This window comes from Achromobacter sp. 77, from assembly GCF_020541125.1.
Taxonomy (GTDB): Bacteria; Pseudomonadota; Gammaproteobacteria; order Burkholderiales; family Burkholderiaceae_B; genus Achromobacter; species Achromobacter mucicolens.
The window spans coordinates 4,294,739-4,407,232 of sequence record NZ_CP059848.1; the positions used below are offsets into that span (position 1 = coordinate 4,294,739).

Sequence of the window (112,494 nt, forward strand, 5' to 3'; positions counted from 1 at the left end):
GATCGGGCCGGCCAGCAGCACGTCGATGCCGGCGGCGGACAGCCCCGCCTCCAGCGCGGATTCCAGCATGTAGCCGGAAATCCGGGTGTCCTTGCCGATGACGACCTGCGGGCGCGTCGCGCCGCGCACCGCGTGCGCGCGCGCCAGCACGCGGCCGGCCGCGTAGCCCAGCCGCAGCGCGAATTCGGCGTTGATCACCGGACCGCCGACTTCACCGCGTACGCCATCGGTACCGAAATATTTGCGTCGAATCATGAACTGATAGCTCCTTGTTCAGCCGCCTGCCATACCTTAAGCGCATCCACGGTGGCCGCAACATCGTGCACGCGCACGATGGAGGCGCCACGCGCGACGCAGGCAAGCGCGGCGGCAATGCTGCCGGGCAGCCGGTCGCCGACCGGCCGGCCTGTGGCCTGGCCGATCATGTTCTTGCGCGACAGGCCGATCAGCAATGGATAACCGGTGCTGCGCAGGCTGGACAGCCGGCGCAGCAGTTGAAAGTTCTGGTCGGCCGTCTTGCCAAACCCGAAACCCGGGTCCAGCACGATACGCCGAGGATCGATCCAGGCCGCGCGCAGCTTTTGCGCGCGTGCCCCCAGGAACAGGCCAATTTCACCGATCAGGTCGGTGTACTCGGGCGGCGCCGCCTGCATGGTGCGCGGCTCGCCTTTCATGTGCATGACGCACAGGCCGCAGCGCGATTGCGAGACGGCCTCGATCGCGCCCGGCTGCCTGAAACCATAGATGTCGTTGATCATGTCCGCACCCGCGTCCAGCGTGGCGCGCATGACTTCCGGCTTGAAGGTGTCGATGGACAGCGGCACGCCGCAGTCGCGAAGCGCCTCGACCACCGGCAGCAGCCGGTTCAGTTCGTCGGACACGGACACGGGCTCTGCGCCGGGCCGCGTGGACTCGCCGCCCAGATCCAGAATCTGCGCGCCTTCGTCGATCAGCCGGCGCGCATGCGCCACCGCGGACTCGGTATCGTCGTGCTGGCCACCATCGGAAAACGAGTCCGGCGTGACATTGACGATGCCCATGACAAGCGGGCGCTCGAGATCAAACTCGAAGCGCCCGCAAAGGAAGTTATTTGCCATAACCCAGAACGAAGGACCTCAGACCGCAGCTGCCGTGTTGCCGCCTGCAGCCAGGCCGGTCGGCGGCGTATCGGACGTATCCGACGGGCCTTGCGGCGTCTTCGGGGGACGCGGGGGGCGGCCCTCCATGATGTCGTTGATCTGGTCGGCGTCGATGGTTTCCCATTCGAGCAGCGCGGCGGTCATCACTTCGACCTTGTCGCGGTTGTCTTCCAGGATCTTGCGCGCAACGCCGTACTGCTCGTCGATGATGCGGCGGATCTCGGTGTCCACCTTCTGCATGGTGGCTTCGGACATGTGCGTGGTCTTGGTGACGCTGCGGCCCAGGAAGACTTCGCCTTCGTTCTCGGCGTAGACCATGGGACCCAGTTCGTCGGTCATGCCGTAGCGCGTGACGATGTCGCGGGCGATGGCGGTGGCGCGTTCGAAGTCGTTCGAGGCGCCCGTCGTCATCTGGTCCATGAAGATCTCTTCCGCGATGCGGCCGCCGAACAGCACGGCGATCGTGGACAGCAGGCGGCCCTTATCCATGCTGTAGCGGTCGGTTTCCGGAAGCTGCATGGTCACGCCCAGCGCACGGCCGCGCGGGATGATGGTGACCTTGTGGACGGGGTCGGTTTTGGGCAGCATGCGCGCGACGATCGCGTGGCCGGACTCGTGGTACGCGGTGTTCTTGCGTTCCTCTTCGGGCATCACGATGGAGCGGCGCTCGGCGCCCATGATGATCTTGTCCTTGGCCTTTTCAAAGTCGGACATATCCACCGTGCGGCCATTGCGGCGGGCGGCGAACAGCGCGGCTTCGTTGACCAGGTTGGCCAGGTCGGCGCCGGAAAAGCCCGGGCAGCCGCGCGCCAGGATCGTCGCGTCGACGTTGGGCGACAGCGGAACCTTGCGCATGTGAACCTTCAGGATCTGCTCGCGGCCACGGATATCGGGCAGCGGCACGACAACCTGGCGGTCAAAACGGCCCGGACGCAGCAGCGCCGGATCCAGCACGTCGGGACGGTTGGTCGCGGCGATCACGATGACGCCCTGGCCGGATTCGAAGCCGTCCATTTCGACCAGCATCTGGTTCAGCGTCTGTTCGCGCTCGTCGTTGCCGCCACCCAGACCGGCGCCACGCTGGCGGCCGACCGCATCGATTTCGTCGATGAAGATGATGCAAGGCGCGTGCTTCTTGGCGTTTTCGAACATGTCGCGGACACGGGCCGCGCCCACGCCGACGAACATTTCAACGAAGTCCGAGCCGGAGATACTGAAGAACGGCACCTTGGCTTCGCCGGCGATGGCCTTGGCCAGCAGCGTCTTGCCGGTACCGGGCGAGCCCACCATCAGCACACCGCGCGGAATGCGGCCGCCCAGCTTCTGGAACTTGCTGGGGTCGCGCAGGAAATCGACCAGTTCCTGGACGTCTTCCTTGGCTTCGTCGCAGCCGGCGACATCGGCGAAGGTGATCTGGTTGGTGTTCTCGTCGAGCATCCTGGCGCGCGATTTGCCGAAGCTGAACGCGCCGCCCCTGCCACCGCCCTGCATCTGGCGCATGAAGAACACCCAGACGCCGATCAGCAGCAGCATGGGGAACCACGACACGAAGATGCTCATCAGGAGCGACTGCTCTTCACGCGGCTTGCCGGATACCTGCACGCCGTACTTCAGCAGGTCGGAAACCATCCAGAGATCGCCGGGCGAAGTCAGCGTATAGGCGCGGCCCGCGTCCGGGGTGACGTACAGCACGTCGCCTTGAACGTCGACCTTGCGGATGCGTCCCGCCTTGGCGTCGTCCATGAACTGCGTGTAGGTCACGCCGTCCTGGGTCTGAGCGCGTCCGTCGAACTGTTTGAAGACGGTGAACAGCACCAGGGCTATCACCATCCAGACAGCGACTTTGGAAAATGAATTGTTCAAGGTCGATCTCCTGCTTTCGATTCCGACCGGCGACTGTGCACCCGCGTATGGCACAGTCACAAGTATGTCAATAGCCCATTCTAACCTGTAGGACGGAGTTGCGTCCTGGCAGCCGTGGGGCCCATTTAATTACATTTGATTCTTGAGTTTTCTGGTCGTTGTCTCGGCGGGCCGGGGTTTTCTTGGCCAGGGCACCTTGCCCCGGATGGATACGGAAGGGTTACTTCAGATCGCGCGCCACCAGAAAGGTTTCAGAGGACTTGTCCCGTGACGCCTTCGGTTTGCGTTCAACCACCCTGCGAAAACGCTTTTTGAAGGATTCCACGATCTGCGAAAAGCCAGTGCCGTGGAATGCCTTGACGATCAGCGCCCCGTTGGGCTTGAGGTGGGCGCAGGAAAATTCCATCGCCAATTCGCACACATGCTGGATGCGCGCTGCATCGGCAATACCCACCCCGGACAAGTTGGGGGCCATGTCGGAAATAACAAGGTCCACCGCGCGGGTTCCGACCATGTCTTCCAATTGTTTCAAGACTTCGTCTTCGCGGAAGTCGCCCTGGATGAATTCCACGCCTGCCACGGGTTCCATGGGCAGGATGTCCAGCGCGATAATGCGGCCGTCCACGACGCCGCCCGGCCCCGCGAGCCGCTCGCGCGCCACCTGTGACCAGCTGCCGGGCGCGGAGCCCAGGTCGACGACCAGATCGCCGCGACGCAGCAGCTTTTCGGTGTCGAGAATCTCGATCAGCTTGAAGGCGGCGCGGGCGCGATAGCCCTTCTGTTGCGCCAGCTTCACATAGGGATCGTTGATGTGCTGGTGAATCCAGTCTTTAGAGAATTTATTCTTGGCCATTACCGTACAATTCCACGCATGCCTATATTAGAACTTACCTCTCGTGAGCGCAGCGACCTGCGGTCCGCCGCTCACCCTCTGCGCCCTGTCGTCCTGATTGGCGACAACGGCCTGACCGACGCCGTGCTGAAGGAAATCGACCGGGCGCTGACGTCACATGGCCTCATCAAGGTTCGCGCCGGCGGCGACGACCGCGAGGCCCGTGACGCCATGCTTGCCACGATCTGCGACACGCTATCGTGCGCGCCCGTGCATCACCTGGGCAAGACCCTGATCCTGTTCCGCCCGCTGCCCGGCAACATCAAGCCCGCCGCGCTGGCCGCCCAGGAGCCCGAAGCCCCCGCCAAGCGCCGCGCCTCGGAGCCGTACACGCCCAAGAAGCTGGCCGCCGAAGGCCGGACCCTTGCCAAGCGCCCGCGCCGCAGCGAGTCCGAAGAGCCCGCGCCCGCCAAGAAGCGTTACGTCCCCCAGGACGAACTCAACAAGAAGGGCAAGCCCATGCGGCCGTCCAACAAACGCGCCACCACCAGCGGCCACGGCATTCCGCGCCGCGCCGGCAGCGCGCTGAGCCTGCGCGCCGGGGCGCGCAGCGGCACCAGCCGCAAGACTGCAAAACGGTAAGTCCAGGCACAAAAACGGGCGCTTTACGCGCCCGGTCCACCATAGCGATCCGCAATGTACCGCGGAATTCAGACGAACGTTGCGTCAGGGCCAGGGTGGTTTGACATTTTTACTGCTTGACGGGTTTGCGTCAGATGTAACGCACACCCAGGACTTCATACTCGCGAACGCCAGCCGGGGCCATGACCTCGACCACGTCGCCTTCGCTCTTGCCGATCAGCGCGCGAGCCACGGGGCTGGACACGGAAATCAGGTTGGACTTGATATCAGCCTCGACGTCGCCGACGATCTGATAGGTGACGCGATCGCCCGAATCCAGGTCTTCGATGTCGACGGTGGCGCCAAATACGGCGCGGCCTTCGGCCTCGAGCGAGGACGGATCGATGATGTGGGCATTGGAAAGCGTGCCTTCAAGCTCGGCAATCCGGCCCTCGATGAAACCCTGGCGCTCGCGAGCGGCATCGTACTCGGCATTTTCCGACAGATCACCCTGCGCGCGAGCCTCGGCGATCGCGTTGATCACAGCAGGACGTTCGACGGTTTTCAGCCGTTGGAGCTCTTCTTGCAAGCGCTCGGCCCCGCGCACGGTCAAAGGAATGGCAGACATGTCGTTTCCCAAACAAAAAGTAGAAAAACGCCCCGAAGGAGCGTTCTCGGTGAAGGCCGCAGGACCGGCGCGCTTGCCATCTGATGCTTGAAAAAAACCTGGCGAGCGGCGCGGGCGACCAAAACAAAACCCCGGCTCGGGTCGGAACCGGGGCAATCAAGTTCATATTGTGGTCAAACTTGGTGGGAAATGCAAGCCGCCGGAGAAAACGGCCTTTTCGGCGCATTTCGCCGCTGTAACCCGCTAAAAACGGCGATTTCGGCCCAAGAACGCTGGCGATGCCGACCGTGGCGGCGAACCGTGACGCGGACTGCGGGTTTTCCGGGATCGGCTACCGCTGAAAAACACCTGAAAGATTGCCTGTGCGGCTTGAAACGGGGGCGCCAGGGCCCCGGCCCGCCGCGTTTACTTGGTGCGTCGCAACAGCGCATACAGGATGATGGCGCCGAAGGTGGCGGTACCGATGCCGCCCAGCGTGAAGTCGCCCAGCTTGATGGTGAAGTCGCCCGCGCCCAACACCAGCGTGACAGCGGCCACGATGAGATTGCGGTTGTCGGTGAAATCCACCTGATTGACGACCCAGATGCGGGCGCCGGCGATGGCGATCAGGCCGAATACGACCACCGACATCCCGCCCAGCACGGGGCCCGGGATCGTCTGGATCAGTGCGCCGAACTTGGGCGAGAAGCCCAGGACGATCGCAATCACCGCAGCAATCACGAACACCAGCGTGGAATAGATGCGCGTGACCGCCATGACGCCGATGTTCTCGGCGTAGGTGGTGACGCCCGTACCGCCGACGGCGCCCGACACCATCGTCGCCACGCCGTCGCCCACGAATGCCCTGCCGAGGTAGCGGTCCAGGTCACGCCCCGTCATGGCGCTGACGGCCTTCACGTGCCCCAGGTTTTCGGCCACCAGGATGATGGCGACCGGAACGATCAGGCCCATGGCCTCGGCCTTGAAGACCGGCGCCGAGAACTGCGGCAGGCCGAACCAGGCGGCGGCGGACACCGCGGAGAAATCGATGGGCTTGCCCAGGCCCAGGCCGTTGGCCAGCACCGCGTACACCACGCAGGCAAGGATCAGGCCGACCAGGATGAGCAGGCGCTGCACCATGCCCCGCGTGTAGACGGCGATGCCGCCCACGCAGATGATCGTGACGATGGCCATGGCGCTATCGAAGCCCGACGCCCCCATCGCGCCCTTGGCGGCGATGGGCGCGAGATTCAGGCCGATCACCGCCACCACCGCGCCCGTGACGACGGGCGGCATGAGGGTATCGATCCAGTTGGCGCCGCCGCCTGCCCGGGCATTGACGATCCAGACGATGACGCCGATCAGCGTGTAAGCCAGACCGCAGGCAATGATGGCGCCCAGCGCGACGCCGATGTTGGCGTTGGCCCCGCCGCCGGCATAGCCGGTCACCGCGATGACGCCGCCGATGAACGCGAAGCTGGAACCCAGATAGCTGGGCACCCGGCCGCCCACGAACAGAAAGAAGATCAGCGTGCCGATGCCCGACATCAGGATGGCGACGTTGGGATCGAACCCCATGAGCAACGGCGCCAGGACGGTCGAGCCGAACATCGCGACGACGTGCTGTGCGCCCATGGCGACGTTCTTGGGCCAGGACAGCCGTTCGTCGGGCGCGATGATGACGCCGGGCTCGGCGTCGTCCGCCAGGCGCCAGCGCGGAAAGTAGGAGTTGGACATGGATTCCCCGGGGTGGTACGAGAGGGTTTCAAACTGCGAGCGGGGCGCCAGTGTAAAGGGGGCCATCAAGCGGGGGCAACGTTTAAGTTTTGCCGGCCGATTGCCGTATTAGTGGAAACCCCGAAATCCCAGGCAAAGGAACAGTCATGGCGATCAACAGCATCAGCGGCACCTCCCGGATCAGCAGCCTTGCAGATCTGTGGGCCGAGAAGATCCAGGCCAACAAGGAAGCGAAGAACGCTTCGGGGCAGGATGCGGTGTCGGTGACTGCGGAAGGCAAGATCCGCGTCAACAATCCGGGCGCCACCAAGGTCGGCAACGCGCAGGCCACCGAAGAAACCGACAACGACGACGAATACACCCGCCAGATCAAGGAGTTGCAAAAGCAGCTCAAGCGCATCATGGATCAGATCGCCAAAGTGAAGGCGAGCGGCATGTCGGCCGAAATGAAGGCGCAGCAGATCATGGCGCTCAATGCCCAGGCCGTGCAGATCCAAGGCCAGATTTCCCATCTCCTGGCAAAACAGGCGCAGGCTGCCAAACAGGCCGGCGTGTCGGCCCAGGCCTGATTCGGGGCAAGCGATGTGGCGCCGTCGCTGATGGCGCGCATCAAAATTTCTGATTGGACGCTCCTCGGGCGTGCCGGTACTGTCTCCAGACAAATCTAAAACCACGGAGACAAACCATGCACGCTATGCGCACAGCCCTGGCCGGGGCGTTGCTGGCCGTTTGCGCGGCGCCGGCGCTCGCCGGCACCGTTACGGTGATCACGTCGTTCCCCAAGGACCTGACCCAGGCCTACAAGACCGCGTTCGAAAAAGCGAACCCAGGCATCACCCTGGAAATCCTGAACAAGAACACCGTGTCGGGCATCGCCTTCGTGCGCGAGACGCCGGCAGGCCAACGCCCCGAGGTCTTCTGGGCGAGTGCGCCCGATGCGTTCGAGGTGCTGGGGCGTGACAAGCTGCTGGCCAAGTCGGCCGACATCGCCAACAAGGACGTCCCCGACAAGATCGGCAGCTACCCCATCAACGATCCGGGCGGGATATATCTGGGCCAGGCGCTGGCGGGCTACGGCATCATCTACAACACCCGGTACATCGCGGCGCACAAGATTCCGGCTCCGGTGGAATGGAAGGATCTGCTGTCGCCCAAGTGGTTCGGCCACGTGGGCATCACCTCGCCGTCGCGCTCGGGCACGATGCACCTGACGGTGGAGACCATCCTGCAGGGCGAAGGCTGGGATGACGGCTGGAGCACGCTGCTTCGCATGTCGGGCAACAGCAGCGCCGTGACCGAGCGCTCGTTCGGCGTGCCGGACGGCGTGAACAACGGCCAGTTCGGCGCAGGCCCGGTCATCGACTTCTTCGGACTGTCGAGCAAGTATTCCAAGTTCCCGGTCGAGTTCGTCTATCCCTCCGAGACGGCCATCGTCCCGGCCAACATCGCGCTGATCGAGGGCGCAAAGAATACCGAGGAAGGCAAGAAGTTCATCGCCTTCACGCTGAGCCAGGCAGGCCAGGAGCTGCTGCTGGAGCCGAAGATCTCGCGGTTGCCGGTGCTGCCCTACTCCGCGCTGGCCGGCAAGATTCCGCCGGGCTATCCCGATCCGGCGGAAATCGCCAAGCGCAGCAAGGTGCATTTCGATGCGGACCTGTCGCAGACGCGCTACTACGTCGTGCAATCGCTGTACGACCAGACCGTGACGTTCCGGCTGAAAGAGCTGCAAGCGGCCACCAAGGCCATCTACGACGCTGAAGCCAAGCTGGGCGACAAGGCCAAGAGCGGCAAGGCGGCGGAACTGCTGGACCAGGCGCGCAAGCTGGCCTGGGCGCCGTTGGTGGACAGCAAGAAGGCGGCCGATCCTGCCTTCCTGGCGATCTTCGCGGGCAACAAGAAGGACGCGGCCGTCAATCAGCAGATCACGCAGCTCGAAGGCGAGTGGAACGGCCGCGCGCGCGCCAACTACGAAGAAGCCGTCAAGCTGGCGCGGCAGGCCGCCGCGCTCTGATACGCAGGACGCACTGAACGCGGCGAGCGGGCCTGACCTGCCCGCCGCGGGCAGCGCTTGTCTTCTGGCAACGATTTTCGGGAATCTCGATGAATCATTCGGGCCATTTGCGCCTGCCACCCGGCCCCGTCCTGGCGGCGCTGCTGGTGTTGGGCTTTCTGCTGCTGTTCCTGATCGTGCCGGTGGGCACGGTCTTTCACAGCGCCTTCGTCAACGCCGACGGCAGCTTCACGACCGGGCACTTCGGCGCCTTCTTCAACCAGCCGTTGATGCGGGAGGCGTTCTTCAACAGCCTGTACGTGGCGGGCTGGTCGGCGCTGCTGGCCTCGCTGATCGCGGTGCCGCTGGCGTACTTCACGGTGCGCTTCGATTTCCGGGGCGCCCTGCTGATCCAGACCCTGGGCGTGCTGCCGCTCATCATGCCGCCCTTCGTGGGCGCGGTGGCCATGCAGCTGATCTTCGGCCGCTCGGGCAGCGTGAACCTGCTGCTGAACGACTGGTTCGGCTTCACGATTCCGTTCATGGAAGGGCTGAACGGCGTGATCTTCGTCGAGGCCATCCATTATTTCCCCTTCATCCTGATGAACCTGGTCGTGGCGCTGCGCAACATCGACGGCGCCATGGAGGAAGCGGCCTTCAACCTGGGCTCGCGGGGCTTCCGGCTGTTTCGCCGCGTGATCTTTCCGCTTGCCCTGCCCGGCTACGTGGCCGGCGCGTCGCTGGTGTTCGTGAAGGTGTTCGACGACCTGGGCACGCCGCTGGTGCTGGGCACCACCAACATGCTGGCGCCGCAGGCTTATTTGCGCATCACGCAGGTCGGATTGGAGGACCCGCTGGGCTACGTGATCAGCGTCATCATGGTGGGCTTCTCGATCCTGGCGCTGTGGCTGTCGGCGCGGGTGCTCAAGGGGCGCGACTACTCCACGCTGCAGAAGGGCGGCAATTCGATCCAGAAGCGCAAGCTGGGACCGGTGGAAAGCGTGCTGGCATATGGCTGGATCGTGCTGGTGCTGCTGCTGGTGCTGTCGCCGCACATCGGCGTGTTGCTGCTGTCGCTGGCCAGTGTCTGGAGCTACGCGCCGCTGCCGGACGGGTACACGCTGGCGCATTATTCCGCGGTGTTCTCCGAGTCGCAGGGCATGATCGCCAACACGTTGCTGTACTGCGGGCTGGCCGCCGGGATCGACGTGATCCTGGGCACCGCAATCGCGTACCTGATGCTGCGCACCCGGCTGCCCGCGCGCCAATGGCTGGATTTTCTTGCCTCCGCGGCGCTGGCGATTCCGGGCATCGTGCTGGCGATCGGCTTTCTGCGCACGTTCCGCGGCATCGAGCTGCCGGGCACGGGCACGCTGCTGACCTCGTCCTGGATCATCATCATGCTGGCGTATTCCGTGCGGCGGTTGCCGTATGCGCTGCGCTCGTGCGTGGCGGCGCTGCAGCAGATCCACGTGTCGCTGGAAGAAGCCGCCCAGTCCCTGGGCGCCACGCGCATGAGCACGATCCGCCGCGTGGTGGTGCCGCTGATGGCGGGCGGCATGCTGGCGGGCTTTGTGACCAGCTTCGTCACCGCGGCCGTGGAACTGTCGGCCACCATCATGCTGGTGACCAAGGACAGCCAGGCGCCCATGAGCTATGGCATCTATCTCTACATGCAAAGCGCGGCGGGCCGGGGCCCGGGCGCCGCGCTGGGCGTCCTGGCGGTGGTCGCCGTGGGCATCGGCACATACATCTCGCACCTGCTGGTGGACCGCGCGTCCAAACGCCAGCAGCCGGCGCGCAATGAAGGGGAATCCGCATGAAGAAAGTCAGCGTCGAATGCCGCAACATTCAGCTTTCCTACGGCAACACCGAAGTGCTCAAGGACGTCAGCATCAGCATCGAGCCGGGCGAGTTCTTCGCACTGCTCGGGCCGTCGGGGTCCGGCAAGTCCACGTTGCTGCGGCTGATTGCGGGGTTCAACCGGCATAGCGCCGGCCAGTTGCTGGTGGACGGCAAGGACATCAGCGGCACCCCGCCCTGGCACCGCAACATCGGCATGGTGTTCCAGAACTACGCGCTGTGGCCACACATGACGGTGTGGGACAACGTGGCGTTCGGGCTGGTCGAGCGCAAGCTGCCGCGCGCCGAGATCCGCACCAAGGTCGAAGCCGCGCTCGATCTGGTCGGCCTGTCCCAATATGCCAAGCGGCGTCCAAACCAACTGTCCGGCGGACAGCAGCAGCGGGTGGCGCTGGCGCGCACCATCGTGATCGAACCGCAGGTGCTGCTGCTGGATGAACCTCTGTCCAACCTGGACAAGAAACTGCGCGTGCAGATGCGCCAGGACCTCCTGAGCCTGCAGCGCCGCCTGGGGATCACGACGATCTTCGTCACGCACGACCAGGAAGAAGCGATGACGACCGCCGACCGCATGGCGGTGCTGGACCACGGCGTGGTGCAGCAGATCGGCGCGCCCAGCACGCTGTTCGACTATCCGGTGAACCGCTTTGTGGCGAACTTCGTTGGCACGATGAATGTGCTTGAAGGCAATGTGCGCGAACGCACCAGCAGCAGCGTGACGCTGGCGGTGGACGGCGTGGGCGACCTGCATCTGCCGCTGGCGGGCGACGCGCCCGCGGCCACGCGGCTGGCGGCAAGTTTCCGGCCCCACACGGTGCAGATCGAGATGGCGGACGGCCTGGGCGATGCGCGCTACGTCTGGCTGCCCGGCATTGTGGAAAGTAGCGAATTCCTGGGCGAATTCACGCGCTATCAGGTGCAGGTCGGCGAACAGCGCCTGACCGCGGACCAGGCGCATCTGGCCGGGCTGTCGCCGTTTCCGGCGGGCGCGCCGGTGTCCGTGGGGCTGGAGCCGACACAGGTGCGGTTGCTGGCGGCCTGACCTACACTCGCGGCCATGGAAATCTACCAGATCCGCGCCTTCGTCACGGTCGCCCGGCTGGGCAACCTGACGAAGGCGGCCGAGGCGCTGTCGCTGACGCAGCCCGCTGTGACGGCACAGATCAAGGCGCTGGAGCAGAGCCTGGGCGTGGCACTGTTCGATCGCAGCGGCGGCCGCCTGGCCCTGGCCAAGGCGGGCGAAGTATTGCTGCCAACGGCGGAATCGCTGCTGGTGCTGGGCGCGCAGTTCAAGTCCGAGGCGCAGCAGCTGCAGGGCAATCTGCACGGCATTGTCGAGCTGGGCGTCCCCAGCGAAAAGCCCGATTTCCTGCGCCTGGGCGAGTTGGCCTCGGCCGTGACGCAGCGCTTGCCGCTGGTTGAGTTAAAGACGCAGACGCAGCCCGCGGCGACGCTGGCCGAACAGGTGAGCACGGGCCGTCTGCCTGCCGCATTGACCATCGCGGCCAACGCGCCGCGTGGCGTGCTGTGGCAACCGCTGCGCAGTGTGCGGTACCGCATCGCCATGCCCGGCGAGCACGCGGCGGTGCTCAAACGCGGCGGCTGGCGCGAAGTGGCGCAACTGCCGTGGCTGGACGGGCAGTCCGGCAGTCACACGCATCTGCTGCTGCGCGATATGTTCGAACGGCACGGCCTGTCGCCGCGCATCGTGATGCAGAACGACGACCAGGCCAACATGGACGCGCTGGTGCGGGCGGGTGCGGGCTGCGCGCTGCTGCGCGAGGAAACCGCGCTGGCGGGCGCGGCGTCCAACGACTTCATCGTGTGGGGCCTGGCGCGCGTGGACGCCGTGCTGGGCTTCATGCTGCCTTACGAACGCGCTAGCGAGCCCGCGCTGGTCGCGTTAAGCTCGATCATTCAAGCCATCTGGAAACCGCGCGCGCCCATCGCGCCCGCCCAGGCGTAAGGCTCAATCCCCGCAACAAGACTGCAATGACTGAAATCTGGTTCATCCGCCACGGCGAAACCGACTGGAATCGCCAACGGCGCCTGCAAGGCTGGCAAGACATCCCCCTGAACGAATTTGGCGTCAACCAGGCCAGCCTGCTGGCCTCGCGCCTGCACGACGAGGCCAGGCACACGCCCATCCATGCGATCTACAGCAGCGATCTGCAGCGCGCGCACGCGACCGCCGTGCCGGTCTCCGAGCAGCTAGGCCTGCGCGTGCGCGTGGAGCCCGGCATCCGCGAACGGGGTTTCGGTGTGCTGGAAGGCCTGGACCATGAGCGTATCGACGTGCTGGCGCCCGAGGCCGCGGCCGCCTGGAAGAGCCGCGATCCGCTGCGCCCGCTGGACGGCGGCGAAACGCTGGGCCAGTTCCAGTCGCGCGTCATCAGCACGGTCGACGATATCGCCAGCCGCCATGAAGGCGAGCGCATCCTGCTGTTCACCCACGGCGGCGTGCTGGACATCATCTGGCGCCATGCCTCGGGCGTGCCCCTGAACGCGCCGCGCGACGCCGCGCTGCTCAATGTCAGCATCAACCGCGTCGGCGTGGATGGCCGCAAATGGGAAGTGTTGGACTGGGGCGATGTCAGCCACGTGGCCGCCGAGGTGGGCGACGACGTGGTGCCTTGAAATTGTTGTCGGGTGTCAGACACTGTTCTCAGGTGTCTGACACCCCACGGAAGCACTCTACAGCCGACGCATCTGCTCCAAGGGTGTCAGACACCTTGTATCTTGGCCACTGTAGTGATTAGCTATCGCTACAAGCGGACCGATGAGCGTGTTCAGACACCTAGAGCCTGGACTTTGTGGTTCAGATTACGCCTCGGTTCCGCACCTCTGAGCCGGCTGGACACTGGACGGTAGCCTAGGGCATTGGACCCTGTATGTACAAGGCAAGTGGGCGCAGCGGGCTTCTTTGGTATTGGCAAGGGAGCTTAGGTTTATGTTTTTTCTCGGAATTGACGTTTCTAAGGCGAAGCTGGATTGCGCGCTGCTTGGCAGCGATGCCAACAAACGCAAGACCAAGGTCGTACCCAACTCGATAGCGGGCGTGCAGACGCTGCTGCAGTGGTGCGCCAAGCAGGGAGCCGAGCCGGCGCAGTTGCATGCCGTGCTCGAGCCCACAGGGCAATATCACGAGCAGGCCGCCACGGCCCTGCATGACGCTTCGGTCAGTGTCTCGTTGGTCAACCCTGCCCAGGTGCGCGATTTCGCCGGGGCGCTGGCGGTGCGCTCCAAAACCGATGGGATCGATAGCTACGTGCTGGCCCGCTACGGTCAGGCGCTCAAGCCTGGGCTGTGGCGCCCCGCACCGCTGCATGCCCGTCAACTACGGGCCTTGTTGGCTCGGCGCGACGCGCTGGCCAAGGATCTGCAGCGCGAACTCAATCGCCAGGAGAAGACGCAGTTCAGTGATCCACCCGTGCTGGTCGAGGGATCCATCGCCAAAACGATCGCGTTCCTGCGCGAAGAGATCAAACGCCTGGATCATGCGATCAATGACCACATCGACCGCCACCCGGACCTGAAGGAGGATCGGGAACTGCTGACCAGCATCCCCGGCATCGGGGATCGAGCGGGGAACTCGATCCTGTCGATCATGCATAACCGGCCCATCGAGTCAGCCGAGGGCTTGGCCTCCTACTTGGGGGTGGTGCCGGTGCAACGCCAGTCCGGCACCAGTCTGAACAGCCGGCCGCGGCTATCTAAAACGGGTCCCAGCACAGTACGTGCCACCCTCTACATGGCCGCTATCGTCAGCAAGCGCTTCAACCCACACGTTGGTGCGCTTTACGCGCGACTCTTAGCAGCTGGAAAGAGCAAAATGGCCGCGCTAGGCGCGGCCATGAGAAAGCTGGTACATCTATGCTTCGGCGTGCTTAAAACTCGGACACCGTATCGGCCCGACTACGCCTGAACGCTTGACGGTCAAGACGGTATCTGAGAACAACGCCGCTTGCGTCAGGCCGTCTTGCGCGGCTTGCGCGGGGCGTTGCGGGCGAGCCTGTCGTACACGGCGTTGGGCAGCAGGCGCATCAGCTTGGCCACCACACCCATCTGCCACGGAATCACCGTGTAGCTCGTGCCCTTGTCGATTGCCGCGCGGGCGCGCGATGCGAAGGCGTCGGCTTCCATCAGGAAGGGCATCGAGTACGGGTTGTGCGCCGTCATGGCGGTTTTGATGTAGCCGGGCGCGATCGTCACCACGCCAATGCCCTGGGCGGCCAGTTCAAGTCGCAGGCTCTCGCAATACGTCACCACCGCCGACTTGGACGCGCTGTAGGCGCCCGCCCCGGGCAGGCCGCGCACACCGGCCACGCTGGCGATGCCGACCAGCCGCCCCGCCCCCGCCGCGCGCATTGGTCCGATGAAGGGCTCGAAGGTGGAGACCGTGGCCAGCAGGTTGGTGTCGACGATGGCCTTGAACACGTCGAAATCCTCGCCATGATCGGTCAGCGTGCCGGCACTGATGCCCGCGCTGGCGATGACCACGTCCACCCTGCCCTGGCAGAACGCGATGAAGTCCTGCGCCGCGGCATGCAGCGCCTGGCGGTCGCGCACGTCGACGGCATAGCAGCGGTGGACGCCAGGCAGACTGCCGGCCAGTTCCTGCAGCGCGTCCTCGCGCCGGCCCAGCAGGCCCAGCGTGGCGCCCGATGCGGCGTATTGCTGCGCCAGCGCGCGGCCCAGCCCGCTGCTGGCGCCGGTGATGAAGACGTTGACCATGTGTGCCCGTCGCTGTGTTGGCGTTGCAAAGAATTAGGGCACGCTCTCGCGTGCCCTAACGTTGACTACCGGCTTAGCCGTGCAGGGAAGCGTGAAGCTCTTGCAGCGGGTACACCTGCAGGCCGAGGCCCTGGCGCAGATACTGCATGCCTTCGACCGCGGCGCGGGCGCCGGCGATGGTCGTGAAGAAGGTCACGCGGGCGGCCAGCGCCTGGGTGCGGATGGTGCGCGAGTCGGCGATGGCGTTGCGGCGTTCTTCGACGGTGTTGATGACCAGCGAGATTTCGCCGTTCTTGACCATGTCGACGATGTGCGGACGGCCTTCGTTGACCTTGTTCACCACTTGCACCGGAATGCCGGCGGCTTCGATCTCGGCGGCCGTGCCGCGCGTGGCGACCAGCTTGAAGCCCAGGGTGTGCAGGCCGCGCGCCACTTCGACGGCGCGGGGCTTGTCCTGGTTCTTCACGCTGATGAACACCGTGCCGGATTCCGGCAGACGCACGCTGGCTGCCAGCTGCGATTTCACGAAGGCTTCGCCGAAGCTCATGCCCACGCCCATCACTTCGCCGGTCGACTTCATTTCCGGTCCAAGGATGGTGTCCACGCCCGGGAACTTCACGAACGGGAAGACGGCTTCCTTGACCGAGAAGTAAGGCGGCACGACTTCCTTCGTGATGCCTTGCGCGGCAAGGGTCTGGCCGGCCATAGCGCGCGCGGCGATCTTGGCAAGCTGCAGGCCCGTGGCCTTGGAAACGTAGGGCACCGTGCGCGAGGCACGCGGGTTCACTTCCAGCACGTAGACGTCGCCGCCCTGGATGGCGAACTGTACGTTCATCAGGCCGCTGACGTTCAGGGCCTTGGCCATCATCGTGGTCTGGCGCTTGATTTCGGCGATGACTTCCGCCGACAGCGAGTACGGCGGCAGGCTGCACGCCGAGTCGCCCGAGTGCACGCCGGCCTGCTCGATGTGTTCCATGACGCCGCCGATGAAGACGGTTTCGCCGTCGGCCAGGCAGTCCACGTCGACTTCGGTGGCGTTGTTCAGGAAGCGGTCCAGCAGCACGGGCGAGTCATTGCTGACCTTCACGGCTTCGCGCATGTAGCGCTCGAGGTCCTGCTGCTCGTGCACGATTTCCATCGCGCGGCCGCCCAGCACGTAGCTGGGACGCACGACGAGCGGATAGCCGATTTCGGCAGCGTGGGCCAGGGCCTCGCCTTCGGTGCGCGCGGTGCGGTTGGGCGGCTGACGCAGGCCAAGCTTGTTGAGCAGCTTCTGGAAGCGCTCGCGGTCTTCGGCGACGTCGATGGATTCGGGGCTGGTGCCGATGATGGGCACGCCGTTGGCTTCCAGGGCGCGCGCCAGCTTCAGCGGGGTCTGGCCGCCATACTGGACGATCATGCCGACCGGATTTTCCTTGTGGACGATTTCCAGCACGTCTTCCAGCGTCAGCGGCTCGAAGTACAGACGGTCGGAGGTGTCGTAGTCGGTGGACACGGTTTCCGGGTTGCAGTTGACCATGATGGTCTCGTACCCGTCATCGCGCAGCGCCAGCGCGGCATGCACGCAGCAGTAGTCGAACTCGATGCCCTGGCCGATCCGGTTCGGGCCGCCGCCCAGCACCACGATCTTCTTGCGATCGGTGGGCGCGGATTCGCACTCTTCCTCGTACGTGGAGTACATGTAGGCGGTGCGGGTGGCGAATTCGGCGGCGCAGGTGTCGACGCGCTTGTAGACCGGGCGCACGTTGAGCTGGTGGCGCAGCTTGCGCACTTCGGATTCCGAGGAATCCAGCAGGAACGCGAGGCGGCGGTCCGAGAAACCGCGGCGCTTCAGTTCGAACAGCGTGGCGTAGTCCAAGTCGGCCAGCGTCTTTTGCTCGAGCGCCAGCTCGATGTCGACGATTTCCTTGATCTGCGAAAGGAACCACGGGTCGATGTGCGTGATGTTGTGCACTTCGTCCAGCGTGAAGCCTTGCGCGAAGGCGTCGCCCACGTACCAGATGCGTTCCGGACCGGGTTCGCCCAGTTCGACCTGCAGCTTTTCGCGGTCGGTGGTCTTCTGGTTCAGGCCGTCGACGCCCACTTCCAGGCCACGCAGCGCCTTCTGGAACGATTCCTGGAAGGTGCGGCCGATGGCCATGACTTCACCCACGGACTTCATCTGGGTGGTCAGGCGCGCGTCGGCGGTGGGGAATTTTTCGAAGGCGAAACGCGGCACCTTGGTGACCACGTAGTCGATCGTCGGTTCGAACGAAGCCGGCGTTGCGCCGCCGGTAATTTCGTTGCGCAGCTCGTCGAGCGTGTAGCCGACGGCCAGGCGCGCGGCGACCTTGGCGATGGGGAAACCCGTGGCCTTGGAGGCCAGCGCCGACGAACGCGACACGCGCGGGTTCATCTCGATGACGATCATGCGGCCGTTCTTGGGATTGACGGCGAACTGCACGTTCGAGCCGCCCGTATCCACGCCGATCTCGCGCAACACCGCGATCGATGCGTTACGCATGATCTGGTATTCCTTGTCGGTCAGCGTCTGGGCCGGCGCGACGGTGATGGAGTCGCCCGTGTGGACGCCCATCGGATCCAGGTTTTCGATGGAGCAGACGATGATGCAGTTGTCCGCCTTGTCGCGGACCACTTCCATCTCGAATTCCTTCCAGCCGAGCAGCGATTCTTCGATCAGGAGTTCGCTGGTGGGCGAGGCTTCCAGGCCGCGGCGGCAGATGGTTTCGAATTCTTCGGCGTTGTAGGCGATACCGCCGCCCGAGCCGCCCATCGTGAAGCTGGGGCGAATGACGGCGGGAAAGCCGGAGGTGCCGACTTCGGCCGCGATGCGGCGCTGCACTTCCCAGGCCTCGTCCATGCTGTGGGCCACGCCCGACTTGGCCGATTCCAGGCCGATGTCGGTCATGGCCTGCTTGAACTTCTGGCGGTCTTCGGCCTTTTCGATGGCGTGTTCGTTGGCGCCGATGAGTTCGACGTTGTGCTTCTTGAGCACGCCGTGGTGGGCCAGGTCCAGCGCGCAGTTCAGCGCGGTCTGGCCGCCCATCGTGGGCAAGAGCGCATCGGGCTTTTCACGCTCGATGATCTTTTCGACGGCTTGCCAGGTGATGGGCTCGATGTAGGTGACGTCGGCCGTTTCCGGGTCCGTCATGATCGTGGCCGGGTTGCTGTTCACCAGGATGGTGCGGTAGCCCTCGGCCTTGAGCGCCTTGCAAGCTTGCGCGCCGGAGTAGTCGAATTCGCAGGCCTGCCCGATGATGATGGGGCCGGCGCCGATGATGAGAATGCTTTTTAGGTCTGTACGCTTGGGCATGATGCAATCTTTACTTTTGGCCGGACATCAGGCTGATGAACTTGTCGAACAGCTCGAGGATGTCGTGCGGACCCGGGCTGGCTTCGGGGTGACCCTGGAAGCAGAAGGCCGGGCGGTCGGTGAGCTCGAAGCCTTGCAGCGTGCCGTCGAACAGCGACACGTGCGTCACGCGCGCGTTGGCGGGCAGGCTGGCCGCGTCGACGCCGAAACCGTGGTTCTGGCTGGTGATGAACACGCGCTTGGACGCCAGGTCCTGCACAGGGTGGTTGGCGCCGTGATGGCCCGTCTTCATCTTGACGGTCTTGCCGCCCACCGCCAGGCCCATGATCTGGTGGCCAAGGCAGATGCCGAACACGGGCAGCTTCTTGTCCAGGAAGGCGCGGGTGGCGTCGATGGCGTAGTCGCAGGGCTCGGGGTCGCCGGGGCCGTTGGACAGGAACACGCCGTCGGGATTGAGCTTGAAGACCTCTTCGGCGGAGGTCTGGGCGGGCACCAGCGTGATGCGGCAGCCGCGGTCGGCCAGCAGGCGCAGGATGTTGCTCTTCACGCCGTAGTCGTAGGCGACCACGTGGAACTTGGACTGGTCGGGCGACGTGTATCCGCCTTCGAGCTGCCAGGTGCCTTGCGTCCAGCCGGTGCTTTCCTTGATGGACACGACCTTGGCCAGATCCTGGCCGGCCATGCCGGGAAAGCCGCGGGCGAGTTCAACGGCGCGCTCGGCGTCGGAACCCACGAGGATGCACGCGCCCTGGGCGCCCTTTTCGCGCAGGATGCGCGTGAGCTTGCGGGTGTCGATGCCGGAAATGGCAACGATGCCCTGCTCGTTCAGGTAGTCAGGCAAGGATTGCGTGGAACGGAAGTTCGACACGCGCGCGGGGCAGTCGCGTACCACCAGGCCGGCGGCATAGACGCGATTGGATTCCACGTCTTCGGCGTTGACGCCGGTGTTGCCGATGTGCGGATAGGTCAGCGTGACGATCTGGCCGCTATAGCTGGGATCGGTGAGAATTTCCTGGTACCCGGTCATCGCGGTGTTGAACACCACTTCGGCGACGGTATGGCCAGGCGCACCGATCGACACGCCTCGAAAAATGGTACCGTCCGCCAGAGCCAGAATTGCAGGAGGGAAGCGGTTGATCCCCTCGGGAAAGAGTTGCGGCAGCACAGTAAACCCCGGTTTTAGAATCGATAATCAAACCTTCGGATTATACCTTGACCGGCCGTTTTTCCCGGAGAACCGCGCCAAATAAGGCCGAAATCGGTGTTTTCGGCTGTTTTGCCGCGTCGTTGCGCGGCATTCCATGACCGCCCTCGGCCTTGCAGCGGACAGCGGCGTGGCGGCGTCGGTGATACGCTAGCAGCACCTTCAACCCTAGCCTGCTGCGAGTCGTATAAGTCCATGCCCAGCCAACTTGACGCCCTGCGTGATCACACCACCGTTGTCGCCGATACCGGCGATTTCGAAGCCATGAAGGCGTTGCGCCCCACCGACGCGACCACCAACCCGTCCCTGATTCTGAAGGCCGTGCAGCAGGACGCCTACCGCCCGCTGCTGGAAAAGACCGCGCGCGAACACCGCGGCGCGTCCACCGCCGAGCTCATGGATCGCCTGCTGGTCGCCTTCGGCCGCGCGATTCTGGACATCGTGCCGGGCCGCGTCTCCACCGAAGTGGACGCCCGCCTGTCGTTCGACACCCGTGCCACCATCGAGCGCGCGCGCGGCCTGATCGCCCTGTACGAGGCCGCCGGCATCCCGCGCGAGCGTGTGCTGATCAAGATTGCCTCCACCTGGGAAGGCATCCAGGCCGCCCGCGTCCTGCAGTCCGAAGGCATCCGCTGCAACCTGACCCTGCTGTTCTCGCTGCCGCAGGCCGTCGCCTGCGCCGATGCGCACGTGCAGCTCATCTCCCCGTTCGTGGGCCGCATCTACGACTGGCACAAGAAATCGGCCGGGGCGTCGTGGGTCGAAGAGGACAATGCCGGCGCGCGCGATCCCGGCGTCCAATCCGTCACCAATATCTACCGTTACTACAAGCACTTCGGGATCCCCACGGAGATCATGGGCGCGAGCTTTCGCAATGTCGGGCAGATCCTTGCCTTGTCGGGCTGCGACCTGCTGACGATCAGCCCGGACCTGCTGAACAAGCTGGCCTCCACCGAGGGCGACGCCCCGGCGCAGCTTCGCGTCAGCGACGCGCGCGGCGGCATCGAACGCATCGGCGCGGATGAAGTCACGTTCCGCACCCTGCTCAATGAAGATGCGATGGCCAGCGAAAAACTGTCCGAGGGGATCCGACTGTTTGTGGCCGATGCCATCAAGCTGGACGCCCTGATCGACGCGCAGCGAGGCTGAGCCAGCGTGGCGCGCGGCACCCGTCCGCGCGCCCCTTTCCTAGCGGTGGTCGTGGGAGTGCACCTGCAGCGCTTCCAGGAACCGCGATACCATGTTGTACGCGGCGATTGTCGCCGTCAGCTCGACCACCAGTTTTTCCGACCCCATGGCCGCCCGGACGGCATCGAACACCGCTTCGGGAACCTGCACGTGACGCGTCATGGCGTCCGTATAGGCCAGCACCGCCCGTTCGCGTTCGCTGAACAGACCCGAGGTCTCCCAGGCATCCAGCGCGTCGAGCTGCGCCTGGGACACGCCTTCCTTCAACGCGATCGGCGCATGCTGGTCGGACTCGTAGGGCGCGCCGTTGATGGCCGCCACCCGCATGATGACGAGCTCGCGCAGATCGCCCGGCAACGTGCTGAGCTGCCGGATCGACGTCAGGTAGTTCAGCCAGCCGTCGGCCACGGCGGGACTGTGCAGCAACATCTGATACAGATGCAGCACACTGCCCCGCTGCGCGACGATGCGTTCCACCAGGGGCCGCGCTTCGGGATGAGTCAAATCAGCGTAGGGCAAACGGGCCATGCGAACTCCGGATGGTTAAGGGCAGCAAATGCACACATTCTCACAATATCTTTGACATAATGGCACTACCTCCGCGCGTCCACGGTTACTCACTCGCATGAATGCGCCCACAGAATCCTACCCCCAATTCACTCTCGCCAATTGCGATAGCGAACCGATACATATACCGGGCGCCATCCAGCCGCTGGGGGCGCTGCTCGCGTTCGACATGGACGGCACGCTGCGCTACGCCAGCGAAAATGCCGCCCAGCTGCTCGACACGTGTCTGACGCTGGACCAGCCCTGCGCGCCCGAGGCGCTGCCGCCCGGTCTGGCATACTGCCTGTCCACGTGGATCGGCAACCCTGACCCCATTTTCGATCCGCTGACCATCACGCTGGATCGCGCCACGTATGACGTCATTGGCCATCGCAATACCGATGGACTGACCATCGTCGAACTCGAGCGCCGAGCCGACGGCGTCGGCATTGCCGCCCCCGAGCGCATCTATCGCAGCATCGAGCGCGTGCGCCGGCAGCGCGACATTCCCTCGCTTCTGGACAGCATGGTGCGCGAAGTGCAGCGCGCCACGGGCTTTGACCGGGTGATGGCGTATCGCTTCCATCCCGACGACAGCGGCGAGATCGTGGCCGAACAGCGCCGCGCCGACCTGGACGACTGGGTGGGCCGCCGCTACCCCGCCGGCGACATCCCGGCGCAGGCGCGCCGGCTCTATACGGTAAACACCCTGCGCCTGATCGCCGACGCGACCTACCACCCCGTGCGCGTGCTGAGCGGCCCGTCGCCGGAGCCGCGCGCGCTGGACATGAGCTTTTCGGTCTTGCGCAGCGTGTCGCCCATCCATCTGGAATACATGGCGAACATGGGCGTGCGGGCGTCGATGAGCCTGTCGCTGGTGATCGGCGGCCGCCTGTGGGGCATGATCGCGTGCCACCACCACACGCCGCGGGCCTTGCCGTACCCTGCCCGCCTGGCGTGCGAAGCCATGGCGCAGGTCGTTGCCGCCACCGTGTCTGGCATCGAAGCGAACGAACGGGCTGAACAATCCCGCCAGAACGCCGCGCTGGTCAGCAAGCTGGTCGAGCGCGTGTCGGCCTCTGAAAACGTGCATCAGGCGCTGTCGCAGGGCGGCGAAACGCCCGCCTCGCTGGTCCCGAACGACGCCGCGCTTTGCCTCTGGAGCAACAGCGTCACCGTGTTTGGCGGCATTGCGCCGCGCGGCGAACTGGCGGGCATTCTGAACGCGCTGGACCAGAGCGGGCAGCGCGTGGTGCACACCACCAACATCGCGCGCGATTTCCCTGAATTGCAGACCGAAATCGTCCCGTACGCGGGGCTGCTTGCCTGCAAGTTCGACCCCATGAACAACGGCTGGCTGATCTGGCTGCGCAAGGAACAGATCGAGACCCTTGTATGGGGCGGCAAGCCGGAAAAGCAGTACGCCGTCGGCAGCCTCGGTCCGCGCCTGACTCCGCGCGGCTCGTTCGAAGCCTGGCGCGAAGTCGTGCGCGGGGTCTGTCTGCCCTGGCTGCCCTCCGAACTGGAAGCCGTGGACAATCTGCGCGACGAGCTCTCACACATTTCGACCAGCCGCGCCGCCGACGTCGACCGCGCCCGCACCGCGCTGCTGGCCATGCTGGGCCACGATCTGCGCGACCCGCTGCAATCGATCTCCATGGCCGCAACGCTCTTGTCGCGCACCGATACCGGGGCGCGCATGGGTGAACGCATCCGCTATTCCAGCGGCCGGATGCAGCGCCTGATTTCGCAGGTGCTGGACCTGTCGCGCCTGCAGGGCGGGCTGGGATTGGGCATCGAAAAGCGGCTGTGCGACCTGTCGGCATTGGTCAACGGCCTCATCGAGGAAAAGCGCCAGGCTTACCCTGGCCTGCGCATTGAAACCGACGTGCCGGACGGCCTGACGCTCATGGCCGATACCGACCGCATCGCGCAGGTGGTGACCAACCTGATGAGCAACGCGCGCCAGCACGGCGCGCCGCGTCAGCCCATTGTGGTGAACGCGGCGGCTTCCGGCGACGGCGTCACGCTCAGCGTCATCAACCATGGCGAGCCGATCGCCGATGACGTGCTTGCGCATTTGTTCTCGCCCTTCAAGCCGGAGTCCGTGGGCCAGTCGCGCAACCGCACCGGCCTCGGCCTTGGCCTGTACATCGCCGAGCAGGTCGTGCGCGATCACGGTGGCGACATCTCGGTCCAATGCCGCGACGGGCTCGTCATCTTCACGGTCTCGTTGCCCCGCGCCTTGCCGGAATCAACCCCCTCTTGAACCTGGGAGACATAACTTGAACGAAGTGCGCGCCATGCGCGTCCTGCTGGTGGACGACAACGAAATGGGATCGGAACTGCTGGCCGAGTTCCTGGCGCTTTCGAACCTGGAGACGCGGTGCGCCGCCACCGGCGCCGAAGCCCTGGAGCTGGTCGGCACGTTTGCGCCGGATGCCGTGCTGCTGGATATCCTGCTGCCCGACATGGACGGCTACGAGCTGGCCAAGCGCCTGCGCGAACGCGCCAATCCGCCGCGCATCTACGCGCTGAGCGGCTTGGCGCGGCACGAACGACGCGATGCCATCAATGGCATCTTCACCGGATGGATCGAAAAGCCGGCGGACCCCGACGCGCTCCTGGCCATTCTGCACGAGGCCACCTGACGGTTCTTTCATGATGCAATCCGACACCCTTGGCCGACTGGCCGTGAAGGGCGTGCAGCTCAAGGTGCTCAGCCAGATCTTTCCGGTGCTGCGCCACGAAGTCCTGGGCCCGCTGTCCAGCGCCTCTCTCGCGGCCGCCATGCTGCGCCAAGCTCCTGAAGGCGCCAGCGACGAAGCCGTGCAACAACGCTGCGAGCGCCTCGCCGGCGACCTTTCCGACATGCTCGACGAAAGCGTGAACGTGGTGCGCGACCTGGAAGGATGGCTGAGCGACGGCGGCGCCAACGTGGCGTGCGGCGACCTGCTGCAGGACTGCCGCAAGCTGATGTTTTCGCACCTGCTGCTGTCGCACCACGGCATTCGCTGGCCGGAGCAAGTCGCCCACGCCGACGTGCCGCTGTTCAGCACCCGTTACCTGGTGCTGGCGTGGTTGTTGTGCCTGTTGCCGCTGGTGCCGGCCGACACCCACCTTGAACTGGATGCCTCCGAACCCGGCGTCTGGCGCGCCCGCGTCCCCGAAGGCGAAGCGGCCTCTGAACGGCCGCCCGCGTTCGACGCCCAGGAAGTCGAGCTGCTTGCGACGGCGGCGGGCTGGCGGCTGGAACGCCAGGACCGGTGCTGGTCGCTGCATCTGCCCGCTTAACCGATTCCATCGAGACTCGTCTCGTCAAGACCCTTCACTACAAGAACGCCATGATTTCTCCCGTCCACCAGGTGCTGCGCGAAGGCACCCGCGACCGACACGAAACGCTGGATCATGGCCTGGCGCTGGCCGACGGCGATGTGGACCGGGGCAACTATCTGGCTTACCTGCGTGCGCTTCTGGGATGGCTGGAACCGTTGGAAGAGCGGCTCTGGCAACTGAATTGGCCGCGGGAACTGCGTGCGCCGGAACGCGCCGGCAAGACCACCTGGCTGTACGAAGACCTGCGGGCGGCCGGCGATACCGCGCCCATCGTTCATTGCGCGCATCCGCCGCAGGTGGCGGCGCCTGACGCCTACGCATTGGGCGTCGCGTACGTCGTGGAAGGTTCGCAGTTGGGCGGCCGGTTCCTTGCCAAGCGGCTGCAGGCGGCGGCGCCCGACCTGCCCCGGCGGTACCTGCGCGGCTATGAAGAAGAGGTGGGACCGCTGTGGAAGGCGTTCTTGCTGTATCTGGACAGCGAGGCTGGCGCGCGGGACCGCGAGGCGCAAGCGCTGCAAGGCGCCCGTGACGCGTTTGACAGCCTGACCGGCTGGCTGCGCAGCCAGGGTGCGCTGCGGGCCTGAGCCCGGCAGCGCACCGGCAAGGCATCTATAGCTTTTCGGTTTCGCCCGACTTGGGCTGCCACTTCATCAGGCGCTTTTCGCCGACCCCGACGATGGTGTCCAGGATCAGGGCAAAGGCCGTCAGCACGATGATGCCGGCAAACACGGTGTTCACGTCGAACGTGCCCTCGGCCTGCAGGATCAGGTAGCCCACGCCGCTTGCCGACCCGAGGTATTCGCCCACGACCGCGCCCACGAAAGCAAGCCCCACCGACGTATGCAGGCTGGAGAACACCCAGCTTGTGGCCGACGGCAGATACACATGGCGCAGCAACTGGCGCTTGCGCGCCCCCAGCATGCGGGCGTTGTCCAGCAAGGTGGGACTGACTTCGCGCACGCCCTGGTAGACGTTGAAGAACACGATGAAGAACACCAGCGTCACGGCCAACGCCACCTTGGACCAGATGCCCAGGCCGAACCACATGCCGAAAATGGGTGCCAGGATGACGCGCGGCATCGAGTTGGCCGCCTTGATGTACGGGTCGAGGATGGCACTGGCGCGCGGCGACAGCCCCAGCCACAGACCAAAGCCCAGACCCGCGATCGTGCCGATGAAAAACGCCAGCACCGTCTCGGTCAGCGTGACGGCCAAGTGGGTGTAGATGTCGGCATTGGTGACGAACCACGCCCAGATCCGCCCCCAGACCTTCAGCGGCTCGCCAAAGAAGAAGGCGACCTTGGGATCGCGCGACGCGAAATGCCAGACGGCCAGGATGATGACGAGAAGCAGCAATTGCCAGATGCGCAGGCTGCCGGAACCGGATTTATTCAGTTTGGGCATGGTTCAGGCTCGCTTCTGTTGGGCATAGCCCTTGAGCACTTCCTCGCGCAGCACACCCCAGATGGCGGCATGCAGCTCGACGAAACGCGGGTCGATGCGCACTTCAGCCACATCGCGAGGACGCGGCAGATCGATGGCAAATTCTCCGATGGGATGGGTGCCCGGACCGGCCGACAGCACGATCACGCGATCGCTCATGGCGATGGCTTCGTCCAGGTCATGGGTGATGAACAGCACCGCCTTGCGCTTGGCCATCCACAGATCCAGGACCTCGTTCTCCATGAGCTGGCGCGTCTGGATGTCCAGCGCGGAGAACGGTTCATCCATGAGGATGATGTCCGGGTCGCGGATCAGCGTCTGCGCCAGCATGGCGCGCTTGCGCATGCCGCCCGACATCTGGTGCGGGTAGCGGCCCTCGAAGCCGCCCAGGCCGACGCGGCGCATCCATTCGCGTCCGCGATCCAGCGCTTCGGATCGGGCCACGCCGGCGAACTCCAGGCCGGCGATGACGTTGTCCAGCGCGCTGCGCCAGGGCAAGAGCGCCTCGCCCTGGAACATGTAGCCGGCGCGTTCGTTGATGCCGGCAAGGGGCTGGCCGAATACCTTCACCTGCCCCGACGACGGCGCCAACAAACCGGCGCTGACGTTGAGCAGCGTGGACTTGCCGCAACCGGTCGGGCCCACCACGGACACGAACTCACCTGGCGCAATGGCCAGGGTCGTGTCGCTGACCGCGGTGTAGCGCTGCGACCGGTCGTCACGCGAGACAAAGGTGCAACTTATGTTTTCCAGCGACAGTGCAGCTTCAGCCATTGGCATACTTCTCGTTGGCGCGGCGCGCGAAATCGTTGGTCCATACCTTCGACGGATCGACCTTCGCGCTGTCGAAGTCAGTCTGATAGGCGGCCAGCGCCTTGAGCGCGGTGGCCGCGCCATCTTCCGGAATCATGCCGTCAGGCGACAGGCCTTCCATGCTCTTGCCGAGCGCGGCCTTGTACACGGCCGGATCGCCGAGCAGATAGGTTTCCGGCACGACCTTGGCGATTTCGTCGGGGCCGGCCTTCTGGATCCACTTGTCGGCGCGGACGATTGCGTTGGTCAGCGCCTGGACAGTGTTGGGGTTGGCGTCGATGAACGCCTGCGGCGCGTACAGGCAACCGGCCGGCATGTTGCCGCCGAAAATTTCCTGCGTGTCCTTGAGCGTGCGCGTGTCGACGATGATCTGGATCTCGCCGGGCATTTCCAGCATCGAGACCACCGGGTCCGTGTTGGAGATGGCGTCGATCTGGCCGCTGCGAACGGCGGTCACGGCGCCCGCGCCGGCGCCCACGCCGATGAAGGAAACGTCCGAGGCCTTCAGTCCATGTTTGGCCAGGAAGAAGCTGACGACCATGTTGGTGGACGAACCCGGCGCGGTCACGCCGATCTTCTTGCCCTTCAGGTCGGCCGGGCCCTTGTAGCCCGGGATGTTCTTCTTGGACACGCCCACGCCGATCATCGGCGCGCGGCCTTGCAGCACGAAGGCGCGATAGGCCTGGCCCTTGGAATGCATGGACAGCGTGTGCTCGAAGGCGCCCGAGACCACGTCGGCGCTGCCGCCCACCACGGCCTGCAAGGCCTTGGAGCCGCCGGCGAAGTCGGCGATGCTGACGTCCAGCCCTTCGTCCTTGAAGTAGCCGCGAACCTCGGCAATCGTCAGCGGGAGGTAGTAGATCAGCGGCTTGCCGCCGACTGCGATTTGAACCTTGGTCTTTTCGAGTTTCTGCGCGCGCACGATGGCTGGGGCCATGCCCATGACGCCGGCAGCGCCGGCCATCTTGAGCAGTTCACGGCGGGTGACTGTCATTGGTTTGTCTCCTGGTTGTCGGGTTTTCCGATAGCGCCGGTCTTCGCCAGCTCGTCGATAGCCGCTGAATCATACCCCAGCGATTTCAGGACTTCCTCGGTATGTTCCCCTAATTTCGGGCCTACCCAGCGCGTCTGGCCGGGCGTTTCCGAGAGCTTGGGAACCACGCCGGGCAGCTTGACGGGGCTGCCGTCGGCGAGGCGATGCTGCTCGATCATGCGGCGCGCAAGGAACTGCGGGTCGCTGAACATATCGGCCACGCTATAGATCTTGCCGACCGGCACGTCGGCGCGCTTGAGCGCCTCAAGGGCCGATTCGATGCCGCGTCCGTCGCACCATTGCTGGATGGCCCCGTCGATCTCCTGGACACGCCGCGCGCGACCATCGTTGCGCACCAGGTCCGGATCCTCGGCCAGATCGTCGCGGCCGATGGCCCGCATCAGGCGATGAAAGATCGCGTCGCCATTGCCGGCGATGACGATGTTCTGGCCGTCGCGGGTGGTATAGGTGTTGGACGGCACGATGCCGGGCAGCGCGCCGCCCGTGCGCTCGCGCACCACGCCGGCCACGTCGTATTCGGGGACCAGGCTTTCCATCATGTTGAACACGGCTTCGTACAGGGCCACGTCAACCATCTGGCCCTGCCCTGCCTGGCATTCATCGCCCGTCTTGCCGTTCCAGCGGCCGCCGGTGGCGTCGCGATGGCGCAGCGCCATCATCGCGCCGATCACGCCATGCAGCGCCGCGATGGAGTCGCCGATGGAGATGCCCACGCGCAGCGGCGGACGGTCCGGATGGCCGGACACGTAGCGCAGGCCGCCCATCGATTCGCCGATGGCGCCAAAGCCGGGCTGATCCTTCATGGGACCGGTCTGCCCATAGCCGGACAGGCGGACCATGATGAGGGCGGGATTGATGGCTCGGAGCTGTTCGTAGCCCAGCCCCCACTTTTCCAGGACGCCGGGGCGGTAGTTTTCGACCACCACATCGGCGTCCAGCGCCAGCTTGCGGGCGATCTCCTGGGCGCGGGGGTCTTTCAGGTTGAGCGCGATGGATTGCTTGTTGCGGGCCTGCACCGTCCACCACAAGGAATTGCCCTCGTGCAGATGGCGCCAGCTGCGGATGGGATCGCCGCCGCCCGTGCCGTCGGGCCCGTGCGGGGTTTCCACCTTGATGACGTCGGCGCCGAATTCGCCGAAGATGCGCGCGGCGAACGGGCCGGCGATAAGCGTGCCGAGTTCGAGGACTTTGAGTCCGGTCAGCGCTGACATGGTTTGTCTTCCTCACATTGGTTGCCCTGCCGATGCGTTGCCGGCGGGCGTTCTGGTACCGCGAGCGTCAGGTGGTCTTGCGCTCCATCAGGGCCCAGGCGATGGTGCCGGCGTCGACGTATTCGAGCTCGCTGCCGGCCGGCACACCACGCGCCAGGCGCGTGACCCGCAGGCCGCGCTCGCCAAGGGCCTCGCCCAGGAAGTGCGCGGTGGTCTCGCCTTCTGCCGTGAAGTTGGTGGCCAGGATGACCTCCTGCACCACGCCGTCGGTGGCGCGTTTGATCACGCGGTCGAAATCCAGCTCGCGCGGGCCGATGCCTTCCAGCGGCGCGACGCGGCCCATGAGCACGTAGTACAGGCCGCGATAGCCGTGACTGGACTCGATCATGTTCTGGTCGGCCGGCGTTTCCACGATGCACAGCAGCGAGGGATCACGCTTGGCGTTGGAGCAGGTCGCGCAGACCTCGTCTTCGGAAAAGCTGTTGCAGCGCGCGCAGTGCTTCAGATCCCGCACCGCGCCGGCAAGCGCCCGCCCCAGCATGTCCGCGCCTTGCGGATCATGCTGCAACAGGTGGTAGGCCATGCGTCTGGCCGATCGCACGCCCACGCCGGGCAGGCGACGCAGCGCTTCGATCAGCGAGACCAGCGGCTCGGGTTCAGGCAGTAAGGGATCCATTGCAGCCTATGGCAGCGGCTATCAGAACGGCAGCTTCATGCCCGGGGGCAGCGGCATGCCGGCGGTCACCGACGCCATCTTCTCCTGGGAGGTGGCTTCGGCCTTGCGCAGCGCGTCGTTGAACGCGGCGGCAACCAGGTCTTCCAGCATGTCCTTGTCGTCGGCCAGCAGCGACGGATCGATCTCGACGCGCTTGACGTCGTGACGGCAGGTCATCGTGACCTTCACCAGACCGCCGCCCGAGGCGCCTTCGACCTGGATGTCGGCCAGCGCGTCCTGGGCCTTCTTCATGTTTTCCTGCATCTGCTGCGCTTGGCGCATCAGGCCGGCGAGTTGTCCTTTCATCATGATGGGAGCTTCCTTGAACGAGGGGAATGAGGTTGGCCGCCGTCAGGCGGCGGCCGATGAATCAACGTGGCGGATCGAGCCAGGCACGACATGGCCTCCGAAATCCGCCAACAGCGCTTGCACAAAGGGATCGTCGGCCACGGCGTTTTCGGCCGCCAGCTGGCGCGCCGCGCTCTCGGCCTGCGCCACGGCATACGCGGTGGCATCGCCGGTGACGCCGACCCGCACGTCCAGCCGGATGCCCTGCCCGAAATGTTCGCACAGGACAGTCTGCAGCCGCACGCGGCTTTCGCTTTCGGCCAGGGTCTTGACGGCCACGCGCAGGATGATGGCATCGCCCTGCACACCGGCCCATTCGCTCTGGCGCGCCAGTTCCGAGGCCAGGCCGGTCACCGGCAGCCGTGCGGCCAGTTCGGGCCAGGACGCCGCGTCCATGTCTGCCAGGCGCGGCGCGCGCGACTGACGCTTGCGTGCGGGCGCGGGGCCATCGCGGCGGGCGGCGGTCGGTGCGGGTGCGGGTGCGGGCGACGGCGCCGTGGCCAGCGTTTCAAAATCGTCGTCGGGGTCGGACGTGAAGCCGCTGTCAGGCATGAACCCGCCTTCGGCTTCGAAAGGAATTTCTTCGTCGACCCACGCCGGAGGGCCGTCGGCATCGTCCACGGCCGGGTTGATCGCCGCCGCGGCGGGCGTCACGGCCAGGGCGGCGGAATTTGGCGCTTTGGCGGAGGCCGGGTTCGGCGAAGCGGCGTCGGCGGGGAGGTCTTCCCAAGGCGGGACACTGTTGGGATCCGCGGATTGCGGGGCGGACGCGGCGGACGATTGCGCCGGCGCCGCTGCGGCCGGCGGGGCCGGTTGCGCGGGGGCTGCCGCATCGTTTGCCGACGATATCGAGGGGGTATGGGCGGCGTCGGGCGAGGACGCGGAGCCGTCTGTCGGCGTGGCGGCGGCTGCGGCTACGGCTGCGCCATCGAATGGCGCGCTGGCGTTGGCTGCCGGGGCACCAGGCATTGCCGTGTGGGCTGTGCTCGCGCCGGTCGTCACCGGATCGGCTGTCGGCGCGGCGGCGCCGTTGGGTGCTGAGGTGAAGGCAGCGTCAGTGGCTGCCGCATTGGCGGTGGCCGACGCGTTTCCAGCCGGCGCGTTGTCCGCTGCCGCATTGTGGGCCGGCGCGGAAGCTGCCGTGGGGCCGGACGGGCCGGCGTCGGGTCTAGCGTCGATGGGTTGCCCGGCGGCTGCAGGCTGAGCCGCTGCCGAAGGAGCGTCTGCCGACTGCGCGGATGCCGGCACCGCGGCGGTCGATACCGCGGCGGTCGATACCGCGGCAGTCGACGCAGCCGCCGTCGACGCAGCGGCCGTTGACGCAGCAGCTGGGTGAGAAGCGCCGGCCTCGGCGCCCGTGGGCGCGGCGATGGCCGCAGATGCGGTGGGCGCTGCCGTCTGGCGGGCGGGTGCGGCGGGCGCTTCCAGCGCCGTCTGCGGGCCAGCATCGCCATTGAGCGCCAGCATGCGCAGGCACGCCATGATGAAGCCTGCGTATTCGTCAGGCGCCAGCGTCAATTCGCCGCGGCTGTGCACCGCGACGGAATAGAAGAGTTGCACGGCGTCCGGATGGAGCGCCTGCGCCAGACGGGCGATGTCGGCGGCCAGCGGGTCTTCGGCTGCGGTGACGCCGGTCACGCGCTGCTCGATCGCGACGCGCGACAGCAGCACGGCCAAGTCGGCCAGCGCGCCGGCATACGACAGCCCGCGGATCGCGAGTTCATCGGCCACGGCCAGCACGCCCTTGGCGTCGCCCGAGGACAAGGCGTCGAGCAGGCGGACGAGATGGCGCTGGTCGATGGTGCCGAGCATGCCGCGCACGGCGTCCTCGGTCAGGTTGCCCGCACTGTAGGCAATGGCCTGGTCGGTGAGCGACAAGGCGTCGCGCATCGAACCCGACGCGGCCTGCCCGATCAGCCGCAGGGCCGGGATCTCAAAGCCCACGTCTTCCTGGCCGAGCACGGCCTGCAAGTGTCCGACGATGGAGTCGGCCGGCATCTGCTTCAGATTGAATTGCAGGCAGCGCGACAAAACCGTCACCGGAATCTTCTGCGGATCGGTGGTGGCCAGGATGAACTTGACGTGCGGGGGCGGCTCTTCCAGCGTCTTGAGCATGGCGTTGAACGCGTGCCCGGTCAGCATGTGGACTTCGTCGATCATGTAGACCTTGAAACGTCCCGCGCCGGGCGCATAGACCGCCTGCTCCAGGAGCTGCGTCATTTCCTCGACGCCGCGGTTGGACGCGGCGTCCAGTTCAAGGTAGTCGACGAAGCGGCCGGCATCGATCTCGGTGCAGGCGCGGCAGACGCCACAAGGCTTGGAGGTGATGCCGGTCTCGCAGTTGAGCGATTTGGCCAGGATGCGCGAGAGCGTGGTCTTGCCAACGCCCCGGGTTCCGGTGAACAGCCAGGCGTGATGCAGGCGTTGCGTGTCGAGCGCATGGGTGAGCGCGCGCACCACGTGATCCTGTCCCACCAGGGTATCGAACGATCGCGGCCGCCACTTGCGGGCCAATACCAGATAAGTCATGGCTGGATTGTAGAGCCTGATTGTTGAACCCGTTGATCGAGCGGGCTGGAATGCAAAGGGGACGGGCTTATTCCCGTGGAACGAATCCTTGGAAAATAACCCCGTCCCCTGTGAAAGCGATGTAGCAAACGCTACTGCCTTGAAGAATCCGGTTGGCGAGCCTTACTCCGGCACTGACCCTAAACGACTATGGCTGCTTCGTTCCCGACCTGACCAGGTTCACCGTCGAACCATGCGAAGGGGCCCGCCAGCCGAGATTCTAGCAGAGCTGCGCTTCGCGCGCTCGCTCGAATCTCGGCAGGCGGGCCCCGAGGGGCAATATGTGGGCCCCCTCCCCGGCCCTCCCCCCGAGGGGGAGGGGGTGGGGGCTTTGCTTCGCTTGCCCCTTCGGCTCGCTTCGCTTTGCCTTGCTTGATTGCTGTGCATGCGGCAATTGCTTGGGGCGGGGGCGTTGCTTCGCTCGCCCCTTTTGGCTCGCTTCGCTTTGTCTTGCTTTCTATGCGGGGCTGCTTTTGACGGAGGCGTTGCTTCGCTCGCCCCTTTTACTCGCTTCGCGTGGTTGCCTCGACTGCCGCAGTTCCTTTTTGCTTGGCGCGTTACTTCGCTCGCCGTTGCTTGCCCTGTTGCGCGTTACTCCAGCAGATCTATCCACGCCTTTGCGCGCGGGAAGTACAACGCGGCTCGGGCGCTGCGGCCGTCCAGGGCGGTGACTTGGGTGCAGTAGCGCTGCAATTGTTCGCCGTGGCGTTGGCGCATGCGGATTGCGAAGGCGGCGGGGGATTCTCCGGGGTGGGGGCGGCCGGTTTTGTAGTCGACGATCAGCCAGCCGTCTTCGGTGCTGAGCGCCAGGTCGATGACCGAGACTTTTCCGGCCGCGTCGATGAGGGGCCATTCGCGGCGGGCGCCGGATTGGGATAGGAGCCAGAGGCCGCGTTCGTCTGCCAGGGTGGCTTGCAGCGTTTCCAGGACGGCCTCGGCGGCGGCGTCTGCCTGGCTGGCGGGGATGCCGGCTCGGGTGAGTTGGCGGCGCATGGCGGGCAGGCGGGGCGTGAGGGCCTCGGGGGGCCAGGCTTGTATGCCGTCCTGGCCGATGCGGGCCAGCCAGGCGTGGGCCAGGGTGCCGATGGCGGCGTCGTAGCCGGCTTCGAGTTGCCAGGCGGGATGTTCGGCGGCTTCGCCCCAGGCGCCTCGGGTGGCCGTGGCGAAGCCGGCGCTCATGGTGATGCTGGATTGGCGTTGCAGTTGCGCGAGGCCGGCGGTGTCGATGCGTCGCAGGGGTTCGCCTTGCCATTCGGGGGCATCGGTTTCTTCTTGCACCGTTTCGCCATTCAGCGAAGGTGGAACGGGCGGGGTCAGGCACGGCCACAGGCGGCCCAGCAGGCTGGCTGCGGGCGGGGTCTTGATTTGGCCAGAGGCTTCGTCGATCGATACGTGTCCGACCAGATGCAGACGTTTGCGGGCGCGGGTGGCGGCGACGTAGAGGAGACGGTCTATTTCGTAGGAGGCGCGGCGGGCTTCGCGGGCGCCCAGGTAGCGCGAGACCGGGTCAGCTTCTGTTTCGGCGCGTGGCTTGACCGGGCCGAAGAGGACGCGGCCGCCGCTTTGTTCGAAGCGCACCAGGGGAGCCTGATCGCCGCGCGGCGCGCGGTGCAGGCCGTACAGGATCACGGTTTCGAACTGAAGGCCCTTGGACTTGTGCATGGTCATGATCTCGACCGCGCCTTCGTCTTCATCCGCCGCGTCGGGCGCGGCGAAAAGGCGGGAGATGCCGGCGTCCAAGGCGGCCACGTCGATGTTGCCGTGCGGGGCAAGGCGTTCGACCAGTTGGAACAGGCTTTCGGCGTCGTTGGCGACCGACAGGCCGGCGTACAGGCCGGGGCCGCCCAGGCGGCGCCACAGCGATTCCACCCACGCGGCGAAGGGGATGGCGCCCGATGCATTGCGTTTGTCCAGGAGGACCGACGCGACTTGGCGCAGGCGCGCGAATTCGTCGGGGCTGAGTATTGCTTGCGCGGACGGGGCTTGCGGTTCTGGGGCGGGTGCGTCAAAAAGCGAGCCTTGCGGGCCGGATGCCTCGGGCGCTGCCGTTGCAATGGGCTGCGGGGCGATGCGCAAGGCGCGTTCCAGCAGCACGGGCACCGGCGTGATGTGGTCGTCGCCGAAGAGCCGCTGCAACGAGGTGAGCGTCAAGCCGCAATAGGGCGCGCGCAGCACGGACAGCCAAGCGAGGCGGTCGGCCGGATGCGACACGGCGCGCACGAGTTGCACCAGGTCGGCCACCACCGGCCGCAGCGCCAGCGGCACCAGGTCGACGGCGCGCGAGCGTATGCCTTCCTGTGCGAGCCGGCGCGTGAGGTTGCCCAGGTGACCGCGGGCGCGCACGAGAATCGCGACGGGGTGCTTGGCGCCCTTGTGATCGATCAGCGCCTGGCGCACCAGTCCCACGGCAATGTCTTCGGCCTGTTCTTCGGCGGGTGGCGCGCCCTCGCGCGACCACGCCGGATGAAAGCGCACTGCGGGGTCGGGCAGCGCCGGGTGGAAGGCCGTGGACGGGCTGTACGCGATGGCGCCGGCGGCGGCGTCGCTACGCCGGGGCAGCAGGTCGACGAACGACTGGTTCACCCAGTCGACAATGCCGGCCTGCGAACGGAAATTGTCCGTGAGGTTCAGGAAGTCGGGCTTGACCTCGCCCACGCCGATGTCGGCGACTTCGAGAAACAGGCCGACCTCTGCCTTGCGGAAGCGGTAGATCGACTGCATGGGATCGCCCACGAGGAACAGGCTGCGGCCATCGCCGGACTGCCAGCCTGCCGTGAGGGTGCGCAGCAAGTCGAGCTGCGTCTGGCTGGTGTCCTGGAATTCGTCGATGAGCAGATGCCGGATCGAGGCGTCGAGCTTGAGCAGCAGTTCGCCCGGGTCGTCGGCACTACCCAGCGCGGCCGCGGCCCGCTGGGCGATCTCGATGAAGTCGACCTCGCCTTTTTCGGCAAAGCGCAGCCGCAACTGCGCCACGGCCAGGGCAAGCGTCATGAGCTGCGCGCCCAGCACTTCCCATTGGGCATCGGTGAAATGCGGCGCCGGAATATCGCGCACGGCGTGCAAGCGGCGCACCCAGGCGGCTTGCGCGTCGGCGCCTTCCAGCCAGGCGACGAAGGGTTCCTTGTGCGCGCACTTGGCCGGGAACCCCAGGTTCTTGTTGACGGTCTTGCGCAGCGAGCCGGTGCCGGTCAGCAGCAGATGCGCAACGGCGCGCCAGGCGTCCAGCAGTTCGGCGTCGGGTTGTAGCGCTTCGGTCCAGTCCAGCAACGCAGCCAGCTTGTTGTCGTCTTCGCCATCCTGCAGGTGCGCGGCGGCCAGGCGCGCCGGGCCGCAAAGCGATTCGGACCAGCCGTAGGGCATGGCGGCGCACAAGGCATCGAGGTCTTCGCCGATGGCCTCGGCCAACATGGCCTCCATGGCCTCGCGGTCGGAGCCGTGGCGCAGCAGCGGCAGCCATTGATCGCGCTGGCCCAGCATGTCGGCGATGGCGTCCTTGGCGGCCTGGACGTCGACGTCCAGGTGGCGCAGCAAAATGCGCACGGCCTCGTAGTCGTCCGCGAGATCCAGCGTGGCGCGCGCGGCGGCCTCGTAGTGCGAGCGCGCATCGTCCGTGATGTCCGGCATGCCGCCCAGCTCCGACAGCCACGGCATGCTGCGCACCAGCCCCGCGCAGAACGAGTCGATGGTGCGGATGGCGAGACGCGCGGGATGCTCGAGCAGATGCCAGCCCTGTTCGGCATTGCGCGCCAGCGCCGCGCGGGCGAGGTCCCAGCTGCGGCGTTCGTGCGCGGCCTCGGGGGGCGCATCCAGGCCGCGCCGCAGCTTGCTCAGCACGCGGGCGTGCATCTCGGACGCGGCCTTGCGCGTGAAGGTGATGGCGACGATTTCTTCGGGCCGGTTCACCGTGGCCAGCAAGGCCAGGATGCGGTCGGTGAGGAGTTCGGTCTTGCCTGAGCCTGCGGGCGCCTGGACGAGGAAGGACCGCGCGGGGTCGAGCGCCGCCGCGCGAGCGGCGTGGTCATGCGGAAGGCGATCGGGTTCGGCCATGTTCATGCGTCCTCGTCGTCAAGATGCAAGCGCAGGAACGGCAAGGCATCGCAGTATTTCAGATCGTCGCGCCGGTAGGCGACGTTGGCCGCGTACCCCGCCACGTATTCGTCGGCCAGGGATTCGATCGCCACGCGCCAGCGTTGGCGGATCTCGGGCCAGGACAGGCCGTCGAAGTATTTGCTTTCGCTGGCAAGCGTGACGCCGGGCATGCCCAGGTCTTCGTCGGCCAATCCTTGCGCGGCGACCTGCCGCGCGTGGATCTGCGCCAGCACCAGACCCGCAGCTTCGCCGCCGGCCGCGTCGGCCAGCACCGATGCATAGAACGGCAACTGCACGTTCACGGGACGGCTGCGGGACCAGTCGGGCTCGGGCTTGGCCGCCGCCACGCCGGTTTTGTAGTCGACGATGACGTTACGGCCGTCGGGAAGGCGATCGATGCGGTCCAACCGCAGCTTCAGGTTCAGCGCACCACGCTGCCACTGATGGTTTTTTTCGACCTGTGCCACCGCGAACGGCAGGCGCTGCGCTTCGAGGTCGAGCCATGAGGCCAGCACGGCCTGGGCGCGCTGGCATTCCAGCGCGCGCAAGGCTGGCGCGTATTCCTTGAGTTCTTCGCCGGCGGCCTGCGCCACGGCCTGCTCCAGTAACACCGGCAGACGGCCAGCCGAAAGCTGCTCGTGCAGCGCGTCCTGGTCGGGCATCATGCCCCACACCACTTCAAGCGCCTTGTGCAGGAACTGGCCACGCACGTTGACGGTGGCGGCGTCGGCATAGGGCGCGAGCTCCCGGCCGCCGAGGCGATGGCGCACGAACGCCCAAAGCGGATTGCGCGCCTGCGTGTCCAGCACATCCAGCCCGCCCCCGCCGCGATTGCCGGCCGCCAATGGAGGCCCCTGCGAATCGTCGAGCGATTCCTGCGGCAAGACAGCCTGCGCCGCCGTAAGCGCGGGCGTCCAGTCAGTAAGAGAGAGCGCCGCGATCAGCGGCGACGGCCGCAGCTCGCGTTCGCCGTCCATGTGGGCGTGGCTGACGATGATGTCGGGCGCGCAGCGGCACAGCGCGGCAAACATGCCTTCGGCCCATTCGCGTTCGCGCTCGGGCGTGGCGCGCGGCGCCCGGGCCTGGCGCAGCACGGCAAGCGGCAGCAGCGGGTTCGGTTTGGGCGAAGCGGGCAACACGTCGTCTGTCAGGCCCAGCAGCCAGACGCCATCCCAGTAACCGCCTTCGGCTTCCAGCAACCCAAGGACGTCCAGCCGCGCGAGCGGATCGCGCTGCGGCTGGAACGAGGAGGACCGCGCCACGCTTTCCAGCAGGTTCACGGCGGCCACGCCGCCCAGGCGGCCCGCAGCCGGCGCCAGCGCCGAAAAGCTGCCGAGCGCATCGCCCAGCGCGCCCATGACCTGATAACCCACGCTGTCGAGCGGGGCTTCGCCGGGAAAGCCCAGTGCCGTCAAGGCGGCCTTCATGCGCAGCATCCAGACGTCGCACGTGGCCTGGCGGCCGCCTTGCGTCCAGATTTCGGTGGCGTGGTTCCAGGCCTGCGCCAACGCCGGCAGATCGGCAAGCAACTTGCGCCATGCTTGCGGGGCGACATGCAATTGCCCCTGCCGCCGCCAGCGCGCGTCGATGGCGGCAAGCCGCGCGCGGTCGCGCACGTCGCCGGCGCAATGGCCTGCAAGCAACGCGGCGCCCAGGACGCCGACGCCGCAGCCCTTGCCCTGCGCGCATTCGGCCAGCGCCCGCAGCCAGGCCAGCGCGGCGCGGGCCATGGGCCATTCGTCGAGCGGCCGGCCCACGGCAACGTTGAACGCAAACGCAGGCGCGCCGTCGCGCCCGGCCAGCGCCTGGCTGAGGACGCGGCGCGCGAAGGGGGATTCGGCTTCCAGTTGCGGCGACACGATGGCATAACGCCCGGCGGGGTCGGCCTTCAAACGGCTGGCCGCCCAGTCGGCGGCGGCGCGCCATTCGGCGCCCTGATCCGCAGCCTCGAAGCGCTGCGCCACTGCCGCCACACGCTGGGTATCGCGCCATTGCGCCACGCGCGTGCCCTGGGCCTCGAATGCGTGCAGCAGGCGCTGAAAGCGGGGCGAGATGTCGGTAAACCCGGCAAGCACCAGTTGCCGCGGCGTGGCAAGGCGTCCGGCTTCGAGGGCGCGCAGCACGCGCGCGTAACCCTGGTTGGCGTCTTCGGCATCGATGCCGGCCAGCGTGTGGCGATAGCGCTCGCGCCAGCGCGCAAAGCCGCGGTATTCGTCGGTGTCCGCGCCGGACGGCACCTGCAGCGCCCATTCGTCCATCAGCAGGTCCGCATCCATGGACAGCCGCGCCGCCTGACTGGCATCCAGCAGGACGCGCTCGGCTTCTTCGAGGCGGATGGCTTCGGTCCAGACGAGCTGCGTGGCAAAACTGTCCAGCCGGTAGGCGGGCACGTCTTCGTCGGATTCGAACGCGAGTTCGTTGGCGGATTCAGCGAGCCAGGCGGACAACGGCAGGATGCGCGGCAGCTCGCTGACCTGGCGTTCCTGGCGCAGCAATCCGGCGAGCTCTAGCGTGAGGCGGCGCGACAGGCGGTTGTTCACCGTGAGCACGAGCGTGTCTGCCGCGGGCAGACTGGCGATGTCCGGCAACGAGAGATCGGAGTAGGAAGGCGCTGCGTCCTGCATGGTCATCCAAGGGCGCGCGCGGCGGGCAGCCGCGCGACAGAAAGCAATGAAAAAGGCGGAGAAAAATCTCCGCCGTAGGATACCGCGAGGCGGCCGCCGCGACGCGGCGGTTGCGGTAAGCCGAGCCCTGTCAAAACCCGCAGAGTGCGGCCAGGTTTTCCCAGTGAATCTGCATCTCGGGCGTGGTGTAGCCCCAGAACGCCAGCCCCAGCACCGCGGCCAGCGCCAGCACGCCCACCGCTCGCCAGCCTTTGCGGCGAGGGGTTTGGGATTGCGGTCCGTGGGACATGGCGGGGCTCCGGCAGGTCGCGGTCAGGCCGTGGCGGGCTGCGCCGGCGCGACCGGCTGCTCGCGCACGGGCAGGCAGAGCAGCGCCGCGATGACGGCCAGCGCAACGCCCAGCCACCAGACCAGATCGTAGCTGCCGGTCTTGGCATACGCGTATCCGCCCAGCCACACGCCAATGAAGCTGCCCAACTGATGGCCGAGAAACACGATGCCCGACAGCGTGGCCGCATAGCGCAAGCCGTAGATCTGGCCAATGAGTCCTTGCGTCAACGGCACCGTACCCAGCCAGAACAATCCCATCCAAGCCGCGAAGGCATAGAGCACCCACGGCGTCAGCGGCACCGACAGCAGCAACAGGATGCCGAACGCGCGCATGAAGTACACCACCGCCAGCAGCCGCTTCTTGCTGTATTTGCCGCCCAGCTTGCCGGCGTAGAACGAACCCAGGACGTTGAACAGGCCGATGAGCGCGATCGCGGTGGCGCCCTGCCCGGCCGTCAGCCCGCCGTCTGTCACATAGGCCGGCAAGTGCAGCGTGATGAACGCGGTGTGAAAGCCGCAGACGAAGTAGCTCCAGAACAGGAAGTGGAACGACGGATGGCGCACGGCCTGCTTGATGGCGGTGCCCAGCGACTGATGCGGACCTGCGTGCGCTTGGGGGCGGCCGCGCAGGAAATACGCCAAAGGCGCGCCGCAAGCCACGAACAGCGACAGCACCCAGAGCGCGCCCGTCCAGTCCAGCCCGCTGATGAGCAGCTGCCCGGTCGGCACCACGGCAAACTGGCCGAGCGACCCGCCCGCGCTGGCGATGCCCATCGCCGTGCTGCGGTAGGCGGGCGGCACGGCGCGCGCGACGACGGGTAGGATGACGGGGAACGTGGTGCCCGCCTGTCCCAGTCCGACCAGCACGCCGGCGGTCAGGTAAAGCGTGGCCTCGTCGGTGGCAAAGCGCGTGCCGATCAGGCCCAGCATGTACAGCACGGCGCCCAGCGCAATGGTGCGGCCAGAGCCGTAACGGTCGGCCAGCATGCCCATGAAGATACAGGCGACGCCCCACACGAGGTTCTGCAGGGCAAACGCCATCGAAAATACTTCACGGCTCCAGCCGTGCGTCAGGCCCATCGGCTGCATGAACAGGCCGAAGGTGGCGCGCACCCCCATGGCAAGCAGCACGACCAGGGTGCCCAAGACAATGGTGCGTGCGGAAATCGTATCGGTTTGGCTAGACATGAAACCCGTGTCTGGTTGTTTTTTGGGTTTGCGCCCCCTCCTCGGGGCGGCCCCACGCAGCGGTGGGACGCGAACATCATATACAAGTCGGCATGCGGGTCCGTGAATACCCGCGTTGCCGCAACAAGCTTCCCCCGAGAGGCCATCCCGGGCGAGCGCCCGGCGCGGTGATTTGGGCGTTGCCGCGCCTGCTGATAGACTTGCGTCCTGCTTCGAAGCCCGCGTCTGCAGTGCTAAACTTCGGCTCGCAAGTTCCGCAGCAATTTCAAGGCCTTAGTGCAAAGCGCCCCCAGTTCTGGCGGCCCTTTTCCGTCGATGGCGACGGCACTGCCTTGCGCCCCCCTCCTCGCTCGCCGTAGTTAAATGGATATAACCGGCCCCTCCTAAGGGTCAATTGGTGGTTCGATTCCACCCGGCGAGGCCAGCTTCGGCCTCGGCTGCGCGCGCAGATTCTTCTCAAAAAAGTCCACCTGTTCAGCCAGATGAGGGTTAATCCGGGCTACGCTCTTGCGCGCCGCGCGGTTAGCTTTGCGGCTTCCGACTTGTGACTAATTGATGCGGCCACAATCCGTCACGGTGTTTTTTCTGAAAAACCTGCAAATCGCCTTGCGCACTACTTGAAATTGCTGTTTAAATTCGACGCGTAAGCCCATAATTCATCTGGACTTTTTCTGATCCGACGAAACGCCGGCTTAAGAAATATTTGCTCACAGACCACAAGCCTGCCCAACCATGGCCTTTTCCTGGAAACGTGCAATTGCGAACGCCATAGCGCCTGCCGCGCTGGCGGTGTGCGCGCTCCTGCCCCCAGCGGCGCAAGCAGCCAAAAATTCCGACCCTTGCAAGACCAACGCCAAGTCGGCGGCCTGCAAGGCGCAACAAGCCAAAAAAGCGCCGGCGCCCAAGGCGGGCTCCGGCAAGAGCGCCGCCGCCAAGCAGGCGGCGCCGTCCGCCAAGAAGGCGCCGCCCAAATCCTCGTCGGCCAAGAAGGCGCCGCCCAAGAGCGGCAAGCAGGTGGCCGCGAAAGGCACGCCGCCCAAGAAATCGGGCGCTGCCGGCAAGGGCGGCAAGACGGACAAGGCCGCACGCGGCCGGCGCGTAGCCGCCGCCGGTGCAGCCAGCGCAGCCATGCCGCCACCCGCCGCCTCGGCGCGCGCTGAAGCCGCCGCGCTGCGGTCCAGCACCGCTTACGTGCAAGACCTTGAAACTTCCACGGTCATCTTCGCCAAGAATGAAAACGTCGTGCGCCCCATCGCTTCCATCTCGAAGCTGATGACGGCCGTCGTCGTGGTGGACGCCAACCTGCCGATGGACGAAATGCTGGAGATCACCGACGAGGACGTCGACGAGCTCAAGCACACGACGTCGCGGCTGCGGGTGGGCACCAAGCTGTCGCGCGGCGACATGCTGCATCTGGCGCTGATGTCTTCCGAGAACCGCGCCGCCAACGCGCTGGGCCGCCACTATCCGGGCGGGCTGCGCGCCTTCGTGGCCGCCATGAACGCCAAGGCGCAGTCGCTGGGCATGACCAGCACGCGGTTCATCGAGCCGACGGGCCTGTCCAGCAACAACGTGTCGTCGCCGCATGACCTGGCCCGCCTCTTGCGCGCCGCGTCGCAGCGCCCGCTGATCCATCGCTACTCCACCGATACCGAGTACGAGGTCGAGATCAACAACCGCACGCAGACCTTCCGCAACACCAACCTGCTGGTGCGCAAGCCCGACTGGGACATCAAGGTGTCCAAGACGGGATACATCAATGAAGCGGGCGAATGCCTAGTGATGCTGGCGCGCATCAACGGCCGCGATCTGGCCATCGTGCTGCTGGATTCGCAGGGCAAGCTTTCGCGCATCGGCGATGCCGTGCGCATCCGCCGCATCGTGCAAAGCGAAGTGGCCATGGCGTCGATTGCCTCGGGCGGCTGATGCCAGCCTGACCGCTCCACACGGCAAAACGAAGGGCCCGATCTAATCGGGCCCTTTTGCATGGTGCGGCAAAGCGGGTCACGCCGCGCGGCGCTTCGCGGGGACGGGCTGGGCGTCGCAGAGCGAAGGCGGCAGCCCTTCCAGGACGGCTTGCGCGTTGAGCGATCGGATCGGCACGCTGGCATCGCGCGGGATCCGGCCCTCGGCCTGCAACAGCTGATACCGCAGGCAGCACACGCGCAGGAACGAGGTGAAGTTGGCGGCCTCGCCGCGGTACTCGACCAGTTCGTCGTACAGCCGTTCGATCAGTTGGGTGACCCGCAGGCCGTCTCGGCCGGCGATTTCTTCGAGGACCTGCCAGAACAGGTGCTCGAGCCGCAGGCTGGTCGCCACGCCGTGCAGGCGCAGTGACCGGGTTTCGCACGCATATGAATGCTCGGTGGCGCGGATGAAGATTTCACACATGGGAGCTCCTGGGCATCGGCGACACGCAGCCGGACCGGCGCGCCTGCGATCGACTGTACGACGATTGCCGCGCCTGCCGCAATACGCCCCCCTTCCCGCGCCGATTGATGTACATCATGGATTTGAGCGCGCAAGCGTTCGAGCATAGTGAAACTGATCAGACTTCGGAGGTAGCGATGGAAAAAACCATGAAGGCCGCAGTTGCACGCGCATTTGGCAAACCCCTGGTGATCGAGGAAGTCGCCGTGCCGCGCCCGGGCCCGGGCGAGCTCCTGGTGAAGATCGAAGCCTGCGGCGTCTGCCACACGGACCTGCACGCCGTGGAAGGCGACTGGCCCGTCAAACCCAATCCCCCTTTCATTCCCGGCCACGAGGGCGTTGGCCACGTCGTGGCCGTGGGCGCCGGCGTTACCCACGTCAAGGAAGGCGACCGGGTGGGCATCCCCTGGCTGTATTCCGCCTGCGGACATTGCGAACACTGCCTGGGCGGCTGGGAAACCCTTTGCGAGCAGCAGCAGAACACGGGTTACTCCGTCAACGGCGGCTTTGCCGAATACGCGCTGGCGGCCGCCGACTACGTGGGCCTGCTGCCCAAGAACGTCGGCTTTGTCGACGTGGCGCCGGTACTCTGCGCCGGCGTCACGGTTTATAAGGGCCTGAAGATGACGGACACCCGGCCCGGCAACTGGGTGGTCATTTCGGGCATTGGCGGCCTGGGTCACATGGCGGTGCAGTACGCCAAGGCGATGGGCCTGAACGTGGCGGCCGTGGACATCGATGACGCCAAGCTCGACTTCGCGCGCCGGCTTGGCGCGGAAGTCACCGTCAACGCGATGAACACCGATCCGGCCGCCTACCTGAAGCGGGAAATCGGCGGCGCGCATGGCGCGCTGATCACGGCGGTGTCGCCCAAGGCCTTCGAGCAGGCGCTGGGGATGGTGCGCCGGGGCGGCACGATTTCGCTGAACGGCCTGCCGCCAGGAGACTTCCCGCTGTCGATCTTCGACATGGTGCTCAATGGCGTGACGGTGCGCGGTTCCATCGTGGGCTCCCGGCTGGATCTGCAGGAATCGCTGCAGTTTGCCGAAGAAGGCAAGGTCCACGCCACCGTCGCCACCGAAAGCCTGGACAACATCAACAGCGTGTTCGACCGCATGAAGAAGGGCCAGATCGAAGGCCGCATCGTGCTCGACTTCGCCTGATCGCTTTGCGCCCATACTGCCACGGGATGCGGCATTTGCCGCACCCCGTGGCGTTTTGCAGGGCGGCGGCTCGGTACAATTCCGGCCTGTCCCGATTCCCAGAGAAGCCGCATGCCCACGCAACCGACTGAGCGTCGCCGAAAGCCTGCCACCCCCCGCGCGCCACGGCGCGGGTCGGGCCGGGTAACCATCGCCGACGTCGCGCGCGTGGCGGGGATGTCGATGCACACGGTGTCGCGGGTGTTGAACGCCCCCGAAAACGTGCCCGAGCGCACCGTCAAACTGATCCACGAGGCCATTGCCCAGACGGGTTATGTCCAGGATCTGGTGGCAGGCGGCCTGGCAAGCGGCCGCAGCCGTCTGGTGGCGGTGACGGTGCCAACGCTGGGCAGCCCCGTGTTTCTGGAAGCGCTGCAGACGCTCAGCCTGCATCTGTCCCGGCATGGCTATCAGATGATGCTGACCGAAAGCGGATACGACCCCGAGCAGGAAGTCGCGGCCCTGCAAGCGATCCTGGGCCGGCGGCCCGACGGCGTGGTCATGATGCGCACCGTGCTCACCCCGACGGGGCGCACCCAATTGCGCGCCGCCCGTATTCCTGTCGTGGAAGCCTGGGATTGGACAGACGACCCGGTGGACATGCTGATCGGTTTTTCGCACGAGGCGGCGGGCGGCTGTGTGGCGCAGTTCCTGGCCGAGATGGGGCGGCGCCGGCCAGTCGCCGTCATCGGCGATGATCCGCGCGCCGGTCGCCGCTTGCAAGGTTTCACGGCGGCGGCGCGCGAATTGCGCTTGATCGCCCCGGATTCGGGCACACCGCACGTGTTGATTCCCGCGCCAGCCACGATGGGCGCCGGCCGCAGCGGCCTGGCGGAACTTCTGGCACGCGTGCCCGATGCAGACGCCGTCGTGTGCAGCACCGACATGATTGCGATGGGGGTCCTGCTCGAAGCCGCCGCGCTGGGCAGACAGGTGCCGGGCGACCTGGCCGTCGTGGGATTTGGCGACCAGGCCTACGCCGCCGCCACCACCCCGCCCTTGACGACCGTGCGCATCGACGGCTCGCTGATCGGCGGACAGGCCGCGCGCGCCATCATCGACCGGCTGGACGGACTGGCCAACGAGGGAATGCGGGTCGATGTGGGCTTTACCTTGATGCGGCGCCAGAGCGCCTGACGCCGCCCGTTCTCCCGCGCAATCAGAAGCGGTTTGAAATCGCTTGACCTTGGGGTATGTCCTTACGCCAAATATTAGCGCTAATAAAATATTAGCGCTAATATTTGGCGCATACCCAGACCAAGATCAGGAGACAACATGCTTGACCAAGCCCGCGGCGTGTACATCGTTGCGCAGACGCCGTTTCAGGAAAACGGCGCGATTGACCTGGACAGCGTCGATACGCTGAGCGACTTCTATTTTTCGCATGGCGCCAACGGCTTGACCGTGCTGGGCGTGGCTGGCGAAGCCAACAAGCTCACGCCCGAGGAATCGCTGGCAGTGGCCTCCCGCTACATCACGCGCGCCAAGGGCAAGCCGGTGGTGGTGGGCGTCAGCAACAGCAGCGTGGCCCAGATGGCCGAACTGACCAGCCAGGTAATGGACGCGGGGGCAGCGGGCGTGATGATCGCGCCGCCGGGCGGTCTGCGGACAGAGCAGGAAGTGCTGGGGTACTTCGAGGCCGTCTTTGACCGGATTGGCAACGTGCCGACGGTCCTGCAGGATTTTCCGTTTTCCACGGGCACCTGGATGTCGGTGCCGGTGATGGGCCAATTAATCGAGCGGCATCCGCAGATCCAGGCGGTCAAGGAAGAGGACCTGCCCAGCATCACCAAGATCACCAAGCTGCGCGCCCTGCCCGGCCGCCGGGTCGCCATCCTGACCGGCAACAACGCGATGTTCCTTCCGCTGGAGATGGGCCGCGGCATCGACGGGCCGATGGCCGGGTTCTCGCATCCCGAGATGCTGAGCCAGGTCTACACGCTCTACACGGCGGGCCGCGTCGACGAGGCCCATGCGGTGTTCGACCGTTACCTGCCTTTGCTCAGCTACGAGAACCAGAGCCAGTGGGGCGTGGCCGTGCGCAAAGAGATCATGAAGCGCCGAGGCGCCATCAAGCATGCGGGCATGCGCCGGCCGGGTCCCAAGCTGGACGCCACCGACCATGCCGAGATCGATCTGCTGCTCGATCGCCTCAAGCGCAGCCTGGCAGACGCGCAATAACCGTCATTCCCGAATCGCCGCGCCCCGCGCGGCGATTCGGTTATCCACCGCAGTACCGAACATCAAAAAGCCATAAGCAAGGAGACAACATGTTCAAGAGCACCAAGCAGGGCATTGCATATGCATGTGCGGGTCTGGTCGCGATGGCGGCATCGGCGGGCGCGGGCGCGGCTGAAAACTGGCCGACCAAACCCATCCGCATGGTCATTCCGTTTTCGGCGGGCGGCAACACCGACGTCGTGGCCCGGCTGATTGCCCCGCACATCGAGAAGGCGGTGGGCCAGCCCGTGGTGGTGGAAAACCGGCCGGGCGCGGCGGGCAACATTGCCGCGGACTTCGTGGCGCGCGCCGATGCCGACGGCTACACGCTGTTGATGGGCACGGTGGGCACGCAGGCCATCAACTACAGCATCTACAAGGACATCCGGTTCAAGCCGGCGGATTTTGCGCCGATCACCCTGGTGGCTTCCGTGCCGAACGTGCTGGCGGTGACGGCCAGCCTGCCGGTCAAGTCGGTGCAGGAATTGATCGCGTACGGCAAGAAGAACCCGGGCAAGCTGAGCTTTGCCTCCAGCGGCGCGGGCAGCTCGATTCATCTGTCGGGAGAAATGTTCAAGTCGCGCACCGGCGTGGACATGGTGCATGTGCCGTACAAGGGCAGCGCCGCCGCGGTGACGGACCTCGTTGGCGGCCAGGTGCATCTGATGTTCGACAACCTGCCGACCTCCCTGCCCTTCATCAAGAACGGCACGCTGCGCGCGCTGGCGGTGACCAGCGCCGAACGCAGCACCAACCTGCCCGACGTGCCCACCATGGCCGAGGCGGGTGTGCCCGATTTCGAGGCGGGCTCATGGTTTGGCGTACTGGCCCCGGCCGGAACACCGGCGCCCATCGTGAACAAGATCGATCAAGCCATCGAGAAGGCCATGGCCGACCCCGAGATGCAAAAGCGCGTCGTGGAACTGGGCGCCGTGCCCACGGTCAAGGGGCCCGCGGAATTCAACGCCTTCATCGGCACCGAAATCGAAAAATGGAAAGCCGTGGTGAAAGCCGCCGGCGCTTCCGCCAACTGACACCCTACATTGACGCCTAGCGAGCCGGCCATGTCCGACGATGACCTCAAAGCCTCTTTGCGCGCCGCCTTCCAGGGGCGCGTGCTGGACGACGCCGACGCGCTGGCGCCGCACCTGACCGACTACCGCAAGCGGTGGACGGGCCGCACCCTGGCCCTTGCGCAGCCCGACAGCACCGAGGACGTCGCCAAGCTGGTGCGCTGGTGCCGCGAGCGGCGCGTCGCCATCTATCCGCAAGGGGGCAATACGGGTCTGGTCGGCGGCAGCGTGCCGGACGGCGGCGGGCGCAGCATCGTGCTGTCGCTGGCCCGCATGAACGCCATCCTGGAGGTAGACCGCTACAACAACACGCTGACGGCGCAGGCGGGCGCCGTGCTGGCCACGGTGCAGGAGGCCGCCGCCCAGGCGGACCGGTTGTTTCCGCTGAGCCTGGGCGCGGAAGGCAGCTGCACGCTGGGCGGCAATCTTGCCACCAATGCCGGGGGCATACAGGTGCTGCGCTATGGCAACGCACGCGATCTGTGCCTGGGCCTGGAAGTGGTGACCCCCGACGGGCAGATCTGGAACGGATTGCGCGGCCTGCGCAAGGACAATACCGGGTACGACCTCAAGCAGCTGTTCATCGGCGCGGAAGGAACGCTGGGCATCATCACGGCGGCCACCGTCAAGCTGTACCCGCGTCCCGCCGCGCAGATGACCGCCTTTGCCGCCGTGCCGGACCCGCAGAGCGCGGTGCGGCTGCTGTCCCTGGCGCAGTCGTATCTGCCGGCCAGCCTGACGGCCTTTGAATTGATCAGCGGCCCGGCGGTAGAGCTGGTGCTGCAACACACGCCGGGCGTGCGCAGTCCCCTGCCCGCCAAGGCGCCGTATTACGTGCTGCTGGAATCCAGCGATGCCGAAAGCGAGGCGCATGCCACGGAGCGCTTCCAGGCGCTGATGGAGGCCGCCTTTGAGGCCGGCATCGTCACCGATGCGGCTATTGCGTCCACCTTGGCGCAATCGGCCTCGTTCTGGCAGATTCGGCATCATCTGCCCGAAGCGCAGGCCCTCGACGGCGAGAACATCAAGCACGACATCTCCCTGCCGATCTCGCGCATCGGGGAATTCATCGACGCCGCCCAGGTGGCGGTGCACGGCGTGCTGCCGGGCGCGCGCATTTTCGTGTTCGGCCACGTCGGCGACGGCAACCTGCACTACAACGTGTCGACGCCGCCCGGCGCGGATGCTCAGGCCTATCAGGCCATGCGCGCGTCGGAGAAGGCCGTGTCGGCGGCGGTGTACGAGGTCGTGGCGCGCATGAACGGGTCGATCTCCGCCGAGCATGGCGTGGGGCAGTTGCGGGTGGCATCGATCGCCCGCTACAAACCGGCCGCCGAGATGGCAATGATGGCGGGCATCAAGCACCTGTTCGATCCCTTGAATCTGTTCAACCCGGGGCGGGTGATCGCGGCGCAGTGACCGATCCAACCCCGCCCCGCGCGAACGTTCAGGGCGTGATCTTCGTGCCCAACACCGCCAGAAACTGCGCCATCCACGCCGGATGGGCGGGCCAGGCGGGCGCCGACACCAGGTTGCCGTCGGTGTAGGCCTGGTCGACGGCGATCTCGGCATAGGTGCCGCCGGCCAGCCGGACCTCGGGCGCGCAGGCGGGGTACGCCGAGCAGGTGCGGCCCTTCAGCACGCCGGCCGCGGCCAGGATCTGCGCGCCGTGGCACACCGCGGCGATGGGCTTGTTGGCCTTGTCGAATTCACGCACGATATCCAGCACCTTTTCATTCAGGCGCAGGTATTCGGGCGCGCGTCCGCCGGGGATCACCAGCCCGTCGTAGGACGAGGGCTCGACACGGTCGAAGTCGTAATTCAGCGTGAAGTTGTGGCCGCGCTTTTCCGTGTAGGTCTGCGCGCCTTCGAAGTCATGGATGGACGTGGCCACCGTGTCGCCGGCCTTCTTGTCCGGGCAGACCGCGTGCACCGTGTGCCCCACGGTCAGCAGCGTCTGGAACGGCACCATGGTTTCGTAGTCTTCGGCGTAGTCGCCGACCAGCATCAGCAGTCGTTTGCTCATGATTGTCTCCTTGGGATGAGGGTGGGGGCCAATTCTTGGTCTTCTCGTCCCATTGTGCGCGCTGCGCCGGCGGGGCGGGTGGTAATGGGATACCACCAGCGCGGGATACGACCGCGGAACGCCCCCTACTCCAACGCCACCGTCACGGGCCGCGCGCCCAGCAGGTCCACCAGCACCTTGGGATCGATGCCTACCAGATACCCGCGCCGCCCGCCGTTGATGTAGACCGCCGGATACGTCAGCACCTCGGCCTCCACCCACACCGGCATCTTCTTGCGGGTGCCGAAGGGCGACGTGCCGCCCACCTGGTAGCCGGAGTGGCGCTGCGCGACCTCGGGCTTGCAGGGTTCGACCTTCTTCAGGCCGGCCTGGCGCGCCAGATTCTTGGTGGAGACTTCGCGGTCCCCATGCATGACCACGATCAGCGGCTTGGCCGATTCGTCCTCCATCACCAGCGTCTTGACCACCGCGTGCGGGTCCAGGCCAAGCTGGCGCGCGGCTTCGCCTGCGCCGCCGTGGTCGACGTAGTCGTAGGTGTGCTCGGTGTAGGCCACCTTGTGCTGCTTGAGGAACTGGGTGGCGGGTGTTTCGGAAACGTGGCGGGCTTTGCTCATGGGTGTGCCGGTTGAAAAGGGAATGGTGGGCGGCGGCTAGCCGCGCGGGTGATGGGCCGCGTGCAATGCCTTCAGGCGTTCGCGCGCCACGTGGGTGTAGATCTGCGTGGTGGAGATGTCTGCGTGGCCCAGCAGCATCTGCACCACGCGCAGGTCCGCGCCGTGATTCAGAAGGTGCGTGGCAAAGGCGTGGCGCAGCACGTGCGGCGACAGGGGCGCATGCACGCCAGCGATCACGGCGTATTTCTTGACCAGTTGCCAGAACGCCTGCCGCGACATCGCCTCGGCGCGGCTGGTGATGAAAAGCGCATCGCTGACGCGGCCCGCCGACAATTCCGGGCGGGCGGTATTCAGATACTGCGCAATCCAGTGCGCGGCTTCGGCGCCCAGCGGCACCAGGCGATCCTTGCCGCCCTTGCCCAGCACCACCCGCACCACGCCTTCGTTCAGGCTGACGTCCAGCGACCGCACGCCCACCAGCTCGGACACGCGCAGCCCGGTGGCATACAAGGTCTCGAGCATGGCGCGGTCGCGCAGGCCGCGCGGCTGGCCGAGGTCGGGCGCCCGCAACAGGGCGTCCACCTGCTGCTCGGACAGCGTCTTGGGCATGCGCGGCGGTTGCTTGGCGGCCACCAGCGTCAGGCACGGATCGCGTTCGGCGCGGTGTTCGCGCAGCGCCCAGGCATAGAAGCGGCGCAGCGCCGCCAGCCGGCGGTTGGCGGTGGTGGCGCGGGTTTCTTCGTGGCGGAACGCGAACCAGGCCTCGATATCCGCCTTCTGCGCATCGCGGATCGGCTTGGCCGGCCCGACGGGCATGGTCTGCGCACGCTCGGGTTCACCGTGCCGGTCGGCCAGCTCCCGGGCGTAGGCCTCGGGGTCTTCGAGCCAGCGGGCAAAACCGGTCAGGTCGCGGCGGTAGGCGGCCAGGGTATTGGCGGAAAGGCCGTCCTCGAGCCAGACGGCGTCGATGAAGGCGTCGATATCGGCCTGGGAGGCCAGCGGCTGGCGGGCGGTGGACATGGCGAGATTCTACGGCGCGGCGCGGTTGGGCAGGCGCTCGCCCACGCCGGCGGCGGCGGACTTGAGCCAGGACTCGAACACCTTCAGCGCCTCGGAGCGCTCGCTGCGCTGCGGATAGCCGAAGTAATACCCCTGGCTGACGGCCAGCGACTGCGGCACGGGCATGACGAGCGCGCCCTGGTCCAGCGCCGGTTGCGCCAGAAATCGCGGCATCAGCCCGACGCCCAGCCCAGCCTGCACCGCCGCCATCACCATGGTGAAAAGCTCGTAGCGCGGACCGCCCGCTGCCTGCGGCCCGTACAGATGGCCATTGGCCGCGTACCACTGGCGCCAGGCGTCCGGCCGCGAGGCCAGATGCAGGTGCGTCATGCCGGTCAGCGCGGCGCCCCCCGCTTGCGCCACGCGATCGGCCAATTCGGGCGCGCAGACCGGCACCAGCTCGCGCTCAGGGAACAGCAGCCCGCCCTGCGTGCCCGGCCAGAGCCCGTCCCCGTGATACAGCGCGCCGTCGAACGGCTGGTCCTTGAACTGGAACGGCAGCGTGCGCACGGACAGGCTGACGGTGATGTCGCCGTGCTCGCGCTGGAAATCCGCGAGGCGCGGGATCAGCCAGGTGGTGGCCAGGGTGGGCACGACGGCAATGTGGATGCTGCGCCCCATGCCGGTCCGGCTGACAAGCCCGAAGGTGTCTTTTTCGATCTGGTCCAAATGGTGACGGATGCGGCCGGCGTATTCGGCGCCATGGTCGGTCAGCACGATGCGGCGGCGCACCCGGGTGAAAAGCTGCACGCCCAGCCGCGCCTCCAGGCTGGCCACCTGCCGGTAGACCGCGCTGTGGGTCAGCGACAGCTCCTCGGCGGCGCGCGAAAAACTGCCCAGCCGGGCCGAGGCCTCGAATGCCTGCAGGGCGCTCAGATTGGGAATGCCGTTTCTCATGGAGGGAATGCCGCCTGAAATGCGGCCCGTCGCGGCGCGCGCGCATGTTGCGGCGCACCAGGCGGGACGTGCCGGGGGATCAACAGAATGTGCAATTTTATCAATTGCGTTGTGCGCTCAGGGAACATATGCTCGGCAGTTCTACCCTAGGCTAACCACGACACCACCATGCCTCAGCAAGATTCCCGCCTTGGCGGTCACATTCTGGTCGACCAACTGGTCGCCCAGGGCGTCAAACATGTATTTTGTGTCCCCGGCGAAAGCTATCTGGCGGTGCTGGACGGCCTGCATGATGCCGACATCAAGGTCACGGTGTGCCGCCAGGAAGGCGGCGCGGCCATGATGGCCGACGCGCACGGCAAGCTGACGGGCGAACCCGGCATTTGCATGGTGACGCGCGGCCCCGGCGCCGCCAACGCGCTGGCCGGCGTGCACATCTCCAAGCAGGACTCCACGCCGATGATCCTGTTTGTCGGCCAGATCGAGCGCGGCATGCGCGAGCGCGAGGCCTTCCAGGAAATGGACTACCGCGCCGTGTTCGGCACGCAGGCCAAGTGGGTGACCGAGATCGATCAGGTCGAACGCATTCCCGAACTGATCTCGCGCGCGTTTCACATCGCGACCTCGGGCCGCCCCGGTCCGGTGGTGATCGCGCTGCCGGAAGACATGCTGGTCGAGGCCGCCAAAGTGGCCGACGCCCCGCGTTACGAAGTCATCGATGCGGCCCCCACGGCTGGCCAGCTGGCCGATCTGGAAAAGCTGCTGGCTGACGCGAAGAACCCCGTCGCCATTCTGGGCGGCACGCGTTGGGACGCCCGCGCCGTGCAGCAGTTCGCTGATTTCGCGCAACTGCATTCGCTGCCGACCGCCGTGTCGTTCCGCCGCCAGATGCTGTTTCCCGCGGACCATCCTTGCTTCATCGGCGACGTGGGCCTGGGCATCAACCCGGCGCTGCTCAAGCGCGTGGCCGATGCCGACCTGATCCTGCTGGTGGGCGGCCGCATGTCGGAAAACCCCAGCCAGGCCTACACGCTGCTGGACATTCCCGTGCCCAAGCAAAAGCTGGTGCACGTGCATCCCGACGCCGCCGAACTGGGTCGGGTGTACCGCCCCACCCTCGCCATCAACACCTCGCCGTCCGCCTTCGCCGCGACGCTGGCCGGCCTGAAGGCGCCTGCCGCCCCCGCTTGGGCCGACGGCACGAAGGCGATGCGCGAGTCGTACCTGAAATGGAGCGACCCCGACGCCATCACCACACCGGGCGCGCTGCAGCTGGGCCAGGTCATGGCGTATCTGGAAAAGACCCTGCCCGCCGATGCGATCATGACCAATGGCGCGGGCAACTACGCCACCTGGCTGCACCGCTTTCACCGCTTCACCCGCTTCGGCACGCAGCTTGCGCCGACGTCCGGGTCCATGGGCTACGGCCTGCCGGCAGCGGTGGGCGCCAAGCGCGTGTGGCCGGACAAGACCGTCGTCTGCTTTGCGGGCGACGGCTGCTTCCTGATGCACGGCCAGGAATTTGCGACGGCCGTGCAATACGACCTGCCCATCATCGTGGTGCTGGTGGACAACGGCATGTACGGCACGATCCGCATGCACCAGGAAAAGCACTATCCGGGCCGCATTTCCGCGACCCAGTTGAAGAACCCCGATTTCGCCGACTACGCGCGCGCCTTTGGCGGCCACGGCGAACGCGTGGAGACCACCGAACAGTTCGGTCCGGCATTTGAACGTGCATTGGCCAGCGGCAAGCCGGCGATCCTGCACTGCTTCATCGATCCGGAAACCATCAGCCCGTCCACGACCCTCGAAAAGATCCGCGAGGCGGCGCTGAAGGCTCAGCACTGAACCCTGCACGGGCGTCAAGACCGGCGGCGCGCCCAGGCGCACCGCCGTGCAAACCCCAACTTGCCGCCCGAATTATTTTAAGTTTAAACTTTCTAGATTCCGATCACGGAAATCCATAGCGGAGACCCAGCATGTCCTCGAACCCCTCCTTCCACTGGCAAGACCCCCTGTTGCTGGATCAGCAGCTGACCGAAGAAGAGCGTATGGTGCGCGACGCCGCCTACGCCTACTCGCAGGACAAGCTGGCGCCGCGCGTGCTCAACGCTTTCCGCAACGAGAAGACCGATCCCGAGATCTTCTCCGAAATGGGCGAGCTCGGCCTGCTGGGCGCCACCATCCCCGTCGAATACGGCGGCGCTGGCCTGAACTACGTCAGCTACGGCTTGATCGCCCGTGAAGTCGAACGCGTCGACTCCGGCTACCGCTCGATGATGAGCGTGCAGTCCTCGCTGGTCATGGTGCCGATCAACGAATTCGGCAGCGAAGAACAAAAGAAGAAGTACCTGCCCAAGCTGGCGCGCGGCGAATGGATCGGCTGCTTCGGCCTGACCGAACCCAATCACGGCTCCGACCCCAACGGCATGGAAACCCGCGCCGTCAAGACCGCCGACGGCTACAAGCTGAGCGGCAACAAGATGTGGATCACCAACTCGCCGATCGCGGACGTGTTCGTGGTGTGGGCCAAGTGCGTCGGCGGCGACTTCGACGGCAAGATCCGCGGCTTCATCCTGGAAAAGGGCATGAAGGGCCTGTCCGCCCCCGCCATTCACGGCAAGGTTGGCCTGCGCGCGTCGATCACCGGTGAAATCGTCATGGACGAGGTGGAAGTGTCCGCCGACCAGATGATGCCCGGCGTGTCCGGCCTGAAGGGTCCGTTCACCTGCCTGAACTCTGCCCGCTACGGCATCGCCTGGGGCGCTGTCGGCGCCGCCGAAGCCTGCTGGCACACTGCCCGCCAATACACCCTGGACCGCAAGCAGTTCGGCCGCCCGCTCGCCGCCAACCAGCTGATCCAGAAGAAGCTGGCCGACATGCAGACCGAAATCACGCTGGCACTGCAAGGCTGCCTGCGCCTGGGCCGCATGAAGGACGAAGGCACCGCCGCCGTCGAAATCACCTCGATCATGAAGCGCAACTCGTGCGGCAAGGCGCTGGACATCGCCCGCCTGGCCCGCGACATGCTGGGCGGCAACGGCATCTCCGACGAATTCGGCGTGGCCCGTCACCTGGTGAACCTGGAAGTGGTCAACACCTACGAAGGCACCCACGACGTGCACGCCCTGATCCTGGGCCGTGCCCAGACCGGCATCCAGGCGTTCTATTGATCGCCAGCCTGGTGTAGCGAAGAAGCCGCCCGCTTGGGCGGTTTTTTTTTGCGCGCTGCTGCAACACCAGGTGTCTGACACCCTCTGCGTCGTCGGCACAAGCTGACGAACATCCCCCCAGGGTGTCAGACACCGACCGTATCGGACTACGCCATACGTCCGATCCCTCCCCGCCTGCGCATTGCCGAAAGCCCGACTAGGCGTACGCCTGTATACCTCTTACGCTTCACGGGTCCCTTCACGAGGAGTCGCGCATGCACGGCATCACCCCCCTGCGCCTGGCGGCAGTCGTCGCCATGGCGTTCATCGCCCAAGGCGCTCAGGCCGCCACGACGCTCACCATGACCACCGAGTACCCGGCCACGTCCATGCCGGGTCAAGGCGTGTCCACGTTCGCCGAACTGGTGCGGGCCAAGTCGGCCGGCAATGTCGTCATCGACGCGAGCTTCGACGCGGCCAAGGGCATCAAGTCAGGCGACATGATCGAGGCCGTGCAGACGCGCAAGGTGGATGCGGGCGACGCCTTTGCCGGCGCGCTGGCCACGAAGTATCCGATCTTTGGCGTCTCGTCCCTGCCCTTTCTGGCCGACTCGCTGTCCAAGGCGCGCAATCTGAACAAGGCGGCGCGCCCGGCGTACGAGAAACTGCTGGCCGCGCATGGCCAGAAGCTGCTCTACACCACGCCGTGGCCCGCGTCGGGCATCTGGTCCAAGCAAAAGCTGGACAGCGTGGCGGCGCTCAAGCGGCTTTCCATCCGCACTTACGACGCGACCTCGCAGGACGTCATGCAGCGGGCCGGCGCAAAGGCGCAGAACATTTCGTTCGCGGACGCCATGCCGCGCATCGCATCGGGCGAGGTGAACGCGGTGCTGTCTTCCGGCGATGGCGGCGCGGGCCGCAAGCTGTGGGAATACCTGCCGAATTTTGCCGAGATCAACTACGCCATGCCGGTCTCGGTGGCGACGATGAACCTGAAGGCCTACGAGGCGCTGGATGCGCGCTCGCGCAAGGCCATCGACCAGGCAGCCGCGCAGACCGAGGCCGAGCAGTGGAAACGCATCGAGGGCCGCCTGCAGCAGAACTACGCGAACATGCGCAAGAACGGCGTCGCGATCAACACCGCCGTGCCCCCGGCGGTGAAGAAGGCGTTGAAGGACGCTTCCGCCGAATCGATCAACGCGTGGAAGGCGGCGGCCGGCCCGGAGGCGGCCGCCATTCTCAAGCAGGCAAGCAAGCGGTAGCCGCTGCGCCTAGTTGTTGCCGGACAGGTCAAAAAGGCTGGTCGCGTCCATTTCCAGCACGCTTTCGTCGTGCTGGTTCACGACCGTCCATGCCCAGTTGATGATGCCCAGGTCCGGGCGCGAGGACGAGTGCCGCGCGCCCTGCACGCGCGCGTGCAGGCGCAGGGTGTCGCCGGGGCGTACCGGCGTGCGCCAGCGGACTTCGCCCAGGCCGGGCGAACCGAAGGATTCGGAATCATGCAGGGCGGCGTCGACCGCCATGCGCATGGCCATCGCGCAGGTGTGCCAGCCGCTGGCGATCAGCCCGCCCCAGCGGCCTTCCGCGGCGCGCTGCGGATCGGTATGGAACCACTGGGGATCGTACTTGCGGGCGAACTCCAGGATCTCCGCTTCCGTCACGGTGACCGGCCCCGCCTTGATCACCATGCCGTCCTTGAATTCGGCGAACTTCATGTTGTGTTTTCCCCCTGCCAACGAAAACGGCGCGCCCAGGCGCGCCGTTCGTCACGCAACTGTTGTTGGAATCAGTACGTCTCGAAGTGCAGCCGGCCTTCACGGCGCAGCGCATCATGCAGGATAGACCAATCCTCGCCCGACTGCACCACCACGTCGCGCAGGGCGTCCAGCACGCCGACTTCCATGCCCTTCAGCCCGCAGACATAGATGCAGGTATTGCGGTCGGCCAGCAGCCCGCGCACGTGCGCGGCCCGTTCGCGGATCAGATCCTGCACGTAGCGCTTGGGCTGGCCGGGTTCGCGCGACAGCGCCAGGTTGATGTCGATGAAATCCCGCGGCAGCTTCATCAACGGGCCAAAGTACGGCAGCTCACGTTCGGTGCGCGCACCGAAGAAAAGCATGAGCTTGCCGATATCCGCCGTGCCGATCAGGCGGCGGCTGCGCTCGGTCATCGCGCGCATCGGGGCCGAACCCGTGCCCGTGCAGATCATGATGAGATTGGCCTGCGGGTGGTTCGGCATCAGGAAGGTGTGGCCGAAGGGGCCGATCACCTGCACGGTGTCGTTCTTGGCCAGGTCGCACAGGTAGTTGGAACACACGCCATGCGCGGCCGCGCCGCCGTGGTCCTGGGTGACGCGTTTGACCGTCAGCGACAGGTTGTTGTATCCCGCCCGTTCACCGTCGCGCGGACTGGCCAGCGAATACTGGCGCGCATGATGCGGCCGGCCCAGCGCATCCACGCCCGGCGGCAGGATGCCGATGGACTGGCCCTCCAGCACCGGGAACGGCTGCTCGCCGAAGTCCAGCACGATGTGGTGAATGTCGCTTTCCGTGTCGGCGCCCGTGACGCGATAGTTGCCCACCACGGTCGCGGTGATCGGCGTCTTGTGCGTGTAGAGATTCACGTACGGGTGCGCGGCCGACCACGGCGGCACCGCGGCGCCGGGCGTGGCGGCTGTCACGGCCGGCGCCTGCGCGAGGCCCGATTCGGCCTGCGGCGCCGGCATGGGCTGACCGCCCTCGCCCCCCGCCGCCGCATCTACCGGCAGCGGCTTTTCCTGCGGCAGCTCTTCCCAGCCCAATTGGTCCTGCACCGAATAGGCCTGGGCCCGCACGACCAGCCGCCAATTGTCGATCGAGCCCGTCGGGCACGGCGGCACGCAGGCCATGCAGCCGTTGCAGATTTCGGGATCCACCACGTAGTTGTTCGAATCGTGGGTGATCGCATCGACCGGACAGGTCTCTTCGCAAGTGTTGCAGCGGATGCAGATCTCGGGATCGATCAGATGCTGCTTCAGGACTTCCACCGGTAATGGGGCGTTCATCGCCGTCCTCCCTACGCGCGGGCACGCGGCCCGCGCGGCCTTTAGTTGAAACGCACGTACTCGAAGTTCACCGGCTGGCGGTTGATGCCCATGACGGGCGGCGCGATCCAGTTGGCGAACTTGCCCGGCTCGGTGACGCGGCCCATCAGCGACGCGACGAACGCGCGATCTTCCGGCGTGGGCAGCCACTTGTGCTGGTTGGCCTGCCATTGCGACTCGGACAGGATCTCGCCTTCCGGCGACATGCGGATGCCGGCCAGGGTGCCGATCTGGCGGTTGAACGCCTTGTGTGGCACCTGCAGGCGAAACGCCAGGCCGCTCTTTTCGATCACCTTGTTCCAGCGGCCGATGCCGGCCACCGAATCGCGGATGAAGTCGTCGCGCAGCACTTCGTTCAGCGCATTGAGCATCGGCACTTCGGTCTCGGACAGCTTGCCGTTGCTGACGTTGAGCACCCGGTACGTGTCGTTCTTCAGTTGATGGTCGTCGGTGCGCTTGCTCTCTTCATAACGTCCCTTCAGGCCCGATCCGTAGAAGATGGCGGCGTTGGACGACTGGTCCGCGCCGAACAGATCAATGGTCACGCTGTAGTGGAAGTTCAGGTAGCGCTGAATGGTGGGCAGGTCGATCACGCCCGCCGCGCGCACGGCTTGCGGGTCGTCGGTTTTCAGTTCCTTCATCACTTCGCAGGTGCGCTGGATGACGCGCGAAATGCCGGACTCGCCCACGAACATGTGGTGCGCTTCCTCGGTCAGCATGAACTTGGTGGTGCGCGCCAGCGGGTCGAAGCTGGATTCGGCCAGCGCGCACAGCTGAAACTTGCCGTCGCGATCCGTGAAGTAGGTGAACATGTAGAACGCCAGCCAGTCCGGCGTCTTTTCGTTGAAGGCGCCCAGGATGCGCGGGTTGTCCGAATCGCCCGAGCTGCGTTGCAGCAGCGCATCGGCTTCCTCGCGCCCGTCACGGCCGAAATAGCGATGCAGCAGGTACACCATTGCCCACAGGTGCCGCCCTTCTTCCACGTTGATCTGGAACAGGTTGCGCAGGTCGTACTGCGATGGCGCGGTCAGGCCCAGGTGCCGCTGTTGCTCGATCGACGCCGGTTCGGTGTCGCCCTGCGTGACGATGATGCGGCGCAGGTTGGCGCGGTGTTCGCCCGGCACGTCCTGCCACACGTCGCGGCCGATGTTTTCGCCAAAATGGATCTTGCGCTGGCCGTCCTGCGGCGCCAGGAAGATGCCCCAGCGGTAGTCGGGCATGCGCACGTGATTGAAGTGGGCCCAGCCATCGGGCTCGACGCTGACCGCCGTGCGCAGGTAGACGTCAAAGCCGTGCGAACCGTCGGGGCCCATGTCCTGCCACCATTGCAGGTAGTTGGGCTGCCAGTGTTCCAGCGCGCGCTGCAACGCGCGGTCGCCGGACAGGTTGACGTTATTGGGAATCTTGTCGCTGTAGTTGATGCCGGACATGTCTCTCTCCTGATTTTTTTAAGATGGGCCGCCAGCCGCGCGGCGCTCAGACGCGGTTCCAGTCGAATGCCGCCTGCTCGCCCTTGCCGTACAGCTTGAGCGCACCCTTGTCGCCCGCCGCGTTGGGGCGGTTGAAGATCCAGTTCTGCCAGGCGGTCAGCCGGCCGAAGATGCGGGTTTCCATGGTTTCCTGCCCGCCGAAGCGCAAGTTGGCTTCCAGACCGGTCAAGGCATCGGGCGACAGCGCGCGGCGCTCTTCCAGCGCCAGCCGCACTTCGTCGTCCCAATCGATGCTGTCGGGCGCGTAGGTAATGAGGCCCAGTTCCAGCGCGGCGGATGCGGGCAGGCTGCGACCGGCCTGCGCGCGCACCGCCTCCAGCGGCTGCGTCTCGCCGTAAAAGCGCCGTTGCAGGCGGCTCTGGCCGTTCACCATGGGGTACGCGCCGAAATTGCGCTCGCCCACCACGATCTGCGGCGGCGGGCCGTCGATGGCTTCGTCGTCCTCAACGTCCAGCATGTAGCTGCGGTCCGCGGCCAGCGCCAGTTCCAGCAGCGTGCCGGCAAAGCATGAACCCGGTTCAATCAGCGCGAACAGGCTGCGCGACGTCACGTCCAGCCGCGCCAGGGTGCGGCGCAGCATGCCGGCGGTCTCGCGCACGAACCACTGGTCGGCGTGCCGTTCCAGCGCCGCGTCGGCCGCAAGCACCGCCTCGGCGTCGCCCTCCGTCTTCAGGATCCAGGTGCCGATGTCCAGCTCGTTGGTGCGCATCGACAGGATGGCGTCGTCCAGTTCGCGCGCCATCTGCAGCGGCCACCAGGCGGCGCCCGCGGCAACGATGTCCGGCAATTCCGTTTCGACGCGGCCTTGCGGCGCACGCACCGTCCACGTCGCCTGACGCTTTTCGCGGTCGAGCTGCACGTCGACGTAGCGGTAGGACAGGCTGGTCTCGGTCTCGGTGCGGTGCAGCGGCGTCAGCGACACGCCCTGCTCGTCCGCCGGGCGGTGGCTGTCCTGCGCGAGCGCCAGGGCGCGGGCACGGACTTCTTCCTCGAAGCGGGCTGGCTTGACCACGTCGTCCACCAGCCGCCAGTCCTTGGCGCGTTGCCCGCGCACGCCCTCGACCAGCGTGCAGAAGATGTCGGCATGATCGTGCCGCACGCGCCGCTTGTCGGTGACGCGGGTCAGGCCGCCCGTGCCGGGCAGCACGCCCAGCAGCGGCACTTCGGGCAGGGCCACGGACGACGAACGGTCGTCGATCAGCAGGATTTCATCGCAGGCCAGGGCCAATTCATAGCCGCCCCCCGCGCACGCGCCGTTCAACGCCGCAATGAACTTCAGCCCGCCGTGGCGGCTGGAGTCTTCGATGCCGTTACGGGTTTCATTGGTGAACTTGCAGAAGTTGACCTTCCAGGCGTGGGTGGACAACCCCAGCATGAAAATGTTGGCGCCGGAACAGAAGATGCGGTCTTTCATGCTGGTGACGACCACGCTGCGCACCTCGGGGTGTTCGAAGCGGATGCGTTGCAGGGCGTCGTGCAGTTCGATGTCGACGCCCAGGTCGTACGAATTGAGCTTGAGCTTGTAGCCGGGGCGCAGGCCGCCGTCTTCGGCCACGTCCATGGCCAGGGTGGCGACCGCACCGTCGAAAGTCAGGCGCCAGTGCCGGTACTGGGCGGGATCGGTCCGGAAGTCGACCCGGTTGATGGGACTGCTCATCGTGTGTCTCCTCGTACGCCCTGTTCGTTGACAGGAAAAATACTGCACTACATGAATTATTATGCAGATTAGTGCAGGCGTTTTGGAGCGTCAAGCGGAATATGCAGGAAAGTGCATGTCGCGATGCGTGTCAGGCGCGCAGCAAAAAGGCCGCACCGAATGGGGCGGCCTCGGAGACGAAGGCGGCAGGCCGGCGGCGCTACAACGGCAACCCGCAAGCCTTGCGCACCTGCGTGCGCAGGCCGGCGAAGCTTTCGGCCACTTCCAGGTTGCTGGTCACCCAGGTCAGGTCGGCTTTGGCGTAGAAGGCTTCGCGCCCGGCCAGGATGCGCTTCAAGTCGGACATGGCTTCGTTGTTGCCCGACATGGGGCGGAAGTCGCCCTGCGCCATGACGCGTTCCATGTGCTCTTCGGGCGTGGCGCGCAGCCAGACCGTATAGCAATGGGTCAGCAGAAGGTTGAGCGTGGCGGGTTCGGACACCAGCCCGCCCGGCGTGGCCAGCACCATTTCCGGATAGATCTGCACCGCCTCTTCGAGCGCGCGCCGTTCGTAGCGTCGATAGGCGTTTGGACCATACAGGTTATGGATTTCCAGGATGCCGCAGCCGGCCACCCGCTCGATCTCGCGGTTCAGTTCCACGAACGGATAGCCCAGGTCGTCGGCCAGCATCTGGCCCAGCGTCGACTTGCCCGCGCCGCGCAAGCCGATGAGCGCCACGCGCTGCGTGCGGTTGGGCCGCTGCGCGCCCGCCCCCACGCCGAACAGCTGCGTCAGCGCCTCGCGCGCCCGCTGCAGATCGGACTCGGTGCGCCCGCTCAGCAACTCCCGGATCAGTAGCCAGTCTGGCGATTCCGTGGTGACGTCGCCGACCAGTTCGGCCAGCGCGCAGTTGAACGCCCGGGCAATCTGCAGCAGCACCAGGATGGACGCATTGCCGACGCCGTGCTCCAGGTTGGCGAGATGACGTTCGGATACGCCGGTCGCCTGCGACAAGCCTTTGCGCGTCATGCCGCGGATGGCGCGCAGGCGGCGCACGCGCTCGCCCAGGGCGATCAGGAAGGGCTCGCGCCGGGGCTCGATGGGCGCCGTGTCTAGCGCTTGATTCATGGTTCGACTGACTCCGCAAAAACCCTGATTACCGCTCTTTTATGCACTATAGTGCTTGACCCACATCAACGGAAGCACTATTTTTCCATCCAACGAGTCCACAGCCGATCCGGTGCAAAAAAACAGCAGTCCGAATGCGGACTGCCTGAGCGCCGACAGTGTAAAGGAGCCGCTTGGTGAGTACGCCCGACCAATTCCACGCCCTGATGCGCGATGTGACGCGCCTGACGGCCGGCCAGCCGCTGGACGCGGCGCTGCAGGCCCGGCTCAACCAGGCGGCCGGCCCAGAGAGCGCCCTGTTCCAGGACATCTTTGCCACCTGTAGGCAGGGCGTGGCCGACGGCTGGATGTGCAACCGCGAAGGCGGCGGCATCAAGTACGGCCGGGTCATCAAGCCCGCCGACGACCTGGGCGGCTGCTCGGTGGACGTCGTCGACATGAATGACCTGGCCGGCCCGCACCACGCCCATCCCAACGGCGAGATCGACATGATCATGCCGCTTACCGACGACGCGCGCTTTGACGGCCACGGCGCGGGCTGGCTGGTCTACGGACCGGGCTCGGCCCATAGCCCCACCGTCACGCACGGCCGGGCCCTCGTGCTGTATCTGCTGCCCGGCGGGGCCATCGAATTCACGCGCCCCGGCTGAAAACCGGCCCGGACGCCGCAACCGTGCCGCCAACAACAACCACAGGCACGGCGTCCACCCACCAGGACACCAGGAGACAACCGTGAATACCTGCCCCGCCGAACTGAATTTCGCCAGCCATCTTGCCGCGCTGAACGCACCGCGCGCCGCCAAGCCGGCTTACATCGACGACACGCGCCAGCTCACGTATGGCGAGCTGGCCGAGCGGGTGGCCCGCATGGCCGGCGCGCTGCGCAACCTGGGCCTGCGCCGCGAGGAACGCATCCTGGTGCTGATGCAGGACACGGCCGACTGGCCGGTGGCGTTTCTGGGCGCCCTGCACGCCGGCGTGGTGCCGGTGGCTGTCAATACCCTGCTCACCGCCGACGATTACGCCTACATCATTGCGCACAGCCGTGTGCGCGCCGTGTTCGTGTCCGGCGCCCTGCTGCCGGTGCTGCAGGCGGCGCTGGCTCAGGCGCCGGCGGATGTCGAACATCTGGTGGTGTCGCAGCCCGGCGCGGCCTTGCCCGATGGCGCCCACGCGTTCGACACGCTGCTGGCCGCCGCCCCGCTGGCGCCCGCGGCCCGCACGCTATCCGACGAAATCGCATTCTGGCTGTATTCATCCGGTTCGACCGGCAAGCCCAAGGGCGTGGTGCACACTCACGGCAACCTCTGGCACACGGCGGAACTGTACGCCAAGCCGGTGCTCGGCATCCGCGAGAGCGACGTGGTGTTCTCGGCCGCGAAGCTGTTCTTCGCATACGGCCTGGGCAACGGCCTGACCTTTCCACTGTCGGTGGGCGCCACGGTCGTGCTGATGGCCGAGCGCCCCACGCCGCAAGCCGTGTTCCAGCGCCTGGTGCGGCATCGCCCCACCGTGTTCTACGGCGTGCCGACGCTGTATGCCAGCATGCTGGCCTCGCCCGACCTGCCGCCCCGCGAGCAGGTGGCGATGCGCGTCTGCACATCCGCCGGCGAAGCGTTGCCGCGCGATATCGGCGAGCGTTTCACGCGGCATTTCGGCTGTGAAATTCTGGACGGCATCGGCTCGACCGAGATGCTGCACATCTTCATTTCCAACCGCTCGGGGCAATTGCGCTACGGCACCACGGGCAAGCCCGTGCCGGGCTATGAGGTGCAACTGCGCGACGACAACGGCGCGCCCGTCGCGCCCGGCGCCATCGGCGATCTATACATCAAGGGGCCCAGCGCCGCGCTGATGTACTGGAACAACCGCGACAAGACACGCCAGTGCTTTCTGGGCGACTGGTTGAAAAGCGGCGACAAATACGTTTGCGATCCCGACGGCTACTACACCTATGCCGGTCGCAGCGACGACATGATCAAGGTCAGCGGCCAGTATGTGTCGCCGGTGGAGGTCGAAAATATTCTGATCCAGCACGAGGCGGTGCTGGAAGCGGCCGTGATCGGGGTGCCGGACCACGACGGGCTGGTCAAGACCAAGGCCTATGTGGTGCTGCGCGACGGCTTCGAACCGGACGCGCAGACGGGCGCCGCCTTGCAGCATTACGTGAAGCAACACCTGGCGCCCTTCAAGTATCCGCGCCAGATCGATTTCCTGGAGGAACTGCCCAAGACCGCCACCGGCAAGATCCAGCGCTTTCGCCTGCGGGCGCTGGAAGAGGCATCGCTATGACGGCGGCCGCCGACTCGGATACGGTCTTTGCCGGCGTCCACGCGCGCGGGCGCGATCTGCGGCTGGAATGCCGCTGGATCGCGCCGGAGCGCAAGGACGCCCCGCTCATCGTTTTCCTGCATGAAGGGTTGGGATCGGTATCGATGTGGAAGGACTGGCCCACGCAGGTGTGCGAGGCGGCCGGCTGCCGCGGGCTGGTGTATTCGCGCTACGGATACGGCCGGTCCACCGCGCGCCCGCGGGAAGATGCGTGGACCGTGGACTTCATGCACCGCGAAGCGCACGACGTCCTGCCGGCCTTGCTGGAGGTCCTGGGGGTGAATGCGCGCCGCGACAAGCCGGTACTGTTCGGCCACAGCGACGGCGGCTCGATCGCGTTGCTTTACGCCGCCCGGTATCCGGACGCGGTCGCCGGTGTGATCGCGGCAGCCCCCCACATCCTTGTCGAAGATGTGTCCGTCACCAGCATCGCGGCCGCGCGCCGCGCCTATCTGGAATCGGATCTGCGCGCGCGCCTGAGCCGCCATCACCAGGATGTCGACTCCGCGTTCTGGGGCTGGAACGACATCTGGCTGAACCCGGAATTTCGCGCCTGGAACATCGAAGACGATCTGAGCCGCATCGCCTGTCCCGTGCTGGCCATTCAGGGCACCGGCGACGAATACGGCACGCTGGCGCAGGTGCACGGCATCCGCCGGCGCGCGCCGCAAACCGAACTGCTGGAGATTCCGGATTGCGGCCATTCGCCGCACCGGGATCAGCCCGCCACCGTTATCCAGGCCGTCGCACGCTTTGTCGGCGCGCTGGAAAAACCCGGTTGACACAGGCCGCGCATCAAGGCCGAGCGTCCGCCCATAACAAGCACGGAGACAAACCATGAACCACGTCCTGACCCGGGCCGCGCTGGCCGCCGCCCTGACGATCGCCGCAAGCGGCGCGCACGCCGACGACAAGCTCAAGGTCGGCTTCATGCTGCCCTACAGCGGCACGTTTGCCGCGCTGGGCAACGCCATCGAGAACGGCTTCAAGCTCTACGTTGCCGAGCAAGGCGGCAAACTCGGCGGACGCGAGATCGAATACTTCAAGGTGGACGACGAATCCAATCCGGCCAAGGCCGCCGAGAACGCCAATCGCCTCATCAAGCGAGATCAGGTCGACGTGCTGATCGGCACCGTGCACTCCGGCGTGGCGATGGCGCTGGCCAAGGCGGCCAAGGACGCCGACACCACGCTGATCGTCACCAACGCGGGCGCCAACGCGATTACCGGTCCGCTGTGCGGCCCAGGCATCTTCCGCACCTCGTTCACCAACTGGCAGCCGGCCTATGCCATGGGCCCGGTGGCGTACGCCAAGGGCCACAAGACCGCCGTGACCATCACCTGGAAGTACGCGGCGGGCGACGAGGCCATCGGCGGCTTCAAGGAAGGTTTCGAGAAGGCCGGCGGCAAGGTCGTGCGCGAACTGAGCCTGCCGTTTCCCAACGTGGAATTCCAGTCGCTCCTGACCGAGATTGCCGCGCTCAAGCCCGACATGGTGTTCACCTTCTTTGCGGGCGGCGGCGCCGTGAAGTTCGTGCAGGACTACCACGCGGCAGGCCTGGACAAGACGATTCCGCTGTACGGCTCGGGCTTTTTGACGGACGGCACGCTGCAGGCGCAAGGCGCATCGGCGCAGGGGCTCTTGACCACGCTGCATTACGCCGACGGCCTGAACACGCCGCGCGACAACGCCTTCCGCGCCGATTATTCCAAGGCGTACAAGATGCAGCCGGACGTCTACGCGGTGCAAGGCTATGACGCCGCGCAGCTCATGCAGTCGGGGCTGACCGCCGTGAAGGGCGACTTCACGAAGAAAGACGCCTTCCGCAGCGCCATGCGCACGGCCACCGTGGACAGCCCGCGCGGCTCGTTCACGCTGTCCAAGGCCGGCAATCCAGTGCAGGACATCTACCTGCGCCGCGTCGACGGCCTGGAAAACAAGGTCGTCGAGGTCGCGGTGCAGAAGCTGGCCGACCCCGCCCGCGGCTGCAAGCTGTAGCCCGCCGAACGCGTCCGCCACGGGAGGCCCCATGGACATCAGCATCCTGCTCATCCAGAGCCTGAACGCATTCCAGTACGGCTTGCTGCTGTTCCTGGTGGCCAGCGGCCTGACGCTGATCTTCGGGATCATGGGCATCATCAACCTGGCGCACGGCAGCTTCTACATGATCGGCGCGTACATGGCGTTCGCGCTGGGCCCGCTGGTCGACCGCTGGCTGGGCGGCGGGTTTCTCACCACGCTGGCCGTCTGCGTGCTGGCGGCCGGCGTGATGGGATACCTGCTGGAAGCCGCGTTTTTCAGCTACCTGTACAAGCGCAATCACCTGCAGCAGGTGCTGATGACGTACGGCCTGATCCTGGTGTTCGAGGAACTGCGCAGCATTCTGGTGGGCAACGACGTGCATGGCGTGCCGCTGCCCGAATGGCTGCGCGGCAGCATTGCGCTGGGCGACGTGATGACCTATCCCGTCTACCGCCTTTTCATTTCCGCCGTGGGCATTGTCGTCGCGCTGCTGCTGTACTGGATGATCTCGCGCACGCGGCTGGGCATGATGCTGCGCGCCGGCGCCAGCAACCGCGAAATGATCAGCTCGCTGGGCATCGACATCAACAAGCTCTACCGCGTCGTGTTCGCCGCGGGCGTGGCGCTGGCGGCGCTGGCCGGCAGCATCGCCGCGCCCGTGTCGTCCGTGTATCCCGGCATGGGCAACGGCGTGCTCATCATCTGTTTCGTGGTGGTGGTGATCGGCGGCATCGGGTCGATTCGCGGCGCCTTCCTGGCCGCGATGCTGGTGGGCTTTGCCGAAACCTTCGGCCAGGTGCTGTTCCCTTCCGCGGCGGGCGTGCTGGTCTATCTGCTGATGGCCCTCATTCTTCTCTGCAAGCCCGAAGGGCTGTTCAAACAGGGCTAGGTCCTGTCGACCTCAAAAGGACCCACGCATGCGCGCGCCTCTGCTCAACCGACTTCTGCCCATCGCCACGCTGCTGGCGCTGGCGGCCTTTTCCTTCAGCGCCAGCGATTACTACACCGGCCTGGCAGTGAAGATCATGATCTACGCGATCTTCGCGCTCAGCCTGCAACTGCTGGTGGGCGGCGCGGGGTTGGTGAGCCTGGGACACGCGGCGTTCTTCGGCATTGGCGCCTACGTGGCAGCGCTGTTGTCGCCCGAATCGGAAGCGGGCAGCCTGGGGTGGCTGCTGCCGGCCGCCCTCCTGGCGGCCGCCGCGTACGCCCTGGTGACCGGCGCGCTCGCGCTGCGTACGCGCGGCGTGTACTTCATCATGGTCACGCTGGCGTTCTCGCAGATGGCGTACTACGTGTTCCACGACACCAAGATCGGCGGCGGCAGCGACGGCATCTACCTGTATTTCCGGCCGGAACTCTCGCTCGGCGGCTGGATGCCGTTCGATCTTGGCAACGCCGGCACGTTCTATTTCTTTGTCCTTGCCTGCCTGGCGCTGACGTGGGGCTTTCTGGCGTTGCTGCGCCGCTCGCCATTCGGCGCGGCGCTTGCCGGCATCCGCATCAACGAACAGCGCATGCGCGCGGCAGGCTATTCGACCTATCCGTACAAGCTCGCCGCCTATGTCGTCGGTGCCACGCTGGCCGGCCTGGCGGGCTTTCTGTTCGCGCTGAAAGATGGCTTCGTCACGCCGGAGCTGTTGGCCTGGGAACAGTCGGGGCTGGTGCTGCTGATGGTCATCCTGGGCGGCATGGGCAGCCTGGGCGGCGCAGTGCTGGGCACCGTGACGATGGTGCTGCTGCAAGAGCTGTTCCAGTCGCAGGACCTGTTTGGCGATTACGCACGCCATTGGCACCTGCCGCTGGGCCTGGCGATCATCGCGCTGGTGGCGCTGTTGCCGAACGGGCTGGCAGGTCTGCCGGCCCAATGGCGCGAACGCCGCCAGGCGCGAGCCGCGGACGTTCGCAAAGACGCGGCGCCCCCGGCCCGCGCGGAAAGCAAACCGGCGGCCGCGCGCCTGCCCCTCCAGGGAGAACGCCATGTCTGATGTCCTGCTCTCGGCCGCCGCGGTCACGCGCCGCTTCGGCGGTCTTACCGCGGTCAACGGTGTATCGCTCGATCTGCTGCGCGGCCAGGTGCATGCCGTGATCGGCACCAACGGCGCGGGCAAGTCCACGCTCATCAACATCCTGTCCGGTGAACTGGCGGCCAGCAGCGGCCAGGTCACGCTGGGCAGCCGCGACATCACCACCTGGCCTCAGCCCGAACGGGCGCGCGCGGGGCTGGGCCGCAGCTACCAGCGATCCACGATCTTTCCTGAGCTGAGTGTGTTTGAAAACTGCCGGCTGGCCGCGCAGGCCAGCCGGCAGCGCTTCTGGCACTGGTGGCGCGATGCCGCCAGCTGCCGGCGCAGCGCCGAGCTGGCGGGCGCGGCGCTGGACCGCACGGGCCTGGCCGGCGACGCGCGGCAGCCAGCCGGCCTGCTGCCGCACGGCCGCAAGCGTCAGCTCGAAATCGCGATGTGCCTGGCGGGCGAACCGCAGGTGCTGCTGCTGGACGAACCGCTGGCGGGCATGGGCCCCGAGGAAACCGACCGCATCCTGGATCTGCTGCAGACATTGAAGGCGGGCCACGCGATCCTGCTGGTCGAGCACGACATGGACGCCGTGTTCCGCATTGCCGAAACCATCACCGTCATGGTCAACGGCAGCGCCATCGCCAGCGGCGCCCCTGCACAGATCCGCGCCAATCCGGAGGTGCGTACCGCCTACCTGGGCGAAGACGGACAAGGAGCACATTGATGCACGCGCTGATCGAAGCAGACGGCCTGCACGTGTACTACGGCGCCAGTCACGTTCTGCGGGGCGTGGACATGCACATCGCGCCGGGCGAATCGGTGGGACTGGTGGGCCGCAATGGCATGGGCAAGACCACGCTCATCCGCAGCCTGATGGGCCACGTGAAAAGCGCGCAGGGCAACGTGCGCGTGCGCGGCAGCGACTGCACCCACGCGCAGCCGCACGCGATCGCACGGATGGGGGTGGCCTATGTGCCCGAGGGCCGCGGCATCTTTCCCAACCTGAACGTGCGCGAGAACCTGCAAGTCGCGGCGCGCCCGGGCAAGCGCGCGGGCCAGGACTGGACCTATGCGCGCGTGCTGGACACGTTTCCCCGGCTGCGCGAACGCCTCGCCCACGGCGGCCAGCAGTTGTCGGGCGGCGAACAGCAGATGCTGGCCATCGGCCGCGCGCTGATGACCAACCCCGACCTCCTGATTCTGGACGAAGCCACCGAGGGCCTGGCGCCGCTGATCGTGGCGGAGATTTGGCGCATCATCCGCGAGATCCGCGCCACCGGCATGTCCACGCTGATCGTGGACCGCAACTACCGCGCGGTGCTGGAACACACCGACCGGTGCCTAGTGATGGAAAAGGGATTGATCGTGCAGGATGGCGACAGCGCGTCGCTGGCCCGGCAGCCCGAGCAGTTGACGCGCTATCTGGGGGTGTAGCGGCGCGGCGCGTGGGGAGAAGATCCACGAAGCGTCCGCGCCACGGCGGCAACCGTCAGATCACCGCTTCGATCAGGAAGGGACCGCGCCGCTTCAGGCCTTCGGCCAGCGCGCGCGCAAAGCCTTCAACCGTATCCACGCTGACCGCTTCCACGCCCATGCCGCGGGCCAGATGGGTCCATTCAAGATGCGGATCCTGCAGGTCCAGCATGCGGCGCGCATTGCGGCCGGGTTCCTGCACGCCCACGTTCTTCATCTCGCCATGCAGCGTGGCGTAGGAACGGTTGGCCAGGATGATGGTGAGGCAATCCAGGTTTTCGCGCGCCTGCGTCCACAAGGCCTGCAGCGTGTACATGCCGCTGCCGTCCGCCTGCAAGGTCACCACCTTGCGGTCGGGGCACGCCACTGCCGCGCCCGTCGCCAGCGGCAGGCCGATGCCGATCGCGCCGCCCGTCAGCATCAGCCAGTCGTGCGGCGCGCTGCTGACGCTGTACAGCGGAAACTCGCGGCCCTGCGTGATGGACTCGTCGCAGACGATGGCCTGTTCGGGCAGATGATGCGCGATCAGGATGTTGACGGCGGCACCGGTCAGCTTGCCGGACGCGGGCACTTCATAACTGGCGGCGGGCGCCGTCAGGCGCGGCGCATCGGCGGCGATGCCCAGTTCATCGGCCAGCCACTCCAGCGCGTGCGGCAGGTCCTGGTCGGCCGTGGCCAGCACCACCTGGTTGCTGTCCTGCGGCGCCAGCAGGCTGGGCTTGCCCGGATAGGCAAAGAAACCGACCGGCGACTTGGCGCCCGCCATCACCAGGTGCTTGACGTCCTTGAGCTTGGCGACGGCCAGATCGATCGGATACGGCAGGCGGTCCACCGGGGTGCGCGAGCCGCCGCGCTCGATGCGGCGGTTCGACGTTTCCGATACCAAGCGCACGCCGGTCGCGCGTGCAATGCGCCCCGCCGCGTTCAATGCGCGCTCGCGCAGCGCGGCGCCGCCCAGCATCAGCACGGTGACTTCGCCCGAGCGGATGGCCGCAGCGGCGGCGCGCACGGCATCGGCGGTGGTCTGCGCCAGCGCGTCGTCCTTGGCCACGATGGGCGCGGGCGCGTTATCGGGCAATTCGGTCCAGGCCGTGTCAGCCGGCAGGATCAGGGTGGCGATGTTGCCCGGCGCGCGGCGCGCCACGGCGACGGCCTCGGCGGCATCCGCGGACAGGGCCGAGGCCGTCATGGTGCGCTTGACCCAGTGCGACATCGGCCGCGCCACGCCCTCCACGTCGCTGGTCAGCGGCGCGTCGTACTGGACGTGATACGTGGCGTGGTCGCCCACGATGTTGACCATGGGGGTGCGCGCGCGCTTGGCGTTGTGCAGGTTGGCAAGGCCATTGCCCAGGCCCGGGCCCAGATGCAGCAACGTCGCCGCCGGCTTGTCGGCCATGCGGGCGTAGCCGTCGGCGGCGCCAGTCACCACGCCTTCAAACAGGCCCAGCACGCAGCGCATTTTGGGCTTGCGATCCAGGGCCGCCACAAAGTGCATCTCGGATGTGCCCGGATTTGCAAAGCAAACGTCCACATCATTGGCAAGCAAGGTGTCGCAGAGGCTGTCGGCGCCGTTCATCGTTGTTTCCCTGGTAGTTATCAATGGCAGTGCGGGTGGCATGGCCACCCGCGCAACGGACATCATAGGGAGCCTGGCGGATTCGCGATAGAGCCATTTACGATCGGGCGCATGGAACCATTCCAGCAAGGTTCCGTCAGCCGAAACAAGGCGGCGGCGTGCGCCCGGGCGGATTGTGTGGCCAGCTCAAGGCGTCTGCAAAAACGGCAAGGCCTCCCGAGGGAGGCCTTGCACGGGTCGGAAGGATGCCTTATCCGGCCGCTACGGCTGCCGGTACATCAACGGATCGGCCACGGATACATCGCGCCGCCCTGGTTCCACAGCGCGTTCGTGCCGCGCTGCAGGCCCAGCTTGCTGTCCTTGCCCACGTTGCGCTCGAAGATTTCGCTATAGTTGCCCACCGCCTTGATGGCGTTGTAGGCCCATTTTTCATCCAGGCCCATGTTCTTGCCGGCGCCCGGCGTCACGCCCAGGATGCGCAGGACGTTGGGATTCTTGCTCTTGAGCATTTCATCCACGTTCTTTTGCGTGATGCCGTATTCCTCGGCTTCCAGCAGCGCGAACAGCGTCCAGCGCACGATGCCCAGCCAGTTCTCGTCGCCCTGGCGGACCATGGGACCCAGCGGCTCCTTGGAAAAGCGCTCGGGCAGGATTTCGTAGTCGTTGGGGTTGGCGACCTGCGTGGCGCGCACGGCGGCCAGTTGCGAGGCGTCGTCCGTGAAGGCATCGCAGCGGCCGGATTCAAAGGCGCGCACGACTTCGGTCACCTTGTCGATCACGACCGGCTTGAACTCGATGTTGTTGGCGCGGAACCAGTCGGCCAGGTTCAGTTCGGTGGTGGTGCCCGGCTGCACGCAGACGGTGGCGCCGTTCAGTTCCTTGGCGCTCTTGACGCCCAGCTTCTTGCTGACCAGGATGCCCTGGCCGTCATAGAAGCTGGCGGCCACGGCGGACAGGCCGAGCGACGTGTCGCGCGTCTGCGTCAGCGTCACCGTGCGCAGCAGCACGTCGACTTCGCCCGACTGCAGCGCCGTGAAGCGCTGCTGGGTGGACAGCGCGGTGCCCTTGAACTTGGAGGCATCGCCAAACACCGCCGCCGCCACGGCACGGCAGATGTCCACGTCCATGCCTTCCCATTCGCCCTTGCTGTTCGTCGCGGAGAATCCGGAGACGCCGTCCGTCAGGCCGCACTGCACGAATCCCTTCTTTTTCACCGCGTCCAGCGTGGGACCGGCCATCGCCGCCTGGGACGCGCAGGCCAGGGCAATCGCGCCGGCCGCAACCATCAATTTCCGCTTCATGTTCTGCTTCTCCTGAGATAGATGGCCGCTCTGGGCTCGTAACCGGGAGCGGCTGAAACCGGGTCCCGCCTTACTGGACCGGCCGCCAGATTAAGGCATGTCCACAGCGTGAACAACGCGCGAATCCCTAGTGAAAACCCGTAAGACGCGGCTTCGGCCGATAACGGCGCCGCGTCCGGTGATCGAACTTTATTGGCGCGGCGTCGCTCCGCCCTGCGCATCCCCCCGTGCCATACTTTTTTTGCGTCTTTGTCCGATAGTCAGCAAAGCCGCAGCCCTTTGAAAAAAGCCGGTCGCGTCACACAAAAACCCGGACGCGCACCGCTAATCGGCCGATTCATGGAGGAGACAAGTCCATGGCAAAAGCAAGCAAGTCGCAGCCCCTTCGCCCGGCGGCCACTGACCGCCGCCAGGCTCTCAGAAACCTGCTCGTCGCCGCGCTGGCCGCGAGCGGTCTGGCCGCCGGCCCCGCCCTCGCGGCCGACAACTGGCCCAGCAAGCCCATCAAGATCATCGTGCCGTACACGCCGGGCGGATCCACCGACATCGTGACGCGCATCGTGATGGAAAAACTGGGGCCGCGGCTGAACCAGACCATCGTCGTCGAGAACCGTCCCGGCGCCAACAGCAGCCTGGGATCGGCGATTGCCGCCAAGGCCGAGCCCGACGGCTACACGTTCCTGTCGATGCTGCCGGCCTACATCATCAACTTTCATCTCTACAAGCTGGGCTACACGCCCGCGGACCTGACGCCGGTCGTGCAGATGGCGGACCTGCCGCTGTTTCTGTTCGTGGCGAACGAGCTGCCGGTCAAGAACGTGGCCGAACTGGTCGCCTATGCGCGCAAGAATCCCGACAAGCTCACCTATGCGTCCAGCGGCAATGGCTCCAGCGCGCATCTGACCGGCGCCGACTTCGCGCTGCAGAACAAGATCACGATGACCCACGTGGCCTACAAGGGCAGCGCGCCGATCCTCACGGACCTGCTGGGCAACCGCGTGTCCATGGTGTTCGATCCCGTGCTGGTGCCGATGCAGTACGTCAAGCAGAACCGCCTGAAGGCGCTGGCGTTCACGGGCAAGGAACGCTGGCCCACGGAACCTGACATTCCCACGATGGAAGAGGCCGGCATGCCGGGCTTTGTCACCGGCTCGTGGGCCGGGCTGATGGCGCCCGCCAATACGCCCAAGCCGATCATCGAACGCATGGCGCGTGAGATCAGCGAAATCGTCAAGGAACCCGACGTGCGGCAGAAGTTCGTGGATGCGGGCTTCTTGCCGGTGGGCGGCACGCCGGCGCAGTTTGCCGAATTGATGAAGAAGGACTCGGCACGCTACGCCGAGATCATCAAGCAGGCCAACATCACCGTGAACTGAGCGGGCCGGGCGCCGCCGCGCCCGCCCCATCGGAGCCCTCCATGATCGACAAGTTCATCGACACCCCCGCGGCCGCCGTGGCGGACATCCACGATGGCGCCACCGTGCTGATCAGCGGGTTCGGCGGCGCCGGCATGCCCACCGAACTGATCCATGCGCTCATCGACCAGGGCGCGCGCGACCTGACCGTGGTCAGCAACAATGCGGGCAACCACGAAACGGGCCTGGCCGCGCTGGTCAAGGCCGGGCGCGTGCGCAAGGTCATCTGCTCGTTTCCGAAGGCGTCTCACTCGTGGGTCTTCGACGCGCTCTACCGCGAAGGCCGCATCGAACTGGAATGCGTGCCGCAAGGCACCATCGCCGAACGCCTGCGCGCGGCCGGCGCCGGGCTGGGCGGCTTTTTCACGCCCACCGCGTACGGCACCGAGCTTGCGCGCGGCAAGGAGACCCGCATCATCAACGGCCGCGGCCATGTGTTCGAAGAACCCTTGCACGGTGACTTCGCACTGGTCAAGGCCGACCGCGGCGACCGCTGGGGCAACCTCACCTACAACATGAGCGCGCGCAACTTCGGTCCCATCATGTGCATGGCCGCCCAGACGACCATCGTGCAGGTGCGCGCCAAGGCCGAACTGGGCGAACTGCCGCCCGAGGCGGTGGTGACGCCCGGCATCTTCGTCAAGCGCGTCACCGAAGTGCCCAACGCCGCCTTTTCCAGCTGACGCAATCCTTCAAGCAGGAGCCCGCATGTTTCGTCCCCTGACCCGCGAAGCCATGGCGCGCCGCCTGGCCCTGGACATCCCCGACGGCAGCTACGTGAACCTGGGCATCGGCATGCCCGTGCTGGTGGCCGCCCATCTGCCCGAAGGCCGCGAGATCGTGCTGCACAGCGAGAACGGCATTCTTGGCATGGGCCCGCCCCCGGCCGAGGCCGACATCAACCTGGACCTCATCAACGCGGGCAAGCAGCCCGTGACGCTCTTGACGGGCGGGTCGTATTTCCATCACGCGGACTCGTTCGCGATGATGCGCGGCGGCCACCTGGACATCTGCGTCATGGGCGGCATGCAGGTTGCGGCCAACGGCGACCTGGCCAACTGGTCGCTCAACAAGCCGGGCGAGGCGCCGGCCGTGGGCGGCGCGATGGACCTGGCCGTCGGCGCACGCAGTGTGTTCATCATGATGGAGCACAACAGCAAGAACGGCGATCCCAAGATCGTCGAGCGCTGCACCTATCCGCTTACCGGCGCCGGCGTGGTGGACCGTATCTACACCGACCTCGCGGTCATCGACGTCACGCCGGGCGGGCTTGTCGTCCGGGATATGATCGGCGGCATGACCCTGACCGAATTGCAGGCGCACACCGGCGCGCCGCTGCGTGCCGGCTGATGCTGCCGAACCTGCCTCCGCCGGGCTACGCCGCGCCGCCCGCGGCCGAAGACCATCCCGACCAGCTGCGCGGCGATCCGGACTACATGCTGACGCTGGCGCGCGGCCTGCACGTCATACGCGCGTTCGGCACCCGCCGCCATCCCCAGACCGCCGCCGAACTGAGCCGGCGCGCCAATCTGCCGCGCGCGGTGGTGCAGCGCTGCCTGCACACGCTGATCCTGCTGGGCATGGCCGAACAGCATGGCCGGCTGTACGTGCTGACGCCGCGCATCCTGGGCCTGGGCTACGCGTATTTTTCGTCCACGCCGTTCGTCTCGCTGGCGCAGCCCGTGCTGGAGGAACTGAGCGCCACCGTGAACGAGACCTGCGCGCTCGCCATCATGGAAGGCCACGAGATGCTGTACCTGGCGCGTTCGGAGGTGAACCGCCTGCTTGCCACGTCGATGGGTCTGGGAAGCCGCTTGCCGGCGTATTGCACGTCCATCGGACGCGTGCTGCTGGCAGAGTTGCCCGAGCCCGCGCTGGCAAGGTATTTCGCGGCAACCGACCTGCAGCCCTACACCGAATTCACGTTGACCACCGAGGCAAAACTGCGCGCGGAACTGGCGCGCATCCGCGAGCAGGGATATGCGGTGGTCGATCAGGAACTGGAATTGAATGTGCGCGCGATCTCGGTGGTCGTGCGCTCGGCCAGCGGCAAGGCGTGCGGCGCCGTGAACGTCAGCGTGAAGGCCGCGCGCGTGCCGCTGGAGCGCTTGCAGGAAGAATTCCTGCCGCCCTTGCGGCAGGCCGTTGAACGGATCGGGGAATTCCTGGCCGCCTGAGCGGCCAGGCTACAGGCCGGTGGTGTCCAGCGTGAAGGCGGCGGCGGCACGGCCGATGCGGTCGTTGACCGCGTGCCAGTCGTCGGTGGCGGGCGGCTCCTGCACGATGATGCGCGCATAGCCCTGCCCGTCCAGATCGCGCAGCAGGCCATACAGCGCCTGCGCGTAACGGGCCGGGTCCGCCGGCACCGCTTGCCATTGCACGCGGGCATCGACGGCGGCGGGCTGCGGGCCGTAGGCCACCAGCACGACGCGCCCTTCTGGCAGGTTGCGTCCCAGCACCACTTCCTGCATGCGTGCGTCGCTTGCAAGTTCCAGCGGCGTGCGGGGCGCGTAATGCGCCTTCAGCGTGCCCGAGGCGCGCGGCGCCGCGGCGTCGGGCGCAAAGACCTGCACGCCCAGCACGGCTTCGAGCTGCGCGGCGCTGATGTGGCCGGGCCGCAGCAGCACGGGCCCCGCGCCCGTGTCCAGGCGCGACAGATCGAGGATCGTGGACTCGATGCCCACCTCAGACGCGCCGCCTTCCAGCACGGGCATGCCGGCCGCGACTTCGTCCGGGAACTCGCTGCGCACATGCTCGGCGCGCGTGGGCGACACTTGCCCGAACTTGTTGGCGGACGGCGCAGCCACGCCGCCCTGCCCGTTCGGCTTGCCGGCGGCAAAAGCCGTCAGCAGCGCCTGCGCCACCGGGTGCGAGGGACAGCGAATGCCGATGCTGTCCTGGCCGCCGCTCACCGTGTCCACGATATGCGGCGCGCGCTTGAGGATCAGGGTCAGCGGACCCGGCCAGAACGCGTTGATCAGCAGACGCGCCTCGGGCGGCACGTGCGCCGCCCAATACGACACATCGCCGTCAGGCGCGATGTGCACGATGACAGGATGGTTCGACGGCCGGCCCTTGGCCGCGTAGATCTTGGCAACCGCCTGCGGATTTTCGGCGTCCGCGCCCAGCCCGTAGACGGTCTCGGTCGGAAAGGCGGCCAGTTCGCCGTCCAGCATGCGCTGGGCGGCGTGGGCGATTTGCGCGGCGCTGGCGGTGGCGGGCGTGGAGGAGGACATCGGTTCGCCGCTCTATTCGGGCGCCTGCATACCCAGCGCGGCCGCCACGCGGGCGGCATCGTCACGGGCCTGCTGCAGCGTGGCCGCCACGATGGTGACGTGCCCCATCTTGCGGCCGCGCCGCGCCTCGCGCTTGCCGTACAGATGCAGCTTGGCGGACGGCACCGCCAGCGCAGCCGCCCAGTCGGGCTCGCGTTGCGCGGTGTCGCTGTCGTTGGCGTACCAGATGTCGCCCAGGATGTTCAGCATGACGGCCGGGGCCAGGAGGTCGGTGCCGCCCAACGGCAGGCCGGCCATGGCGCGCGCCTGCTGCTCGAACTGGCTGGTGACGCAGGCATCGATCGTGTAGTGGCCGCTATTGTGCGGGCGCGGCGCGATCTCGTTGACGATGAGGCTGCCGTCCTTGAGCACGAAGAATTCCACGCACAGCACGCCGTGATAGCCCAGGCCCTGCGCGATGGCCTGCGCGGCCTCGGTGGCGCGCGCCTGGCGTTCGGCGTGGGCGGCGTCCTGCTGCACGGGCGCGGCGGTGGACACCGCCAGGATGCCGTCGCGGTGCACGTTGCGCGCCACGGGAAACACCACGCTGGCGCCGTCAAAGCCGCGCGCCAGCACCACCGAGATTTCGTAATCCAGCGGCATCAGCGCTTCCAGCACGCAGGCTACGCCCCCGAACTCGGCGAAGGCCGCGATGGCTTCTTCGCGAGTGTCGATGCGGGCCTGACCCTTGCCGTCGTAACCCAGGCGGGCAACCTTGAGAATGCCGGGGAACAGGGTGTCGGACGCGGCGTGCAGGTCCGCCTCGCTGCGGATGGCGGCGTGCGGCGCAACCGGGATGCCTTGCGCGGCGATGAAGGTCTTTTCCGCGATACGGTCCTGCACGATCGCCACGGCGTCGCCCGCCGGGCTGACGCGGCAACGGGTCGCCAGCGCGCGCAGGCTGTCGGCGGGCACGTTTTCGAATTCGGTGGTGACGGCCTGGCAGGTCTGCGCCAGGCGGGCCAGGCCGGCCTCGTCGTCATAGGCGGCCTGGATGTGCAGGTCGGCGACCATGCCGGCCGGGCACTCGGCGGCCGGATCCAGCACCGCCACCTTGTAGCCGAGGCTTTGCGCGGCGTGACAGAACATGCGGCCCAACTGCCCGCCGCCCAGCATGCCCAGCCAACCGCCGGGCGCAATCATGAAAGAAGTCGGTTGAGTCATACGCGTCAGGCCTCGGGCGGAACTTTCATGTCGCGTGCGGCCTGCGTCTGGCGGGCGCGGAACGCCAGCAGCTTTGCGTGCAGGCCGGCGTCGGTGCCCGCCAGCGTGGCGATCACGTGCAGCGCGGCGTTGGCGGCGCCGGCTTCGCCGATGGCAAAGGTGGCGACCGGCACGCCCTTGGGCATCTGCACGATGGACAGCAGCGAGTCTTCGCCGCGCAGGTACTTGGACGGGACCGGCACACCGAACACCGGCACCTCGGTCAGGGCGGCCATCATGCCCGGCAGGTGCGCCGCGCCGCCAGCGCCGGCGATGATGCCGCGCAGACCGCGCTGGTGCGCGGCGGCGCCGTATTCGGCCATATCCTGCGGCATGCGGTGCGCGGAGATCACGCGCGCCTCGTAGGCAACGCCAAAATCCTCCAGCATCGTCACCGCGTGCTTCATGACCTCCCAATCGCTGGAAGATCCCATAATCACGCCCACCACGGGGGAGGCTTGCGCCGCTGCGGAAGTCTGGTCTGTCATAACCGGTGTCTAGTAGTTGAGACCACGGCGCACGCGCCGCGAAATGTCAGGAAACCGCGGGACCTGCCCGCGAAAGCCCGCTATTTTACCCGGCGCGGCGGCCCCTACGGCGTGGCCGCCGTTTGCAGCCAAAGGTAGCTGACCGGATCGTCGGGGCCCGGGCCAAAGCCGCACTGCAGCGTGGTGCTGCCGGCGTTGGCCAGCGCGACGATGAAAAACAGGGCCATGACCACCATGCCCAGCGCCGACACGGGCTTCTTGAGCATGCTGTCGCCCCATTTGCGGTCCACACACAGCATCACGACGCAGAACACGATGATCGCCGTGAAGGCGACGAACGCCCACGTATAGAAATGCAGGCCAAGAAAGGGCGTACCGTAGCCCGCATCGCCCGGCGCAATATGCAGCAGCACCTGACGCCCCGCCGCAAGCATCCCGGCCAGCGCGCCCGCAATGCTCATCGCGTAGTGCATCGGCGACGGGCCGAGCCGCATGTTCAAGAGGAATCCCACGCCCGCAAGCATCAGCGCGACGCGCTGCAGCAGGCATAGCGGACATGGCAGTTCGTCGTAGGCGAATTGCCAGACAAAGGCCATGCAGAGGATGGCGGTGACCCCGAGCAGGGCCAGACCGTTGAGGATGCGTGAACCGCGCGCCGGGTTGCGTGAAAAGATCATTGCCGGCGCTTCACAGGGACAACGCCAGCGGACTGGTCATGTGGTAATTGCACCAGGCGGCAAAGATGACCAGGGTCAGCAGCCAGAACGTCACGCAGGGGCGGCGCCGGCCCACGAGCCCAAACCATACTGCCAGCGTCCCCGTCACAAAGGGCAGCATCATCACCATGCAGCGCTCCTTTTCTCGGAATTCCCGAACCAAGCAGCGCACGAGTATAGCGTAACAATCCGAAATAATTTCATGCGAAGACTGCGGGTTTGCCCGGGTGCCCGGCATGTGTATCAAGGCGCCGGTTGCACCGCTGCGGGCAAAAAAAAACCGCTCGGCAAGGAGCGGTTTTTTGGAAAGCAGGCCGATCAGGCGATCAGGCGGTCAAGCGCTTCGCGGTATTTGGCGGCGGTCTTTTCCAGCACGTCCTGCGGCAGGCGCGGCGCGGGCGGCGTCTTGTCCCAGGTCTGGGTTTCAAGCCAGTCGCGCACGAACTGCTTGTCGAAGGACGGCGGGCTGATGCCCACGCGGTAGCCGTCGGCAGGCCAGAAGCGCGACGAATCGGGCGTCAGCACTTCGTCCATCAAGTGCAGCGTGCCATCGTCGTCCAGGCCGAATTCGAACTTGGTGTCGGCGATGATGATGCCCTTGGTCGCGGCAAAGGCGGCGGCCTCGGCGTACAGCTTGAGCGTGACGTCGCGGATGCGCTCGGCCATTTCCTGGCCGACTTCCTTGACCACGTGCGCGAAGTCCACGTTCTCGTCGTGCATGCCGAATTCGGCCTTGGCCGCGGGCGTGAAGATGGGCTCGGGCAGCTTGCTCGCCTGTTGCAAGCCCGCCGGCAGCTTGATGCCGCACACGGCGCCGGTCGCCTGGTAGTCCTTCCAGCCGGAACCGATCAGGTAACCACGGGCCACCGCTTCGACCAGGATCGGCTTCAGACGCTTGACCACCACGGCGCGGCCACGCACCTGGTCGACCTCATCGGGCGCCACCACGTCCTCGGGCTTCACGCCGGTGGAGTGGTTGGGCAGGATGTGCGCCAGCTTCTGCAACCAGAATTCGGTCAGTTCGGTCAGCACCTGTCCCTTGCCGGGAATGGGGTCGTCAAGGATCACATCGAAGGCGGAAATGCGATCCGACGCGACGATCAGCAACTTGTCGTCGCCGACGGCGTACATATCGCGCACCTTGCCGCGTCCCAGCAGCGGCAGGGACTTGATGCTGGATTCATGCAAAGCAGAAGTCACGGGAATGGCCTATGGCAAAAATGAACATTCCCGCCGCGGGCGGGCGCCAGGGCGGGAAGTGGAACGAAATCGGATACCAGGCAGGAGCGGCGCCGCGCGGCGGCTCCTGCAAAGCGCATAGATTACTGCAAATAAGTTCACCTTGCCGCAGGCCAGACCCCGGGTTAGGCTTTGATCCCCATCCATAATTCGCGCCGGCCGCCCCCGGGCGTCACGGCACAACCCGTCCGGAGACAGAGTCGTATGCAGGATGCTTCCCCCAAGCGCATGCCCCACGCCGACGCGCAGGTGCACATGACAGGCGGCTGCCAGTGCGGCGCCATCCGCTACGCCCTCACGGACGAGCCCATCACCGCGGCGACCTGCCATTGCCGGGACTGCCAGTATTCCAGCGGCGGCGCTCCAGCCCACGCCCTGATCTTTCCCGCCGGCGCGGTCACGCTGCTGCGCGGCCAGCCCAAGGAGCACCGCTACCAGGGCGACTCCGGCCACACCGTCATGCGCAGCTTCTGTCCGTCCTGTGGGACGCCGCTGTTCGGCGGCTCGGAAGGCATGGGCTATGAGGTGGTCCGCGCGGGGTCGCTGGACGATCCCGAGGCCTTTCATTCCAAGGTGAGCCTGTGGACGGACTCGGCGCCATCGTGGCACCACGTGGACCGGACGGTGCCGAGCTTTGGGCGCAATTCGCCGGCATAAGCGGCGCGCAACACGTCCACAAAACAAAAGGGCTGGCCCTCGCGGACCAGCCCTTTTTTGCCTGAGCCGCCTTCACAGGGAAGGCGGCGCCGGCGGGGACCTTACTGCACCACTTGCGACAGCTTGCCCGACGCGTATTGCGCGGCGATCTCGGTCAGCGGCAGCGGCTTGATCTTGCTGGCGTTGCCGGCGGTGCCGAATTCCGTGTAGCGAGCGACACAGATTGCCTTGGCGGCGGCGCGGGCGGGCTTGAGGTATTCGCGCGGGTCGAACTTTTCGGGGTTCTCGGCGAAGAAGCGGCGGATCGCGCCGGTCATGGCCAGACGGATATCAGTGTCGATATTGATCTTGCGCACGCCGTACTTGATGGCTTCCTGGATTTCCTCGACGGGCACGCCGTAGGTTTCTTTCATGTTGCCGCCGAATTCACGGATTTCGGCCAGCAGTTCCTGCGGCACGCTGGAGCTGCCGTGCATCACCAGGTGGGTGTTGGGCAGGCGGGCGTGGATTTCCTTGATGCGGGAGATCGACAGGATGTCGCCGGTGGGCTTGCGCGTGAACTTGTAGGCGCCGTGGCTGGTGCCGATGGCAATCGCCAGGGCGTCCAGTTGCGTGCGGCGCACGAAGTCGGCGGCTTGTTCGGGGTCGGTCAGCAGCTGATCCATGGTCAGCTTGCCGTCGGCGCCGTGGCCGTCTTCCTTGTCGCCTTCCATGGTTTCGAGCGAGCCCAGGCAGCCCAGTTCGCCTTCGACGGTCACGCCCAGCTTGTGCGCGATGTCGACAACCTTCTTGGTGACTTCGACGTTGTAGTCGTAGTCGGCGATGGTCTTGCCGTCTTCCTTCAGCGAGCCGTCCATCATGACGCTGGAGAAGCCCAGGTCGATCGCGCCCTGGCAGATCTTGGGCGACTGGCCGTGATCCTGGTGCATGACCACGGGAATGTGCGGGTAGGACTCAACGGCGGCCTGGATCAGGTACTTGAGGAAGCCTTCGCCCGCGTATTTGCGCGCGCCGGCCGAGGCCTGCATGATCACCGGGCTGTCGGTCTCCGCCGCGGCTTCCATGATGGCCTGGACCTGTTCCAGGTTGTTGACGTTGAAAGCCGGAATGCCGTAGCCGTGCTCGGCGGCGTGGTCGAGCAACTGGCGCATGGAGACTAGGGCCATGAGTGGTCCTCCTTAGGTACTGTCTATTGAGAGATGGTTGAAGCCTTGCTGAATGGCGTGATTTTACGGGGGAATCGAAGAAAGGTCTTGCAACGGCCGGTATCCTATCCATTCAGGTGATACCGCAAGGGGCGGGACGGCTGATATCCCGGCTTGCGATCTCGTCCATGCGGACCAGAAATCCGGCACGCCAGGCCTTTGCCGCCCCGCTTGCAGCCTAGGGCCGTGGCCTAGGGCCTGCCCGCGTGCGGCACGTCCACCTGGGTCGCCAGGATGCGGGCCTGGGGTTTGGCCCGGCGATTGGCTTCGACGAAATCCGGCGCCGCCGCCATGAAAAGCGTCCTGCCGTCGGGACCGCCCAGCGCGGCCGCGAAGATGCCGAACTCGCCGGTGTCGATCTGTTCGAGGATCCTGCCGCCCCGTTCGACCCGCACGATGCGCTTGCCGATGGCATCGCCCACCCACAGCGCGCCTTCTTCGTCCAGTGCGCCGCCGTCCGGGGCGATCTTTGACGCGGCGATCAGCGTGGTCAGGTCGTCGCTCGCCGGCAGCTCGCCGAAGTTGGCCCAGTCGCGGCGTGGGCCCAGCACGCCATTGGGCTCGATGTCGAATTCGGAAATGCGATTCGCGAAGGTCTCGTTGACGATCAGCGTCTTGCCGTCGGGCGTAATGAACGACCCGTTGGGAAAGCACAGCCCGTCCGCCACCACCTGCGCCACGCCGTCCGGGTCCACGCGCACCAGCGTGGTCGTGCGGACCGGTTCGCCCGCCATGATGTCGAACCCGAAGTTGCCCACATACGCCCTGCCCTGCGCGTCCACCACCATGTCGTTGATGGGGCCGCCGGTCAACGCGGAGAGGTCCGCGTGGACCGATAGCGTGCCGTCCGCCTCGCGGCGCAGCAGCTTGCGGTCTTTCATGGAGGCGATCAGCAGGCGGCCATCGGGCAGCCAGCCCAGGCCGGAGGGCTGCTGGGGCACCAGGCAGACACGGTCCACGGCGCCTTGCAGCGTCACCGTGATGACCTGCCCGGTATAGAAGTCCGAGGCCCACAGCCGGTTTTCGTGCCAGCGCAGTCCTTCCAGATAGGTGTAGCCGGAAGCCAGTACGGACAATTCGCGATTCGGCATTGCTTTGTCTCCCATGTCGCCCCGCTCGGGGCGGGTTCCCAGGTGGCGCCCGGCCTGTCTTGATGAGACCGGAAGGGGCATTCTGGCATGGCTGATCCGTCCCTAAACTGACAACTGACTGTCAGGTTGGCGGCGTTAACATCGCGCCCCAGGGTTAACCCGAGCAGCACCCGGAGCCCTGGCATGTCCGTTACCGGACCGCCTGCCCCCGCCTTCATGCCGGCGGACCTGGCCCCACGGCCCAAGCGGCGGCTCCCGTTTTCCCGTATTCAACATGAACACTAAGAAGCTGACGCGTTATATCGGCATCGCCATGGTGCTGGGCATCGTGGTGGGCTACTTCTGCAACAAGTTCGCGCAGAACCAGCAAGAGGCGGCGCACATCGCCTCGTACTTCAGCCTTGTCACCGACATCTTCCTGCGCATGATCAAGATGATCATCGCGCCGCTCGTGTTCGCCACCCTGGTGACCGGCCTGGCCAGCATGAGCGACGCCAGCGCGGTGGGCCGCATCGGCATGCGCGCCATGATCTGGTTCATCGCCGCCTCGGCGATCTCGCTGTTGCTGGGCCTGGCGCTGGTCAACATCTTCCAGCCCGGCGCGCACATGAACCTGGCGATTCCAGACGCGGGGCTGACATCGGGCCTGAAGACGGGCGATTTCACGCTCAAAGCGTTCATTGCGCACGTCTTTCCCAAGAGCATCGCCGAAGCGATGGCCAACAACGAGATCCTGCAGATCCTGGTGTTCTCGCTGTTCTTCGGCGCCGCACTGTCGTTCATCCGCGGCAAGGGCCACAACACGATCTACAACATGATCGACGAGCTGGCCAAGATCATGTTCCGCGTCACCGACTACGTGATGCGTTTTGCGCCGCTGGGCGTGTTCGCCGCGATGGCCGCCGCCATCACGACCGAAGGCCTGGGCGTACTGATCAGCTACGGCAAGCTGATCGGTGAGTTCTATCTGGGCCTGGCCCTTTTGTGGGCGATTCTGTTCGGCGTCGGTTACCTGTTCCTGGGCAAGTCCACGCGCCGTCTGGGCGGCCTCATCAAGGAGCCGACCCTGCTGGCGTTCTCGACCGCGAGCAGCGAATCGGCCTACCCCAAGACGATCGAGGCGCTGGCGCGGTTCGGCGTGTCCAAGCGCATTTCCGGATTCGTGCTGCCGCTGGGTTACTCGTTCAACCTTGACGGCTCGATGATGTACCAGTCGTTCGCGGTGCTGTTCATCGCCCAGGCCTACAACATCGAGATGAGTTTCACGCAGCAGCTCACCCTGCTGCTGGTGCTGATGGTGACGAGCAAGGGCATGGCCGGCGTGGCGCGCGCCTCGCTGGTGGTGGTGGCCGCGACGCTGCCGATGTTCCACCTGCCCGAAGCCGGCCTGCTGCTCATCATGGGCATCGACCAGTTCTTCGACATGGGCCGCACCGCCACGAACGTGGTCGGCAACAGCCTGGCCACGGCCGTGATCGCCAAGCTGGAAGGCAACGAGGAGGATCTGCCCGCGGATACGGACGCCGAGATGGCCGGCGAGACGGTTTCCGGAACCATGGACGCGACCCCGCAACCGGCGCGGGCTGCCAGCCAGAACGCATGAAAAAACGGGCCATAACGGCCCGTTTTCAATGGTGCGCGCCCGCTTGACCGGCGCGAGTGCCGGGCGCAACATAAAAGCCCTTTTCGTCACGCACCGGCGAGGCGCGCATGGGCGCCGCGCCCGGCCCCGCACGCCATGAATCTTCTGTTCTCGCCCCGCGCGGCAGCGGCGCTTGCCGCCGGCCTGTTCGCCTGCATTCCCCCTGCGCATGCCTGGACCCGCATTTCCTGCGACCTGACGGGCACGGTCTCCACCTTTCCCACCACCTACCGGCAGTTCCGGACCGACGGCACGGCGCTGACGCAGGTGCTGTTCAAGCTGAAAGTCAAAGCCGCCGACATTCCCGACGGCGAAAGGGCCGACACGGACTGCGACGAGTTCGTGGACAAGGAGGTGGAGGTGGCGCTGGAGAACGTGCCAGCGCGCACCATCTTGCGGGGCAAGCCGTTGAAGGTGCGCTACAAGTACGACGAATCGCTGGGGCAAAGCCTGGCGACGCGGTACGAACTGCCGCGCTGACCTTGCCCCGGCTGGCCGGGCGGCGTCAGTAGTTTCGTCAGTCGTTTACCGAGCAGGACACGGGCGCGCCGTCCTCGAACTCGACGTCGTAGGTGTGCACCGGGTCCCAGGGCAGCGTGAACCAGAGCTCGTAGCCGTCGCCGTCTTCGTCGAACAGCCACAGCGCGCGCAGCACGGCTTTTTCCGCCATGGCTTCGGCCGTTTCTTCGGCCAGGAGCTGGTCGTCTTCGATGCCCAGCTTTTTGCAGTGCTCGTACGAATAGTTGTCGAGCAGGAAGTCGGCCGCGGCCAGAATCTGGTCGTCCAGGTTGTCCAGGATGCCCTTGACCACCTTGGATGCGCCCGCATCGGGCTCTTCACCGTCGGTCTGGATCATGACGTGGATGGGGGGCCGGCCCTCGCCGGCGGGGACGTTTTCCGCCGCCCACAGATCGGGTTCTTCGAGGTCCTGGGTGAAATTGAATCGTGCCATCTGGGGCTCCGTGAATTGGAAGGGCAAGCCGGAAACGGCAGCGGCTTGCCCGGGGCCGTGTGGCCTTTCAGCCATTTAACCAGATGCCGGCTACTTCGTCTGTGGCGGGAAGCGACGTTTTTGCGCCTAGGACATGTGCATGTCTTGCCAGACAGGCTTGCGCCGCCCATGCAGGTCAGGCCTGCGCAGGCACGGGTGCCGCCGAGTTTGCGCAGAGGTCCAGCAAAATGTCCGAAAACTGCGACTCGGCCGTCAACGCCTGTTCGCGCTTCCTCCGGATCAGGTTGATCGGCGGCAGCTCCCAGCCAAACTCCCACGGCACCATGCCCAGCCTGCCCCGCTGGCAAAGTTCGCGCGCGATGTCTTCGGGCACCACCGAAATCGACGATTCGTTCTGCGACAGGATGCCCTCGATCACATCCGTCGAATAGGCCTCCAGCACGGGCGACGGCGGCTGCAGCCCGGCACGGATGAAGTGTTCGACGATCAGTTGCCGCGTGGGCGTATTGGCCGCCGGCAGCACCCAGTCCAGCGCCGCCACCGCGGCCCAGTCGGGCTTGCGCCGCGCCAGCCGCTGGGCCAGCCGCCCGTGCGCGACCAGGCGGGGCCGTTGGCGGTACAGCACGCGATGAATCAGGTCTTCGTGCATCACCGTGGACGTGGCGCGGCTGATGATGCAGTCCAACTCGTGCTGGCGCAGCATCGGCACCAGATGATCGGTCGTGGCGCGGTGCAGGCTAAGGGTTACGCCGTGGCGCTGGTGCAATTGGCTGATGGCGGCGGTGAGCAAGGCGCTGGACACGTACGGCACCACGCCCACGTGCAGGTGCGCGGAGCGGCCGGCCTGCAAGGCCTCGACTTCGCGCTCCCACAGGTCCAGATCGCTGAGCATGTGACGCGCCCGCACCAGCGCCAGATTACCTAGCTGTGTGGGCTGCAGGCCGCTGCCCGTGCGCAGGAACAGGGGCGCGCCGAAGATGTCCTCCAGCTCGGCCAGGGCCTTGGTCACCGCGGGCTGGCTGATGCCGGTCTGCGCGGCGACCCGCGTCAGCGATTTATGGCGGTCGATATTGACCAGCAGCATGAGGTGCCGATGCTTCAGGCGGTTGGCAAGTCGGACGGCATCGCGGCTCATGACGTTTTCCAGATAACCATTTGGTTATGCAATTATGCCCATAAAGATAAAACCAGTTATTTCAGGATCCTATACTGCACGCATCATTCCCTGCCCTTCCGGTATCACGATGAATCCGTCCTTCACCACCCGACCTGAAATACGCGGCACGTACGGCGTGGTTTCGTCCACGCACTGGCTGGCCTCGCAAGTGGCCATGAGCGTGCTGGAGCGCGGGGGCAACGCGTACGACGCGGCCGTGGCCGGGGGATTCGTCCTGCAGATCGTCGAGCCGCACCTGAACGGACCGGGCGGTGAAGTCCCCATCCTGATCTGGAGCGAACGCGAGCAGCGCATGCGCGCGCTGTGCGGCCAAGGCCCGGCGCCCGCGCTGGCGACCCCCGCCTATTTCCGCGAGCTGGGCGTGGACCTCGTGCCCGGAATCGGCCTGCTGCCCGCCACGGTGCCGGGCGCGTTCGGCGCCTGGCTGACGCTGCTGCGCGATTACGGCACGTGGGAGCTGGCGGACGTGCTGCGGCCAGCCATCGACTATGCGCGCGACGGCTTTCCGCTGGTCCCGCGGATCTCGCAGGCGATCCTGGCCGTGCAGGCGCTGTTTCGCGACGAATGGAAAAGCTCGGGCGAGGTCTGGCTGCCCGGCGGCCGCGTGCCCGCCCCCGACGCGCTGTTCCGCACGCCGGCCATCGCGGCCACCTACACCCGCATCCTGGACGAAGCCCACGCCGCCAGCACCGACCGGCGCGGCCGCATCGATGCGGCGCTGGACGTGTGGTACCGGGGTTTCGTCGCCGATGCGATCGACAGTTTCTACACCAACGAGGCCGCGCTGGACACCACCGGCCAGCGCAACCGCGGGCTGCTGCGCAAGGCCGACCTGGCCGATTGGCGCGCCACCTACGACGAACCGCTGACCACGCAATATGGCCGCTACACGGTCGCCAAATGCGGCGTCTGGTCGCAAGGCCCGGTGCATCTGCAACAGCTGGCGCTGCTGCGCCACCTTGACGTGGACAAGCTGGACCCGCTGTCGCCGCAATTCGTGCACCGTGTGGCCGAAGCCGCCAAGCTGGCGTTTGCCGACCGCACCGCCTGGTATGGCGATCCCGATCACGCCCAGGTGCCGCTGGCGGCGCTGCTGAGCGACGACTACGCGCGGGCGCGCGCCGCCGGCATCGGCGATCGCGCGGCGGCCGCGCTGCAACCCGGCAGTCCGGGGGGCCTGCCGCCGAGCCTGCCCGACCTGGACGCCGCCATCCGCACCCTGGCCGCCTCGGACACGCGCTACGGCGTGGGCGAACCGACCTTCGCGGCGTTGCCGCCCGTCGACGAATGGGCCTCGCGCGAATTGTTCGTGGGCGACACCTGCCAGATCGACGTCATCGACCGCGATGGCAACATGGTGGCCGCCACGCCGTCGGGCGGCTGGCTGTCGTCAAGCCCCGTGGTGCCCGCGCTGGGCTTTTCGCTCACGACGCGCCTGCAGATGACCTGGCTGGACGATGGCGTGCCGGGCCAGCTGCAGCCGGGCAAGCGCCCCTGCACCACGCTGTCGCCCGGCCTTGCGCTGCGCGACGGTCAGCCTTACATGGCGTTCGGCACGCCGGGCGGCGACCAGCAGGACCAATGGACCGTCGCTTTCTTCCTGCGTCACGCCATGGGCATGAACCTGCAGGCGGCGATCGAGGCGCCGTCCTGGCATATCGATCACTTTCCAGGCTCGTTCTGGCCGCGCGCGCTGACGCTGAACCGGCTGACGGTGGAGTCGCGCATGCCCGCGGCCACGCTGGATGCGCTGCGCGAGGCCGGTCACGACGTCAAGGTAGGACCGGACTGGTCCGAAGGCCGCATCAGCGCCTGCACGCGCGAACCCGCCGCGGGCGGACGCCTGCTGCTGCGCGCCGCCGCCAATCCCCGTGGCATGCAGGGATACGCCGTCGGCCGCTAAATCACTTTTTCTTTCGACCGGCTCTCAGAAGCCGGACACTACGCAAGGGGTAAACACCATGACACTGCAACTCAAACGACTGCTGCGCACGTTCGCGCTGGGGCTGGCGATGGCCGCGCCCGCGCTTTCGCAGGCCGCGTGGCCCGAAAAGCCCATCACGCTGGTCGTGCCGTGGGCGGCCGGCGGCTCCACGGACATCCTGGCGCGCGTGTTGTCCGAAGGCCTGACGCAATCGCTGGGCCAGCCCGTGATCGTCGAAAACCGTTCGGGCGCGTCCGGCAATATCGGCACGGCGTTCGTCGCCCGCGCCAAGCCGGACGGCTACACGCTGCTGGTGGGCTCGATGAGCACCCACACGATGAACCAGGCGCTCTATTCCAACATGCCGTTCGACGGCGTGAAGGACTTCACGCCGATCGCTGAGCTGGCCCTCGTGACCAACACGATGGTGGTGCATCCGTCGGTGCCGGCCTCGAACCTGAAGGAATTCATCGCCTACGCGAAGGCCAATCCCGACAACGTGGCCTACGCCTCGGCGGGCCAGGGCTCCACCAACCACCTGAGCGCCGTCCTGTTCGAGAAGGCCGCCGGCGTGAAGATGATGCACATCCCCTACCGCGGCGGCGCGCCTGCGGTGCTGGACACCGTGGCCGGGCGCACGCAGGTGCTGTTCAGCGCCGGCACGCAGACGCTGCCGCACGTGCAATCGGGCAAGCTCAAGCTGCTGGCCGTCACGGAAGAACAGCGCTCGCCGCTGCTGCCCGATGTGCCCACCGTGGCCGAAACGCTGCCCGGCTATGAATTGGCGGTCTGGTACGGCGCGTTTGGCCCGGCCGGCATGCCGCCCGAACTGACGGCCCGGCTGAACCGCGAGATCAACGTGATTCTGAAGCGGCCCGATGTCATCAAGAAGATGGGCGACATGGGCGTGCTGCTGACCGACACCACGCCCGAGCAGTTCGGCCAGATCCTGGCGCGCGACGCCGACAAGTACGGCAAGTTGATCAAAGAACTGGGCATCACCGCGGAATGACGGACCACGCCCTCAGCCCGGCCGCCACGGGCGTGCAAGCCATCGGCCAGGCGTACGCGCAGGGCAATGCGCAGGCGGCCTTTCAGGCCATCGATGCCTACGCCGGCCTCGCCCTCGCGCACACGCTGTGCACCGTGAATCGTTACGACGCCAGCGCCATGCGCGTGGTGCGGCTGTATAGCTCGAACCCGCGGGCCTACCCGCCGGGCGGGAGCAAGGACAAGACCGGCACGGCCTGGGGCCGGCACGTCCTGCTCGAGCAGCAGGTGTTCGTCGGCCAGGGCGAGGACGCCATCCGCGAGTTCTTCAACGACCACGACGCCATCCGCGAACTGGGCTTGAAATCCGTCATCAACGTGCCCGTCGTCTATGGCGGCGCGTGCCTGGGCACCGTCAACTTCCTGATGCCGCGCGCCGCGGTGACGCAGGCGGACATTGACGCGGCACGGCTGGCGGCCCTCCTGGCCCTGCCCGCGTTCCAGGCGCTGCAGGCGGCACAGCGCGCCGCCTGACCGCTGCCTGGACCGGATGCCGCGCGTTGCCCGGCATCCGGCGGGAACCCCGACGCAGCAACGATCTGAAAGACATCCGGCGCAAAAGCGGGAGCCGACGCCCGGCGCCGCGGGTATATTGGGGTTATTCCCCCAACCTGCCTGGCGCTCATCATGATCAAAGGTTCCTGCCTCTGCGGCCGTGTCGCCTACGAGATCAACGGTCCGCTGACCGATGCCCTGAACTGCCATTGCGTGATGTGCCGCAAGACGCATGGCGCGGCCTTCCGCAGCCGCGCAACGGTCCAGTCCAAGGATTTTGCGTGGACCCAGGGGGAAGACCACGTGACCTGGTACGCCTCGTCGCCCGGCAACTACCGGGGCTTCTGCGAGGCCTGCGGCACGCCCCTGCTCAGCCGCTTTGACCAGACGCCCGACGTCTACGGCCTGCCGCTGGGCCCGCTGGACGACGATCCGGGCGTCAAGCCCGAGGCGCATTACCACGTCGCCAGCAAGGCGCCGTGGTACGACATCACGGATGCGCTGCCCCAGCATCCCGGCGCCATGGACGAAGCGCCCGAGCACGATCCGCAGGTGCCGCCACTGACCTTTTCACACGGAAGATGAACCCACGTCCGGCTCCGGACTTCACAGGAGACTGATATGAGCGACTTTGGCGTCGTACTGGATCCCACCACCCTGCGTTTCACGCGCACGCTGCCGGCCAGCGTGGACGAGGTGTGGGCCTGGCTGACCGAATCCGACAAGCGCGGCCAGTGGTTGGCTTCAGGCGACATGGACCTGATGGAAGGGGGCGGCGTCACGCTGCGGTTCCTGCATGCCGACCTGTCCTCCGTGCGCGAACCGACGCCCGAGGCCTACAAGCCCTACGAGGAAGGCCTCACCACGCAAGGCCTCATCACCCGGTGCGAACCGCCGCACCTCTTGAGTTACACCTGGGGCGGATCGACGGGCGCGCCATCCGAGGTGATGTTCGAACTGTCCCCAAAAGCAGATTCCGCCCTGCTCGTCCTCACTCACCGCAAGCTTGCCACCCGGGACGACATGGTCGACGTGGCGGGCGGCTGGCACACGCATCTGAACGTGCTCGCGGCCCGGCTGGCCGGGCGCGATCCGGGCCCGTTCTGGTCGGCCAATGCCGCCTGGGAGGCCGAGTACCAGCGCCGCATCCCCCGGCGCTAGAGTCGTTCAAGCGCAACTATCACGGGCCGATCTGGCATAAAAGCTGGCTAAACCGCCCGCTTTGCAGTAACATAAGACCGTGATTTTTCCGCAAAAACCGGACTTCGGTCATCCTGCGTGCCAACCTGTAGCGCCCACCAAAGGGCGCTACTGAATGAACGTCAGCGACGCGAACGAGATCCGGTTTTTTATTGGGCGCCCCCCGTCACTGCCCAGCACGCCGCTGCAGTCCTCGTGGCGCCAGGCGTTGCCGCTACCGCTGCAACCCCGCTTCTTCCGGCCAGGTGCCCGCAGCACCCACGCCGCGACCCCGGCGCGCACCGCGCGCACTTACCTCAGGGCGCGAGTATCCGCCATTTCAGACATCCCTTCGGATGCCGTGGCCCATACCCACGCTTGCCCGAACGTTTTTTTGCGTTCAAACCGCTGGACCGGTTTATCCGAGTCCGACGCGCTTGCCGCCTTGCGCGGCGCCTCATGCCGCCGGCATGGCTGCGCGTTTTGATCAAGGAGTAGAGCATGGCTAAAGAAGAACTCATCGAATTGGATGGCATCGTTGACGAAGTGCTGCCCGATAGCCGCTACCGCGTCAAACTGGACAACGGCATCGAAGTCGGCGCCTACGCATCCGGCCGTATCCGCAAGCACCGCATCCGCATCCTCGCGGGCGATCGCGTCACCCTGGAAATGTCCCCGTACGACCTGACCAAGGGCCGCATCAACTTCCGCCACAAGGACGAACGCGCTCCCGCCCCGCATCGTCCCCAGCAATACCGCCGCTAAGCCGGCCGCCCGGGCCGGCTTCATGCCGGCGCCCGGCACCTACTTTTCGCGAATCCTAAAGCCCGATTCGCGTCCTGCCGTAATGCGTGGAACGCCCGTTCATGAAAGAATGGCGCTCCCTCGCCTGGCGCAACGCCAGGCCGGATACGCACGAAGCACGATGGACCTGAAAGAAGAATTGCAAGCCGCCGCAGACCAGCTTGCCCTGGCGCGAAGAAGATTCGCGAAGGGCGAGGAAGGCCTGCGCCTGCTGCGCCAGTCGCGCGAGGCCTTCATCAACAGCCTGCGCAACACCGGCCTGACCTACGCCGAAGCCAAGACCAAATACGACAACTGCCTGGACGACCAGGAAGCCGGCCAACGCAGCGTGCAGCAGCAGATGGAATACGCCGAGCGCATGCACCAATACGTGCTCAAGCGCATCGCGCTGGCGGCAGAGCAGGCCTGAACCCGGCCTGCCCCCCCAATCCCACCGTTGGTCAGGGCTTGAACGCCCCAATGAAGATCGCCGGATCGATGCGCGCATCGTTCAGGCTGACGTTCCAGTGCAGGTGCGGGCCCGTCGCCCGCCCGGTCGCACCCACCTTGCCCACCACGCCGCCGCGCGGCACCTCGTCGCCGACTTTCACGTCGACGGCCGACATATGGCAGAACATGCTGATCAATCCCTGGCCATGGTCCAGGAACACCGTCTTGCCATTGAAGAAGTAATCCCCCACCAGCACCACCACCCCGGCAGCCGGCGCCTTGATGGGCGTTCCGGCCGGCACGGCGAAGTCCAGGCCTGAATGGGGATTGCGTTCCTGGCCGTTGAAGAAGCGGCGCAGGCCGAACGGGCTGGACAGGCGTCCGCCGTTGACGGGCCGGTCCAGGATCAGGTTGCTGGGCGTGACGCCGGCACGAAAGCCGCGGTAAGCCTCGATCTGCTCGGCCAGCTCGCGTTCGATGCGCTTGAGATCGTCCGGGTTCGGATCCACCTGGCGCCGGTTCTTGAGCGTGATGTGCTGGGCGACGTAATCCTTGGCGCCCACCGAGAAGGCCACCTGGCGCGTGCCGGCGGCGTCCTTGACCTGGACGTGTTCCTGGCCCGGCTTCACGCTGAGCGGGATGCCGACCACGGCGATCCACTGCTTGCCCTGTTCCCGCACGACCAGCACGCGCCGGTCCTGGTAGGTGACCTCGGGCGCGCTGGCCGCGTCGCCCAGCGTCAGGACGGCCACCCCGCCCGGCACGCGGGCGTCGAGCTTGCGGCTGATGTAGCTGCCCTGCTGCGCCCGCGCGGGCCAGGCCAGGCACAGGCTGGCCGCGGCCAGCCCGGCGCGCAGGACATCACGGCGTTCGAACATGGGGCTTACAGGCACAGGTTGGCCGGTTCGATGATGGTCTGGTCGCGGCGGGCGATGCGCGTGGACAGGCGGGTCTCGGTCTTGCCCTGCCAGTGGGTCGTCGTCATGACGGCCTCGACGCCCAGGCTGCCGTGCAGGATGAGCTCGTAACCATTGCGCACCGGCTTCTGTTCGAAGTTGACGCCCAGCCCCTTCCAGGCGTCCGCCACGCATTGCGTGTAGTCCTGGGCGGTGCGCGCGGTCGAGCCGTAAAAGACGGGCTCGCGGTCGCGGACGTCTTTGACGTTGGCGCAGGCGGTCAGGGCAGCCAGGACGGTAAGGGACAGGATGATACGAGCCTTCATGACGATGGAAACTCTCGGTCGGTAGGGATTGATCGGGGCGGCCAACTATACCGCACGGTCTTTTGGCGCCTTGGCCCGGCATCGCCCGGCCGAGGCGGTTTCACGCCTGCGGCGGTCGGCGGGCGGACTTGGGGCGGAAGGCCGCGATGACCTCGGGACGCGTCTCGGCGTAGGGACCGCCGATGAGGTCGATGCAGTACGGGATGGCGGCGAAGATGCCGGGCACCAGCACGGCGCCGTCGTCGCCCTTCAAGCCTTCCAGCGTCTCGCGGATGGACTTGGGCTGGCCGGGAAGGTTCACGATCAGGGCGGCATGGCCGTCCGTTTCGCGGATGACTGCCACCTGCCGCGACAGGATGGCCGTGGGCACGAAGCGCAGGCTGATCTGGCGCATCTGTTCGCCAAAACCGGGCATTTCCTTGGTGCCGACGGCCAGCGTGGCCTCGGGCGTGACATCGCGCCGCGCCGGGCCGGTGCCGCCGGTCGTCAGGACGAGATCGCAGCCGCAGCCGTCGACCAGTTCGATCAGGGTCTCGGAGATGCGGGCCGGCTCGTCGGGAATCAGCCGGTCGACCGCCTGCCACGGCGAGGCCAGCGCCCCGCCCAGCCACTCGCGCAGCGCGGGCAGTCCTTGGTCCTGGTAGGCGCCGGTGGAGGCGCGGTCGGAAACGGACACCAGGCCCACGACGAGTTCGTCGGGGTGGCTGCGGGCGATGCGGGCAATGTGGGTCATGGCGTAACGGGAATCCGGCAATGAAGCGCCGCGGCGGCGGCAGGCAGCGCGGCCGCCGTAGCTTGCCGGACGGCCGCGCGACAACGATGCTATCGCATTCTGTAGGGCGGCATGCGGCGAGGGCGGCGGCTCCAAGTGTCGCAAAAAGGGGAAACCGCCCGTCGCCCAGGGTTTCCCGCGCTTGTTCGCGTCATGGGCGCTGGATAACATCCGCTAACAATCCCGGCCCAATATCGCGGCGCGGCGCATTTTCAGGTTTTCCATGTTTAAACGCACTCTCCGGCAGCACGCGCTTGCCGCGGCGCTGGCCCTGTCCGCCGCGGCCGTGGCCGGCTGGGCGGCCCTGCACACGCTCGCCTTGAAGACCGAACCGGTGCCGGCCGCCGCGCCGGGCCTCTACATTCCCAACCTGGGCAATACGCTGGACGAGCAGACGCGCAACCTGTCGCGGCTCAGCCAGGCGCTGCGCACGGGCGACCGGCTGGTGATCCTGGGCTCGTCGGAGCTCACCAGCAACGACCTGCGCTTCGTGCCCTACCGCTTCCTGGCCGATGAACTGCAGATGCCCGTCCTGGCGTACGGCCATTCGGGTTTTCAGTCGCTGGGCATGCAGTTCGTGCTGGCGGCGCTGGCTGACGACCTGTCGCCGGCCTCACGCGTGGTGGTGATGTTGTCGCCCGGCTGGTTTGATGGCGACGGCGGACTGGGACCGGACGAATTCAAGGAGCACGCCAACCCGCTGTTGCCGCGCCTGCTGCGCCAGCCCGATGGCCGCACCGAGGTCATGCGCTGGCTGGACGCCAAGGCGGACGCGGGCGTGTACTGGTCGATGGCGGCCGAGCAGGCGTACGTGTTCCGCCAACGCCTGGCGGGCCTGTGGGCGCCGGCGTATGCCGCGCCCGCCCCCGAACCGGAGCGCGAGGGCCCGGCGATGGCGGCCCGCGTCGTGGATTGGGACGCGCTGGCCGCCGAAGCCCAGGCCGCCGAACAGGCGCTGATGACGGACAACCGCTATGCCGTGCGCGACGAATTTTTCAACAAATATTTGCGCACCATCCCCGCCGGCGGCAAGACCGCCTACCAGCCGCAACCCCTGACCGGGCGCGACGAACTGCGCGAACTGGCCGCCCTGATGGCGCTGCTGCGCCAGCACGAGGTCAATGCGCTGTTCGTCATGCAGCCCCTGCACCCCATGGTCTTCAAGGACCTGGACCGGTTCGACCCGGTCCAGCGCCAGGTCGCGGGCCTGTGCCAGACTTACGCGATGACCTGCATGGATATGTATGACGCGCCCTTCGAGGTGGGCACGCTGCGCGACGTGCAGCATCTGGGCGAGCTGGGCTGGCTGCGCGTCAATCAGAAGATCGCCGAGGTATTCCGCCCATGAAACGAACACTCTGGCTCTGCCTGCTGTATCTCGGCATCCTGGCCGTGATGGTCATCCAGGCGGATACCTCCGCCAATCTGGGCAAACCCATGGAGATCGAATTCCAATATTCGAAGTTCTAAGATTTGGGGGCCGCTTCATTCAGGGACAGGTCATAAATCTGCAATAATCGGGGCATTCTCGCCGGAACCTCGCCCCCTCCCCCATGTTCGACCTCTTCCACGGCCTAGACCTTTGGGTTGGCCTCAGTCTTGTGCTGGCCCTGACATTCGTCCTGGCCTTCGAATTCATCAACGGCTTTCATGACACGGCGAACGCCGTGGCAACCGTCATCTACACCAAGGCCATGCCGCCCCACCTGGCGGTGGTCCTGTCCGGCATCTTCAACTTTCTGGGCGTGTTGCTGGGCGGCGTGGGCGTCGCCTACGCCATCGTCCATCTGCTGCCCGTCGAACTGCTGATCAATGTCGATACCGGCCGCGGGCTTGCGATGGTGTTCGCCATGCTGGCGGCGGCCATCGCCTGGAACCTGGGCACCTGGTACTTCGGCATTCCCGCCTCCAGTTCGCATACGCTGATCGGCTCGATCCTGGGCGTGGGCCTGGCCAATGCGCTTATCACCGACCTGCCGCTGGGCGAAGGGGTGAACTGGGGCAAAGCCATCGACATCGGCATGTCGCTGGTGGCCTCGCCCATCGCCGGCTTTGCCGTGGCCGGCTTGCTGCTGCTGGCGCTCAAGCGCTGGCTGCCGCTGTCCAAGATGCACAAGACGCCCGAACAGCGCCGCGCCATCGACAACAAGAAGCACCCGCCATTCTGGAACCGCCTGGTGCTGGTCCTGTCGGCCATGGGCGTGAGCTTCGTGCACGGCTCGAACGACGGGCAGAAGGGCATCGGCCTCATCATGCTGGTGCTGATCGGCATCGTGCCCGCCAATTTCGTGCTGGACACCCACAGCACCACCTACCAGATCGAACGCACGCGCGACGCGGCCAATCACCTGCTGGTGTTCTACCAGCGCAACGAGGCCCTGCTGGGCGACTACCTGTCGCTGCGCCGCGTCGACATGCAGGAACAATTGCCGGCCAATTTCCGCTGCGATCCCACGCTGACGGTGCCGACCATCATGGCGCTGCAAAAAGACCTGCACGGCGTGTCCAACTACGCCGACCTGTCCGCGCAGAAGCGCATCGACGTGCGCCGTTACCTGCTGTGCCTGGACGACACCGCCAAGAAGGTGGCCCGCCTGGAAGGGCTGCCCGCCCGCGAGGCCGCCGACCTGCAACGGCTGCGCGCGGACCTGACCGCCACCACCGAATACGCGCCCTTGTGGGTAATCGTGGCCGTGGCGCTGGCGCTCGGCGCGGGCACCATGGTCGGCTGGCGCCGCGTGGTGCTGACCGTGGGAGAAAAGATCGGCAAGCAAGGCATGACGTACGCGCAAGGCATGTCGGCGCAGCTGACCGCCGTGGGCGCCATCGGGCTGGCCAACGTCTTCAGCCTGCCGGTGTCGACGACCCACGTGCTGTCCTCCGGCGTGGCGGGCACCATGATCGCCAACAAGTCCGGACTGCAGGGCAACACCGTGCGCAACATCCTCTTGGCGTGGGTGCTGACCCTGCCCGCCTCGATGCTGCTGGCCGCCGGCCTTTTCTGGATCGGCGTGCAGTTCACCGGCTGATGAAATCCGGCCGTGCAGGCAATCTGCACGGCCGCTGCAACACTCTGGGTACTGCGCAGGCCTATGCGCCCGCGCCCCGCGCCGTCTACGATGGCGCCATGACTACCGCTTCCCCCACCCTGCATTACATCTTCGATCCGCTTTGCGGCTGGTGCTATGGCGCCGCGCCGCTGGTGGAGGCCGCCCGCGGCATTGAGGGCCTTCACATCGAGCCCCATGGCGGCGGCATGATGACGGGCAGCAACCGCCAGCCGGTCACCGACGCCCTGCGCCGCTATGTCATGCCGCACGACGAACGCATCGCCGGCCTGACGGGCCAGCCGTTCGGCAAGAACTACTTCGACGGTCTGCTACGCGACACCGGGGCCGTGTTCGATTCGGAACCGCCCACCACCGCCATCCTGGCCGCGCAAAGCCTGGCCGGCCGCGGCCTGGACCTGCTGCGCCGCCTCCAACGTGCGCATTACGTCCAAGGCCTGCGCATCGCCGACCCCGCCGTGCTGCGCACGCTGGCTGCCGATATCGGACTGGACGCCGGCGCCTTCGACGCCGCCTACGCCAAGGCTGAGGGCGACGAGACGGCCGCGCATATTGCCGCCAGCCGCCGATTGCTGGCGCAGGTGGGCGGCACGGGTTTTCCGACGCTGGCGCTGGAGCGCGATGGCGTTTTCACGCTGCTCGAACCCAGCCGCTATCTGGGCCGCCCCGACGCATGGCGCGATCATCTGCAAACGCGCATCCAGGGCGGCGCCTGACGCCTCGCGCGCTTGCTAGGCCGCCAAGGCCAGCAATACCCCGTACCCGCCCATGCCAAGCAGCACCGCGACGCCCGTGTTGCTGACCAGGCGCGCGGCGACGCCGGTGACGACCAGCCCGCCCACGTACGGCGCGATGCGGGCCGCCTCGTTTGCCGCGCCCAGCAGATCGGGCACGATGACGGCGGCCGCGATGCCCGCGAGCAGCGACGGACCCAGCGCGGACAGGGCCGAGCCCTCGCGGGACAGGCGCCGCAGCAGCCGGCTGCGCTCGGACAGCATGAAGGGCAGCGCGCGCGTGAGGTACGTGATGACCGCCATCGCGATGACGGCGCCCCAGAATTCCAAGCCATGGGTGTTCATGCGGGCCTGCCCATGCGATAGGCGGCGCAGCCGATGACCGCGCCGGCCAGGATGGCAAGGCTGGTGTATCCCAGCGCGGCAATCAGCCCGGCCCCGCCCACGGCGGCCAGGATGGGCCATCCCATGCCGCGCCGCGCGCTCTGGCACACCAGCGCCATGAACAGCGCCGGCAGCGCAAAACGCATGACCTGCGACAGCATCGGATAGTGTTTCTCCAGGCCATCGCCGGCGTACACGCCCACGGCCGTGCCGGCGATCCAGGTCAGCCATGCGCCCAGGCCCAGCGCAATCATCCACGCCTGGCGGCGGCCGGGTTCGACGGCCTGCAGGCGGTTGAAGGCGGTGGCAAAGACTTCGTCGGTCAGCAGGAAGGCGACCTTCAGGCGATCGCGCAACGCTGCGGGCAGGAAGCGCGACAGCAGCGGGCCGTAGAGCAGGTGCCGCGCGTTCAGCAGCGAGCACAGCGCCACCACCCAGAGCCAGGGCGTTCCCGCCTTGATGGAGGCCAGCAACAGGAATTGGCTGGCGCCGGCGTAGACCAGCACGGAAATCAGGACGACCTGCAGCGGCGTCAGGCCGGCCGCGACGCCGGCAATACCGAAGGTCACGGCCACCGGAAAGTAGCCGATCATGACCGGCAGACACGATTTCAGTCCATCGATGCGCGCGCTGCCGGACGGGGCGCGCGCGGCGTCGGGGGGAGTCTCCAAGGCGCTCATTGCTTCTACGTGGTGCGGCGGGCGCCCATTTTACCTAGCGCCGCACGCGCGCTATCGCGTGGCCCGCGTGGCCCGCGGCCTCAGGGCATCGCCCCCAATGCCCGCAGTTGCGACTTCAGCCGGCGCACCTCCTGGCTCAGGTCCAGGATGAGGGCCACGGCGTCCAGGCCCGCGCCAAAGTCGTGCTCGAGCCGGCGCGCGTGCAGGGCGCGCTGCAGGTCCACGCTGTAGAAGCGCCAGTCCGAGGGGCCACTGCCGCTGGCGTTGACGATGCCGACCTCGACCAGTTGTGCCACCCATTCCACTTCCGCGCCGCAGGCGCGGGCCAGGTCGTCGGCGCTGAGCGGCTGCGACTTGCCCACGACGGTGGCACTGGTGATCACTATCTTTTTCATGCTCAGACCCCCAGGTTGCGGCGCGGGTTGAAGGGCAGGTCCTGCTGCAGCTTGCGGTAGGCGGCCTTGGCGGCGTCGCTGTCGGCGGGCGGCAGCACCAGGTCAAGGACCAGGTACAGGTCGCCCGGCGGATCGCCCGGGATGCCGCGTCCGCGCAGCCGCAGCTTGCGGCCGTTGCCGGAACCGGCCGGCACCGACACTTCGACCGTGCCGCCCGGCGTGGGCGCCTTGACGCTGGCGCCCAGGGCGGCTTCCCAGGGCGCGACCGGCAGCGTCATGTAGAGATCGCGCCCTTCGGCGCGATAGCGCGGATGCGGCTTGAAGCGCACCTCCAGATACAGGTCGCCGTTGTCGCCGCCGCCGTAGCCCGGCATGCCCTGCCCCGCCAGCCGGATGTACTGGCCTTCGCGCACGCCTGCCGGAATCTTGACGCTGAGCGTGCGGCTTTGCATGTGCGGGCGGCCCTGGTCGTCCATCTGCATGGAACGCAGGCTGATGTCGCGCGTGGCGCCCTTGATTGCGTCTTCCAGGTCGACCTCGATCGCGGCGTGGTGGTCCTCGCCGCGCGCGCGGAATTCCTGTTGCCGCGCGCCATGCCGGCCGCCCCGCCCGCCAAACAGCGACGAAAAGAACTCGCTGAATTGCGCCTCGTCGCCGGGCGCCGCACCGCGGTGGAACTCGAAGCCTTCGTCCCAGCCGGGCGGAGGCTGGAAGCCGCCGCCGGGCGACACGCCTGCCGCGAGGTTGTCATAGGCCTGGCGCTTTTCGGCGTCGCGCAGCACGTCGTACGCTTCGTTCACGTCGCGCATGCGGGTTTCGGCGTCGCTTTCCTTGCTGACGTCGGGGTGATATTTGCGGGCGAGCTTGCGGTACGCCTTGCGGATGTCGTCGTCGGACGCGCCCTGTTCCACCCCGAGAATGCTGTAGTAGTCCTTGAACTCCATGTTCCAGCTCACGTAGAGGGTTGAGGCCGCGTCCGGCACAGCCGGATCCGGCCTTGAATAGCCAGAAGATAGGGGTTATGGACCGATTTTTCAATGCGATTGCGCAGTTGGCGGCCAGGCGCATAATGGTCGGTTTGCGCGGCTTACCCCAAAGGACCGATCGTGCTGGAAATCATCGACGCCGACTTCAACGACCCTGACCACGGCCGCCAGGTGCTGGCAATGCTGAACGAATACGCCAGCGGTCCCATGGGCGGCAATACGCCCTTGCCGGCCCATGCGCAGGCCAACCTGATCCCCGAGCTTGCCCGCCGCCCGACCGTGCGCGCGTTGCTGGCGCGCATCGACGGCCAGGCCGCCGGCGTCGCAATCTACGTGGAAGGCTTCTCCACCTTTGCCTGCCGCCCGCTGCTGAACCTGCACGACCTGGCGGTGTCGCCCCGGTTTCAGGGCCAGGGCGTGGGCAAGGCGCTGCTTGCGGCGCTTGAGGACCGCGCCCGCCAGATGGATTGCTGCAAGATCACGCTGGAAGTGCTGGAGGGCAACACCGTCGCCCAGGGCCTTTACCGCAAGCTGGGCTTCGAGGGCTACGCGCTGGACGATGCGACCGGCCGCGCCATGTTCTGGCAGAAAAAGCTGGCCGCCTGAATGGCGTAGTATGTGTTTTTCGCCCCGGATTCGGGGGCGGACCGACCCTGCAGGAATCACGATGAAGATGAGCAACATCCCCTTCGGCACCACCGACTGGTCCGAAGTGGAACGCACCGAACACGCCGGCGACACCGGCATGGCTTACTGGCGGACCCGCCATTTCGGCGACCTGCGCGTGCGCATGGTGGAATACACCCCCGGATACCTGGCTGACCACTGGTGCACCAAGGGCCACATTCTGTTCTGCCTGGAAGGCGAACTGCACACCGAACTGGAAGACGGCCGCCAGTTCGTCCTGACGCCCGGCATGAGCTATCAGGTCGCTGATCAGGCCGAACCGCACCGCTCGTCCACCGCAACCGGCGCCAAGCTCTTCATCGTCGACTGACGCGCCCGCGCGACACGCCTGTATTGCACTTGCGTTACGCTTTGCAAACCAGACGCCGCGCGCAGCCTGACCATTCGTTACCCCGCCTGACCGGAGACAAGCTTTGGGCGCCCCGATTACGCTATACGTCGATTCCCTGTTTCTCAGCCCGTACGCCATGTCGGTCTACGTGGCGCTGACCGAAAAGCAGTTGCCTTTCGAAGTGCGCCCCATCGACCTGAGCGCCGGCGAACAGCGCATGCAGCCCTTCCAGTGCCGCGCGCTCACGGCCCGGGTGCCGGCCTTGACGCATGCGGACTTCAACCTGACCGAATCCAGCGTCATCGCCGAATACCTGGACGAAGCCTTTCCCGCGCCCGGCCACGCAGCCCTGTTTCCGTCCGGCATCCACGAACGCGCACGCGCCCGCCAATTGCAGGCCTGGCTACGCAGCGACCTGGCCGCCCTGCGCCAGGAACGCCCCACCGAAACCGTGTTCTACGGCGAAACGGGCCAGCCGCTTTCCGACGCCGCCCATGCCGCCGCCGCCAAGCTGATCCAGGTGGCCAATCACCTGATCGGCGTTGACCAGACGACGCTGTTCGATGCGTGGTGCATCGCCGATACCGATCTGGCGGTCATGCTCAAGCGCCTTGCGCACGACGATCTGCCCGACACGCTGCGCGCCTACGCCGATGCGCAGTGGCAGCGGCCCGCCGTCCAGAAATGGCTGGAACACAACGCCGCCGCGCGTTGAACTGATCCCTGCCCCAGGGCGGCGCTTCGTCCTGCTGCCCCGATTGACCTGCCGCAAACGCTCCGATGTTGCACCGCACCATCCATTGCGGTGTAATGGGGAGGTCAATTCCGCCGGTTCCACTGGGGACCGGCTTGGCGGCCATTTGCCGCCGGCAGCTATTTACAGGAGATCGCCATGGCCGGATCCGGCACCGATCACACGCTTGCCCCGTCCTTGAACCCCTGGACGGCCGCCTATGAATACGCCGTCGATGCCTGGCAGCGCGGCGTGCTTTACGCCGATGTGATGCGCCAGCGCGGCAACCAGTACCACGATCACATGGCCAAGCGCGCGCCCAACGTGCTCAGCATGGAATTCGAACTGGTGCTCGATGGCCGCGAGCTGCCCCGGCCGGTCAATTACGGCCTCTTGCGGATCAAGCCGCCGGCCGGCGTCGAAACGGACCCGATCAAACGCCCCTTCCTGGTGGTGGACCCGCGCGCCGGCCACGGGCCGGGCATTGGCGGTTTCAAGCCGGAAAGCGAGATCGGCGTGGCCGTGCGTGCCGGGCACCCCTGCTACTTCGCGACCTTCCTGCCGCAACCCATGCCCACGCAGACCGTCGAAGACGTGATGATGGCCGAGGCCCGCTTCCTGGAAGAGATCATCGCGTTGCACCCGGATGCCGAGGGCAAGCCCGTCGTCGTGGCCAATTGCCAGGCGGGCTGGCAGATCATGATGACCGCGGCGGTGCGCCCTGAACTCTTCGGCCCCATCATCGTCGCGGGCGCGCCCTTGTCGTACTGGGCGGGCTGGCGCGGCATGAATCCCATGCGTTATGCCGGCGGCCTGTTGGGCGGCAGTTGGCTCACGGCCATGACCAGCGATCTGGGCAACGGCAAGTTCGACGGCGCCTGGCTGGTGCAGAACTTCGAGAACCTGAATCCGGCCAACACCCTGTGGTCCAAGCAGTACAACCTCTACGCCAACGTCGACACCGAGGCCAGCCGCTACCTGAGCTTCGAAAAATGGTGGGGCGGCCACGTGTTCCTGAATGGCCCCGAGATCCAGTACATCGTCGACAACCTCTTCGTGGGCAACCGCCTGGCGACCGCGGGTCTGGTGACCTCCGACGGCATCCGCATCGACCTGCGCAACATCCGCTCGCCCATCGTGGTGTTCTGCTCGAAGGGCGACAACATCACCCCGCCCCCGCAGGCGCTGGGCTGGATTCCCGACCTGTACCAGAACGAGGCCGAAGTCCTGGCCCACGGCCAGACCATCGTCTACGCCATCCACGAAAGCATCGGCCACCTGGGCATCTTCGTGTCCGGCAGCGTGGCCCGCAAGGAGCACCAGGAGTTCACCTCCAACATCGACATGATCGATGTGCTGCCGCCCGGCATCTACCAGGCCGAAATCGCCGACAAGACGCCGGACACGCCCAACGCCGACCTGGCTTACGGCAACTACGTGCTGTCGTTCGAACAGCGCAAGCTGGACGACGTACGCGCCATCGTCGACCGCAAGGAAGAGGACGACCAGCGCTTTGCCGCGGTGGCCCGTATCTCCGACATCAACCTGGGCATGTACCGCAGCTTCGTGCAGCCCTGGCTGCGCGCCCTGGTCACGCCGCAGTCTGCCGAATGGATGCAGCGCATGCACCCGCTGCGCCTGCCCTACGAACTGATCTCCGACCGCAACCCGGTCATCGCGCCCATCGCCAAGGTGGCCGAACAGGTGCGCGAGAACCGCAAGCAGGCCTCGCCCACGAATCCGTTCCTGGTCGCGCAGGAGATGTTCTCGAACATGATCGAGACCAGCCTGAACATCTGGCAGGAGCTGCGCGATTCGGCCGACGAACGGACCTTCATGAGCGTCTACGGTTCGCCCGTGGTGCAGGATCTGGCCGGCCTGGGCGCGAAGTCCGGCCCGCCGCGCAAGCATCCGGGCGTCTCGCCGGAGCATCGCCGCTTCATGGAAGAACGCGCCGCGGAACTGCGCTCGATGCTGCAGGAAGGCGGACTGCGCGTGGCGGCGATCCGGATGCTGCTGTACGTGTCGGGCGCCGAGGGCGGCCTGGACGAGCGCAGCTTCGCGCTGATCCGCAAGATGCGCGCCGAGGCCGACAACGCCCTGTCGCTGGAGGAATTCAAGGACGTCATCCGCGAGCAGGCGCTGATGATGACGCTGGATTCGACCGCTGCCATCCAGGCCATGCCGCACTTGCTTGACGGCTCGTCGGCTGCCGAGATCCGCGCCGGTCTGGACGCCATGAAGGGCGTGCTGGAAGCGGCCGAACCGCTGAGCGACGCGGCGCGCGAAAGCCTGAACGAAATGGAGCGCATCTTCGAAGCGGCCGAGCGCCGCGCACAGCGCCGCGAACAGGGCCAGAAGGCCGAGCCCTCGCGCGGCGCCGAAGACGCGAAGATGGATGATCCGGTCACCGACCTGGTCGACAAGGCCGCGCAGGTGCCCGGCAAGACCGCCCGGCCGCATCCCGACGCCGCGCGCAAGGCCGTGAATGCGGCGTCCGCGCCCAAGGCAGCGGGCAAGACCGTCGCAAAGACCGCCGCAAAAGCCGCCTCTAAGGCCGCCTCTAAGACCGCCTCTAAAACCGCCTCTAAAACCGCCTCTCAAGCCGCCAGGTCGCCCGCCAAGCAGGCAACCAAGCCGGCCGCTCCCACCACGAAAGCCGCGTCCAACGACGCCAAGTCGCCCGCCAAGCGCGCGGCTGCCGCCCGTCAACCCGCCAAGGCCTGACAACCATGAGCCTCCCGACGTCCACGCACTACGACAAACTCATCGCACGCGCGCAGACGCTTGAACCGGCCGCGTGCGCCATCGCCCACCCGTGCGACGAGCCCTCGTTGTCTGCGGCGCTGGAAGCGCGCGACCTGGGCCTCTTGCGGCCCATCCTGGTCGGGCCGGAAGGCAAGATCCGCGACACGGCCGCCCAGTTCAAGCTGAACCTGGGCGATGCCCGCATCGTGGACGCGCCGCACAGCCATGCCGCCGCGGAAAAGGCGGTCGCGCTGGTGCGCAGCGGCGAGGCGTCGCTGCTGATGAAGGGCAGCCTGCACACCGACGAACTGATGCATGAGGTCGTGGCGCGCACGACGGGCCTGCGCAGCGGCCGGCGCATCAGCCATGTGTTCATCATGGAGGTGCCGACCTATCCCGAGCCGCTCTTCATCACGGACGCGGCCATCAACATCTTTCCGGACCTGGAAACCAAGGCCGACATCATCCGCAACGTGATCGACCTGCATCTGGGATTGGGACTGGGCGAACCGCGCGTGGCGATCCTGTCGGCGGTGGAACAGGTCACGCCCAGCATCCCCAGCACGATCGAGGCGGCCGCGCTGTGCAAGATGGCCGACCGCGGGCAGATCACCGGCGGCGTGCTGGACGGCCCGCTGGCGCTGGACAACGCCATCAGCCCGGAAGCCGCACGCATCAAGGGCATCCGTTCGCCCGTGGCGGGCGTGGCGCAGGTGCTGATGGTGCCCGACCTGGAAGCCGGCAACATGCTGGCCAAGAACCTGACGTTTCTCGCCAATGCCGAAGCCGCCGGCATCGTGCTCGGGGCGCGCGTGCCGATCATCCTGACCAGCCGCGCCGACAGCCCGCGCTCGCGTCTTGCCTCGTGCGCGGTGGCGGCAATCTACGCCCACCATCTTGCCCAGCAGCAGGCCAAACCGCTGGCCTGACGCCAGCTCCCTGCCCCCGGCCCGCCGCCGCGGGCTTTCGCGCGATTTGTCCCAACATGGAAGCACACCGCCATGAGCGACACCATCCTCGTCATCAACGCCGGCAGTTCCAGCATCAAGTTCTACCTGTATGACATCGATGCCAGCCACCAGCTCGCGCCCCGGCTGGGCGGCCAGCTCGAAGGCATCGGCACCACGCATCCGCGCCTGCGGGTGCGCGACGCCGCGGGCGAGACGCTGGTCGAGCGCGACATCGCGCCCAGCCACGCGCCCGACGTGCCCAACGCGCAGGAGGTGGTGGGCACGTGGTTGAGCGGCCACCTGGGCGGCGCGCCACTGGCCGTCGGCCACCGCGTGGTGCACGGCGGGCCGGACCTGTCCGAGCCGGTGCTGATCGATGACGACATCCTGGCCAAGCTGGACACGTTCACGCCGCTTGCGCCGCTGCATCAGCCCAACAACCTGGCGCCGATCCGCGTCATCCGCGAACGCCGGCCCTGGATTCCGCAGGTGGCCTGCTTCGATACGGCGTTTCATCGCAGCCATAGCGACGTGGCCGACCGCTACGCGCTGCCCGAGCGCCTGTACCTGGAGGGCGTGCGCCGTTACGGTTTTCATGGACTGTCCTACGAATACATCGCGCAGCGCCTGAAACAGGCGCTGCCGGACATCGCCATGGGCAAGATCGTCGCCGCCCACTTGGGGTCCGGCGTGTCGGCCTGCGCGATCCACCAGGGCAAGAGCGTGGACAGCACCATGGGTTTCACGGCGCTGGAAGGCCTGCCGATGGGCACACGTCCTGGCCGCCTGGACCCCGGCGTGGTGCTGTGGATGATGGAACAGGGCATGAGCCACGACGAGATCGAGCACATGCTGTATCACGACTGCGGCATGAAGGGCCTGTCGGGCATCAGCAACGACATGCGCGAACTCCTGGCCAGCAATGCGCCGTCGGCCAAGCTGGCGTTGAAGTATTTCGCCTGGCGCGTGGCCGAAGGCATGATCGGCCTGGGCTGCGCGATGAACGGCATCGACGGCATCGTCTTCACCGCCGGCGTGGGCGAAAACTCCGCCGAAATCCGCCAGGCGATCAGCGAACACTGGGGCTGGCTGGGCATCAAGCTGGACCCCGAGCGCAACGCCCGCCACGGGCCGCGCATCTCGACTGACGACAGCCGCATCGGCGTCTACGTGGTGCGCACGAACGAGGAGCTCATCATTGCCCAACACACGCTTGCCCTGGTGAGGCAGCAATGAGCGCGCACCTGCCGCTGGCCGGCAAGCGCGGGCTGGTGACCGGCATCGCGAATGCCGACTCCATTGCGTGGGGCTGCGCCAAGGCGTTTCGCGCGATGGGCGCCGAACTGGCGGTGACCTACCTGAACGACAAGGCCCTGCCGCACGTGGCGCCGCTGGCGCAACAGGTGGACGCGCCCTTGCTGATGCCGCTGAACCTCTTGAACGACGGCGAGCTTGAAGCCGTCTTTGACCGCATCACGCACGAGTGGGGCGCCCTGGATTTCGTGCTGCATTCGGTGGCCTACGCGCCGCGCGAGGACCTGCACGGGCGAGTCACGGACTGCTCGCGGGCGGGCTTTCTGCAGGCGATGGACGTGTCATGCTGGTCCTTCATCCGCATGGCCAAGCTGGCCGAGCCGCTGATGCGCAATGGCGGCGCCCTCTTCTGCATGAGCTATTACGGCTCGCAAATGGTGGTCGAGCACTACAACATGATGGGACCGGTCAAGGCCGCGCTGGAATCGGCCACGCGCTACCTGGCCGCCGAACTGGGCCCGCAAGGCATCCGCGTCCACGCCATTTCGCCGGGACCGCTGAAGACGCGCGCCGCGTCCGGCATCGCGGAATTCGACAGCATGCTGGACCGCGCCCAGGCCAAGGCGCCCGCGCGAAGCCTGGTGTCGATTGACGACGTTGGCGAAGCGACCGCGTGGCTGGCTACCGACGCGGCGCGGCTGATGACGGGGCAGACGCTGTACATCGACGGCGGGTATCACATCATCGATTGAGGCGGGTAATGGCTTGCAAGGTGTCAGGCACGCTGCGTGCGGCATCCAGGCGCGCAGGTCATTGCTCCAGGGTGTCAGACACCTGGTCATCCGAGGGTGTCAGACACCCAGGTCATTCGAAGGTCAGCCCAGCGTCGCCGGCCCGCCCTGGCGCCAGCGCTCGATGGCTTCCACCGCCTGTTCGGGGCTGCCGAAGATCCTGTCCGGACCGATCTTCTTGACGAGCCCCGAGCGCTGCAACGCCTCGCGGAACTTGCCGTGGCCGCCCGCGACCAGCAATGAGATGCCGCGTTCGTCCAGGATGCGCTTGAGTTCATAGAGCGCCTCGACGGCGTCGGCATCGGCCTGGGTCATGGCTTCGGCGTCCAGCACGAACCAGCGCACGTCGCCCGCCTGTTCGATGACTTCGCGCGCGCGGCGGCGAAAGGCGTCCGCATTGAAGAACCAGACCGAGGACTCGAACAGCCAGATCACGGCGCCCGGCACGGGCTGGGCCTGCGGATTCAGGTGCATCTTGCCCAGCACCGTCTCGCCGGGCAAGCGGCCCAGCAGCGCATCGCGGGGATTGCCGGACACATACATGGCGTAGAGCAGCGTTGCGCCCACGGAAACCGCGACGCCCTGCAGCACGCCGAACCCGACCACGCCCACGGCCGCCAGCACCCCGAACGCCAGTTCGATGCGCGAAATCCGCGCCAGCCGCTTGAACGCTTGCCAGTCGAACAGGCTGGCCGCGGCGAGCAGCAGGATGGCCGACAGCGCGAACTGCGGCAGCCAATAGAGCGGCTCGCTCAACAGGCCCACCACGACGGCCAGCGCGGCCGCCGCGCTGATGCTGACGAGCGGCGACGACCCGCCTGCCACCAGCCCGACCGCCGTGCGTGAATCGGCGCCCGTCACGACGTAGCCCTGGAACAATCCCGCGGCCACGTTGGCCGCGCCAAACCCCACCAGTTCGCGGTTCGGGTCGACGTGTTCGCCCGTGCGCGCCGCAAAGCTGCGGGCGGTCACGATGCCGCTGGAAAAGCTGACGACCAGCACCCCGGCCGCGCCCAGCAGGATGCTGTCCACGCCTTCCAGGCTTACGGGCAGGCGGAACGCGGGCAGGCCGGCCGGCACGTCGCCCACCACCGCGATGCCCATCGCCGGAAAGTTGAACAGCCAGGAAAGCAGGCAGGTCGCGACCACCAGCAAAATGGGCCCTGGCCAGGAGGGGCGCCAGCGCTTCACGGCCACCAGGAAAACGCACGAGGCCAGTCCCAGCAGTAGCGTCGGCAGCCGGATTTCGGACAGCCGGTGGGACAGCTCCATGAACGGGTGGATCAGGCCGCTGTTGCGCAGGCCCACGCCCGTCAGGCCGCTCAGTTGCGACGTCGCCAGCGTGACCGCCACGCCGGCCATGTACCCGATCAGCACCGGCCGCGACAACAGGTTGGCAAGCACGCCCAGCCGCAGGACCCGGGCGATGAGGCAACCCACGCCAACGGTGAGCGCGATGCTGGTGGCGGCCTGCAGCCGCGCCTCGGGTGTGGTCAGCGCCATGCCGGTCAAGGTGGCGGCAATGAGGGTGCAGGTGGCGGTGTCGGGACCGACGATGAGGGTGCGCGACGAGCCGAAGAACGCGTAGGCAAGCATGCCCGCAATGGCGGCCCACAGCCCGGCAACGGGCGGCACTCCCATCATGGCGGAATAGGCCAGCCCCACCGGCAGCGCCACCGCGGCCACGCTAAAGCCCGCCGTGATGTCGCGCCGGGCCGAGTCGCGGGT

Annotated in this window: 106 protein-coding genes, 1 tRNA gene and 1 other RNA gene (2 of these 108 only partly in view); 56 read left to right on the forward strand and 52 right to left on the reverse strand. The window is 66.5% G+C overall.

Annotation, left to right across the window (positions count from 1 at the left end; all coding sequences use genetic code 11):
- The 4 genes from glmM to H4P35_RS19950 all read right to left on the reverse strand — a co-directional run.
- On the reverse strand, positions 1-255 hold the start of the coding sequence (gene glmM / locus H4P35_RS19935) for a phosphoglucosamine mutase (RefSeq protein ID WP_152385279.1). It extends 1,089 nt beyond the left edge of the window; 255 of the gene's 1,344 nt are visible here — the first part of the coding sequence; the start codon lies at positions 253-255; its stop codon lies beyond the left edge, outside the window.
- Positions 252-1,097, reverse strand: a complete 846-nt coding sequence (gene folP, locus H4P35_RS19940; protein WP_226846656.1) for a dihydropteroate synthase — start codon at positions 1,095-1,097, stop codon at positions 252-254. The genes glmM and folP overlap by 4 nt, the downstream gene beginning before the upstream one ends.
- An 18-nt stretch (positions 1,098-1,115) precedes the next feature.
- On the reverse strand, positions 1,116-3,002 hold the full coding sequence (ftsH, locus tag H4P35_RS19945) for an ATP-dependent zinc metalloprotease FtsH (RefSeq protein WP_062841739.1): 1,887 nt from the start codon (positions 3,000-3,002) through the stop codon (positions 1,116-1,118).
- A 220-nt stretch (positions 3,003-3,222) separates the two neighbouring features.
- Positions 3,223-3,855 carry an RlmE family RNA methyltransferase gene (locus tag H4P35_RS19950; RefSeq protein WP_056326836.1) on the reverse strand — a complete coding sequence of 211 codons (633 nt, stop codon included), beginning with the start codon at positions 3,853-3,855 and terminating at the stop codon, positions 3,223-3,225.
- 18 nt (positions 3,856-3,873) lie between these two features.
- Between H4P35_RS19950 and H4P35_RS19955 the strand changes: the two genes are divergently transcribed.
- The gene (locus H4P35_RS19955; RefSeq protein WP_056326834.1) at positions 3,874-4,476 is read left to right on the forward strand and encodes a YhbY family RNA-binding protein; all 603 of its coding nucleotides are present in this window, start codon (positions 3,874-3,876) and stop codon (positions 4,474-4,476) included.
- A gap of 130 nt (positions 4,477-4,606) precedes the next feature.
- On the opposite strand, the gene greA is transcribed toward H4P35_RS19955, so the two are convergent.
- Both greA and H4P35_RS19965 read right to left on the reverse strand, forming a co-directional pair.
- Positions 4,607-5,083 (reverse strand): transcription elongation factor GreA, encoded by a 477-nt coding sequence (gene greA, locus H4P35_RS19960; protein ID WP_008158056.1) that lies wholly within the window; start codon positions 5,081-5,083, stop codon positions 4,607-4,609.
- 405 nt (positions 5,084-5,488) lie between these two features.
- Complete coding sequence (locus tag H4P35_RS19965) at positions 5,489-6,799, reverse strand: solute carrier family 23 protein (protein ID WP_152385282.1); 1,311 nt, start codon at positions 6,797-6,799, stop codon at positions 5,489-5,491.
- A gap of 146 nt (positions 6,800-6,945) precedes the next feature.
- Between H4P35_RS19965 and H4P35_RS19970 the strand changes: the two genes are divergently transcribed.
- The 7 genes from H4P35_RS19970 (at position 6,946) to H4P35_RS20000 (ending at position 14,577) form a co-directional block, all read left to right on the forward strand.
- Positions 6,946-7,368: a FlxA-like family protein gene (locus H4P35_RS19970; RefSeq protein ID WP_056326831.1), complete on the forward strand. Its 423-nt coding sequence runs from the start codon at positions 6,946-6,948 to the stop codon at positions 7,366-7,368.
- A 116-nt stretch (positions 7,369-7,484) separates the two neighbouring features.
- A complete protein-coding gene (locus tag H4P35_RS19975) occupies positions 7,485-8,810 on the forward strand; it encodes an ABC transporter substrate-binding protein (protein ID WP_226846657.1) in 1,326 nt (441 codons plus the stop codon).
- 89 nt (positions 8,811-8,899) lie between these two features.
- Positions 8,900-10,612 (forward strand): iron ABC transporter permease, encoded by a 1,713-nt coding sequence (locus tag H4P35_RS19980; RefSeq protein WP_056326828.1) that lies wholly within the window; start codon positions 8,900-8,902, stop codon positions 10,610-10,612.
- Positions 10,609-11,694 (forward strand): ABC transporter ATP-binding protein, encoded by a 1,086-nt coding sequence (locus H4P35_RS19985; RefSeq protein ID WP_062841735.1) that lies wholly within the window; start codon positions 10,609-10,611, stop codon positions 11,692-11,694. The genes H4P35_RS19980 and H4P35_RS19985 overlap by 4 nt, the downstream gene beginning before the upstream one ends.
- Positions 11,695-11,709: 15 nt before the next feature.
- Positions 11,710-12,618, forward strand: coding sequence for a LysR family transcriptional regulator (locus H4P35_RS19990; RefSeq protein WP_175155077.1), 909 nt, complete (start codon positions 11,710-11,712; stop codon positions 12,616-12,618).
- 26 nt (positions 12,619-12,644) lie between these two features.
- Positions 12,645-13,289, forward strand: coding sequence for a histidine phosphatase family protein (locus H4P35_RS19995; RefSeq protein ID WP_180098129.1), 645 nt, complete (start codon positions 12,645-12,647; stop codon positions 13,287-13,289).
- Between the two features lie 313 nt (positions 13,290-13,602).
- Positions 13,603-14,577 (forward strand): IS110 family transposase, encoded by a 975-nt coding sequence (locus tag H4P35_RS20000; RefSeq protein ID WP_142051405.1) that lies wholly within the window; start codon positions 13,603-13,605, stop codon positions 14,575-14,577.
- 44 nt (positions 14,578-14,621) lie between these two features.
- Here H4P35_RS20000 and H4P35_RS20005 read toward each other — a convergent pair whose 3' ends face one another.
- The 3 genes from H4P35_RS20005 to carA all read right to left on the reverse strand — a co-directional run bounded on the left by H4P35_RS20005 (position 14,622) and on the right by carA (position 19,864).
- A complete protein-coding gene (locus H4P35_RS20005; RefSeq protein ID WP_056326819.1) occupies positions 14,622-15,386 on the reverse strand; it encodes an SDR family oxidoreductase in 765 nt (254 codons plus the stop codon).
- Between the two features lie 73 nt (positions 15,387-15,459).
- Complete coding sequence (gene carB / locus H4P35_RS20010; protein WP_056326817.1) at positions 15,460-18,699, reverse strand: carbamoyl-phosphate synthase large subunit; 3,240 nt, start codon at positions 18,697-18,699, stop codon at positions 15,460-15,462.
- Between the two features lie 10 nt (positions 18,700-18,709).
- On the reverse strand, positions 18,710-19,864 hold the full coding sequence (gene carA / locus H4P35_RS20015) for a glutamine-hydrolyzing carbamoyl-phosphate synthase small subunit (RefSeq protein ID WP_180098128.1): 1,155 nt from the start codon (positions 19,862-19,864) through the stop codon (positions 18,710-18,712).
- Positions 19,865-20,098: 234 nt separating this feature from the next.
- Between carA and tal the strand changes: the two genes are divergently transcribed.
- Positions 20,099-21,052, forward strand: a complete 954-nt coding sequence (gene tal / locus H4P35_RS20020) for a transaldolase (protein ID WP_180098127.1) — start codon at positions 20,099-20,101, stop codon at positions 21,050-21,052.
- 39 nt (positions 21,053-21,091) lie between these two features.
- On the opposite strand, the gene H4P35_RS20025 is transcribed toward tal, so the two are convergent.
- The gene (locus H4P35_RS20025) at positions 21,092-21,619 is read right to left on the reverse strand and encodes a carboxymuconolactone decarboxylase family protein (protein ID WP_226846658.1); all 528 of its coding nucleotides are present in this window, start codon (positions 21,617-21,619) and stop codon (positions 21,092-21,094) included.
- Between the two features lie 97 nt (positions 21,620-21,716).
- Here H4P35_RS20025 and H4P35_RS20030 point away from each other — a divergent pair, with 97 nt between their 5' ends.
- Genes H4P35_RS20030 through H4P35_RS20045 form a run of 4 tightly spaced genes read left to right on the forward strand, consistent with a single transcriptional unit; the run spans position 21,717 to position 25,557 of the window.
- On the forward strand, positions 21,717-23,906 hold the full coding sequence (locus H4P35_RS20030) for an ATP-binding protein (RefSeq protein ID WP_226846659.1): 2,190 nt from the start codon (positions 21,717-21,719) through the stop codon (positions 23,904-23,906).
- A 25-nt stretch (positions 23,907-23,931) separates the two neighbouring features.
- A complete protein-coding gene (locus tag H4P35_RS20035; protein ID WP_223576540.1) occupies positions 23,932-24,288 on the forward strand; it encodes a response regulator in 357 nt (118 codons plus the stop codon).
- A 10-nt stretch (positions 24,289-24,298) separates the two neighbouring features.
- A complete protein-coding gene (locus tag H4P35_RS20040) occupies positions 24,299-24,931 on the forward strand; it encodes a hypothetical protein (protein ID WP_056326804.1) in 633 nt (210 codons plus the stop codon).
- Between the two features lie 50 nt (positions 24,932-24,981).
- The gene (locus H4P35_RS20045) at positions 24,982-25,557 is read left to right on the forward strand and encodes a biliverdin-producing heme oxygenase (RefSeq protein ID WP_180098125.1); all 576 of its coding nucleotides are present in this window, start codon (positions 24,982-24,984) and stop codon (positions 25,555-25,557) included.
- A 25-nt stretch (positions 25,558-25,582) separates the two neighbouring features.
- Here H4P35_RS20045 and H4P35_RS20050 read toward each other — a convergent pair whose 3' ends face one another.
- The 12 genes from H4P35_RS20050 to H4P35_RS20105 all read right to left on the reverse strand — a co-directional run bounded on the left by H4P35_RS20050 (position 25,583) and on the right by H4P35_RS20105 (position 41,356).
- Positions 25,583-26,377 carry an ABC transporter permease gene (locus H4P35_RS20050; RefSeq protein ID WP_056326801.1) on the reverse strand — a complete coding sequence of 265 codons (795 nt, stop codon included), beginning with the start codon at positions 26,375-26,377 and terminating at the stop codon, positions 25,583-25,585.
- Between the two features lie 3 nt (positions 26,378-26,380).
- Positions 26,381-27,190, reverse strand: a complete 810-nt coding sequence (locus tag H4P35_RS20055; RefSeq protein ID WP_056326799.1) for an ABC transporter ATP-binding protein — start codon at positions 27,188-27,190, stop codon at positions 26,381-26,383.
- Entirely contained in the window at positions 27,183-28,223 is a 1,041-nt protein-coding gene (locus H4P35_RS20060) for an ABC transporter substrate-binding protein (RefSeq protein WP_056326796.1), read from the reverse strand. Before H4P35_RS20060 ends, H4P35_RS20055 begins: the two co-directional genes overlap by 8 nt.
- A complete protein-coding gene (locus tag H4P35_RS20065; RefSeq protein ID WP_226846660.1) occupies positions 28,220-29,494 on the reverse strand; it encodes a CaiB/BaiF CoA-transferase family protein in 1,275 nt (424 codons plus the stop codon). The genes H4P35_RS20060 and H4P35_RS20065 overlap by 4 nt, the downstream gene beginning before the upstream one ends.
- A gap of 67 nt (positions 29,495-29,561) precedes the next feature.
- Positions 29,562-30,170: a recombination mediator RecR gene (gene recR, locus H4P35_RS20070; protein ID WP_056326792.1), complete on the reverse strand. Its 609-nt coding sequence runs from the start codon at positions 30,168-30,170 to the stop codon at positions 29,562-29,564.
- 21 nt (positions 30,171-30,191) lie between these two features.
- Positions 30,192-30,518 (reverse strand): YbaB/EbfC family nucleoid-associated protein, encoded by a 327-nt coding sequence (locus H4P35_RS20075; protein ID WP_056326789.1) that lies wholly within the window; start codon positions 30,516-30,518, stop codon positions 30,192-30,194.
- A gap of 42 nt (positions 30,519-30,560) precedes the next feature.
- Positions 30,561-33,086 (reverse strand): DNA polymerase III subunit gamma/tau, encoded by a 2,526-nt coding sequence (dnaX, locus tag H4P35_RS20080; protein WP_226846661.1) that lies wholly within the window; start codon positions 33,084-33,086, stop codon positions 30,561-30,563.
- 151 nt (positions 33,087-33,237) lie between these two features.
- An RNA gene (ffs, locus tag H4P35_RS20085) (signal recognition particle sRNA small type) lies at positions 33,238-33,335 on the reverse strand.
- Between the two features lie 381 nt (positions 33,336-33,716).
- The gene (locus H4P35_RS20090) at positions 33,717-37,172 is read right to left on the reverse strand and encodes an exodeoxyribonuclease V subunit beta (RefSeq protein WP_226846662.1); all 3,456 of its coding nucleotides are present in this window, start codon (positions 37,170-37,172) and stop codon (positions 33,717-33,719) included.
- 2 nt (positions 37,173-37,174) lie between these two features.
- Complete coding sequence (locus tag H4P35_RS20095; protein WP_226846664.1) at positions 37,175-39,838, reverse strand: PD-(D/E)XK nuclease family protein; 2,664 nt, start codon at positions 39,836-39,838, stop codon at positions 37,175-37,177.
- Between the two features lie 130 nt (positions 39,839-39,968).
- A complete protein-coding gene (locus tag H4P35_RS20100; RefSeq protein WP_226846666.1) occupies positions 39,969-40,127 on the reverse strand; it encodes a hypothetical protein in 159 nt (52 codons plus the stop codon).
- A 23-nt stretch (positions 40,128-40,150) separates the two neighbouring features.
- Positions 40,151-41,356 carry an MFS transporter gene (locus tag H4P35_RS20105; protein ID WP_056326784.1) on the reverse strand — a complete coding sequence of 402 codons (1,206 nt, stop codon included), beginning with the start codon at positions 41,354-41,356 and terminating at the stop codon, positions 40,151-40,153.
- Between the two features lie 349 nt (positions 41,357-41,705).
- On the opposite strand from H4P35_RS20105, the gene H4P35_RS20110 reads away from it, so the two are divergent.
- Positions 41,706-41,780 (forward strand) — tRNA-Arg (locus H4P35_RS20110).
- Between the two features lie 308 nt (positions 41,781-42,088).
- The gene (pbpG, locus tag H4P35_RS20115; RefSeq protein ID WP_226846670.1) at positions 42,089-43,282 is read left to right on the forward strand and encodes a D-alanyl-D-alanine endopeptidase; all 1,194 of its coding nucleotides are present in this window, start codon (positions 42,089-42,091) and stop codon (positions 43,280-43,282) included.
- Positions 43,283-43,360: 78 nt separating this feature from the next.
- On the opposite strand, the gene H4P35_RS20120 is transcribed toward pbpG, so the two are convergent.
- Complete coding sequence (locus H4P35_RS20120; protein WP_128827346.1) at positions 43,361-43,747, reverse strand: ribbon-helix-helix domain-containing protein; 387 nt, start codon at positions 43,745-43,747, stop codon at positions 43,361-43,363.
- A 176-nt stretch (positions 43,748-43,923) separates the two neighbouring features.
- Between H4P35_RS20120 and adhP the strand changes: the two genes are divergently transcribed.
- The 5 genes from adhP (at position 43,924) to H4P35_RS20145 (ending at position 49,700) form a co-directional block, all read left to right on the forward strand.
- Positions 43,924-44,949 (forward strand): alcohol dehydrogenase AdhP, encoded by a 1,026-nt coding sequence (gene adhP, locus H4P35_RS20125; RefSeq protein ID WP_063953185.1) that lies wholly within the window; start codon positions 43,924-43,926, stop codon positions 44,947-44,949.
- 111 nt (positions 44,950-45,060) lie between these two features.
- Positions 45,061-46,125 (forward strand): LacI family DNA-binding transcriptional regulator, encoded by a 1,065-nt coding sequence (locus H4P35_RS20130; protein WP_226846672.1) that lies wholly within the window; start codon positions 45,061-45,063, stop codon positions 46,123-46,125.
- 138 nt (positions 46,126-46,263) lie between these two features.
- The gene (locus H4P35_RS20135; protein WP_180098117.1) at positions 46,264-47,169 is read left to right on the forward strand and encodes a dihydrodipicolinate synthase family protein; all 906 of its coding nucleotides are present in this window, start codon (positions 46,264-46,266) and stop codon (positions 47,167-47,169) included.
- A gap of 89 nt (positions 47,170-47,258) precedes the next feature.
- Positions 47,259-48,242, forward strand: a complete 984-nt coding sequence (locus H4P35_RS20140) for a tripartite tricarboxylate transporter substrate binding protein (protein WP_175155088.1) — start codon at positions 47,259-47,261, stop codon at positions 48,240-48,242.
- 30 nt (positions 48,243-48,272) lie between these two features.
- Positions 48,273-49,700 (forward strand): FAD-binding oxidoreductase, encoded by a 1,428-nt coding sequence (locus H4P35_RS20145; protein ID WP_226846674.1) that lies wholly within the window; start codon positions 48,273-48,275, stop codon positions 49,698-49,700.
- A gap of 28 nt (positions 49,701-49,728) precedes the next feature.
- Here the strand turns inward: H4P35_RS20145 and H4P35_RS20150 are convergent, their stop codons facing one another.
- The 4 genes from H4P35_RS20150 to H4P35_RS20165 form a co-directional block, all read right to left on the reverse strand.
- Positions 49,729-50,307: a DJ-1/PfpI family protein gene (locus tag H4P35_RS20150; RefSeq protein WP_056326776.1), complete on the reverse strand. Its 579-nt coding sequence runs from the start codon at positions 50,305-50,307 to the stop codon at positions 49,729-49,731.
- Positions 50,308-50,432: 125 nt separating this feature from the next.
- Positions 50,433-50,921 (reverse strand): Cys-tRNA(Pro) deacylase, encoded by a 489-nt coding sequence (gene ybaK, locus H4P35_RS20155; RefSeq protein WP_056326773.1) that lies wholly within the window; start codon positions 50,919-50,921, stop codon positions 50,433-50,435.
- A 36-nt stretch (positions 50,922-50,957) separates the two neighbouring features.
- Positions 50,958-51,941, reverse strand: coding sequence for a site-specific tyrosine recombinase XerD (gene xerD / locus H4P35_RS20160; RefSeq protein WP_226846676.1), 984 nt, complete (start codon positions 51,939-51,941; stop codon positions 50,958-50,960).
- 9 nt (positions 51,942-51,950) lie between these two features.
- The gene (locus tag H4P35_RS20165) at positions 51,951-52,877 is read right to left on the reverse strand and encodes a LysR substrate-binding domain-containing protein (RefSeq protein WP_152385301.1); all 927 of its coding nucleotides are present in this window, start codon (positions 52,875-52,877) and stop codon (positions 51,951-51,953) included.
- Between the two features lie 168 nt (positions 52,878-53,045).
- On the opposite strand from H4P35_RS20165, the gene H4P35_RS20170 reads away from it, so the two are divergent.
- From H4P35_RS20170 to H4P35_RS20180, 3 genes are all read left to right on the forward strand, one after another.
- Entirely contained in the window at positions 53,046-54,728 is a 1,683-nt protein-coding gene (locus H4P35_RS20170) for a thiamine pyrophosphate-binding protein (RefSeq protein WP_152385302.1), read from the forward strand.
- Between the two features lie 131 nt (positions 54,729-54,859).
- Entirely contained in the window at positions 54,860-56,053 is a 1,194-nt protein-coding gene (locus H4P35_RS20175; RefSeq protein ID WP_056326766.1) for an acyl-CoA dehydrogenase, read from the forward strand.
- A gap of 254 nt (positions 56,054-56,307) precedes the next feature.
- Entirely contained in the window at positions 56,308-57,294 is a 987-nt protein-coding gene (locus H4P35_RS20180) for a TRAP transporter substrate-binding protein (RefSeq protein WP_056326764.1), read from the forward strand.
- A 9-nt stretch (positions 57,295-57,303) separates the two neighbouring features.
- On the opposite strand, the gene H4P35_RS20185 is transcribed toward H4P35_RS20180, so the two are convergent.
- The 5 genes from H4P35_RS20185 to H4P35_RS20205 all read right to left on the reverse strand — a co-directional run bounded on the left by H4P35_RS20185 (position 57,304) and on the right by H4P35_RS20205 (position 63,369).
- Positions 57,304-57,747 (reverse strand): MaoC family dehydratase, encoded by a 444-nt coding sequence (locus H4P35_RS20185; protein ID WP_056326762.1) that lies wholly within the window; start codon positions 57,745-57,747, stop codon positions 57,304-57,306.
- A 71-nt stretch (positions 57,748-57,818) separates the two neighbouring features.
- Entirely contained in the window at positions 57,819-59,075 is a 1,257-nt protein-coding gene (gene boxA, locus H4P35_RS20190; RefSeq protein WP_226846678.1) for a benzoyl-CoA 2,3-epoxidase subunit BoxA, read from the reverse strand.
- A gap of 41 nt (positions 59,076-59,116) precedes the next feature.
- Positions 59,117-60,544 carry a benzoyl-CoA 2,3-epoxidase subunit BoxB gene (gene boxB, locus H4P35_RS20195; RefSeq protein ID WP_056326758.1) on the reverse strand — a complete coding sequence of 476 codons (1,428 nt, stop codon included), beginning with the start codon at positions 60,542-60,544 and terminating at the stop codon, positions 59,117-59,119.
- Between the two features lie 46 nt (positions 60,545-60,590).
- Positions 60,591-62,261, reverse strand: coding sequence for a 2,3-epoxybenzoyl-CoA dihydrolase (gene boxC, locus H4P35_RS20200; protein WP_226846680.1), 1,671 nt, complete (start codon positions 62,259-62,261; stop codon positions 60,591-60,593).
- Positions 62,262-62,460: 199 nt separating this feature from the next.
- The gene (locus tag H4P35_RS20205) at positions 62,461-63,369 is read right to left on the reverse strand and encodes a helix-turn-helix transcriptional regulator (protein ID WP_062841711.1); all 909 of its coding nucleotides are present in this window, start codon (positions 63,367-63,369) and stop codon (positions 62,461-62,463) included.
- Between the two features lie 176 nt (positions 63,370-63,545).
- On the opposite strand from H4P35_RS20205, the gene H4P35_RS20210 reads away from it, so the two are divergent.
- The 8 genes from H4P35_RS20210 to H4P35_RS20245 all read left to right on the forward strand — a co-directional run bounded on the left by H4P35_RS20210 (position 63,546) and on the right by H4P35_RS20245 (position 71,174).
- Positions 63,546-64,019, forward strand: coding sequence for a DUF4863 family protein (locus H4P35_RS20210; RefSeq protein ID WP_226846682.1), 474 nt, complete (start codon positions 63,546-63,548; stop codon positions 64,017-64,019).
- 82 nt (positions 64,020-64,101) lie between these two features.
- Positions 64,102-65,661, forward strand: coding sequence for a benzoate-CoA ligase family protein (locus tag H4P35_RS20215; protein ID WP_056326750.1), 1,560 nt, complete (start codon positions 64,102-64,104; stop codon positions 65,659-65,661).
- Positions 65,658-66,482, forward strand: a complete 825-nt coding sequence (locus H4P35_RS20220; protein ID WP_226846684.1) for an alpha/beta fold hydrolase — start codon at positions 65,658-65,660, stop codon at positions 66,480-66,482. The genes H4P35_RS20215 and H4P35_RS20220 overlap by 4 nt, the downstream gene beginning before the upstream one ends.
- 55 nt (positions 66,483-66,537) lie before the next feature.
- A complete protein-coding gene (locus H4P35_RS20225; protein ID WP_128827333.1) occupies positions 66,538-67,698 on the forward strand; it encodes an ABC transporter substrate-binding protein in 1,161 nt (386 codons plus the stop codon).
- A gap of 31 nt (positions 67,699-67,729) precedes the next feature.
- Positions 67,730-68,611 carry a branched-chain amino acid ABC transporter permease gene (locus H4P35_RS20230; RefSeq protein ID WP_056326745.1) on the forward strand — a complete coding sequence of 294 codons (882 nt, stop codon included), beginning with the start codon at positions 67,730-67,732 and terminating at the stop codon, positions 68,609-68,611.
- Between the two features lie 28 nt (positions 68,612-68,639).
- Positions 68,640-69,710, forward strand: coding sequence for a branched-chain amino acid ABC transporter permease (locus H4P35_RS20235; protein ID WP_226846685.1), 1,071 nt, complete (start codon positions 68,640-68,642; stop codon positions 69,708-69,710).
- Entirely contained in the window at positions 69,703-70,464 is a 762-nt protein-coding gene (locus H4P35_RS20240; protein WP_226846687.1) for an ABC transporter ATP-binding protein, read from the forward strand. The genes H4P35_RS20235 and H4P35_RS20240 overlap by 8 nt, the downstream gene beginning before the upstream one ends.
- On the forward strand, positions 70,464-71,174 hold the full coding sequence (locus tag H4P35_RS20245; RefSeq protein ID WP_226846689.1) for an ABC transporter ATP-binding protein: 711 nt from the start codon (positions 70,464-70,466) through the stop codon (positions 71,172-71,174). The genes H4P35_RS20240 and H4P35_RS20245 overlap by 1 nt, the downstream gene beginning before the upstream one ends.
- Before the next feature lie 55 nt (positions 71,175-71,229).
- Here H4P35_RS20245 and H4P35_RS20250 read toward each other — a convergent pair whose 3' ends face one another.
- Together H4P35_RS20250 and H4P35_RS20255 are read right to left on the reverse strand one after the other, a co-directional pair.
- Entirely contained in the window at positions 71,230-72,789 is a 1,560-nt protein-coding gene (locus tag H4P35_RS20250; protein ID WP_226846691.1) for an acetolactate synthase large subunit, read from the reverse strand.
- A 278-nt stretch (positions 72,790-73,067) separates the two neighbouring features.
- On the reverse strand, positions 73,068-74,090 hold the full coding sequence (locus H4P35_RS20255; protein ID WP_056326734.1) for an amino acid ABC transporter substrate-binding protein: 1,023 nt from the start codon (positions 74,088-74,090) through the stop codon (positions 73,068-73,070).
- Positions 74,091-74,446: 356 nt separating this feature from the next.
- Between H4P35_RS20255 and H4P35_RS20260 the strand changes: the two genes are divergently transcribed.
- The 4 genes from H4P35_RS20260 to H4P35_RS20275 are packed head-to-tail and all read left to right on the forward strand — an operon-like array spanning position 74,447 to position 77,682.
- A complete protein-coding gene (locus H4P35_RS20260) occupies positions 74,447-75,466 on the forward strand; it encodes a tripartite tricarboxylate transporter substrate binding protein (protein ID WP_180098103.1) in 1,020 nt (339 codons plus the stop codon).
- Between the two features lie 41 nt (positions 75,467-75,507).
- Positions 75,508-76,188, forward strand: coding sequence for a 3-oxoacid CoA-transferase subunit A (locus H4P35_RS20265; RefSeq protein ID WP_226846693.1), 681 nt, complete (start codon positions 75,508-75,510; stop codon positions 76,186-76,188).
- A 25-nt stretch (positions 76,189-76,213) separates the two neighbouring features.
- Positions 76,214-76,855, forward strand: coding sequence for a 3-oxoacid CoA-transferase subunit B (locus H4P35_RS20270; RefSeq protein WP_226846695.1), 642 nt, complete (start codon positions 76,214-76,216; stop codon positions 76,853-76,855).
- On the forward strand, positions 76,855-77,682 hold the full coding sequence (locus tag H4P35_RS20275) for an IclR family transcriptional regulator C-terminal domain-containing protein (RefSeq protein WP_056326726.1): 828 nt from the start codon (positions 76,855-76,857) through the stop codon (positions 77,680-77,682). Before H4P35_RS20270 ends, H4P35_RS20275 begins: the two co-directional genes overlap by 1 nt.
- Before the next feature lie 9 nt (positions 77,683-77,691).
- Here the strand turns inward: H4P35_RS20275 and H4P35_RS20280 are convergent, their stop codons facing one another.
- The 6 genes from H4P35_RS20280 to H4P35_RS20305 all read right to left on the reverse strand — a co-directional run bounded on the left by H4P35_RS20280 (position 77,692) and on the right by H4P35_RS20305 (position 82,387).
- Entirely contained in the window at positions 77,692-78,741 is a 1,050-nt protein-coding gene (locus H4P35_RS20280) for an L-threonylcarbamoyladenylate synthase (protein ID WP_226846696.1), read from the reverse strand.
- 12 nt (positions 78,742-78,753) lie between these two features.
- Positions 78,754-79,944 carry a 5-(carboxyamino)imidazole ribonucleotide synthase gene (locus H4P35_RS20285; protein ID WP_226846698.1) on the reverse strand — a complete coding sequence of 397 codons (1,191 nt, stop codon included), beginning with the start codon at positions 79,942-79,944 and terminating at the stop codon, positions 78,754-78,756.
- Positions 79,945-79,949: 5 nt separating this feature from the next.
- On the reverse strand, positions 79,950-80,471 hold the full coding sequence (purE, locus tag H4P35_RS20290) for a 5-(carboxyamino)imidazole ribonucleotide mutase (RefSeq protein WP_062841698.1): 522 nt from the start codon (positions 80,469-80,471) through the stop codon (positions 79,950-79,952).
- A gap of 104 nt (positions 80,472-80,575) precedes the next feature.
- A complete protein-coding gene (locus H4P35_RS20295) occupies positions 80,576-81,148 on the reverse strand; it encodes a disulfide bond formation protein B (RefSeq protein WP_226846700.1) in 573 nt (190 codons plus the stop codon).
- A 10-nt stretch (positions 81,149-81,158) separates the two neighbouring features.
- Complete coding sequence (locus H4P35_RS20300) at positions 81,159-81,317, reverse strand: DUF5993 family protein (RefSeq protein ID WP_167427990.1); 159 nt, start codon at positions 81,315-81,317, stop codon at positions 81,159-81,161.
- Between the two features lie 188 nt (positions 81,318-81,505).
- Complete coding sequence (locus tag H4P35_RS20305; protein WP_056326717.1) at positions 81,506-82,387, reverse strand: phosphoribosylaminoimidazolesuccinocarboxamide synthase; 882 nt, start codon at positions 82,385-82,387, stop codon at positions 81,506-81,508.
- Between the two features lie 243 nt (positions 82,388-82,630).
- Between H4P35_RS20305 and H4P35_RS20310 the strand changes: the two genes are divergently transcribed.
- Positions 82,631-83,083, forward strand: a complete 453-nt coding sequence (locus tag H4P35_RS20310; protein ID WP_062841696.1) for a GFA family protein — start codon at positions 82,631-82,633, stop codon at positions 83,081-83,083.
- A gap of 101 nt (positions 83,084-83,184) precedes the next feature.
- On the opposite strand, the gene fba is transcribed toward H4P35_RS20310, so the two are convergent.
- Together fba and H4P35_RS20320 are read right to left on the reverse strand one after the other, a co-directional pair.
- A complete protein-coding gene (gene fba, locus H4P35_RS20315) occupies positions 83,185-84,249 on the reverse strand; it encodes a class II fructose-bisphosphate aldolase (protein ID WP_056326713.1) in 1,065 nt (354 codons plus the stop codon).
- Positions 84,250-84,479: 230 nt separating this feature from the next.
- Positions 84,480-85,379: an SMP-30/gluconolactonase/LRE family protein gene (locus H4P35_RS20320; protein ID WP_180098099.1), complete on the reverse strand. Its 900-nt coding sequence runs from the start codon at positions 85,377-85,379 to the stop codon at positions 84,480-84,482.
- A gap of 274 nt (positions 85,380-85,653) precedes the next feature.
- On the opposite strand from H4P35_RS20320, the gene H4P35_RS20325 reads away from it, so the two are divergent.
- Complete coding sequence (locus H4P35_RS20325; protein WP_226846702.1) at positions 85,654-86,982, forward strand: dicarboxylate/amino acid:cation symporter; 1,329 nt, start codon at positions 85,654-85,656, stop codon at positions 86,980-86,982.
- 135 nt (positions 86,983-87,117) lie between these two features.
- The gene (locus H4P35_RS20330) at positions 87,118-87,501 is read left to right on the forward strand and encodes a hypothetical protein (RefSeq protein WP_226846704.1); all 384 of its coding nucleotides are present in this window, start codon (positions 87,118-87,120) and stop codon (positions 87,499-87,501) included.
- A gap of 37 nt (positions 87,502-87,538) precedes the next feature.
- Here the strand turns inward: H4P35_RS20330 and H4P35_RS20335 are convergent, their stop codons facing one another.
- A complete protein-coding gene (locus H4P35_RS20335; RefSeq protein WP_056326704.1) occupies positions 87,539-87,973 on the reverse strand; it encodes a hypothetical protein in 435 nt (144 codons plus the stop codon).
- Positions 87,974-88,148: 175 nt separating this feature from the next.
- Entirely contained in the window at positions 88,149-89,108 is a 960-nt protein-coding gene (locus H4P35_RS20340; RefSeq protein ID WP_180098096.1) for a LysR family transcriptional regulator, read from the reverse strand.
- A 109-nt stretch (positions 89,109-89,217) separates the two neighbouring features.
- Here H4P35_RS20340 and H4P35_RS20345 point away from each other — a divergent pair, with 109 nt between their 5' ends.
- The 7 genes from H4P35_RS20345 (at position 89,218) to H4P35_RS20375 (ending at position 95,011) form a co-directional block, all read left to right on the forward strand.
- On the forward strand, positions 89,218-91,053 hold the full coding sequence (locus H4P35_RS20345) for a gamma-glutamyltransferase family protein (protein ID WP_226846706.1): 1,836 nt from the start codon (positions 89,218-89,220) through the stop codon (positions 91,051-91,053).
- 58 nt (positions 91,054-91,111) lie between these two features.
- On the forward strand, positions 91,112-92,086 hold the full coding sequence (locus tag H4P35_RS20350; protein WP_056326697.1) for a tripartite tricarboxylate transporter substrate binding protein: 975 nt from the start codon (positions 91,112-91,114) through the stop codon (positions 92,084-92,086).
- A complete protein-coding gene (locus H4P35_RS20355; protein ID WP_226846708.1) occupies positions 92,083-92,598 on the forward strand; it encodes a GAF domain-containing protein in 516 nt (171 codons plus the stop codon). The genes H4P35_RS20350 and H4P35_RS20355 overlap by 4 nt, the downstream gene beginning before the upstream one ends.
- Before the next feature lie 153 nt (positions 92,599-92,751).
- Entirely contained in the window at positions 92,752-93,204 is a 453-nt protein-coding gene (locus tag H4P35_RS20360) for a GFA family protein (RefSeq protein WP_056326694.1), read from the forward strand.
- 36 nt (positions 93,205-93,240) lie between these two features.
- Complete coding sequence (locus H4P35_RS20365; protein WP_152382282.1) at positions 93,241-93,780, forward strand: SRPBCC family protein; 540 nt, start codon at positions 93,241-93,243, stop codon at positions 93,778-93,780.
- Positions 93,781-94,299: 519 nt separating this feature from the next.
- A complete protein-coding gene (gene infA / locus H4P35_RS20370) occupies positions 94,300-94,563 on the forward strand; it encodes a translation initiation factor IF-1 (protein ID WP_006221179.1) in 264 nt (87 codons plus the stop codon).
- 160 nt (positions 94,564-94,723) lie between these two features.
- Entirely contained in the window at positions 94,724-95,011 is a 288-nt protein-coding gene (locus H4P35_RS20375) for a hypothetical protein (RefSeq protein WP_056326690.1), read from the forward strand.
- A gap of 31 nt (positions 95,012-95,042) precedes the next feature.
- On the opposite strand, the gene H4P35_RS20380 is transcribed toward H4P35_RS20375, so the two are convergent.
- The 3 genes from H4P35_RS20380 to mog form a co-directional block, all read right to left on the reverse strand.
- Positions 95,043-95,909 carry a peptidoglycan DD-metalloendopeptidase family protein gene (locus tag H4P35_RS20380; protein WP_142053819.1) on the reverse strand — a complete coding sequence of 289 codons (867 nt, stop codon included), beginning with the start codon at positions 95,907-95,909 and terminating at the stop codon, positions 95,043-95,045.
- 5 nt (positions 95,910-95,914) lie between these two features.
- Positions 95,915-96,253: a hypothetical protein gene (locus H4P35_RS20385; protein WP_056326686.1), complete on the reverse strand. Its 339-nt coding sequence runs from the start codon at positions 96,251-96,253 to the stop codon at positions 95,915-95,917.
- Between the two features lie 100 nt (positions 96,254-96,353).
- Positions 96,354-96,986, reverse strand: a complete 633-nt coding sequence (gene mog, locus H4P35_RS20390) for a molybdopterin adenylyltransferase (RefSeq protein WP_180098093.1) — start codon at positions 96,984-96,986, stop codon at positions 96,354-96,356.
- A 262-nt stretch (positions 96,987-97,248) separates the two neighbouring features.
- Between mog and H4P35_RS20395 the strand changes: the two genes are divergently transcribed.
- The 4 genes from H4P35_RS20395 (at position 97,249) to H4P35_RS20405 (ending at position 100,809) form a co-directional block, all read left to right on the forward strand.
- Positions 97,249-98,373, forward strand: a complete 1,125-nt coding sequence (locus H4P35_RS20395) for a D-alanyl-lipoteichoic acid biosynthesis protein DltD (protein ID WP_226846710.1) — start codon at positions 97,249-97,251, stop codon at positions 98,371-98,373.
- Entirely contained in the window at positions 98,370-98,495 is a 126-nt protein-coding gene (locus H4P35_RS27185; RefSeq protein WP_255357224.1) for a hypothetical protein, read from the forward strand. The genes H4P35_RS20395 and H4P35_RS27185 overlap by 4 nt, the downstream gene beginning before the upstream one ends.
- Positions 98,496-98,578: 83 nt before the next feature.
- Positions 98,579-100,054: an inorganic phosphate transporter gene (locus H4P35_RS20400; protein WP_056326677.1), complete on the forward strand. Its 1,476-nt coding sequence runs from the start codon at positions 98,579-98,581 to the stop codon at positions 100,052-100,054.
- A 98-nt stretch (positions 100,055-100,152) separates the two neighbouring features.
- Entirely contained in the window at positions 100,153-100,809 is a 657-nt protein-coding gene (locus H4P35_RS20405) for a DsbA family protein (RefSeq protein WP_226846712.1), read from the forward strand.
- Between the two features lie 15 nt (positions 100,810-100,824).
- Here the strand turns inward: H4P35_RS20405 and H4P35_RS20410 are convergent, their stop codons facing one another.
- The 4 genes from H4P35_RS20410 to H4P35_RS20425 form a co-directional block, all read right to left on the reverse strand.
- On the reverse strand, positions 100,825-101,172 hold the full coding sequence (locus tag H4P35_RS20410) for an AzlD domain-containing protein (RefSeq protein ID WP_226846714.1): 348 nt from the start codon (positions 101,170-101,172) through the stop codon (positions 100,825-100,827).
- Positions 101,169-101,891 (reverse strand): AzlC family ABC transporter permease, encoded by a 723-nt coding sequence (locus tag H4P35_RS20415; RefSeq protein ID WP_370638936.1) that lies wholly within the window; start codon positions 101,889-101,891, stop codon positions 101,169-101,171. The genes H4P35_RS20410 and H4P35_RS20415 overlap by 4 nt, the downstream gene beginning before the upstream one ends.
- Before the next feature lie 80 nt (positions 101,892-101,971).
- On the reverse strand, positions 101,972-102,286 hold the full coding sequence (locus H4P35_RS20420; protein WP_175155110.1) for a chaperone modulator CbpM: 315 nt from the start codon (positions 102,284-102,286) through the stop codon (positions 101,972-101,974).
- A 2-nt stretch (positions 102,287-102,288) separates the two neighbouring features.
- Complete coding sequence (locus H4P35_RS20425) at positions 102,289-103,230, reverse strand: DnaJ C-terminal domain-containing protein (RefSeq protein ID WP_223576541.1); 942 nt, start codon at positions 103,228-103,230, stop codon at positions 102,289-102,291.
- A gap of 162 nt (positions 103,231-103,392) precedes the next feature.
- Between H4P35_RS20425 and H4P35_RS20430 the strand changes: the two genes are divergently transcribed.
- The 7 genes from H4P35_RS20430 (at position 103,393) to fabI (ending at position 110,727) form a co-directional block, all read left to right on the forward strand.
- Complete coding sequence (locus H4P35_RS20430; RefSeq protein ID WP_062838773.1) at positions 103,393-103,878, forward strand: GNAT family N-acetyltransferase; 486 nt, start codon at positions 103,393-103,395, stop codon at positions 103,876-103,878.
- A gap of 61 nt (positions 103,879-103,939) precedes the next feature.
- Entirely contained in the window at positions 103,940-104,269 is a 330-nt protein-coding gene (locus tag H4P35_RS20435) for a DHCW motif cupin fold protein (protein WP_056326667.1), read from the forward strand.
- A 103-nt stretch (positions 104,270-104,372) separates the two neighbouring features.
- Positions 104,373-105,005: a glutathione transferase gene (gene yfcF, locus H4P35_RS20440; protein ID WP_062838772.1), complete on the forward strand. Its 633-nt coding sequence runs from the start codon at positions 104,373-104,375 to the stop codon at positions 105,003-105,005.
- Positions 105,006-105,182: 177 nt separating this feature from the next.
- Complete coding sequence (locus tag H4P35_RS20445; RefSeq protein ID WP_226846716.1) at positions 105,183-107,750, forward strand: DUF3141 domain-containing protein; 2,568 nt, start codon at positions 105,183-105,185, stop codon at positions 107,748-107,750.
- Between the two features lie 5 nt (positions 107,751-107,755).
- Positions 107,756-108,700, forward strand: a complete 945-nt coding sequence (locus tag H4P35_RS20450) for a phosphate acetyltransferase (protein WP_253855076.1) — start codon at positions 107,756-107,758, stop codon at positions 108,698-108,700.
- A 72-nt stretch (positions 108,701-108,772) separates the two neighbouring features.
- Positions 108,773-109,957: an acetate/propionate family kinase gene (locus H4P35_RS20455; protein ID WP_226846718.1), complete on the forward strand. Its 1,185-nt coding sequence runs from the start codon at positions 108,773-108,775 to the stop codon at positions 109,955-109,957.
- Positions 109,954-110,727, forward strand: a complete 774-nt coding sequence (gene fabI / locus H4P35_RS20460) for an enoyl-ACP reductase FabI (RefSeq protein ID WP_063953231.1) — start codon at positions 109,954-109,956, stop codon at positions 110,725-110,727. Before H4P35_RS20455 ends, fabI begins: the two co-directional genes overlap by 4 nt.
- A 123-nt stretch (positions 110,728-110,850) precedes the next feature.
- Here fabI and H4P35_RS20465 read toward each other — a convergent pair whose 3' ends face one another.
- A protein-coding gene (locus tag H4P35_RS20465) for a SulP family inorganic anion transporter (RefSeq protein ID WP_226846720.1) crosses the window boundary here: on the reverse strand, positions 110,851-112,494 show its 3' portion. It continues 45 nt past the right edge of the window; only the last 1,644 of its 1,689 coding nucleotides appear in the window; the start codon falls outside the window, past its right edge; its stop codon occupies positions 110,851-110,853.

What these genes read in the sequence shown, in the direction of transcription:
- H4P35_RS20225 (WP_128827333.1), top strand. Translation starts at nt 66,538, where the DNA reads ATGAACCACGTCCTGACCCGGGCCGCGCTGGCCGCCGCCCTGACGATC.
- H4P35_RS20400 (WP_056326677.1), top strand. Translation starts at nt 98,579, where the DNA reads ATGTTCGACCTCTTCCACGGCCTAGACCTTTGGGTTGGCCTCAGTCTT.
- ybaK (WP_056326773.1), bottom strand. Translation starts at nt 50,921, where the DNA reads ATGAGCAAAGCCCGCCACGTTTCCGAAACACCCGCCACCCAGTTCCTC.
- H4P35_RS20275 (WP_056326726.1), top strand. Translation starts at nt 76,855, where the DNA reads ATGCTGCCGAACCTGCCTCCGCCGGGCTACGCCGCGCCGCCCGCGGCC.
- H4P35_RS19985 (WP_062841735.1), top strand. Translation starts at nt 10,609, where the DNA reads ATGAAGAAAGTCAGCGTCGAATGCCGCAACATTCAGCTTTCCTACGGC.
- H4P35_RS20095 (WP_226846664.1), bottom strand. Translation starts at nt 39,838, where the DNA reads ATGCAGGACGCAGCGCCTTCCTACTCCGATCTCTCGTTGCCGGACATC.
- H4P35_RS19955 (WP_056326834.1), top strand. Translation starts at nt 3,874, where the DNA reads ATGCCTATATTAGAACTTACCTCTCGTGAGCGCAGCGACCTGCGGTCC.
- H4P35_RS20050 (WP_056326801.1), bottom strand. Translation starts at nt 26,377, where the DNA reads ATGCCCAAACTGAATAAATCCGGTTCCGGCAGCCTGCGCATCTGGCAA.
- H4P35_RS20395 (WP_226846710.1), top strand. Translation starts at nt 97,249, where the DNA reads ATGTTTAAACGCACTCTCCGGCAGCACGCGCTTGCCGCGGCGCTGGCC.
- H4P35_RS20415 (WP_370638936.1), bottom strand. Translation starts at nt 101,891, where the DNA reads ATGAGCGCCTTGGAGACTCCCCCCGACGCCGCGCGCGCCCCGTCCGGC.
- H4P35_RS20230 (WP_056326745.1), top strand. Translation starts at nt 67,730, where the DNA reads ATGGACATCAGCATCCTGCTCATCCAGAGCCTGAACGCATTCCAGTAC.
- H4P35_RS20410 (WP_226846714.1), bottom strand. Translation starts at nt 101,172, where the DNA reads ATGAACACCCATGGCTTGGAATTCTGGGGCGCCGTCATCGCGATGGCG.
- H4P35_RS20065 (WP_226846660.1), bottom strand. Translation starts at nt 29,494, where the DNA reads ATGTCAGCGCTGACCGGACTCAAAGTCCTCGAACTCGGCACGCTTATC.
- H4P35_RS19975 (WP_226846657.1), top strand. Translation starts at nt 7,485, where the DNA reads ATGCACGCTATGCGCACAGCCCTGGCCGGGGCGTTGCTGGCCGTTTGC.
- purE (WP_062841698.1), bottom strand. Translation starts at nt 80,471, where the DNA reads ATGACAGACCAGACTTCCGCAGCGGCGCAAGCCTCCCCCGTGGTGGGC.
- adhP (WP_063953185.1), top strand. Translation starts at nt 43,924, where the DNA reads ATGGAAAAAACCATGAAGGCCGCAGTTGCACGCGCATTTGGCAAACCC.
- H4P35_RS20250 (WP_226846691.1), bottom strand. Translation starts at nt 72,789, where the DNA reads ATGAACGGCGCCGACAGCCTCTGCGACACCTTGCTTGCCAATGATGTG.
- H4P35_RS20320 (WP_180098099.1), bottom strand. Translation starts at nt 85,379, where the DNA reads ATGCCGAATCGCGAATTGTCCGTACTGGCTTCCGGCTACACCTATCTG.
- recR (WP_056326792.1), bottom strand. Translation starts at nt 30,170, where the DNA reads ATGGATCCCTTACTGCCTGAACCCGAGCCGCTGGTCTCGCTGATCGAA.
- H4P35_RS20240 (WP_226846687.1), top strand. Translation starts at nt 69,703, where the DNA reads ATGTCTGATGTCCTGCTCTCGGCCGCCGCGGTCACGCGCCGCTTCGGC.
- H4P35_RS20170 (WP_152385302.1), top strand. Translation starts at nt 53,046, where the DNA reads ATGCCTCAGCAAGATTCCCGCCTTGGCGGTCACATTCTGGTCGACCAA.
- H4P35_RS20005 (WP_056326819.1), bottom strand. Translation starts at nt 15,386, where the DNA reads ATGGTCAACGTCTTCATCACCGGCGCCAGCAGCGGGCTGGGCCGCGCG.
- H4P35_RS20255 (WP_056326734.1), bottom strand. Translation starts at nt 74,090, where the DNA reads ATGAAGCGGAAATTGATGGTTGCGGCCGGCGCGATTGCCCTGGCCTGC.
- pbpG (WP_226846670.1), top strand. Translation starts at nt 42,089, where the DNA reads ATGGCCTTTTCCTGGAAACGTGCAATTGCGAACGCCATAGCGCCTGCC.
- H4P35_RS20060 (WP_056326796.1), bottom strand. Translation starts at nt 28,223, where the DNA reads ATGACAGTCACCCGCCGTGAACTGCTCAAGATGGCCGGCGCTGCCGGC.
- H4P35_RS20040 (WP_056326804.1), top strand. Translation starts at nt 24,299, where the DNA reads ATGATGCAATCCGACACCCTTGGCCGACTGGCCGTGAAGGGCGTGCAG.
- H4P35_RS20380 (WP_142053819.1), bottom strand. Translation starts at nt 95,909, where the DNA reads ATGTTCGAACGCCGTGATGTCCTGCGCGCCGGGCTGGCCGCGGCCAGC.
- H4P35_RS20130 (WP_226846672.1), top strand. Translation starts at nt 45,061, where the DNA reads ATGCCCACGCAACCGACTGAGCGTCGCCGAAAGCCTGCCACCCCCCGC.
- H4P35_RS20090 (WP_226846662.1), bottom strand. Translation starts at nt 37,172, where the DNA reads ATGGCCGAACCCGATCGCCTTCCGCATGACCACGCCGCTCGCGCGGCG.
- H4P35_RS20105 (WP_056326784.1), bottom strand. Translation starts at nt 41,356, where the DNA reads ATGTCTAGCCAAACCGATACGATTTCCGCACGCACCATTGTCTTGGGC.
- H4P35_RS19970 (WP_056326831.1), top strand. Translation starts at nt 6,946, where the DNA reads ATGGCGATCAACAGCATCAGCGGCACCTCCCGGATCAGCAGCCTTGCA.
- H4P35_RS20055 (WP_056326799.1), bottom strand. Translation starts at nt 27,190, where the DNA reads ATGGCTGAAGCTGCACTGTCGCTGGAAAACATAAGTTGCACCTTTGTC.
- H4P35_RS20030 (WP_226846659.1), top strand. Translation starts at nt 21,717, where the DNA reads ATGAATGCGCCCACAGAATCCTACCCCCAATTCACTCTCGCCAATTGC.
- H4P35_RS20435 (WP_056326667.1), top strand. Translation starts at nt 103,940, where the DNA reads ATGAAGATGAGCAACATCCCCTTCGGCACCACCGACTGGTCCGAAGTG.
- H4P35_RS20185 (WP_056326762.1), bottom strand. Translation starts at nt 57,747, where the DNA reads ATGAAGTTCGCCGAATTCAAGGACGGCATGGTGATCAAGGCGGGGCCG.
- H4P35_RS20245 (WP_226846689.1), top strand. Translation starts at nt 70,464, where the DNA reads ATGCACGCGCTGATCGAAGCAGACGGCCTGCACGTGTACTACGGCGCC.
- H4P35_RS19995 (WP_180098129.1), top strand. Translation starts at nt 12,645, where the DNA reads ATGACTGAAATCTGGTTCATCCGCCACGGCGAAACCGACTGGAATCGC.
- fba (WP_056326713.1), bottom strand. Translation starts at nt 84,249, where the DNA reads ATGGCCCTAGTCTCCATGCGCCAGTTGCTCGACCACGCCGCCGAGCAC.
- H4P35_RS20220 (WP_226846684.1), top strand. Translation starts at nt 65,658, where the DNA reads ATGACGGCGGCCGCCGACTCGGATACGGTCTTTGCCGGCGTCCACGCG.
- boxB (WP_056326758.1), bottom strand. Translation starts at nt 60,544, where the DNA reads ATGTCCGGCATCAACTACAGCGACAAGATTCCCAATAACGTCAACCTG.
- boxC (WP_226846680.1), bottom strand. Translation starts at nt 62,261, where the DNA reads ATGAGCAGTCCCATCAACCGGGTCGACTTCCGGACCGATCCCGCCCAG.
- H4P35_RS19990 (WP_175155077.1), top strand. Translation starts at nt 11,710, where the DNA reads ATGGAAATCTACCAGATCCGCGCCTTCGTCACGGTCGCCCGGCTGGGC.
- H4P35_RS20235 (WP_226846685.1), top strand. Translation starts at nt 68,640, where the DNA reads ATGCGCGCGCCTCTGCTCAACCGACTTCTGCCCATCGCCACGCTGCTG.
- H4P35_RS20425 (WP_223576541.1), bottom strand. Translation starts at nt 103,230, where the DNA reads ATGGAGTTCAAGGACTACTACAGCATTCTCGGGGTGGAACAGGGCGCG.
- carB (WP_056326817.1), bottom strand. Translation starts at nt 18,699, where the DNA reads ATGCCCAAGCGTACAGACCTAAAAAGCATTCTCATCATCGGCGCCGGC.
- H4P35_RS20340 (WP_180098096.1), bottom strand. Translation starts at nt 89,108, where the DNA reads ATGAGCCGCGATGCCGTCCGACTTGCCAACCGCCTGAAGCATCGGCAC.
- H4P35_RS20420 (WP_175155110.1), bottom strand. Translation starts at nt 102,286, where the DNA reads ATGAAAAAGATAGTGATCACCAGTGCCACCGTCGTGGGCAAGTCGCAG.
- H4P35_RS20140 (WP_175155088.1), top strand. Translation starts at nt 47,259, where the DNA reads ATGTTCAAGAGCACCAAGCAGGGCATTGCATATGCATGTGCGGGTCTG.
- xerD (WP_226846676.1), bottom strand. Translation starts at nt 51,941, where the DNA reads ATGTCCACCGCCCGCCAGCCGCTGGCCTCCCAGGCCGATATCGACGCC.
- H4P35_RS20205 (WP_062841711.1), bottom strand. Translation starts at nt 63,369, where the DNA reads ATGAATCAAGCGCTAGACACGGCGCCCATCGAGCCCCGGCGCGAGCCC.
- H4P35_RS20270 (WP_226846695.1), top strand. Translation starts at nt 76,214, where the DNA reads ATGTTTCGTCCCCTGACCCGCGAAGCCATGGCGCGCCGCCTGGCCCTG.
- H4P35_RS20285 (WP_226846698.1), bottom strand. Translation starts at nt 79,944, where the DNA reads ATGACTCAACCGACTTCTTTCATGATTGCGCCCGGCGGTTGGCTGGGC.
- H4P35_RS19965 (WP_152385282.1), bottom strand. Translation starts at nt 6,799, where the DNA reads ATGTCCAACTCCTACTTTCCGCGCTGGCGCCTGGCGGACGACGCCGAG.
- greA (WP_008158056.1), bottom strand. Translation starts at nt 5,083, where the DNA reads ATGTCTGCCATTCCTTTGACCGTGCGCGGGGCCGAGCGCTTGCAAGAA.
- H4P35_RS20385 (WP_056326686.1), bottom strand. Translation starts at nt 96,253, where the DNA reads ATGAAGGCTCGTATCATCCTGTCCCTTACCGTCCTGGCTGCCCTGACC.
- H4P35_RS20445 (WP_226846716.1), top strand. Translation starts at nt 105,183, where the DNA reads ATGGCCGGATCCGGCACCGATCACACGCTTGCCCCGTCCTTGAACCCC.
- H4P35_RS20350 (WP_056326697.1), top strand. Translation starts at nt 91,112, where the DNA reads ATGACACTGCAACTCAAACGACTGCTGCGCACGTTCGCGCTGGGGCTG.
- H4P35_RS20280 (WP_226846696.1), bottom strand. Translation starts at nt 78,741, where the DNA reads ATGTCCTCCTCCACGCCCGCCACCGCCAGCGCCGCGCAAATCGCCCAC.
- H4P35_RS20325 (WP_226846702.1), top strand. Translation starts at nt 85,654, where the DNA reads ATGAACACTAAGAAGCTGACGCGTTATATCGGCATCGCCATGGTGCTG.
- H4P35_RS20145 (WP_226846674.1), top strand. Translation starts at nt 48,273, where the DNA reads ATGTCCGACGATGACCTCAAAGCCTCTTTGCGCGCCGCCTTCCAGGGG.
- H4P35_RS20135 (WP_180098117.1), top strand. Translation starts at nt 46,264, where the DNA reads ATGCTTGACCAAGCCCGCGGCGTGTACATCGTTGCGCAGACGCCGTTT.
- H4P35_RS20075 (WP_056326789.1), bottom strand. Translation starts at nt 30,518, where the DNA reads ATGATGAAAGGACAACTCGCCGGCCTGATGCGCCAAGCGCAGCAGATG.
- H4P35_RS20295 (WP_226846700.1), bottom strand. Translation starts at nt 81,148, where the DNA reads ATGATCTTTTCACGCAACCCGGCGCGCGGTTCACGCATCCTCAACGGT.
- infA (WP_006221179.1), top strand. Translation starts at nt 94,300, where the DNA reads ATGGCTAAAGAAGAACTCATCGAATTGGATGGCATCGTTGACGAAGTG.
- H4P35_RS20120 (WP_128827346.1), bottom strand. Translation starts at nt 43,747, where the DNA reads ATGTGTGAAATCTTCATCCGCGCCACCGAGCATTCATATGCGTGCGAA.
- H4P35_RS20360 (WP_056326694.1), top strand. Translation starts at nt 92,752, where the DNA reads ATGATCAAAGGTTCCTGCCTCTGCGGCCGTGTCGCCTACGAGATCAAC.
- H4P35_RS20335 (WP_056326704.1), bottom strand. Translation starts at nt 87,973, where the DNA reads ATGGCACGATTCAATTTCACCCAGGACCTCGAAGAACCCGATCTGTGG.
- H4P35_RS20375 (WP_056326690.1), top strand. Translation starts at nt 94,724, where the DNA reads ATGGACCTGAAAGAAGAATTGCAAGCCGCCGCAGACCAGCTTGCCCTG.
- boxA (WP_226846678.1), bottom strand. Translation starts at nt 59,075, where the DNA reads ATGAACGCCCCATTACCGGTGGAAGTCCTGAAGCAGCATCTGATCGAT.
- H4P35_RS20355 (WP_226846708.1), top strand. Translation starts at nt 92,083, where the DNA reads ATGACGGACCACGCCCTCAGCCCGGCCGCCACGGGCGTGCAAGCCATC.
- H4P35_RS20310 (WP_062841696.1), top strand. Translation starts at nt 82,631, where the DNA reads ATGCAGGATGCTTCCCCCAAGCGCATGCCCCACGCCGACGCGCAGGTG.
- H4P35_RS20000 (WP_142051405.1), top strand. Translation starts at nt 13,603, where the DNA reads ATGTTTTTTCTCGGAATTGACGTTTCTAAGGCGAAGCTGGATTGCGCG.
- fabI (WP_063953231.1), top strand. Translation starts at nt 109,954, where the DNA reads ATGAGCGCGCACCTGCCGCTGGCCGGCAAGCGCGGGCTGGTGACCGGC.
- H4P35_RS20175 (WP_056326766.1), top strand. Translation starts at nt 54,860, where the DNA reads ATGTCCTCGAACCCCTCCTTCCACTGGCAAGACCCCCTGTTGCTGGAT.
- H4P35_RS20330 (WP_226846704.1), top strand. Translation starts at nt 87,118, where the DNA reads ATGAATCTTCTGTTCTCGCCCCGCGCGGCAGCGGCGCTTGCCGCCGGC.
- H4P35_RS20165 (WP_152385301.1), bottom strand. Translation starts at nt 52,877, where the DNA reads ATGAGAAACGGCATTCCCAATCTGAGCGCCCTGCAGGCATTCGAGGCC.
- H4P35_RS20260 (WP_180098103.1), top strand. Translation starts at nt 74,447, where the DNA reads ATGGCAAAAGCAAGCAAGTCGCAGCCCCTTCGCCCGGCGGCCACTGAC.
- H4P35_RS20150 (WP_056326776.1), bottom strand. Translation starts at nt 50,307, where the DNA reads ATGAGCAAACGACTGCTGATGCTGGTCGGCGACTACGCCGAAGACTAC.
- H4P35_RS27185 (WP_255357224.1), top strand. Translation starts at nt 98,370, where the DNA reads ATGAAACGAACACTCTGGCTCTGCCTGCTGTATCTCGGCATCCTGGCC.
- H4P35_RS20025 (WP_226846658.1), bottom strand. Translation starts at nt 21,619, where the DNA reads ATGGCCCGTTTGCCCTACGCTGATTTGACTCATCCCGAAGCGCGGCCC.
- tal (WP_180098127.1), top strand. Translation starts at nt 20,099, where the DNA reads ATGCCCAGCCAACTTGACGCCCTGCGTGATCACACCACCGTTGTCGCC.
- H4P35_RS20265 (WP_226846693.1), top strand. Translation starts at nt 75,508, where the DNA reads ATGATCGACAAGTTCATCGACACCCCCGCGGCCGCCGTGGCGGACATC.
- H4P35_RS20345 (WP_226846706.1), top strand. Translation starts at nt 89,218, where the DNA reads ATGAATCCGTCCTTCACCACCCGACCTGAAATACGCGGCACGTACGGC.
- folP (WP_226846656.1), bottom strand. Translation starts at nt 1,097, where the DNA reads ATGGCAAATAACTTCCTTTGCGGGCGCTTCGAGTTTGATCTCGAGCGC.
- H4P35_RS20045 (WP_180098125.1), top strand. Translation starts at nt 24,982, where the DNA reads ATGATTTCTCCCGTCCACCAGGTGCTGCGCGAAGGCACCCGCGACCGA.
- H4P35_RS20405 (WP_226846712.1), top strand. Translation starts at nt 100,153, where the DNA reads ATGACTACCGCTTCCCCCACCCTGCATTACATCTTCGATCCGCTTTGC.
- H4P35_RS20365 (WP_152382282.1), top strand. Translation starts at nt 93,241, where the DNA reads ATGAGCGACTTTGGCGTCGTACTGGATCCCACCACCCTGCGTTTCACG.
- H4P35_RS19950 (WP_056326836.1), bottom strand. Translation starts at nt 3,855, where the DNA reads ATGGCCAAGAATAAATTCTCTAAAGACTGGATTCACCAGCACATCAAC.
- H4P35_RS20450 (WP_253855076.1), top strand. Translation starts at nt 107,756, where the DNA reads ATGAGCCTCCCGACGTCCACGCACTACGACAAACTCATCGCACGCGCG.
- H4P35_RS20300 (WP_167427990.1), bottom strand. Translation starts at nt 81,317, where the DNA reads ATGGTGATGATGCTGCCCTTTGTGACGGGGACGCTGGCAGTATGGTTT.
- H4P35_RS19980 (WP_056326828.1), top strand. Translation starts at nt 8,900, where the DNA reads ATGAATCATTCGGGCCATTTGCGCCTGCCACCCGGCCCCGTCCTGGCG.
- dnaX (WP_226846661.1), bottom strand. Translation starts at nt 33,086, where the DNA reads ATGACTTATCTGGTATTGGCCCGCAAGTGGCGGCCGCGATCGTTCGAT.
- mog (WP_180098093.1), bottom strand. Translation starts at nt 96,986, where the DNA reads ATGACCCACATTGCCCGCATCGCCCGCAGCCACCCCGACGAACTCGTC.
- H4P35_RS20180 (WP_056326764.1), top strand. Translation starts at nt 56,308, where the DNA reads ATGCACGGCATCACCCCCCTGCGCCTGGCGGCAGTCGTCGCCATGGCG.
- H4P35_RS20455 (WP_226846718.1), top strand. Translation starts at nt 108,773, where the DNA reads ATGAGCGACACCATCCTCGTCATCAACGCCGGCAGTTCCAGCATCAAG.
- H4P35_RS20100 (WP_226846666.1), bottom strand. Translation starts at nt 40,127, where the DNA reads ATGTCCCACGGACCGCAATCCCAAACCCCTCGCCGCAAAGGCTGGCGA.